This is a genomic window from Streptomyces sp. JLYT201, assembly GCF_059448825.1.
Genome location: NZ_CM182551.1, coordinates 228,849 through 344,191 on the forward strand (window position 1 = coordinate 228,849; position 115,343 = coordinate 344,191).

The window sequence follows — 115,343 nt, forward strand, 5'->3', positions numbered from 1 at the left end:
CCCCCGAGGACGTCGCTCCAGATGTCGAGGAGCGCCGCCTCCACCTCGTCCCCGGGAACGTCGTCGGTGGGTGTCCGGCCCAGGTGGGCCTCCGGGTCGGGCAGGGAGCGGCGGTCCACCTTGCCGTTGGCCGTCAGCGGGAGCCGGTCGAGGAAGACGATCGCGGACGCGGCCATGAAGGCGGGCAGCCGTTCCGCCATGCGGCGGGCGAGGTCGTGCTCGGCGGCCGGGTCCGCCACCACATAGGCGATCAGGCGCGCCTCCTCGGTTCCGGCGGCGTCGACGACGACCACGGCGTCCTTGACCTGCGCCGAGGAGAGCAGCACCGTCTCGATCTCGCCCGGCTCGACGCGGTAGCCGCGGACCTTCACCTGGTGGTCGAGCCGTCCTCGGAAGTCGAGTTCGCCGCCGGGCAGTGACCGGACCAGGTCCCCGGTGCGGTACATGCGGCTGCCCGCCGGGCCGTAGGGGTTGGGCAGGAACTTCTCCGCGGTCATGTCGGGCCGGCGCCAGTAGCCCCGGGCGAGGCCCGGGCCCGCGAGGTACAGCTCGCCGACGACGCCGACGGGGACCGGCGACAGCGCCTCGTCCAGGACGAGGGCCTGGGTGCCCGGGAGTGGATGGCCGATGGTGATCCGTTCCGCCGTGGTCACCTCGCGGCCCGTGGCGTAGGTCGTGTACTCCGTGGGGCCGTACAGGTTGTTGATCCGTGCCCGCGGTGCGAGTCGGCGCAGCTGGGCCACGATCTCCGGCCGCAGGGCCTCCCCCGCCAGGTTGATCGCGCGTACGCCGGTCGGTATGCGGCCCGCTTCGGCGAGGACCCGGCCCACCGACGGCACGATGTTGAGCAGGCTCACGCCCCCGCAACTGTCCGGAGCGTCACCCGCGGCCCCGGCGTCCGTGTCCAGCAGGTCCAGGGCGTTGTCCGCCAGGATCACCGTGCCGCCGACCGACAGCGGCGCGAACAGCTCGAAGACGGAGAGGTCGAAGGAGATCGACGTGCTGAACAGCACCCGGGCGAGCTCCTCCTCGGTGAAGGACGTGCTGGCCCAGCGCACGAACGCGACCGCGTTCTCGTGCCGCAGCACGACTCCCTTCGGGCGGCCCGTCGATCCGGAGGTGTACAGGCAGTACGCCGCGTTGTCCGGCACCGCACCGGCGTCTTCGTACGCCCCGGCGACCGTGAACGGCTCGTCGATCAGGAGCAGTTCGGCCGCGGGCCCCTCCAGCCGGTGGGCGACGTCGGAGGAGGTCACCACCACCTTCGCCCCGCTGTCCTCCAGCATGCCCCGGACGCGGGCCCGGGGGTACTCCGGGTCCAGCGGCAGGTAGGCGCCGCCCGCCTTCAGCACGGCCAGCAGGGCGACGACCATCGTGGCCGAGCGGCCGAGGAAGACGCCGACGAGCTGCTCGGGACCGATCCCCCGCTCCCGCAGCAGCGCTGCCGCGCGGTCGGCCCTGGCGTCGAGTTCGCGGTAGGTGAGCCGCTCCTCTCCGGCGACCACCGCGAGGGCGTCGGGCGTGCGGCGTGCGGTGCCTTCCACCAGGTGGTGCAGGCAGGTGTCGTCGAGGGTGTGCCGGGGCGCTCGGGACAGTTCGGCGACCCGGTCGGCGAGCCGGGCGTCCGGGAGGAGGGACAGCGCGCGCAGGAGGGCGGCCGGGTGTCGGGTGACCCGGTCGAGCACGGTCAGGATGCCGTCGGCCAGGCCCTCGACGGTCGACCGGTCGAACAGGTCGGTCGCGTACTCCAGGCCCGCCGTGATCGATCCGTCGGGGCCGATCTCCTCCGTGACGAAGGTCAGGTCGAACTTCGCCGTACGGTCCCCGGTGTCCAGCCGGGTGACCCGCAGCTCGCCCAGGCGGTGCTCGCCCGGGGTCAGATGGGCGGACATCACCTGGAAGAGGGGGTGGGCGCCGGCCTCGCGGGCGGGGGCCAGTTCGGCGACGAGGCGGCCGATGGGCAGGTCGCGGTGGTCGTAGGCGCCGAGCAGGTCGGTGCGCACGCTGTCCAGGAGGGACAGGAAGGTGCTGTCCCTGCCGATGGTGCTCCGCAGGACGACGGTGTTGACGAAGTAGCCGATCAGACGGGCGGCTTCGTCGTGCGAGCGCGCGTCCACCGGGAACCCGACGCAGATGTCCGACTGCCGGGTCCACTTCGCCAGCGTCGCGTGGAAGCCCGCGAGCAGCACCATGTACAGGGTGGCGTCGTGTTCCTTGCGCAAGCCCTCCAGGCGCGCGGCGAGCTCCGGTGGCACGCTGAACCTCAGCATGTCGCCGGACTGGGTGGGCACCGCGGGACGGCTCCTGTCGGTCGGCATGTCCAGCAGCGGGGCCGCTCCGGCGAGCCGGTCCTTCCAGTACCGCAACTGCCGTGCGTAGTCGGGCCCTTCGGCCCACTCCCGCTGCCATACGGCGTAGTCGGCGTACTGCGCGACCGGCGGCGGCAGCGGGGACGTCCGGCCCGCCGCGAAGGCGCGGTACAGCGCGTCCAGTTCGTCGAACATGATCGCGGTGGAGGGTCCGTCGATGGCGATGTGCGGGACGGTGACCAGGAGGACGTGGTCGGTGGGCTCGTTGCGGACCAGGTGCACCAGCAGCGAAGGGTCGGCCGCCAGGTCGAAGCGGTGGTCGGTGTGGGCGTCGCTGATCGCCGCCAGCCGGTCCGCGCGCCGCTCCGGCGGCAGCTGCGAGAGGTCGGTGACGTCCATGAGGACCTCGCCGGGCGGGTCGACGATCTGGTGTCCGACCCCGTTCTCGGAGACGTAGCGCGTGCGCAGGCTCTCGTGCCTGCGCACGAGTTCCGCGAACGCGCCGCGCAGTGCGCGCTCGTCCAGCTCGCCCCGCAGACGCAGGTCGGTCCGTACGTTGTACGCCATGTCGTGGGCGCCGAGCTGGTCGATGTACCAGAGCCCTTCCTGGCCCAGGGAGAGAGGGAGGCGCGTCGGGCGCGGCCTGCCGGTGAGGGAGGTCCGGTCCTGGCTGAGCGCCGCGACGATCTCGGTTCTGGCGCTCCGCAGGGCGGCGAGGACGGCCGGGGCGAGCGGCTCGGGCGCGCGGTAGCGCAGCGAGCCCTCGTGGACCCACAGACGGGTGCCGGAGGCGCGCAGCTCGGCGAGCAGGCTCTGCACATCGCTCATGACCAACTCCTGGTGGGTGGCGGCGCTAGCTCAGCGCGAGGAGGTCCAGCAGGTCCTCGTTGTAGAAGTCGTCGAGGCCGCAGGCCCCGGACAGGGTGCCGAAGTACCGGTCGACCAGGTCCTGGCGACCGGCGATCGCCCGCAGCAGGGAGAGCCGTGACTCCGGGACCCTGAGTTCGGCGGTCGTGAGGGTGCTGCGGTAGAAGCCCAGGAACCGCTGCTCCAGTTCGGCGGCGTACCGCACGAGTGCCGCGTCGAGGCGCGGCTCCTCGTCCAGGCCGGTGCCGATGCTCTCGGCGAGGAGCTCTGCCTGGAGGAAGGCGTCGGTGATGCCGCGTGCGGCGATGGAGTCCTTGTGGTGGGCGGCGTCGCCGACCAGCGCCCAGCCGGGGCCCGCCGCGCGGCGCAGGTAGTTCTGCTGGTCACCGGTGCCGTAGAGCCGTTCGGCCCGGCGGGCATCGGTCATCCGCTCGGCCAGGCGGGGGGCGGTCGTGCGCACCGCCTCCAGATAGGCGGGCTCGGCCGCCGCGCGCACGGTCTCGAAGTCCGCCTGCGGGAAGTACGTCATCACCAGCGTGAGCGCGTCGTTCGTCGGGATCACCCCGATCCACCGGCCGGGCCGCTCGTACAGCTCGAAGTCGGCGGGCAGGCCTTCCCAGTAGCTGTAGTAGGTGCAGGTCAAGCGCCGGTCCTCGGTGACCGTCGGGGCCTGCGCCCGCCGGGCGACGAGCGAGCGCATGCCGTCGGCGCCGACGACGAGCCGGGCGCGTTCGACCGACCGCTGCCCTCGGGGTGTGGTGTACGCGACTCCGGTGACCCGGTCGCCGTCGAAGAGGAGGTCGTCGACGCGGCACCCCTGGCGGAGTTCCGCGCCCGCCGCGACCGCGGCATCGGCGAGGAGGGGGTCGAGCACGTGGCGGCGGGGCGCCCATCCCGCCCGCTGGCCCCCGACGGGCGGGGAACAGCCCGAGATGCTGACGTCAGCGGCCTCGTACCGCACGCGTTCGAGGGGCGGGCAGCCGGAGTCCCGCACCGCGGCGAGGAATCCCCAGCGGTCCAGGAGCGCGGTGCCGGGCTGGTGGATGTAGTGCGAGGAGAGCGTGTCCCGCGGGAAGCGGACCCGGTCCATGAGCAGGACGCGGTGTCCGGCGCGCGCCAGGAGCATCGCCGTAGGAGATCCCGCGCAGCGCGCGCCCACCACAATGACGTCGTACATCTTGTCTTCTTCCTCCTGGTTGTCGGGCGGTGGACGGTATGGGCCCGTTGATTGCGCCGGGCCGCTGCGCCTTAATGAGGGCGGCGATAGTGGTGTCCCGCCGCTTCCCGTCGTAGCCGTGCGGTCCGGACGAGAGGGAGGGGTTCGCGTGCGTGCGATCGTGATCCGGGCGCCGCGCGACGTCCGTGTCGAGGAGGTGCCGGACCCGGTCGTGCGACGGCCGACGGACGCCGTGGTGCGCCTCGTCGGCTCCTGCGTCTGCGGCAGCGACCTGTGGGCGTACCGAGGGGTGGCACGCACCGCGCCGGGGCAGCGGATGGGGCACGAGTTCGTGGGCGTCGTGGAGGAGACCGGGTCCGAGGTGTCCCGGCTGCGGCCCGGGGACTTCGTCATCGCGCCGTTCGCCTGGTCCGACGGGGTCTGTGAGCACTGCCGCGAGGGCCTGCACACCTCGTGCCCGCAGGGCGGGTTCTGGGGCGACGAGGGCTCCGACGGCGGGCAGGGCGAGGCGGTGCGGGTGCCGTTCGCGGACGCGACGCTGGTGCCACTGCCGCCCGAGCTCGCCGGGGAGCGGAAGCTGCTGCCCGGCCTGCTCGCGCTGTCCGACGTCCTGAGCACCGGTCACCACGCGGCGGTGAGCGCGCAGGTGCGCCCGGGTGCCACGGTCGCGGTGGTCGGCGACGGCGCGGTGGGGCTGTGCGGGGTGCTTGCCGCGCGGCGCCTCGGCGCGGAACGCGTCCTGCTGCTCGGCCACCACGAGCAGCGCGTCGGCGTGGCGCGCGCCTTCGGCGCCACCGACGTCATCTCCGTGCGGGGCGAGGCCGCCGTGGCAGCGGTGCGCGACCTGACCGGCGGCCGGGGTGCCCACGCGGTGCTGGAGGCGGTCGGCACCGCCCGGTCGCTGGGCACCGCCCTCGCCATCGCCCGGGACGGCGGTGCGGTCGGCTGCGTCGGGGTGCCGTACGGCGGCAACGCGGGGGTGGATCTGCGCCGGATGTTCGACCACAACATCGCCCTGCGCGGGGGCATCGCCCCGGTCCGCGCCTACATTCCCGAGCTCCTGCCGGACGTGCTGTCCGGCGCCCTGGATCCGGGGCCCGTCTTCGACCGCACGGTCCCGCTGGCCGAGGTGCCCGACGGCTACCGGGCGATGGACGACCGCTCGGCCCTGAAGGTGCGCATCACGTTCTGAGCGCGCGCGGCGGCGGTACGGGGGCGGCTCCGCTGCCGCGCGGTGTCCTGGTCCCGTCAGGCGGCGCGCTTCACGTGCCGGACCAGCCACCTCAGCAGGGGATCCAGATCGGCGGCGGCCGACAGGACCCGGTCGACGGCCTCGGGGGTGTGCAGCCAGTCCTCGTCGCCGAGGTACCGGGCGGCGATCAGGGAACGGTGGCGCAGCAGATGGGTGCGGGCGTGGTCCACCGGATAGCCGCGCGGGGGGCGTTTCATCACGTCCCCGGAGATCTCGTAGCCCTTCTTCCGTACGTCCTCGACGAGGGCGGCCAGTTGGCGGCCGCTGCCTTCGGCGGCCACCGCCTTGCGGAACGCGTCCACCTGGCCGGGGTCGGGATACCACCAGGCGCCCTGGATCCGCAGGCCGTCCAGGTCGAAGTGGAGGCCGATCTCGATCTTGCGGCCGAGGCGGATCACCGCGCCCTGGTGCTGCCACCACCACGCGTCGGTGCGGTAGTGCCAGACGGAGAAGTCCTCGTAGCGGGGGTCGGCGTCCGCGACCTCGTGCAGCAGGGCGATCATCGGCTGCCGGACGAGGTGCTCGCGGTCCGCGCGGCAGCGCTCGCGGGTCGTGGGGGACGGCTCGCCCTGCAACTGCACCAGCACGTCCATGGCCCGCTCCGGCCAGCCTGTGAACCGTCCACGCATCCGCGCAGGATAGCTCACCCATGATCCGCGCGCGGGGACAGCGAGACGGGCAGGGAGGCGTAGCCCCAGACGTGGTGCGAGGCGTTGCGGCGGGGCTCGCCGGCCAGTTCCACCTTCCCTGTGCGGTGGGCGAGTTCGCCGAGGAACACCGTGAGCAGGAGCCGGGCGAGCGGGGCGCCCAGGCAGAAGTGCACTCCGGTGCCGAACGTGAGGTGGCGGTTGGGCCGCCGGTCGAAGCGGACGGTGTCGGGTTCCTCGAAGGCGGAGGCGTCGCGGTTGACCGACGTGAGCCACACCACGACCGCGTCACCGGCCTTGATCCGGGCGCCGGACAGGGTGAGGTCGCGGGTGGCGACGCGCAGCACGTGGGTCGCCGGGGCCGTCAGGCGCAGGATCTCCTCGACGACGGGCGCCGTCTCCAGGCGGCCCGCGCGCAGTTCGGCCCATGCCGTCGAGTGCCTCAGCAGGGCCAGCAGGCCCGAGGTCATGGCGTTGCGGCTGGTCTCGGTGGCGGCGACGATCACGTTGTCGCAGGCCAGGATGATCTCCTCGTCCGAGATGTCCTGGCCGCGGGAACGGGCGTGCAGCAGCGCGGAGACGACGTTGGCGTCGGGGGCGCCGGGCGGTTCGAACAGCGCCTCGGTGTAGTAGCGCAGGATCTCCAGGTGGGCCTCCTGGACCTCGCCGCTGTCCACGTCGGCGCCGGTGACGCAGGCCATGGCGGCTTCCAGCGGGCCGACGGCGTCGTCGCGGACGCCGAGGAGTTCCGCGGTGACGGCCAGGGGGATGCGGGCGGCGATGTCCGTGGCGACGTCGCAGTGACCGGCCGTCAGCGCCTCGTCGATCAGCGCCGCCGTGACCTGGCGGGCGCGGGTTTCGAGGCGGGCCATGGCGCGCGGCGTGAACAGGGGGGTGAGGGCCTTGCGGATCACGTCGTGGCGGGGCGGGTCGGTGAGGGCCAGCATCGTTCCGGCCCCCGGGTAGGGCTCGGTGAGGTTCTCCCGGAGCATGGTGCCGCGGGTGGAGGTGAAGTCCTTCCAGTCCCTGAGCACCCGCTGGGCGTCCTCGTAGCCGGTCACCGACCAGAAGCCGCCCCGCTCCCCCTCGTCCTGCCAGCTGACCGGGCGCGTGTCCCGCAGTTCCCGCCACAGGCCGTGGGGATCGCCGCGGGCGTACAGGTCCGGGTCCGTGAGGGAGGGCGCGGGGCCGGAGAAGGGGCACTCTGGGGGCGCGAGGGGCACGGGTGCACTCCGTTCGGGGTCCGGTGGGGCCCTAGGGCCGGTCGGCGAGGAGGTCTTCGACGTGGCGGGCGAGCTCCCGCAGCTGGGGGTGCTGGTAGACGGCGCGGGTGGAGATCACCACGCCCAGGCTTCTCTTGAGGCCCGCGATCACCTTGAGGGCCATCAGGGAGTGCCCGCCGAGCACGAAGAAGTCGTCGTCGGCGCGGACCCGGTCCCGGCCGAGCACCTCGGCCCAGGTCCGCGCGATCAACGGCTCGACGGGCCCGGTCGGTTCGAGGTGCCCGTCCTCGTCCGCCGGGCGCGCCGCCCGGGCGCGGTCGGCCGCGGCCGGCAGGGCGGCGTGGTCCAGTTTGCCGTTGGCGGTCAGCGGCATGTCCGGCAGGACGGTGAGGCGGGAGGGCACCAGGTAGGGCGGCAGGGTCGCGGCGAGGTGGCGCAGCAGGCGGGCCGCCGTCCGTGCGGGGGCGTCGGCCGTGGCGGGGCCGTGGGCCAGGGTGCAGTACGCGGACAGGCCGCGCGCGGTGTCCGCGGTGACCGCCGCCGCGGCGACGTCCGGGTGGTCGGCCAGGACCGTCTCGATCTCGCCCGGTTCGATGCGGAAGCCGTGCAGTTTCACCTGGCGGTCGGTGCGGCCGAGGTAGTCGAGGGTGCCGTCGGCGCGGCGTCGTACGCGGTCCCCGGTGCGGTACATCCGGGATCCCGGTGGCGCCGCGGCCGCCGGGTCGGGCAGGAACCGTTCGGCGGTGAGGGCGGGTCGGCCCAGATACGCCTGCGCGACGCCGGCGCCGGCGAGGAACAGCTCGCCCTCGGTGCCGTCGGGCACCGGCCGCAGCTGCCCGTCGAGCACCTGGCCCCGTACGCCGTGCAGCGGCAGGCCCAGATGCGTCCGGTCGCCGGTGATCCACGCGGCGGTGGCGTCGACGGTGGTCTCGGTGGGGCCGTAGACGTTGACCGCTTCGACGAGCCCGCGCTCGGCCGCCAGCGCGAGGTCCCGCCACAGGGGCGTAGGGATCGGCTCCCCGCCGACGAACAGGCGCAGCGGTGTGGGACCGGGGCGTTCGAGCAGCAGGTCGCTCAGGACCTGCCAGTGCGAAGGGGTCACGTCGAGGTCGGTCACGCCGTGGTCGCGCACATGCGCGGCGAAGGCGGCGGGTTCGGAGCGCAGCCGGTCGTCGATCAGGACGAGGGTGTCGCCGCGGCACACCCGGGTCCACTGCTGGACGGACGCGTCGAAGGAGACGCTGGCGTTCCAGCCGACCGTCCTGGGCGCGTCCGCGTAGAGCCCGCCGTGTTCCAGGGCGGCGATCAGGTGGGCCACGCCGCCGCGGGAGACGACGACGCCCTTGGGCCGGCCGGTCGAACCCGAGGTGTAGATGACGTAGGCGGGGTCGTCGGGGGTGTGGGTCGCCTCCGGGCGGCGGGCGGCGGTGTCCGGGGCCCGCTCGTCCACGGTCACCGGGCGGACGCCCTGCTGGGGCGCCGGGTCCGGCCGGTCGGTGACGACCAGGCGCAGGTCCGCGTCCCGCGTCATGTGCGCGAGGCGCTCGGTGGGGTAGCCCGGATCGAGCGGGACGTACGCGCCGCCCGCCCGCCACACCGCGAGCAGCGCGACGACGAGGTCCACCGAACGCGGCAGCCGCACGCCCACCAGCGTGCCGCGGCGCACGCCGTGCCCGGCAAGCACGTCGGCAAGGCGGGCGCTGCGGTCCTTCAGTTCGCCGAAGCTCAGGCAGCGGTGGCCGTCGCGGACCGCGGGCCTGTCCGGGGCGCGGTCCGCCTCCCGCAGGAAGCGCAGGACCGGATCCTCGTGGGGGCCGGGTCCCGGGTCCGCCGGTGTCCGCGCGCTGTCCGTGTCCGGCGTGGCGGCCGCCTTCGTCGTACGGGGGGTCATGCGGCAAGGCCCGCGAGGGCGGGCACCGTGGGCCGGCAGTCCTCCAGGCGGACGGGGTCGCCCATCGCCACGAGGATCCTGCGCTCGCCCCGGAAGGCCTGGCGGCCGTGGGCGGCGAGCACGTTGTCCACCACCATCAGGTCGCCGGGCCGCCAGCGCTCCCACACGGTGGCCTTGTCGTACGCGGCGTGGATGGCGGCGATGTCCTCCTCGGCGAGCGGCTCCCCGTCGCCGTAGGAGGTGTTGAACGGGAGCCGGTCCGGGCCGAGTTCGCCCGTCAGGACGTCGCGGATGTCCGGGTCGAGGGACCAGGCGTTCCAGAACGCCACGTGGTTGAACCAGACCTCGTCGCCGGTGCGCGGGTGCCGGATGACCGCGGAGCGGCGCTGGGTGGTGCGCAGGCTGCCGTGCTCGTCCCAGGTGTGGGCGATGCGCTGGCGGCGGCAGTACGCGGCCACGGCGTCGGTGGAGTCGGTGCCGAAGGCGGTGCGCCAGTCGAGCGAGAGGTGCTCGTCGTAGGTGCGCGTCAGGGCCCAGCCCTGCCGCCGGAACCGCTCGGTGAGCTCGTCGGGCAGGTGGCGCAGCACCTCCCGGCAGTCGGCGACGGGTGTGGCGCCGCCGTGGTCGGGCGCGGTCAGACAGCAGAACAGCAGGGTGCCGGGGAAGGTGAGGGTGTAGCTGTTCTCGTTGTGCAGCCGGATGGGCTGGCTGGGCGGCAGGTCCGTCGAGGAGAAGACGTCGTCGCCGTAGGCGGTGCGGGGTGTGGCCTTCTCGCGGTAGGCGGCGTTCTCGGTCAGCAGCCGGTTGCGCAGCGCAGCGAAGTCCTGGGGCGTGGTGACGGGCAGGCCGCGCAGACAGACCGCGCCGTACCGGTCGAGGGCCGAGCGCAGGGGTGCCCGTACGGAGTCCAGCCAGGCGCCTGCCTCGGCCACGTCCTGGGTGTGCGGGGCCTGGACGAGGGCGGGTCGTCCGGCCGGCTTGACGCAGTCCACGATTGCCTCTCCTTGTGAAGGACGGTCGGCCCGGTCCTGGTGACGGGCGGTCAGCCCAGCGTCGGCCGGTGCCCGGTCGGCGCCGCGAAGTGCGTGGGCAGCGCCTCCCAGACCGCCGGGGTGTAGAAGTGGCCGCCGGGCAGCCGGTCGGCGCGCAGGGTCCCGCTGGTCGCCTCGGCCCACTGCCGGTCGGCTTCCGGTTCGATGACGGGGTCGTCCGCGCCGTACAGGACCTGCACGGGCACGCTCGTGCGGGTCCTGGACGGCCGGTAGGAGTCGCGTACCCGTACGTCGGCCCGCATCAGGTCGATCGCCATGCGGCGCAGGTAGGCGTCCTCGAGCGCGTAGTCGGGCAGGGAGCCGCTGGTGCGCATCCAGAGCAGCAGGTCCTCGTCGCTGTCCTCGGCGCGCGGGAAGCGGTCCCGTTCGGTGACTCCGCGGTACGGGGCGTTGCAGGAGGACACGATCAGGGTCTGCGGCAGGGGGCCGCCCCGGTGTTCGAGGCGGGTGGCCACGTCGTACGCCATCCAGCCGCCCATGCTGTGGCCGAACAGGACGTAGGGCAGCTCGCCCGCGGCGCTGCGCACCGCCTCGGTGGTGTCCTCGGCCAGCTCCTCCCAGCCGGGGGCGAAGTCCTCGGCGAACCGGGCCTCGCGGCCGGGGTAGCACACCAGCGCGAAGTCCGTCTCCTCGTCGAGCAGGGGACCCCAGCCGCGGTAGGCGCCGGTGCCGCCGCCGCAGAAGCCCAGGCACACCAGGGTCCGCCGGGCCGCGGGCCTGGGCAGGGGGCGGATCACGGCCCGCCGCGGGTCGAGGCGGGTGGTCATCGCGGTGTCCCTCTCCGCCGGGGTGCTGTCGCGGCCCGGTGTCCCGGGCGTGCGGACGTGGCCCTGAGGTCGCTCACTTCGGCTCCTTCCTCGTGCCCGGCGCGGGTCCTGGCACGGCACGGCCGTCGGGTCGTGCGCATGGGTCGTGCGCGTGGATCGTGCCGGTGGGGTCAGATCTCGGTGAAGTTCAGGCCCGCCTCGGCGATCGCCGTGAGGGCGGTGGCCAGTCGGGGCGCGTGGCGCTCGTCGAGCAGGGTGAAGTGGTTGCCGGGCACGGTGTGGGTCACCACGTCGGGGAGCACCTCGCCCCAGCCGTGGTCGGGTCCTTGGCGCAGCGCGGCGTAGGGGTCGGGCGAGGCGCCGGTCTCGGCAGCGCGCAGGAGGTGCACCGGGCCGTCGTAGGGGTGCGGGGCGTAGTCCAGGTAGGCGTTGCGGTTGCGCTCGATCGCCCGCCGCAGCCGGGCCAGTTCGTCGGGGGCCTCGTCGCCGATGGCCGTGTCCAGGCCCTCCGTGGCGATGATGTCCAGGTCCAGGAGCGCGGCGCGCGCCGCGGCCCGTTCGGCGGTCTCCAGGCGCCGTCCGTCGGGCGGCACCCAGGTGTCCAGCAGGACGGTGCCGATGACGTCCTCGCCGCGTTTGTGCCACGCGCGGGCCATCTCCAGGGCGATGCATCCGCCCATGGACCAGCCGGCGAGCAGGACGGGGCTGAGCCCGCGCACGCCGTCGACCGCCTCGACGTAGCGGGCCGCGAGGCTCTCGACCGTGTGCTCGGCCTCGCCGTGCGGGGACTGCAGGCCGAGGACGGAGAAGTCGTCGCCGAACGCCCGGGCGACGGCGTGGAAGGGCAGCGCCGACCCGGACGTGGCGTGGACGAAGACGACCAGGGGCCTGCCGGGGCGCGGCGCCAAGGGGACCAGGCTGGTCTCCGGGGCGCTGTGGGTGAAGTCGAGGCGCTCGGCGAGCCGCCGGACCGTCGGCGCCTCGAACACGTCGGCCACCCGCAGGCGCACGCCGAGGCGGCGCGCGCACACCGCGATCAGCTTGAAGATCTTCAGGGAGTGACCGCCCAGGTCGAAGAAGCTGTCGGTCACCCCCACCTCGGCCAGGCCGAGCGCCTCCGCGTAGCTGAGGGCGAGCTGGCGCTCCACTTCGCCCTCGGGCGGCACCCGGGGGGTGGTGCGCGGGAGCGTCTCGCCGAGCCAGGCCCGTTGCAGCGCCCGGCGGTCGGTCTTGCCGTTGACGTTGACGGGGATGGACTCGACGGCCTGGACGCCGGCGGGGACCATGGTCTGCGGGAGCGCGCCGCGCGCGTGGTCGAGCAGGGCCGCGGCGTCGAACCGGGCGCCGGGCGCGGTGCGGACGAAGGCGGCGAGGGCCCGGTCGACGCCCTCGCCCACCGTGACCACGACGCATTCGGCGACGTCGGGGTGGAGGCGAAGGACCGCCTCCACCTCGGCGAGTTCGATGCGGTTGCCTCGGATCTTGACCTGGGTGTCCAGGCGTTCCAGGAAGGTCACCGTGCCGTCCGGCCGGTAGCGGCACAGGTCGCCGGTGCGGTACATGCGGCTGCCCGGCGGGCCGTACGGGTCGGGCAGGAAGCGCTCGGCGGTCAGGTCCGGGCGGTGGTGGTAGCCGTGGCTGATGCCGATCGGGGAGCTGAGGTACGCCTCGCCGGGCACGTTGACCGGCACCACGTTCAGCTCCTCGTCCAGCACGTACATCCGGTAGTGCCGGTGGGGGCGGCCCAGGGGCACGACCGGGTCGCCGGGGGTGTCGGCGAGGCGGGTGCTGATCATGCAGGCGGTCTCCGTCGGGCCGTAGCCGTTGATCAGCTCGGTGCCGAGGGCGGCGAACTTCGCGTGGAACGCGTCGCGCAGGCCCGGTGTCACCACTTCGCCGCCGGTGTGCAGATAGCGCACGGCGCGCCAGCGCCCGGGGTCCTCGATGTGGTCGACGACCGCCTGCAACAGGGTCGGGGTGAGGTACACGGTGGTCACCGCGTGCCGTTCGACCACCTCCACGAGCTGCTCCGGGTCCTTGTCCGCGCCCGGTGGGCACACCACGATGCGGGCGCCCACGTACAGCGGCCACAGGATCTCCCACAGCGAGGTGTCGAATCCGTAGGACGTCTTGAACAGCATGACGTCGTCGGGCCGGTAGGCCAGCTGGCGCTGCATCTCCAGGATGTCGGCGACGGCCGTGGCGACCGGGCAGATGACGGCCTTCGGCTTGCCGGTGGATCCCGAGGTGTACAGCAGGTGGGAGACGTTGTGGCAGTCGCCCTGGGCCGGGAGGTCGCCGTCGGCCTCGGCCGTCGCGGCCGTGTCGAGATCCGCGAAGGTGTGCACGGACCAGGTCCCGACGGGCATCCGGCCGGTGCCGTCCGCCTCGGCGACCACGAGCTCCGGGGCGGTGTCCTGGAGCATGAACGCCAGGCGGGCGTCCGGCAGTTGGGGGTCGAGGGGCACATAGGCCGCGCCGCTCTTGGCGACGGCGTACACCATCGCCAGCGTGCGGACGCTGCGGTCCATGAACAGCGCCACCCGGGTTCCGGGCCCGGCGCCCAGGCCGCGCAGCGCCCGGGCAAGGCGGTTGGCCCAGGCGTTGAACTCGCCGTAGCTGAGGGTCTGATCGCCCACCTCGACGGCGACGGCGTCGGGGGTGCGCGCGACCTGCCGCTCGAAGGGCTCGGCCAGGGTGGCGTACGGGACGTCGAGCGGCTGGTGGGGGTTGAGGCCGTACAGGATCCGCTGCCGCTCCGCGTCGGTGACCAGCGGGTGGGTGCCGACGGCCGCGTCGGGGTCCGCCGCGAGCGCGGTGCTCAGGTGCAGCCAGATGTCGCGGAACCGGTCGAGGGTCGTGGCGTCGAAGAGGGCCGCCGAGCACTCCATGACCCCGCTGACGCCCCGCGGCGTCTCCGACAGCGTCACCGACAGCTCCCACTTGGCCGTGCCGTACTCCAGGAGCTTGAGCGGGTTCATCTGCGCGCCGCGCAACTGGAGCCGTTCGTCGCTCTGGAAGCCGAAGAAGGTCTGGAAGACGGGGTGGGTGGTGAGGCGGCGCGGGGTGCCCAGGGCGTCCACGATCCGTTCGAAGGGCACCGTCTGGTGGTCCTGGGCCTCGGCGGTGGTGGTGTGCACGGCGCGGATGACGTCGTGGAAGGACGCGGCGGCGACCACGTCGGTGCGCAGCGCCACCGACTTCACGAAGCATCCGGCGATCCGCTCGGCGTCGGGGTGGTCCCGGCCGCTGAGGGCGGTGCCGACGACGGTGTCGCGCTGCGCGGTCAGCCGCATCAGGAACACCTTGTAGGCGGCGAGCAGCACCACGAACAGCGTGGTGCCGTTGCGCGTGGCCAGGCCCTTCAGGGCACCGACCAGGGCGGGCGGCAGGTCGAGGGCGACGGAGTGGCCGCTGCGGCTCGGCTCGTCGCCGCGCGGCCGGTCGGCGGGCAGGTCGAGGACGGCCAGGTCGCCGCCGAGCTTCTCCTTCCAGTAGGCGAGTTCGACGACGGCGCGGTCCTTGTCGGCCGTGTCGTCGAGCCAGGCCGCGTAGTCGAGGAAGCCGACGTCCGGCGGCGGCCCGAGCGGCGCGCCCGCCAGCAGGGCGCTCAGCTCCTCCATGTACGTCGACATGGAGGCGTAGTCGTTGACGATGTGGTGGACGACGAACACCAGCAGCACGGCGTCGCCGGGCAGGGCGACGGCCGTGACGCGGAACAGGGGCGGCCGGTCGACGCGCAGCGGCACCTGGGCGGCGGCGTTGGCGATCTCCTCGGCGCGGCGCTCGGCGTCCTCGGCGGGCAGCGCGCGCAGGTCGTGCCAGTCCACGTCGGGGTCGAACGGCGGCCGGTCGTACTGGCGGGCCTCGCCGTCCTCGACGGTGATCCGCAGCCGCAGCGCGTCGTGCCGCTCGACCAGGGTGCGCAGGGCGCGGCGCAGGTCGGCCTCGGTGCAGGCCCAGGGGATGCGCAGGTTGTCGAAGCAGTTGTACTCGGTGCTGTCCGGGAAGAGCTGGGTGAAGAACCAGATGCCCGCCTGGGCGGGGGTGAGCGGCACGCCCGTGCCGGGCCGGTGCGCGGGGATGGCCAGGTGGCGGGTGGTGGTGACGCTCTGGCTGAGCAGCCGCCTGATCAGTTCGTGCCGGGCGTCGGTCGTCTTGTCCATCTCAGCCTCCCGAGCCGCGTGCGTTGAGTGCCTCGATGCGCTCGGCGGCTTCCTGCTCGGACATCGAGCCGACGAGCTCGCCCAGGGTCCGTTCGACGAGGGCGGCCAGGCCGCGTACCGTCGGGTCCTCGAAGAAGGCGGCGACGGGGACGCGGATGCCGAACAGGGCGGAGATCCTGACCATCACCTGGGCGACCTTCAGCGAATTGCCGCCCAGGGAGAAGAAGTTGTCGGTCGGTCCGACGTCGGGCAGCGCGAGGACGCGGCTCCACAGCCGGCACAGTTCGCTCTCCAGGTGCGACTGCGCCCGCTCGCCCTCGCCGCGGGCCGCCCTGTCCTCGGCGGTCGGCGCGGGCAGCGCGGTGCGGTCCAGTTTCCCGGAGGCGGTGTAGGGCAGGGCCGGCATGCGGACGTAGACCTGGGGCAGCAGGTGGCTGGTGAGGCGCTCGGCCGCCCACCGGGCCAGTTCCTCGATGTCCACGTCCGCGCCGACGACGTAGCCGACCAGGGTGGCGTCGCCCTGCTCGTCGGGGCGTACCAGGACCGCGCAGTCCCGCACGCCGGGTCCTTCGGCCAGGACCGCCTCGACCTCGGCGGGTTCGACCCGGGCGCCGCGGATCTTGGTCTGGGTGTCGGCGCGGCCCAGGAAGAGGATCTGCCCGTCGGGGGCGTACGCGCCGAGGTCCCCGGTCCGGTAGAGGCGTTCGCCGGGTTCGAGGGCGTAGGGGTGCGGGACGAAGCGTTCGGCGGTCAGCGCGGGCTGGTGGTGGTAGCCGCGGGCGAGGCCGCCCACCCCGGCGACGCAGATCTCCCCGGGGACGCCGTCCGGCACCGGCTGGAGCGCCTCGTCGAGCACGTACGGCCGGTACAGGCCGACCTGGCGGCCCACCGGTACGTGGGCGGCGTGCGGCGGCACCCCGGTGTCCAGGTTCGGCCGCCGGCCCGCCCAGACGGCGAGCTCGCACGTCTCGCTCTGGCCGTACGCCGAGTGGATCTCGGCGTCGCCGAACCGCTGCCGCACCCCGTCGAGGAGCCGGGTCGGCAGGGCCTCGCCCGAGGTCTGCACCCAGCGCACGCCGGGGAACTTCGCGTCCCCGGCCTCGTCGAGGAACACCTTGAGCATGGACGGCACGAAGTGCACGAACGTCACCTCGCCGCGGGTGAGCAGATCGACGAGGTGGGCGACGTCCCCCTCGCCGTGCGGCTCCGCCAGGCGCACCGCGCCACCGGCCGACAGCGGCGCGAGGATCTCGATGACCGCGACGTCGAAGATGAGCGGCGTCTTGTGCAGGGTGACCGTGCCGGGCCCCAGACCGTAGTACTCGGCCGTCCAGTCGACGCGGATCGCGGCGCACGTGTGGTCCGTGACCACGCCCTTGGGGACGCCGGTGGAGCCGGAGGTGAAGTAGATGAACGCGGCGTGGTGCGGGTGCACGGGGGTGCGGGCCGTGGCGCGTTCGGCGGTGTCGTCGTCCGGCTGCTCGCTCACGCAGGGGATGTCCAGGCCGTCGACGCCGCGGGTGCCCGGTGCGCGGACGACCAGTTGGGCGCGGGCCGAGCTCAGCACGGTCCGGATGCGTTCGGGCGGCATCCGGTCGTCGAGGGGCACGAAGGGCGCGCCGCACTTGAGGACGGCGAGCAGGGCCACGACCAGTTCGGTCGAGCGGCGCAGATGGAGGGCGACGGGCCGCTCGGGGCCCGCTCCCAGGGCCGTGAGCCGGTCGGCGAACCGCTGCGCGCGGGCGTCGAGTTCGCCGTACGTGACGGTGTCGTCGGCGGTGAGCAGCGCGACGCGGTCCGGGTGGCGGGCGGCCTGCTCCTCGAAGGGGCGGTGCAGCGGGTGCGGTGCGGGGGCGGCGGCCGCCCCGGCGTCCGTCGCCGCGATCCGGGCCGCGGCCTGCTCGGCGCTCAGCAGGCGCAGCGAGCCGACGCGCGTTGCGGGCTCGGCCAGGGCGTGGCGCAGCAGGGATTCCAGGGCGGCCGGGGTCCACTGCCCGTCGGGTGCGGTGATCTCCGCCGTGGCCTGCTCGGCTCCGGGCGGGGCGGTCAGGACGACCTGTACGGCGTCCTGTGCGTCCGGGGCGCTCGGCGTGGTCGGGGCAGCCGGGGCGATCGGGGCGGCCGAGGTAGGCAGGACCGCCGGGGCGATGGGAGTGGCCGGGGCAGGCGGTGCTGGTGGCGCGGAGTGGACCTGGGCCACGAGATCGGTGAAGCGCAGCGCGTCCGTCACCCGCACCGCCGACGGCGTACCGCCGGTGATCAGTCGGCGCTCCTCGACGCGGTCGTGGCGGAACAGCGTCGCGGCCACCGCCGCGGCGAGGACCGTGTCCGCCCCACAGCCGTCGTGGCGCGCGAGGGCCGCGGCCCGGGCCATGAGGTCCGGCGGCAGGGTCAGCCGCACGGCCGGTCGGTGGGTTGTCACTGGTGGTCCTCCCCCTGCGTCTGGCGGCCCGCGCTCGACGGTCCCGCGAAGCCGCAGGTGAGTTGCGCGGTACGGGCGGTGATGCTCGGGAAGCGGTGCTCGCACTCGCCGATGAACGGGGTGCGGTACGTGGGCGGCAGCCCTTCGAAGGTCTGCTCGCCGTACGGGTACAGGCCGTTGAGGGACACGTCGATCAGCGCGGCGCGCAGTCGGCGAAGGAGCTGGTCGAGCACCTGCCGCTCGGTGACGGGGCGGCGGACCGTCAGGAAGAAGTGGTCGTAGAACACCGAGCGCACGGCCCGGTCCTGGAGGCGCATCTCCCCGACCGACTGCTGGAGCAGGGACTCGCTGCCGGGTACCAGGCGGGCCGCCACCGCGCCGTGCACGACGTGGTTGACCCGCAGCGCCTCCTCCAGCTGGGAGTTTCCGAGGCCGTCGGCGGTGCCGGGGACCCGGCCGTGGAAGAGCCGGCGCACCGGGCGGTAGTCGGGTGCCCAGCTGCCGCTGAATCCGTGGTGGTGGCGGTGCATCGCCGGGCGGATGACCCGCTCGTAGCTGTCACGGGTGCAGGAACTGGTGTACAGCATCATGGCGTTGTATCCCTCGGCGAGCCCCGCGAGCAGCTCGGCACCGGTGCGCGGTGCGTCCGATGGCGGCCCCGGCTCCGGCGATGGCCCCGGCTCCGGCAGGCGGGCGAGGACCCGCGCCATCAGATGCCACAGCAGGAACGAGATCTGGTGCCCGGTGATCCACCGGAACCAGAACACGTCGTCGAGGGTGTCGCGGTCGGCGAGGTGGATCTCCTCCTGCGACAGCCACGCCGTGGCGTGTCCGAGCCTGCGCGCGGCGTGCTCCAGGGCGGCGTCGGCGGCGGCATCCGGCTCGTCCCGGTCGAGGTCGTCCGGCTCGGGCAGGTGGAGCGGCTCCAGACCGTAGGGGTAGGCGCCGAAGTCCCACTCCGCCACCCGCGTCGCGGTCGTCACCTCGGAGGGCCCGCCGCTCACGGGCGCGCACCGGGTATGTAGGTGAACTCGAACTCCAGACCGTTGACGTCGAGGAAGTAGAAGCTCTCCACGCCGTCGGCGTCCACCACGACGTCGGTGGCGGTCTCCTGGCCGACGAAGGTGTAGGAGCCGGAGCGGTACAGCGCCAGCCAGTGCTCGCGCCAGGCCACCAGTTCCTCGGAGGAGGCCGCCTGGAGGCACACGTGCTGGTACTGCGGCGCCTTGGGGTCGGGCGGCTGTGCGGCGCTGCCCTGCCGGTCGAAGAGGTGGAAGCGCACCGAGCCGCACGCCAGCTCCACGAGGGTGGTGATCCCGGGCAGCCTGCTGTGGGTGAGCGACGAGAACGTGGACAGCGTCCAGTTCGGCGTGCAGCCGAAGAAGTCCTGGTACCAGTTGAGGGAGTTGTCCAGGTCCGCGGTCTGTACGCCGATGTGGTTGACGGACGGCGCCGTCGCCGGTGGCGCTCCCGGGGCACGGCTCGTGCCGGGCGACGGCACGCTCATGAGCTCTGCTCCCCGGCCGCGGCCTCCATGCTCCGGCGCAGACTGGCCGGCCGCATGTCCGTCCAGACCTCGGCGATGTGCGTGAGGCAGGCGTCCTTGGGCCGTGGCGGGCCGATCACTTCCCAGCCGGCCGGCACGTCTCTGCCCGCCGGCCAGATGGAGTACTGCTCCTCGACGTTGCGTACGACGAGGAAGTCGGGCTCGCTCGCGGCCTCAGACGTGGTGTCCACTGCCGTCACCTCCCACAAGGCTCTCTACGGTGGCGTCGCCGCCCGGGTCCGAAGCGGTGCGGCCGTTGTCCAGGGACATGCCGAGCAGCAGGCCGATCAGGTCGCGGTGGTCGGTCTCCGCGGTGTCGGCGAGCGCGTGGGCGGCATGCCGTCGTTCGTGCTCCTCCTGGTCCTGCGACAGCTTGAACCGGCCCACGATCTCGGTGATCTCGACCTCGAAGCCGACGACGAAGTCGATCAGCTTGTCGATGCGTCCGTCGTCGGGTCGCAGTGTCGGCGGGCCCGGATCGCGTTCCGCGCGCGCGGCCAGTTCGCACAGGCCCGCCACGACCCGTTCGCGGTCGCGGACGATCCGGGCCCGGCCGCGGACCTGGACGGTGATGGAGTTCCAGGTCGGCAGCTGGTCCGTCTCGTGGACGGTGGGTGAGATGTAGCTGTTGGGTCCGTTGAACAGGATGGTCACCGGGCGGTCGTCGAGGAGCCGGACCTGCGGGTTCAGCCTGCGGCGTCCCGTGACCTCGTCGAGGTAGGTGAGGCGGTACAGGTCGTCGAGCAGGCGTTCCTCGACGGCTCCGTAGTTGGAGTTCCGCACGTCGGCGAGCTGCTTGGCCCGGCGCTCCGCGGGCTGCTCCAGGAAGCGGCGCGCGCTGTCGGAGAAGTACTGCTCGTTGACGAAGGGGCTGTTGTCCGTGGGGCGCGGCGCGAAGCCGGAGGCGATCAGATGGACCTCGCCGACGGGGTGCTCGGTGAGGGTCTGGAGCGCGATTTCTCCGGCGCTCTGGCCGTCGCCGACGAGGACGATCCGGTGCGCCCCGCCGGTGTCCGGCAGCCGCTCGGCGAAGCGGGGCAGGAATTCGCTGGAGTGGATCACGTGGTCGAGGTCGACGCCGTCGGGTATCCGGGGCTTCCCGCCGGGCGCCACGACCACGTTGCGGGCCCGCACGGTACGGCTTCGGCCGCTGGCCCGCTCGCGGTAGCGCACGTCGAACGACGACGTGCCGTGCGGGGTGACGCCGACGACCTCGGCGCCGTAGCGGACCTGCTCGGAGAAGTCGTCCGCCGCCCAGGCCAGGTAGTCGCTGTACTCGGCCCGCGAGGGATGGAACTCGTGCAGGTTCACGAACCGTTCGAGCCGGCCCCGGTGCTTGAGGTAGTTCAGGAAGGAGTACGGGCTCGCGAGGTTGCGCAGGCTGACCAAGTCCTTGAGGAAGGAGATCTGCATCCGGGAGCCCTTGAGCAGCATGCCCGGGTGCCAGCGGAAACACGGGCCGCGCTCCAGGAAGAGGCATGTGCGCAGCGGGTCGATCTCCCGCGCGGCGATGGCGAGCGCCAGGTTCGACGGTCCGAATCCGATGCCGACGACGTCGTACGGCTCGGTCGGCGACGGCCCCGCGGCAACAGCGGACTCCACAGCGTCGTTGAGCAAACCGGGTACCCCGTCCTCTGGTTCCCTTTGCCGGTGCACAGCCGCGTCAACCCCTGGGCGGTCCGCCCAGGGGAATCGATGCATACCACCCGCACGATCGACTCATGCGCGTGAAAAGCGAGGGGTGGCAAAGGATTGGAATGTTATTGATGCGCCATTTCGAAAACACGGCCTGCTCGAGGAGGTGCAGACGGAGCAGCCGTCCGGCGTGTCCGGCATCGGCCAATTCGGCCCCTGCCTTCACCATGCGATCAACATTCAACGAAGCCCCACACTACGGTGATCGAAAATTCCAGTCAACAGTGGAATCAGGACACAGCTCCCCTCCCCCACAACCTCTCGGCACGGAAACGCATCCGCCCACATTCGACGACATGTGCGCTGATGGCAGCCGTGAAGTGGAGATCAATCCACCATCTCGTCAAGGCGTACGGAATCAGCCCGCGTGAACGCCGTGCGAAGCTGCTCCCCAACGCCGTGCGAAGCTGCTCACCGGGCTACCGACCGCCTGTCGCCGTGGTGTTGACTGGCGAATATCACCGGGCTACGGTCGCCATGACTCCCGGTCCCGCACCATGCGTCCGCATCTCCGGGGCCCGTGCCTGCTGCGTGGCCGCGCACAAGAGCCGCCAGGCCACGCGAAGACGAGGCGTGACTCTCCATTCATCGGCAATTCACGCTGCCGCCGCCCTCACAAACCTGTTTCTGGAAGGACTGGCGAGTTTGCATTCTCATCGCGTCAGCACGGTGGAGATAGACGAGGAACGACTGGCCAAGGAGCTGGAGCAGGCGAAGGAGTTCGACTTCGCCGAGCCCTATGACGAGTTCCTGTGCAGCCGCCCGGCACGCCGACAAGGGCAGATCATGCTCTGGGCGCCCGGGGGCGACAACGGGGACGGCATCATCAAGCACTACGACGACGGCTGCGCGTCGGGTGTCACGGAGTACGGCCGGCAGTTGCCGTACCTCGTACAGATCATGGAAGAGTCGTTGTCCGTGCGCCATCTGCGGTTCGCCCGGCTGGCCGCGCTGACCTCGAACGTCTTGGTCCCGCACCGCGACTACGTCGAGTTCGACACGGCCGCCGCCACCGACAAGCGCCCCGCGCACCGGCTGCACATCCCGCTGATCACCTTTCCGGACTGCTACTTCAGCGACGACAACGTGGTCTTTCAGATGGCGGCCGGGGAGGTGTGGTTCCTCGACGTCACCAAGGTGCACAGCGCCGCCAACCTCTCCGACGAGCTGCGCCTGCACCTGATCGTCGACTTCGTCGACACCGAGGACCACGACGAGCTGCTCACCCTCGGCACCGAGCCCGAGCGGGTGATCCCCGACTCCCGCGTCGTCCACCGTCCACCGCTGCCGGACGCCGCCCGGCAGGCCCTGTACGGCCTGGCCGACGTGGTCGACCCGGGCAACCTGCGGGAGGTGTTCGGCCTGGTCGCCAGGGCGGGCTTCCAGTACGACGGCGGCGAGAACTTCTTCTGGCGGACGATCGCCGAGATCCGCGACCGGGTCGCCGATCCCGCGATGGCCGCGCGCCTCGCGGAACTGGACGACTACTTCCTGTGCGCGCGCACCACGTGACCGCCGCCCCGGAACCCGGGCGGGCTGTGCCACCCGGTGGCACGGCCGCGCCGACCCGCCGGTCGATGCGGCACGGCGTGGTCATCCTGCCGGAGTACACCTGGCCCAGGGCCCGGGACCTGTGGCGCAGGGCCGAGGAGCTGGGCTTCGACCACGCCTGGACCTTCGACCACCTGATGTGGCGGCGGCTGCGCGAGTCGACGTGGTACTCGGGCCTGACGACGCTGACCGCCGCGGCCGCCGTCACGACCAGGCTGCGGCTCGGCACGCTGGTGGCCAGCCCCAACCTGCGCCACCCGGTCTCCTTCGCCAAGGAGCTGATGACGCTCGACGACATCTCCGGGGGCCGCCTCATCTGCGGGGTGGGGGCGGGCGCCCAGGGCTTCGACGCCGAGGTCTTCGGCGCCGCTCCACTGTCCCTGGCCGAGAGGGCAGCCCGCTTCGAGGAGTTCGTCGAGCTGACGGACCTGCTGCTGCGCGAGGAGGAGACCAGCTACAGCGGCCGGTACTTCCAGGCGCGGGAGGCCCATATGCACCCGGGCTGCGTGCAGCGCCCGCGCGTGCCGTTCGCCCTCGCGGCCGGCGGCCCCCGCGGGATGCGGCTCGCGGCCCGGCACGCCCAGGCCTGGATCACCGTCGGGGTCCCGGGACGCTTCCAGGAGGGCCGCTTCGACCGGATGGCCGGGCTGCTCAGGGACCAGCTCGCACGGCTCGACGAGGCCTGTGCCGCCGAGGGCAGGGAGCCGTCCACGCTCGCCCGGATCGTCGTCGCCGGTGAACAGCTCGGTGGCGTCCTGGAGTCGGCGCAGTCCTTCACGGAGGCCAGGGAGATGTTCTCGGAGATGGGCTTCACCGACATGGTGGTCTTCTGGCCCCGCGCGGACTTCCCCTTCGCGGGGCGCCCCGAGGTCCTCGACGCCCTCGCGCCGCTGCTGCACGAGGACGCCGACACCGCGTCCCGGCCCGCCGACACCGCGACGCGTCCGGCATGAGCGGCACACCGCCGGACGACGGCGCCCACGCCCTGACCGGTGCGCTGCGCGCGGCCGGGGTCTCCGTGTGCTTCACCAACCCCGGCACCTCGGAGATCCATCTGGTGGCGGCGCTCCAGGACACCCCGGGCACGCGCACCGTGATGTGCCTGTTCGAAGGGGTGGCGACCGGCGCGGCCGACGGCTACGGCCGCATGGCACCCGCACCGGCCATGACCCTGCTCCACCAGGGTGCCGGGCTCGCCAACGGCCTCGCCAATCTGCACAACGCCCAGCGGGCGGGCTCTCCCGTGGTGAACGTCGTGGGCGACGGGGCGATCACCCACCGCGGCCTCGGCGCGCCCCTGGAGTCCGACGTCGCGGCCCTCGCCCGTCCCATGTCGCAGTGGGTCCGCACCAGCGCGCACGCCGCGGGCCTGGCAGCCGACGGGCTCGCCGCGCTGCGGGCGGCGTGCGGTCCGCCCTCCGGGGTGGCCACCCTGGTCGTCCCCTCGGACGTGGCCTGGTCGCCGTGCCGCCCGGAGCCACCGGGCCCCACAGCGGCGGACCCGCCCGCCCCCAGCGATCGGCAGCCGCACGCGACGGCGTCAGCGGGCGCTCCGGCCGACAGCGCCCGCGCGCTGCGGGCGGGCCCCGGCACCCTGCTGCTGCTCGGCGGACCCACGCTCACCGCCCGCGGCCTCGCCGCCGCCGACCGGATCGCGCGGGCCACCGGCGCCCGGATCCTCGCCGAGCCGTTCCCCGGGCGGCTCGAACGCGGCCTGGGCGTGCCGTTCGTCGAGCGGCTCAGCGCGGCGCCCGAGGCCGCGCGGGCCCGTCTCGCCGATGTCACCCGGCTGATCCTGGCGGGGGCGGCCCGGCCCGTCACCGCCTTCGCGACCCCCGGGGTGCCCGGCGACCTGGTCCCGCCCGGCTGCGCGGTGACCCGTCTCGCCGAGCACGGCCAGGACGTGGTCGACGTACTGGACGAGGTCGCCGACCGGGTCGCCCCGCGCATCCGGCCGCGGCGCCACGAGGCGCTGCCCGGGCCGCGCCCCTCCCCCGGAGCCGAGCTGACCGCCGAGACGGTGGCGCAGGTCGTGGGCGCCGCGCTGCCCGAGGGAGCCGTCCTGGTCGACGAGACCAACACGTCCGGCGCGGCCCTGCCGGCCGCGACCGCCTCGTCCGCGCGGCACGATCTGCTCACCCTGTCCGGGTTCGCCATCGGGCAGGGCCTTCCGCTCGCCGTCGGCGCCCAACTCGCCTGCCCCGAGCGGCCGGTGATCTGTCTGGAGGCCGACGGCAGCGCGATGTACACCCTCAGCGCGCTCTGGACCCAGGCGCGCGAGAACCTCGACGTCACCGTCCTCGTGCTCAACAACCGCAGCTACGCGATCCTGCGCCGGGAGGCCCGCCGCATGCTGGGGCCGTCCGCCGAGCCGCTGGCGGACCTCTTCGACCTGGACCGGCCCGACCTGGACTTCGTCCGCCTCAGCGAAGGCATGGGCGTACCGGCGTGCCGTGTCCGGACCGTCGGCGAGCTGGCCGACCGGTTGAAAGGGGCGCTGTCCGAGCCCGGACCGCACCTCATCGACGTGCCGGTGCCCGCGGCCCACTGACCCGGCGCAGCGCCGCGACCGTACGAACGACCAGGACCTGGTGAGGAGCGAGCAGCCCGTGACGACCGAGCCGCACCACGCACCCCGACCGACGCGCGTACCGGAGGAGGCACTCGCCGCCCTGTTCGCCGAATGCCTCCAGCTGCCCTCGGTCGGTGCCGACGAGGACTTCTTCGTGCTCGGCGGCTACTCGCTGACCGCGACGACCCTGTCGGCCCGCATCCGCAGCGCCCTGGGCGTCGAGGTGACCACCGCGGACATCTTCCGCAACCCGACCGTGCGGAGCCTGCGCGCCGCCCTGGACAGCGGACGGGAGGCGGCGCGGCTCGTCCGGCCCGCCGACCGCGGCGCGCCCGTCCCCGCGTCCTTCGCCCAGGAACGCCTGTGGATCCTCGACCAGTTCACCGGCCCCAGCAGCCTCTACAACGTCGCGCTGGTCCTGCGCCTGAGCGGCCCCCTCGACCAGGCCGCCCTGCGGACGGCACTCGGTGACGTGCTGGAGCGCCACGAGGCCTTGCGCACCCGGGTCGTCCTCGGTGAGGACGGGCCCGTGCAGGAGGTCCTTCCGGCACCGCGGGAGGCGCCGCTGCACCACACCCGCGTGACGACGGGCACGGTGGAGGAGGCCGTGCGGGAGGCCGCCGACCGCCCCTTCTGCCTGGCCACCGAGATCCCCTTCCGCGCCGAGCTGTTCGCCGACGGCACCCGCGCGCACGGCTCCGAGGCGTACGTCCTGCTCCTGCTGATCCACCACATCGCTGTCGACGGCTGGTCCAACAATCGCCTCACCAGGGACCTCGGCCTCGCCTACCGTGCCCGCCTCGCCGGGCGGGACGTGCCCTGGAAGCCCCTGCCCGTCCAGTACGCCGACTACGCCGTGTGGCAGCGCGCCCAGTACGCCCCGGGCCGCCTCTCCGCCACGGCTCTCCGGCAGACGGAGTTCTGGCGCGCCGCCCTGGCAGGGGCTCCCGAGCCGCTGGTGATGACCACCGACCGCCCCCGTCCGCCGGTGCCCAGCGGAAGGGGCGACCAGCTGCCCCTGGCCCTCGACCCGGCGCTCCACCGGGAGCTGCTGAGCACGGCCCGGCGCTCGGGCTGCACCGTCTTCGTCCTCGTCCACGCCGCACTCGCCCTGCTGCTGCACCTGCGCGGCGCGGGAGAGGACGTCGTCATCGGCGCGACCGTGGCCGGGCGGTCGGACGCCTCCCTCGACGACCTGGTGGGGTTGTTCGTGAACACCCTCGTGCTGCGGGTCGACCTGTCGGGCGCTCCCACGGTGGCCGAGGCCGTGCGCCGTACGCGGGCGACGGACCTCGCGGCCATGGAGCACCAGGACCTCCCCTTCGACCGTGTCGTCGAGGTGGTGAACCCGCCGCGGTCGGCGGCGTACGGCCCGCTGGTGCAGGTCCTCCTGGCGTTCCAGGCGGGTCCCGTCGAGCCGCCGGAGCTGACGGGCCTGCGCGCCGAAGCCGAGATCCTGCCGCTGAAGGTCGCCAAGTTCGATCTCACCTGGGAGCTGACCGAGGCCTTCGACGGCGACGGCGGACCGGCCGGTGTCACCGGGCACCTGGAGTACGCCGAGGACCTCTTCGACCGGGAGACGGCCCGCTCCATGGTCGCGGACCTGGTTCTGATCCTGCGGGTCATCGCCGGGGAACCGGACCGTCCGGTCCATGATCTCCCCTGTGGTAGAACGGCGTTCGCCAAGAGCAGCGGCGACCTTTGAGCGCCGGACCGACCGATCCAGCGGAGGAGACCGTGCCGAGCACCGCCCAACGCCGCGTCCTTGACCGGGTGCCACCGCTGTTACGCCAGACCGCCTTCCGCAGGTACTGGACCGCCCAGTCGATCTCCTACCTGGGCGACCAGATCACCTTCGTCGCCCTGCCGCTGGCCGCGGTCCTCGCCCTGGACGCCAACGCGGCCCAGCTGGGGGTCCTCTCGGCCGCCGCGTCCCTTCCCAATCTGCTGTTCTCGCTGCACGCGGGCTCGCTCATCGACCGGTCCGGGCGGCTGCGCACCACGATGATCGTCGCCGACCTCGTCCGCGCGCTGGTCCTGGTGACCGTGCCGATCGCCTACTGGCTCGACGTGATGACGCTGCCTCAGCTGTACGTCGTCGCCTTCGTCACGGGGACGTTCGGCATGTTGTTCAGCCTGTGCGCCAACAGCCTCCTGGCCGTCGTGGTGCCGCGCGAGCAGTTGCTGTCGGGCAACGCCCTGATCAAGGGGAGCTACAACTTCTCCTTCGCGGCGGGCCCCGGGATCGGCGGCGGGCTCGTGCAGCTCCTGTCCGGTCCCGTCGCGATCGTCCTCGACGTCGTCTCCTTCGTCGGTTCGGCCCTGCTGCTGCGGTCCTTCTCGCCCGACGAGCCCCGGCCCGCGCCCGCAGGGCACAGACATCTGCGGGAGGGGCTGCGGTTCGTGCTGCGCACCCCGGTCCTGCTCGCGAAGTTCTTCGCGGACGCCAGCCTCAACTTCTTCTACACGATCTACTTCACCCTCCTGGTCCTGTACGCGGTGCAGGAGCTCCACCTGTCGTCCGGCCTCGTCGGCGTCGTGATCGCGGCCGGTGCCGTCGGCGCGATGGCCGGGGCGGCGCTCACGACCCGGGCGAGCCGGTCGCTGGGGGTGGGCGGGGCCTTCTTCCTCGGCGCGTTCCTCTATCCGGGGGCCCTGGTCCTGGTGCCGCTGGCCCACGGGCCGGTGTGGCTGGCGGCCACGTTGCTGATCGTGGCCGAGTTCGTCTCCGGCATCGGCCTGATGGTGTGTGACATCTCCGCGACCTCGATCCAGCTCGCGTTGACGCCGCACCGGCTCCGCGCCCGGGTGCAGGGCGCGTTCATGCTGTTCAACAAGGGGTCCCGGCCGCTGGGCGCGCTCGTGGGCGGCGCCCTGGGGAGCTGGCTGGGGCTGCGCCCGACGCTGTGGCTGGCCACGCTGGGCGGCGTCGTGAGCATCCTGTTCATCCTGCCGAGCCCGCTGCGGCGGCTCAAGGACCTGCCTGCCGAGGCGGAGTGACGAGGGGTCGGGGCTCCCCCGGCGGATCGGCCCGCCGTCCCGCCGGGGGGACACCGCGTCGGCCCGGCTCGGCGGCTCACGCCACGGAGCTGAGGACCTCGGTGGAGGCGACCTGGAGGGTGGGCAGGATCTCCCGGGAGCGCAGTACCATGCCCTGGCAGTAGTTCGCGTTGTGCTCCAGGCTGCGCTGCCGCTGGTACGGCATCTTCTGCCGCCCCCGGTGGTCGATGTGCAGGGTGACCCGCTCTGCGCCTTCGTCGTCGGCTTCGAGCATCTCGCGTCCCACCAGCAGGCGGAACAGTTCCGCGGACACCTCGACCAGGTAGCCCTTGTCGTCCGGCCGGCCGAGCAGGGTGACCTCGGTGAACGCGTAGTCCGGCGTCCGTACCGGTTCGCGGTAGATGTAGGCCCGGGTGAGGAGGTCCATCTCGAAGGCCTGGCGCGCCATCGGGTCGGCCCACCAGTCCTGTTCGACGACGAAGTCGGCCAGCAGCCGGTCGAACTCCTCGCGGTGCGAGCTGAGCACCATGTGTGCGGTCTTGCCGGTGTTCAGCAGGTCGTAGTTGCCGAGGTCCTTCGTCGACTGGATGAAGAACTGGCACACCTCCGAGTCGGGCCTGCTCCGGAAGTAGCGGGCCATCTCGGCGAACAGGTCGCCGTAGGAGAGGGTTCCGGTCGCGTCGAGGTATCCCGAGAGCACGAACAGGGCGCGCATGTTGTACAGGGTGTACAGCGCGTGGTTCACCCAGTAGCCCTCGTAGCAGTCCTCCTCGGTCACCCATTTCGTGCCGAGGACGACCTCCGCCTCGGACACGTCGCTGGCCGCCTCGGCGGTCACGATGCCGAGGGCCTCCCGCTGCGCGTACATGGGCGTGTTGTGCAGGAACAGCTGGGGATAGACGATGATGGTGTCGGCGTACGAGCGGCAGAGCCTGGTCAGCCCCTCCTTGAACGAGGTGAGGGTCTCGCCGGGCAGCGGCCAGATCATTTCCACGTACGAGCTGATCCGCTTCTCCCGGAGCAGGCGCTGGAGCCCGATGTAGGTCTCCTCGCGGATGTTCTTCCGGTCCACCATCTCCAGCGTCGACTCGTTGACCGTCTGCAGCGAGATGGGCTGGCTCACCATCAGTCCGCCACGCACGAAGATCTCGGTGATCTCCGCCATGCGCTCGGGCCGGTTCTTGGCGGCGGCCATGTGGACGATCAGCGGATAGCCGTTCTCCTCGCTGCATTCGACGATGTACTCGCTCAGGGCGATGTCACGGGGCGAGAGGCCCCAGTTGGCATCGGCGATCATCAGCGCGTTGTAGCCGTGCTCGCTGACCCATTTGAGCTCGTTCTTGATCCGTTCCTCTTCGAACTTGTTGACCTTGGAGTTCGTGGCGGCGCCCCAGTAGCAGAAGGTGCAGCGGAACGGGCAGCCTCGGTTCGTCTCCATGATGGCGAAGCTGAATTCGTGACCGTCGAAGACGCCGTTGAGGAACGGCGAAGGAATGTCCATCAGGTTCTGGATCCTGGGTGCCGCCTCGGTGGTGACGAGTTCGCCCGCGGACCAGAAGCTGAGCCCCGGCACCTTGCGCATGTCCGGCTTCGGTGCGCCGAGTTGCCGGATGAACTCCAGGGACGTGCGCTCCCCTTCTCCGTTGCACACGTAGACGTTCCGAGCGCCGTCTCTCAGATAGGTGGCGGCGTGGTTCATCACCTGGGGTCCGCCCAGCAGGTAGTGCGCGTCGGGGCGCAGGGCGCGCAGTTCCTTCAGGAGCCAGCGGACCAGCTTCATGTTCCAGATGTAGCAGCTGAACGTATAGAGGTACGCGTCCTTGTCGGCGAGCTGCCGCAGCAGGTCGCGCCGGTCGCCGGTGACCGGCAGGGACACGATCTCGAAGGTGTGGGCCGCCGCGACCTCGTCGTCGTCCTGGGCGAACGCCTGGATGTAGCCCGAGGCGAGCGGCAGGATGTTCTCGTAGGTGGGCAGTTCCACCAGCACGATCCTCCGGCGGTCCCGTACGACCGCCCCGGAGTGCGTGATTCCGGATAATTCTCGGCTTCCCATGCTCGCGCCCCCTATGCCCTCTGCCCGTCGTGACCGCTCACGAGATACGTGGACATGGCGTCCGTGACGGTCGCCATGTTGTCGAGATAGAAGAAGTGGCCGCCCGGCATCAGACGCGTGACGCATTCCGCCGTGGCCAGGTCGTTCCAGCGTTCCGCCTCGGCCGGGGGCACGAGGTCGTCGTTCTCGCCGCCGAACACCACGATGGGGGTGTCCAACCGGCGGCGCACATCGCCGTACGCGTAGTTCCTGAAGAGCTTCACGTCGCCCCGCAGGGTGCGCAGTGCCTGGCTCAGGACCTCCGGGTGGTTCCTGAGGTCGTCGGAAATGCCCTCGTACATCCCCAGGATTCCGAGGAGCCACTCGTCGGTGATCTCCTCCTCGGTCGCCGGGTTCGGCCGGTGCCGGTGGGGAGGGACGGCTCCGGAGGCGAAGAGCACGGCGGGCGCCCGTCCCGCCGACTGTTCCCTCCAGCAGAGCTCGTATCCGACGTAGGAGCCCATGCTGTGGCCGAAGACGTAGAGCGGCCCGTCGAGGTCGCCCAGGGCTTCGAGGACCTCGTCGACGATGCGGTGGAGGTCCTCCGCGACCGGTTCGTCGGCGCGCGACGCGCGAGCGGGGTACTGGGCCGCGAGGATGCGCAGGTCCTCGGGGAGCCAGTCCGCCCACGGGCCGTAGTTCTGTGCCGACCCGCCCGCGTGGGGCAGGACGAGGAGCGTTCCCTGTCCGGGGCCCCCTGTTCCGGGTCGCATCTCCCACAGGCACGCTCCGGGCCTGCTCGCGCGGGTCGCCGCGGAGGGCACACCCGCGGCCGACCGCGCCGACGTCGCCACCCGCTGGTCGATGCGTTCGGCCAGTTCGGCCAGGACCGGAGCGTCGTTCAGCACCCTGACCGTGATTTTGATGTCCCAGTCGCGGCGTACGCGCAGGACGACCTTCGTGGCCAGCAGCGAGTCCCCGCCGACGTCGAAGAAGTCCTGGTCGCGCTTGATCTTTTCCTTGTCCAGCCGCATGACGTCGGCCCAGATCTCGGCGAGCCGCTGCTCGGTCGCCGTCTTGAAGTCGCTGTGTTCCACGCGCGCCCCTCGTCGGATGGATTCCGTTCGTGCGGTGCTCCCCCGTTCCCGGGCCGTGCCCGGGGTCTGTGCGCTGCGCTCGCCGTCCTGCGTCATGGCGTCGGGGGTGCGAGCGCGGCGGTGATGGCGTCCCGGTCGGCCTTTCCGCTGGGGGTGCGCGGCAGTTCCGGCAGGACGGTGAGGGAGAGCGGGATGAACTGCTCGGGCAGGAGTTCGGTGAGTGCCTTGAGCGTCCGCGCGCCGTCGAACACGTCCTCGTCCACGTCCAAGGTCACGGCGGCGCGCAGCTGCCGGGAGCCCTCGGCGATGTCCACCACGACGGTGACGGCCTCGACGATCCCCGGCTGTTCCAGCAGGCAGGCGTCCACCTCCAGGGGGTTCACGCGCACTCCGCGGATCTTCACCTCGCGGTCGATCCGGCTGAGGAGGTGCACGGTGTCCTCCTCGACGCGGACCAGGTCACCGGTGCGGAAGGCGTGGCGGTGCCCCTGTGGTGTCGTCTCGCCGAGGGTGACGTACCGCTCGGCGTTGAGGGCCGGCTGGTTCAGATAGCCCACGGACAGCGGTGCGCCGGCGACCAGGAGTTCACCCACCGACGGTTCGCCCGGCTCGGTCGGGGCGACGAGGACCTCGCAGCCCGGCAGCGGGCGTCCGATCGGGGGGAGCGTGGGCCATGTGTCGCTGGAACCCGTGAGCGTGTGCACCGTGACCATGGCGGACTCGCTCTGCCCGTAGTGATTGTTCAACCGACAACCAGGAAGGCGACGGAAGAGATCACGGACGGCCGGGGTGCACACGAGCTGCTCTCCCGCGGTGTTCACCTCGGCCAGGGCGAGGTGCTCCAGGCAGTCCGTGGCCTCGGCGGCGACGGCGAGCATGTGCAGGGCGACGTACGGCAGGAACAGGCGCTCGACGCGGTGCTCGACGAGCCAGTCCAGGAGGGCGATGGGGTCGCGCCGGAGCGACTCGGGCATGACGATCAGCGTGCCGCCGCCGCAGAGGGTGCCGAGTACTTCCTGGAACCACACGTCGAAGTTGAGCGGGGCGAACTGGGCCGTGCGCAGGTCCGGGCGCACCGAGTGGCGCCACTGCCAGGCCGCCATGTTGTCGACGCAGCGGTGGGGCAGGGCCACGCCTTTGGGCAGGCCCGTTGATCCCGAGGTGTAGATCACGTATACAGGGAGGTCCGGTCGACAGGACAGCCGCGAGAGCGCGGCCGCGGCATGCGCGTCGGTCCGGTCGGGCGCGGCGGGGATGCGGACCGCCTCGGCCTTGAGGTCGAAGGCCGGTTCGTCGCCGCAGTACAGGAGCAGCCGGGCCTCGCTGTCGGCGGCCATGTGCTCCAGGCGCCGGAGTGGATACTCGACGTCGAGGGGCACATAGGTCGCTCCCGCGCTCACGGTGGCCAGCATCGCCGCGACGATCGCGGCGCTCCGTGGCCCCGTGACCGCCACCCGGTCGCCCGGGCGAATGCCGTGGTCGGCGAGGAGGTCGGCGATGTGACCGGCCCAGGTCGCGAGCCGGGCGTAGGTCAGTTCGTGTTCCTCGTCCTGTACGGCGATGTCTTCGCTGCGCTCTTTCACGGTTTCGGCCAACGACTCCAGCAGGCAGCGCACTTCGGCGTCGCCGCCCCAGAGCGCGTACATCCCCCGGCCCGGCGCCGGTGCCCTTGATTCCTCTGTCATTGTTGCCCCCCGGGACACATCCATAGTGACGGCCAGGTCGCCGTCAGAATCAATTCATCTGCTCTCGTCCGGGCTTTCTGCGGGCCATTGCCGTGGAGAGCTCCGGAAGTCCCGCCCGCGGGAAATTGCGTTGGCGGTGTGCGTCATGACGAGCTGATCGCGGCGCGGCGACGATCCGCGCCGTTCAGGTGGTTGCGCTGAGACTCTTCACGGGGACCGACGCAGCCGGGCTCTCCCCGCCCGCTCCGGTTCCACGGCCTGTTCTTCCTCGCCCGTTTCCACCGTGTCGACGCGGTGGGAGGGGGACTTTGCCGGTGCTTCCTGGAACAGGTTTCTGACGGCAGAGGCGGCAACGCGCATTGCCCATTGATGCGGAGTTACGTGTCGTCCTTGCACGGTCTCGCATCGGGCACGCGGCCCGGGTATGCGAACACAAGGTGCGGGACCGGGATTCATGGCGACGTTATCCCGGCCCTATTCCTCAGTCAACACCTCGGATGGGGCGCCGTGTTGCTGCGCAGACCCTTTCACGCTTCGTCCGTACTGACCGATTCCACGCGCCTCGACAAGACGTCAAATGGTGATCGGGAATTGTCGATCACCGCACCGTTGGGTAATGTCGAGCGTCGCTTTGATGGAGAAGACACGTACCGCATCAATCAATGCATTCGAACTTCTTTCACGACCGGAAGCGCCCCCTCGGGCTCAATGGCCCGCTCGGCGCGAGCCCCGCACCCCGGCGCCGCCGTGACGGCCGGGCCCCCCGGGAGGCGGCGCCGCGACCTCACGCACCGACGACATCAGGCCATGCACATGCGGCGCAAAAGCAACCATCCGCCCCGGATCGGGGGGCATGCTACTCCCCCTGGTGATGGCCGAAGTTACCCCCTGCGAGTCCACGCCTCGCGCACGGCATGTTTGCATGTGTCCATGATCATTAACGAGCAGCAAACAGCCGCGCCGCGAACGTACGTGGACCGCATCCTGGAACACTGGCACAAGGACGAAGAGGCCGAGGCGCTCGTCCAGGGTGCGCAGCGGCTGACCCGGGGCGAAGCGCGCCGACGGCTGTTCAGGCTGGGGCACGCACTGCGCCGGCAGGGGCTCGAGCCCGGCGACGGAGTGGGGCTGTTCCTGGCCAATCGTGTGGACTCCGTGCTGGTGCAACTCGCGGTCCACCTCATCGGCTGCCGCGTCGTCTTCCTGCCGCCCGAGCCGGGCCCCGGCGAGCTCGCCGCGCTGGTCGAGCAGTCCCGGGCGCGGGTCGTGGTCACCGACCCGCTCTTCGCGCGACGGGCCGCCGACGCGGCCGGGCGCAGCGTCCACGCCCCCGCCCTGGTCAGCCTCGGCCCCTGCGCACAGCCGTGTCCGGACCTGCTCGCCCTGGCGGCCGAGTGCCCGGCGGAGCGCCCCGACGGCGTGCCCGCCCCGGCGGCGGACGAGGCCGTCACCGTCCTCTACACCGGCGGCACCCTGGGCAACCCCAAGCTCGCCGCGCACAGCCACCGGCTCTACGACACCCTGGTCGACCTGGCGGAGGACGATCCGCAGAACTCCCGCGCCGGGTTCTTCCCGACCATGGACCCGGGCACGGACCGCGTGCTCGCCTCGACGCTGCTCACGCACGGCAGCGGTCACCTCACCTCGATCCAGGCGCTGGTGACGGGGTCCGCCCTCGTCGTGCTGCCGGAGTTCGAGGCGGGCGCGGCGCTGACGGTGCTGCGCGAGGAGCGGATCACCGCCACCATGTTCGTCCCGCCGATGCTGTACGCGGTTCTCGACCACCCGGAGTGCGTGCCCGGCGCCCTGCCCGCGCTGCGCCGGATCGTCGTGGGCGGCGCGGCGACGTCGCCCAGCCGGCTCCAGCAGGCGGTCGAGGTCTTCGGGCCGGTGCTCAGCCAGGGCTACGGGCAGTCGGAGGCGCTCGGCATCACCGCGTTCGGCGCGGAGGACCTCGCTTCGGAGGCCGCCCGCCGTCCCGAGCTGTGGCGCAGCTGCGGTCGCGCGATATGCGACACCGAGATCGAGATCCGCGGCGAGGACAGCACCCTGGCGCTTCCCGTCCGGCAGGTCGGTGAGGTGTGCGTCCGGGGCGAGACGGTGATGCTCGGCTACTTCGAGGACCCGCGGCGCACCGCCGAGGCCCTGCACGACGGCTGGCTGCGCACCGGCGACATGGGCTACCTCGACGCCGAGGGGTACCTCTACCTCGTCGACCGGGCCAAGGACATCATCGTCACCGGCAGCACCAGCGACAACGTCTACTCCCGGGTCCTGGAGGACTTCCTGCTCACGTTGCCCGGCGTGCGCAACGCGGCGGCCCTCGGCGTACCGGACGAGGAATACGGGGAGGCCGTACAGATCTTCCTGGCCACGGCCGAGGGCGTCGACGTCGACCCGGGCGCGGTCGGTGCGGCGGTGACCGCCGAGCTGGGCGAGCTGTACACGCCCCGCGGGACCGTCCTGCTGAAGCAGCTCCCGACGACCAACGTCGGCAAGGTCGACAAGAAGGCGCTGCGCGCCGCGTGGACGAGCGGGGACTTCGGCACGCCTTAGAAACGCCTGTGCGAAAAGTGTTGTCCCCAGGCCCTGTGCCCGGTCTCCCCTATGTCGGACCGACCGACGATCACCACGAAGTGGAGCGCACATGCACCTGGACAACGCCGACGCCGAGCGCGGCCGTCACGGACGGAGCCGTCGCGGGCTGAAGGTCCGCGTGCTGGCGGGCGGGGCCGTGGCGGCCGCCGCTCTCGCGTCGGTGGGGACGTTCGCCCTCGCGGACACCTCCGGCGGCGAGCAGCCGGGCACCGCCGCCGCGGAGGCTGCGAAGAAGCGCCCGGCGCCGAGCAAGACCGCGCGGTACCAGAAGCAGCTCCTGGTCCTCGTCAACGCCGAGCGGGCGAAGGCGGGGTGCCGGCCGCTGCGTCTGGACCGCCGGGTCCAGGCCGCCGCGCAGGCCCACGCCAAGGACATGGCGGCGCGGGACTACTACGACCACACCAGCCCGGAGGGCAAGAGCGCGGGCGACCGGATGCGCAAGGCGGGATACCGCGCCGGTGCGTGGGGCGAGAACATACACAAGGGCCCGAAGGGCCCCAAGACCGCCATGCGTGACTGGATGCGCAGCTCGGGGCACCGCGCCAACATCCTCAACTGCGCGTACAAGGACTTCGGCGCCGGTGTCAGCCTGAAGGCAGGCGGGCCCTGGTGGGTACAGAACTTCGCCACCAAGCTCTGAGGCCGGGCGGGTCCAGGGCCGTGCGGACAGGTCCTGGACCCGCCGCCGGTGAACCCGGAGGACGGGGCCGGGACTCCGGCGGCTACGGCGCTGGCTTCCGTTCGTCGGCCGTGAGGCCACGGAGCGTCCAGAGTCCGTACAGGGCCAGCAGCGGCTTGACCGCCGTCCACTCCCCCGGGCGGCAGTCGTCCGCGCGCACCAGCCGCTCGGCGAGGTCGGGGCGCTGCCGCCGCAGGTACGCGCGTGCCTTGAGCGCGTGCGCGGGCTGGGAGACGATCTTGATGCGGTCGGCGTCTTCGAGCAGGGGGATCACGTTCGTGATGTTCTCCCAGGTCGTCCGGCTGCGGTCTTCGAGGACCACCGTGCCGCGGAACCCGAGCACCGACGTCGCGTAGTCGGCCATCACTGCGGCCTCCGTGGCGCCGCCGCTGGTCGCGCCGCCGCTGAAGATCACGCGTGGGTCCGCCGCTCCGCCGCCGGTGGCGGAGCGGATTCCGGCGCGGACCCGCCAGCGGTTGATGACGTTCGCTGTCGCCTGGGGGTTGTGGAACCCCAGCACGACCACGGCCTCGACGGCGCCCGCGCCGCGCCCCACGAGAGTGCGGGACCAGCGCCGGTTCAGCCACTCGCCCCAGGCCAGGACCGCCGCCCCCGCGATCGCCGCTCTCGTCCTCCGTCGCATGCGGCGACTCTACGACGCCGTCACGCGTCACCTTGTGTCGGCGGCGCGGGCGGCTTCGGCGCTCCCGGAGGCGGCGCGATCTTCCCGTACGCGGTGGCCGGGGCCGCGGGTGCGGCGGGGGCCTGCTCCGCGCGGGGCAGGAGCGCGTCGCGGCGGGCGCCCGGGTCCCAGCCCGTCTCCACGACCCGCTTCTGCACGACGATGGCCCCGGCCAGGATCACCGCGCCCAGGAGCAGCATCAGGACGGCGCCGCCCACCGTCCCGGCCTTGGCGGCGTTGCCGATGAGGGAGCCGAACCAGCCGAAGTCCGCGTCGCCGAACGTCGTGTTCTCCTTGCCGAAGGCGCCGAGGACCTCAAGGAGCAGCGCGGGCAGGAACGTGATGAGGACGCCGTTGAGGAAGGCGCCGACCACCGCGCCGCGCCGCCCGCCGGTGGCGTTGCCGTACACGCCCGCGGCACCACCGGTGAAGAAGTGCGGCACCAAGCCGGGCAGGACGAGGGCGAGCCCGAAGGCCGGTTCGAGGAGCCAGGCGAGCAGGCCGAGGCTGATCAGGCCGCCGATGAAGCTGGAGAGGAAGCCGATCAGGACGGCGTTCTGCGCGTACGGGAAGACGATCGGCGCGTCCAGCGACGGCACCGCGCCCGGCACCAGCCTGTTCGCGATGCCCTGGAAGGCGGGCACGAGTTCGCCGAGGATCGTGCGGACGCCGAAGAGGATCACGGCGACGGCGATGCCGAACTGCAGGCCCTGCATGATCGACTGCATGACGTACGCGCCGACGTCGGGCGCGGCCGGACCGCCGTCCGCGGCGAACGCCTTGAAGGCGGTCTCCTTGCCCACCTTGGCGAGGAACACCAGCGACATGATCAGGTAGATGAGCACCATGGACAGGGCCGTGGCGACCATCGAGTCCCGCAGGAAGCGCAGGCCCTCGGGCAGCTTCATGTCCTCCGTGGAGCGGCTGCGGCGCCCGACGAGCTGCCCCGTCGCCCCGGCGACGACGTAGCCCGCGGTGCCGAAGTGGCCGATCGCCACGGTGTTGTTGCCGGTGACGCGCTTGGTCCAGGGGTGGGCGAAGGCGGGCAGCGCCACGAGCAGGATGCCGAGCAGAACGCCGCCGACGACGACCACGACCCATGACTTCTGTCCGGCGGTGGCGAGCACCATCGTCAGGAGCGTGGCCATGAACAGCATGTGATGGCCCGTCAGGAAGACATAGCGCAGCGGCGTGAAGCGGGCGAGCGCCAGGCTGACCGCGAAGCCGAGGATCATCAGCCAGGCCACCCGCGAGCCGTACTCGGCCTGGGCGATGCCGACGATGGCCTCGTTCGTCGGGATCACGCCGTGCGCACCCGTCGAGCCCTGGATCATCTCGCCGAGCGGGGCGAGCGCCGCCACCACGAGCCCGGCACCCGCGCCGATCAACAGGAACCCCAGCGTCGCCTTGATCGCGCCGCCGAGCACCTGGCCCGCCGACTTGCGCAGCGCGACCAGACCCGCGGCCGTGATGAGCCCGATCAGATACGCGGGCTGGCTGAGGATCTCATCGACCAGGAACTTCGCTACCGATACCAGCCAGTCCACGGCGCTCTTCCTCCCACTTCTCCACTGTCGTGTGCGGTGCTCCGGCTCATACGTCGTACGTGTCCCGCAGCACCCGGTCGGCCTCCGCGGTGGAGGTGAAGTCGTCCACGACCTTCACGGGGATGCCGACGTCGCCGAGGGTCCTGGCGATCTCGCGGGAGGTGAGGATCGCGACGGCCTCGGCCGCCTTGCCCTTGGCGGAGATGGTGTCGGTCGCCTCCACGGTCACGTACCGGCCCCACCCCCAGCGTTCGAGGACCTGCTCCAGGGTGTTCTTCAGGAACAGGCTGGTGCCCAGGCCGTTGCCGCAGACGGTGAGGATCTTGTGCACGGTCCGGCCGCCGCTTGCCGCGCGGTCCCGCGCGGGCCCGGGTGGGGCCTGCCCCGCGAGCAGCGCCCGCAGGACCTGCGGCGTGGGCGCGTTCCGCAGGGCCCGCTCGGTCTCCGGGTCCGCGAGCAGCCGGGCCAGTGAGGCCATCGCCTCGGTGTGCTGGGAAGCGTCCCGCGCGGCCAGCGCCACGACCAGGTCCACCGGGTCGTTCGTCGCGTGCCCGAACGCCACCGGCCGCGCGAGCCGTACCCAGGACATGCCCGTCCGCAGCACCGCCGGTGAGGGCCGCGCGTGCGCGAAGGCGAAGCCGGGCGCGAGCACGATGTACGGGCCGTTGTCCACGACGCTCCGGATCATCTCGCCGGTGTACGCGTCCGTACTGCTGCCGGTCTCCACCAGCAGCTCACCCGCGAGGCGCACCGCCCCGCGCCAGTCCTCGGCCTCGGCCCCGAGCCGGATCGCCTCCACCGGCAGCAACGCGCTCACAGACACCATGAGGCTGATCGTTTCACAGGCCACGGGGCCGGGCCGAGGGCTCGGGCCGCGCGACGTTCCCGTCGGCGGACCCGTGCCCGCTCAGTCGGTCTGCTCGTCCCAGAACGCGCAGTGGTGTGCGCGGGCGGCGTCCACCGGGCGGATGCCGTCCGGACCGGGGGCCAGCGACAGCACGGTCGGGCCGGTGGCGGAGCCCGGCCAGGCGGGCGCGTCCGGGGAGTTCGGGTCACCGGTGGTCGCGAACCGGGTCCAGTAGCCGGCCATGCGGGCCGCCAGCGCGTGCTGTTCGGGGGTGAACCGCGGCACCGTGTCGGTCGGGAAGAGGTACGGCAGCTCGAAGCCGTGCGCAGCCCCGTAGGGGTAGCCCTCCACCGCCGGGAGCTCCGCGAGGCGCGGCGCGTTCGTGTCGCTGAAGAGGTAGGCGTACGTGGGCACGCGCGCGGCCAGCGCGCGGTTGGCCCGCAGTGCGGGGCAGGTGAACGAGGCGTCGGACGTCAGGGCGGCCCAGGCGGCCCCCGGCGAGGTGTGGGCCGTCAGCGGGTACTGCTTCTCGACGGCCGCTGCCGCCGTGCCGAAGGAGTTGACCAGCCGGGCCCGGTACGCGCGCGCGTCGGGGATCGGGGCCACCGACTGCGTCAGGGCGAGGAAGAGCCGCAGCTCGTCCTTGTTGGTGCCCTGCACCACCGGCACGCGGCGGAAACGGCCCTTCTCCAGGGCCCGGTCGGGGCGCAGGGGCAGCTCCCCGCCCCCGTAGGAGACGAGGGAGAACGTCTGCGTCAGCGTGGGTGTCACCAGCTTGTCGGGGCTCAGACGGCGCAGGCAGTCGAGCGTCCCGCCCGGCCGTGCGCAGCCGAGTGCGGCGGCGGCCGCCGTGCCCGCCGTCTCCGTCCGGCTGCGCGGCACGAACGGCTCGTAGCGAGGTTGTGCGGGGAGGACGGCACCGCGCGGGAACGCGGTCATGCAGGACCCGCTCTGCAGCACCGCCCGGTGGAAGAGCCCCGCGGACTTCGGCGAGGTGAGGTGCGCGCAGGCGCTCAGCGCTCCGGCGGACTCCCCGAACAGCGTCACCCGGGCCGGGTCTCCCCCGAAGCGGGCCGCGTTCGCCCGCACCCAGCGCAGCGCCGCCCGCTGGTCGGCGAGGCCGAAGTTCGTCGCGCCGCGCAGCTCCGGGTGGCCGAAGAAGCCGAGGACGCCGAGCCGGTAGTTGAGCGTCACGACCACGGTGTCGCCCTGGACGGCGAGGCGCTCGGCCCGGTACGGGGAGCCCGAGCCGATGGTGAAGCCGCCGCCGTGCACCCACACCATGACCGGCCGGCCCCGCCCCTTCGCCGCGGGGGCCGGGGCGGACGGCACGGTCACGTTGAGGGTGAGACAGTCCTCCGAGCCGGTCACGGGGCCGGGCCCGAACTGCGGGAGCTGGGGGCACTTCGGGCCGGGCGCGCCCGCGTCGCGCACCCCCTGCCAGGGCCGTGCCGGTCGCGGGTCACGCCAGCGCAGCGGCCCGGTCGGCGGCGCGGCGAAGGGGATCCCCTCGAAGGTGTCGTACACGCCGTGGGACCGGCCCCGCACCGGCCCGTGGTCGGTGACGACGACCGGGCCGTCGGCCCCCGGGCCGCGCGCGGCCGGTCGGCCGGGGGCCCCGGCGCCCGTGGCCGGTGCGGTGAGGAGAGCGGACAGCGTGAGGACCAGCGCGCACAGCGCGCCGCCTCGGCGTCGTGAGGGACGGGATTCCGGCATGGTGACGTCCTTCGGCGGCCGGGGGCCCACGGTGGACCCGAGCGCCCTGGTACGTACCCGGGACCGCGCGTGGTCACCTGTTCGGAATGCGCCCATATGGCGGTGGATGAGGGACTCGCTCCGTCCCGTGCCTCCCTGCCGGAACGCTTGTCATGCCGCCGGGGCGGGCGTTGTCTGGGCGGGGACGCCCGGTACGACAACGCAACGGAAGGAGCGAACGATGCGCCATGGCGACATCGCCTCCGGCCCGGACACGGTCGGGGTCGCAGTGGTGAACTACAAGATGCCCCGGCTCCACACCAGGGCGGAGGTGCTCGACAACGCCCGGAAGATCGCTGAGATGGTGCGGGGCGTCAAGGTCGGCCTGCCGGGCATGGACCTCATCGTCTTCCCCGAGTACTCCACGCACGGGATCATGTACGACCCGGGCGAGATGCTGGACACCGCCTCCCGCGTGCCGGGTGAGGAGACCGAGGTCTTCGGCGCGGCCTGTCGTGAGGCGGGGGTCTGGGGAGTCTTCTCGCTGACCGGCGAGCGGCACGAGGACCACCCGCACAAGCCGCCCTACAACACCCTGGTGCTCATCGACGACCAGGGTCGCATCGCGCAGAAGTACCGGAAGATCTTCCCGTGGTGTCCGATCGAGGGCTGGTACCCGGGGGACTCCACTCGGGTGACCGAGGGCCCCAAGGGCCTACGGATCTCGCTGATCGTCTGCGACGACGGCAACTACCCGGAGATCTGGCGGGACTGCGCGATGAAGGGCGCCGAGCTGATCGTGCGCTGCCAGGGCTATATGTACCCGGCCAAGGACCAGCAGGTCCTCATGGCCAAGGCGATGGCCTGGGCGAACAACTGCTATGTCGCGGTCGCCAACGCCACCGGGTTCGACGGCGTCTACTCCTTCTTCGGGCACTCCGCGCTCATCGGCTTCGACGGGCGCACGCTGGGCGAGACCGGTGAGGAGGAGTACGGCATGCAGTACGCGCAGCTGTCGGTGTCCGCCATCCGGGACGCGCGCGCCCACGACCAGTCGCAGAACCACCTGTACAAGCTGATGCACCGCGGCTACTCCGGTGTGCACGCGGCGGGAGAGGGCGAACGGGGCGTGGCGGAGTGCCCGTTCGACTTCTACCGGCTCTGGGTGACCGACCCGGCCAAGGCCGCGGAGAACGCCGAGGCGATCACCCGTGACACGGCCGGTGTCGCGGACTGCCCGGTGGGCTCGTTGCCCGTGCCGCCCCCGAAGGAGGGCTGAGGCCGTCGGTGTGCGCGGGCCGGGGCCCGGCGCCGCCGCGGCGCCGGGCCCCGTGGGGTTCCGTTCCGGTCAGGGGGTGCCGAGCGCGGACAGGGTCGCTGTCGCGTCGGCCAGGCCCGCGCCGCAGCCGCCGGAGCAGGTGCCGGGCAGCGGGCGGGCGTTGGCCTTGATGGCCGACTCGACCTGGGCCGGGGTGATGCCGGACTTGGTCTGGTACATCAGCGCGGCGAGCCCGGCGATGTGGGGTGCGGCCATGCTGGTGCCCTGGTAGGCGACGTAGGTCTCTCCGCCGATGCTGCGGGTGCCGGAGTTCAGGGTGGACAGGATGCCGTCGGCGGTGTTCGGCGAGGTCTCGCCGCCGGGGGCGGTGATGTCGACGACGCTGCCGTAGTTGGAGTAGACGGCCCGGTTGCCCTGGCGGTCGGCGGCCGCGACGGCGATGACGTTCTTGCAGCTGGCCGGGTTGAAGTTCGCGGCGTTGGCATTGGAGTTGCCGGCCGCGACGACGACGGTGGTGCCGCGGTTCACTGCTGCGTTGACGGCGCTCTGCGTGCCCGCGTCACAGGCACCGCCGCCGCCCAGGCTCATGTTGATGACGTCGGCGGGGTGGGGGTTGGCCGCGACGCCCTGCACGGTGCCGCCGGAGGACCAGGTGATGGCGTCGATGATGTCCGCCGTGGTGCCGCCGCACTTGCCCAGGACGCGGACGGGCTGGACCTTGGCCCGGTGGGCGATGCCCGTGATGCCCTTGGCGTTGTCGCCCGTGGCCGCGATGGTGCCCGCGACATGGGTGCCGTGCCAGGAGTTGTTGGTGTCGCGGGCGGGGACGGGCTGGCCTTTCGCGTCGGTGCCGCACTCGCCGCGGTTCATCCAGTCGCCGGGGTCCGCGGAGTCGCCGTCCCGGCCGTCGCCGTCCTGGGCCATCCAGGGGTCGGAGATGAAGTCGTACCCGGGGACCACGTTGGCGGCCAGGTCGGAGTGGGCGACGTAGCCGGTGTCGATGACCGAGACGTTGACGCCCTCACCGGTGGCGCCCTGCGCCCAGGCGCCGGGAACCCTCATGCCGGCCTTGTCCTCGAAGAGGTCCCACTGTTGCGCGTAGAGGGTGTCGTTGGGGTCGGCCGCGGCGTACACGCGGGTGTCGGGGACGACGTACGCGACGTCGGGGTCGGCGGCGAAGGCGGCCATGACGTCCTTGACGTCCTTGGTGCCGAGGTCGTCACCGAGGTCGACCAGGGCGGCGCCGGTGCCGAGGCGCCGCTCGAAGGCAAGGCTCTCGCCGACGTCCTCGCCCTTGGCGCGGGCGTCGGCGCGGGCCTCGGTGTTGGAGGTGGCCTCGTCGGCGTGTGGGGTGTAGCCGACGATGAGGCGCTCGGTGGGGACCGCCTTCGCCACGGACGCGCCGGGTACCGCGGCGGAGTCCGGGCCCGGGGCCGCGACGACGGTGGTGACTCCGGTGCCGAGCAGGACGGCGGCGCCGACCGTGGCCAGCAGGGATATGCGTATGCGTGTGGAACCGCTCAAGATGTGCCTTTCACGGGCTGGTCCGGGCATGCCGGACCAGCGGTTCGTGCCGTGCATGACAAAACTGCTTCGCGCCTGTGCCGAGTGGTGCGTGTGGGGATGTGGGGGCGGCACAGGCACGACGGCGCGCGGGGCTCCGCGAAGACGCCATGACGCGCCACAGGCCGGACGCACGCCCGTCCGTCACACAGGACTCGTACGGCCTGCAACAGATGAACGTTCGACCAACCGGTGGCAGGGAACTTATGACCGGACGAACAGCACGCCTATCCGGAAGGCCCAACCTACGGATACGCAATTAACCAGGCCTACAGGCCGTGTTGGTCTAGGCCTGACCTGGGGTTTTGGCGTCGGCACGGGCACCGGCTCCCTCAACGCGATCCTTGCCGGGCGGCGTTGGGGGCGTGCCGGAGGCCTACGGGGCCAGCTCCTGCCGGGTCGCCGTGCCCAGTTTGCGCATGGCCCGGGCGACGTGCTGTTCGACCGTACGCGGCGACAGGTGCAGGGTGGTGGCGATCTCACGGTTGGTCAGCCCGTTGCCCGCCAGCTCGGCTACCTCGCGCTCGCGCGGGGAGAGCTGGTCGCGATAGGAGGGCCGCCCGGGGCGGCGCCGGTGCCTCTCGGGCTGGTGGGCGCGCGAGAGCGCCCGTACGCGCGCCGCGTCCCAGGCCGCGCCGAGGTCACTGAACTGCTCGGCGGCGAAGGCGAGATCGGCGAGGCCCTGTTCGCGGGGCGTGTCGGGGGTGGTGTCCTCGTCGTGCGTGTCGTCGCGGTCGTCGTCCTTCGTGTCGCGGCCTTCGGGTGTGTGGGCGTCCGCCTCCCGCAGGGCGCAGCGTCCGGCGCCCTCGGCCGTCAAGGCGTGGGCGTAGGGCCGGGGCAGGGCGGCGAACGCGCTTGCCGCCCGCTGGTAGAGGGGGCGGGCCCCGGCCGGGTCGTCGGTCGCCTCGGCCAGCGCGGCGCGGGTCCACCACAGGGCCGCGTCGGCGGCGGGGGACGCGAGGCCCCGCAGGCCGTCGGAGAAGGCGTCCACGAGCCGGCGCGCGCCCGTGGTGTCGCCGTCGCGGGCCAGCGCCTCGACCGCCCAGGGCGCCAGCTCCGCCGCCCATACGAACACGCCCTTGGTGACGATGTTGTTCCAGGCGGTACGGGCCCGCGCGGCCGCGTCGGCGAGGTCCTGCCGCGCCAGGGCGAGTCGGATGAGCGCCCCGGCGAGGGTCGCGCCCAGGGGTGCGGCGGCGTGTTCGGCCAGGGGCGCGTCCTTGCCCGACAGCCATGACGCCGCCGGGCCCCAGCCGCCGCGCGCGAGGTTGAGCAGCCCCAGCACGGTGCGGGCGTCGGCCGAGATGACCGGCATGTCGGCGGTTTCGCGGACGAACGCTTCGCAGCGCTCACCGAGGCCTTCCCACTGTCCTGTGGCCCACTCCAGGAGCAGCCGGGTGCCCATCGCCGTCCGCTCGGTGTAGGGGGCGCCGCTGCGCGCGGACAGTTCGAGGCCCTGGTCGAGCAGTTCGCGGGTGCGGTCGTAGTAGCCCAGCCACACCGAGGAGTCCGCGGCGTTGCACAGGCCGCGGGCCGCGTGGCGGCGGCAGCGGGGGTCGGGGCTGTCGACGGGGAGGGCCTTCAGCAGCTCCCAGCCCTCGGGGTTGCCGTAGCTGAGGGCCAGCCCCGCCCGGTTCGCGGCCACGGCGGTCTTCACGACCTCGTCACCGCTGGCCGCGCTGGCCCGCTCGGCGTCCCGCATCCACGCCAGGTGGACGTCCAGGGAGTTGCCCGGCCAGTAGGGCATGGCCAGGGCCGACATCGCCCTGGCCGCGAGCTCCGGCCGCTCCTCGCGCAGCTCCGCGGCGGACCGTTCCAGCTCCGCCCAGCCGTGCGTGCTCATGCCGACCTGGTTGCACAGCAGGAGTCCCAGGTCAAGGCGCATCTCGCCGCGTACGGCCCGCGGCAGGTCCTCGTCCTGCACGATCTGCGTGAGCACCTCGACCGTCTGGTCGGAGCGCAGCGCGACGACGGCGCTGGCGGCCAGGACGGGAGCGAGGCGCGCTCGCGCGGGGCGCGACACGAGCGGCGAGGCGAGGGTGTCCTCAAGGAGCGCGATGACCTCCTGGTGGCGGCCCTCGGCTGCGAACTCACGGGCCGCGCGTTCCACGGCCCGCAGCCAGGCGCGCATCTCACCGCCCGCCCGGCGGTGCCGGGCCAGGGCCGCCCAGGGCACGGGGTGCCTGCGCTGGAGCAGTGCGGCCGCCCGGCCGTGCAGTTCCTGGCGCACGGGCCCGGGGACCGCCTCAAGGACGGCCTCGGCCGCGAGCGGCACCGGCACGGCGTAGCGGTGCTCGGCGTCCTCCAGCAGGGCGGCTCGCGCGAGGGCGGCCACCAGCGCGTCGCGGCCGTCATGGCCTTCCCGGCCGCCGTCGCCGCCGGGGTCGTCGTCCGTTCCTTGAGCCGTACGCACATCGAGCCCGGCCACGGCCAACAGGTCCGCCCCGGACGCCGGTTCGCCGAGGACCGCCGCGGCCCACACCACACGCCGGGCGGGACCGGGCAGGGCATCGGTGCGGTGCAGCATCAGCTCGGCCAGCCGTACGGGCACCCCCGCGGCATCGACGTCAGCGGCGGTGCAGCGCTCCCCCGCGCTGTCGCGCAGCACGGCCAGCAGGTCGACCACCACCTGGGCCACACCGCCCGACCGCTCGTGCAGCCGGGCCACCGCCTGGGGCGCGCAGCCCTCCCCCAGGACCTCGCGAGCCGCCTCCGCGACCTGACCGGCGTGCCACGGCAGCACCTGGTGGCGCAGTATCACCAGGCCGTCGGGGTAGCGAAGCGGCGCGGGACCGAACGGCAGACCGGGCCGGGCCAGTTCTTCGGGGCGGTAGGTGACGACGACGGCCGTCCGCGGCGCGGCCTTTGCCACCACGTCCCGTATCCGGGCCAGGGCCGCCGCGTCCGCCGCGTGCACGTCGTCCACCAGCAGCAGCGCGGGGGCGTCGGCGGCGATGTCCGGCGCCTGACGGTCGCCGCAGCGCCAGAGGGTCATCACGTCGGCGGCCTCCGGCAGCTCGGCCAGGCGCCGCAGCAGCCGGCTCTTGCCCGTGCCCGCGGCTCCGGCAACCAGGACCAGCACGGGACCGGCGTCCTTCTCGGCCAGTGTCCGCCGTATCCGGCCTTCCCAGAATTCCTCACCCTGCGTGACCACGCTGCTCCTGTACGCCGTCTACCAGGCCTTCCGGCCTTCTTTGCGTATCCGTATTTCGCCCGGCACTGATTGCTTTTCGCCTGCCGTGGTTGACAGCGTGCTAAGCGCCCGTGATGCGACGCTCCGGGCACGGCAGCGGGAGGACCGCATGATCACCGCCCAGTACGCGCAACCGTCCCGAACGGGCACCGGTGCGATCCCGGCCGCGCCCGCGGCGCCCACTGGCCCGGCCACCGTGCACCGCGAGTCGCTGGCCACGCTGGCGGCCACCGCCGCCGCGGCTCCGGCCCTGCGCCGCTTGGCGACGACGTCCGCGCAGGCCTGGCACCTCGATGCCGCCACCCGCGAAGCGCTGGCGCTCGTCGTCACTGAGCTGGTCACAAATGTCATACTGCACAGCGGCAGCCCCCGTGTCACTCTGCGACTGCGCCTCCTGACCGGCGTCCTGCGCGTCGAGGTCCACGACACCGGCTGCTGGCACCGCCGGGTGACGCGCCGCCCCGACCGGCACACCACCGCGCCGGACGACACGACGGCGGACCTCCTGCACGCCGAGTCCGGCCGCGGCCTCGCCCTCGTGGAGGCCTACTCCGCCCACACCACGATCCGCCCCTCCCGCACGGGCACGACCGTCCTGGCCGAACTCCCCCTGCCGTGAGCCGCGGGCCCCGGCGGCCTGTCCGGGCCGGGTGGCACCCGCTGCCTGCGGGCGCGGCTCACGGGCGGACCGACGCGGTGAGGCGTCGCAGCGCGGCCTGAGCGGGCGGCCCCCAGGTGGCCTTGCCTCCAGGGCGGCCGCGGACTCCGGCGTCTGCGATGTGGAGGCAGGCGAGCGCGCGCAGTACCGCCCAGCCGCGGGCGCGGCGCAGGGTCGCGGTGTCCGGGCTCGGCCGACAGGCCTCGTGGAAGAGGTCGAGTGCTCCGTCCGGCAGCAGGATCCAGGCGGCGGCGAGGTCGAAGGCCGGGTCACCGGCGAAGAGGTCGCCGAAGTCGATGACGCCGCAGAAGGTGCCGTGCGAGGTCAGGACGTTGGCCGGGTGCAGATCGCCGTGGAGCCAGAGCCGTGGTCCCGCCCAGCCCGGCGCGGCGGCGGCGTCCTCCCAGACCTCGCGGACGGCCTCCGGGTCGCGGACCAGCCCCCGTTCGGTGGCCGAGGTGAGCCCTTGGGCGAACGCTTCGGCGGTGTCGGCCAGCGGGCCGCCACGGTCGCGGCCTTCGGGTGCCGCGTCGGGGGCGGGGCGGTGGAGGGCGGCCAGGAAGGCGGCGAGGGTGACGGCCGCGTCCGCGGGGCGCGTGGCGGGGGCGCGGTCGGCGGGCTCCCCCTGCACCCAGGTGGTGACGAGCCAGGGCCGGGGGAACCGTGCGGAGGGCTCACCGAGGCGCTGCGGGACGGGAACAGGCAGGGGCAGGCGCGGCGCGAGGGCGGGCAGCCAGGCGTGCTCCTTGCGCAGCAGGTCGTCCGCGGACCGCGTCGCCCAGGGCATCCTCACGGCGAGGTCGTCGCCGAGCCGCCACACTTGGTTGTCCCAGCCGAGCGCGCCGAGCTTCAGGGGGCGGTCCGCCAGGTCCGGGTGCTGTGCGCGCAGCAGCTCCCGGATCAAGTCCTCGGTGATGTCCGTGTCGGGTGCCGTCATGCGGAGCAACGGTAGTGGGGCGGTGGTCCGCGCGGGCTTCGGGTCGATGCGGGCCACGTCCCGGTGCCCGAGGGGCTTGTGGAGCGGACGATCCCGCCCGGCCGCGCGCGTCCGGGAGGCGTCCGGTGCCTACGCGTCGTCCACGGCCTGGGCCTCGACGACGCTCAGGACGGTGGGAGTGGGAACGACCCGGGTCAGCCGCAGGCCCGCCTCGGTCAGCACGGCGCGGAAGTCCTCGTGCGTGCGCTCGCGCCCCACCAGCGAAGCCATCATCAACAGGTCCAGGTCCTTGGCCTGGTGAGGGCGGTTGTCGGGTGCGATGACCGCGTCCACCACGAGGATCCGCCCGCCCGGGGCGAGCGCGCGGCGGCAGGCGCGCAGCAGGCGGACGCACTGCTCGTCCTGCCAGTCGTGCAGGATGCGCTTGAGGACGACGACGTCGCCCTTGGGCACGTCGGTGAAGAAGTCGCCCTCAGCGGTGGACCACCGTCCGGCGAGCGCCGCGTCGTCGGCGAGGCGGTGCCCGGCCACGACGTGGGCCCGGTCGTACAGGACCCCCTTGAGCCCCGGCCCGGCCCGCAGGATCGCGGCGAGGAACCCGCCCTGGCCGCCGCCGACGTCCACGACGGTGCCGGTCTTCGGGAAGTCGTAGGCGCCGGCGATCGGTTCGTTCTCCACGCCGGACATGGCGGCCATGCCGTCGTGGAAGACGGCCGCGGTCTTGGCGTCCTGGGCGAAGTGGTCGAAGAACGGCCGGGTGAAGATCTCCTCGAAGACGGATTCGCCGGTGCTCAGGCAGTGGTCCATCCGGCCCGCCGGGAGCCAGAACGTACGGTCGGTGATCATGAGGATCCCGTCCCGTACGGAGCCCGGGACGTCGGACCGCAGTGCTTGCCCGGCCGCCCCGAGGCGGAAGCGCCCCTGCTCGTCCTCGACGAACAGGCCCCGGGTGGCGAGCAGTCGGAGCACCCGGGTCAGGGCCGCCGGGTCGGTCTCGGTGGCGGCGGCCAACTCGGCGGGCGCACGCGGGCCGTCGGCCAGGTGGTCGGCCACGCGCGCGAGCGCGGCCGCCCTGAGCGCGGCCGGGAAGACGAAGCCGAGCGCCGCGTCGATGAGTGCGGCGCCTCCCCCGTCCCCGCCGTGCGCACCCCGCTCACCAGCAGTGCCCCTGTCGCCCATCGCCCCGGCTCCTTCCGCTCCCGCGCCCGGTCGAGCACAGCCGTGCCCCACGGCCCGCTCCCTCAACCCCGGCGTCCGCCGCACGGGTCACCAATGGCGCGTTCTGAGCGTCACCGGGCCGGGCCCCGGCTGCCAGCGGTCACGACGAGACGAGGTCGGGCTTGAAGTCCCGCACGAGGAGTCCCAGCAGCACCTCGTCGACGAACTCGCCCATCACCCAGGCCGAGGAGCGCAGCACGCCCTCGCGGACGAAGCCGTTGCGCTCGGCGGAACGCAGCATCGCGGGGTTGTCCGACAGGGTCTCGATCTGCAGGCGGTGCAGGCCGCGCACCACGAAGCCGTAGTGACACAGGACCCCGACCACGTCCGTGCCGTAGCCCTTGCCGCGCGAGGACGGCAGCAGTCCGAGGCCGATGTGCGCGGACCGGTTGTGCTGGTCGATGTTCCACAGCACGGCGTCGCCGACCAGCGTGCCGCCCTCCAACTCCACGACGGAGAAGGTGGCGTGGCGCAGCTCCTTGTCGTCCACCGCGAAGGGCGACTCCTTCGAGCCGGGCGTGATCGGCCGCCACGGCCGGGTGTCGGACCGCGCCTGGTTGACCACGTCGTCGTGGAGTCCGGCGTGCAGGACGGGCACGTCGTCCTCGTGCCGGGCCCTGAGCCCGACCTTGTTCCCTCTCAGCATGGGAGCTTCCTATCCGACCGTGCGGATCAGCGGCAATCCAATAACTCGGCGCGGGGAGCGGGTTCAGCGCGCACGCGCCGCCGCGGGACTTCTGTCCGGAACAGCACCCCGCGGAGCGCCCCGAACGCTGCGTCCGCCGATCAAGCCGCTAGCCTCCGTACGCATGACCGATACACAAACCCACGACCAGCGCGTCGGTGAGCTCGTGAGACCGCCTGCCCACCGTGTCCTGTGGTTCGCCGCGGGCGCCACCGCGTTCTTACTCCTCGCCGACCTCGGTACGCGTGCCTACAACCACTACGACTCCATACCGACCATCCGCAGGTTGGTGAACGTCGACGTCGAGGCCAATCTGGCCACGTGGTGGAACAGCACGCTCCTGTTGGCCGTGGCGGGCGTGGCGTTGACCGCGGCCCTGCTCAGCGGGCGCGACACCCGCCCCGGGCGGTTGTCGTGGCTGGGCCTCGCCGCCGCGACCGCGCTGCTCAGCATCGACGAGACGGTGTCGCTGCACGAGCGCCTCGGCGAGGTCGGCCGGTCGTGGAAGGAATGGGCCGGGGGTGCGCTGCCCACGCACGCCTGGGTGCTGCCCGGGGCACTGCTCGCGGCGGCGGGCACCGTCTGCGCCGTGCTGTGGGCGCGCAAGCTCCCGCGCGATCTGCGCAACGGGGTGCTGAGCGCACTGGGGGTGTACCTCGGCGGGGCGCTGGTGACCGAGGCGTTCAACGGCTGGGCGCTCGAGAACGGCCACAGCGTCGTGCTCATGCTGGGAACGCTCGTGGAGGAGGGTTTGGAGATGAGCGGCTGCATCGTCGCCCTCGCCGTCCTCAGCCGTTACGTGCTCCTTGAGCGTGACCCCGCGACCGGGCGCGCGGCGGTCCGGCTGCGCGACGGCCGGACCGCGTAGCCGCCGCGCGGGGGTACGTGTCCCGGTACTCGACTCCTCGACTATTCTGATTTCCGTAATAGTCGGTGAAGCAGAGGAGCGATCTCCGTGGCAGCACACGCGGCAGCCCCCGGGACGGCGGCCTGGACCCGGGCGGCCCTGCCGCTCTGCCTCCTCGGGGTCCTCGACAGCGAGGCGAGGAGCTATGGGTACGCCCTGCTCAGCCGCCTCGCCGACGCGGGACTCACCGGCGTGAAGCCCGCCGCCCTCTACCCCGCCCTCGGCCGCCTCGAAGAGGAAGGCGCCGTCGAGATCGAGTGGGGCGCGGGAGAGGGCGGGCCCGGGCGCAAGTACTACCGGATCACCGAGGCCGGGCGGCAGCGACTGCGGCGGGAGCGGGCCGCGTGGCACGCGTTCACCACCAGGGTCGCCACGCTCGCCGACGGTGCGGGGGACGAGGAGTAGCCGTGGCCACGTCACAGCACGAGTCACAGAAGCAGACGCGGAGGAACAGCCTCCGTTGGGATCTCGACGAGGACGCGGACTGGGCGGCGACGGTCGAGCTGCGCCTCGTCTTCGACCACGACGCGCCCGCGGGGCTCGCCGACGACGTCCTCGCCGAGGTCCACGAGCTGGTGCGCGAGGAAGGGCGCACCGCCCGGGACCTGTTCGGCGCGCCGGAGGCGTATGCGCGCGCCGTCGCCGAGGAACGCGTCAGTGAGGAGTACCGGGCGCGGACCGACACCCACGGCCTCACCCCCGGGGAGCGGCTGCTCGCCGCGTTCGGCACGCTCGGAGCGGTCGGTGCCATCCTGTGCGCCCTCGACTGGGTGCGTGGCGGGCTGTGGGCGGGCGTGAGCTGGCCCGGCGTCGTGGGCATCACCACCGTCGTCCTGGCCGTCGGCCTGATCGCCGTGGCCGTCGTGGCGCGGTCCGCCGGTCGGTTCAAGGGCGCGTACGCCTTCGCCGCCGGTGTGCCCGCGGTCATCGCGGCCGGGGGCGGGGTCGGGGTCGCCGTGCCCGAGGGGCAGTTGTTCAGCGTGCCCGTACCGGTCCTGCTGGCGGGGTGCGTGGCCTGCGCCGTGGGGGCCTTCGCCGTCCCGGAGCGCGTCGTCGACCGGTGGTTCGCGGGGCGCCCGCCCGCGGGCCGCGACGACGCCGCGTGGCTCGACCGGCTCGGCGGACTGCTGCGCGGGCGGCACGGCATGACGGCGGCCGAGGCGCGCGGGCACGTGCGCGAGGCACGGCAGCACCTCGCCGCCGTGCCCGGCGAGCACGCCGAGGACGTCTTCGGGGACGTCGAGGTCTACGCCCTCCGGCTCGCCGACGGCCCCCGCAAGAAGGAGCGCGCGGCCCGCCGCAAGATGTACGGGACGCTGCTGCTGCTCGGCGTGGTCACCCTGCTGTTCGTGGACCACGTGCTGGATGCGGACACGTCCTTCGACTTCTGGCTCGCGCTCTACACCGGGGTGGTCGGCAGCCTGGGCTGGACGGCGGTCAGCGAATGGCGCGCGAGCCGCCGCCCGGACGCCACCGAGCCCGACGGCGTCGGCTAGAGGGTGTCTGAGAAGGCCCTTTCAGGGGAGGTGAGTTGGTAGTCCCTGTGCTGATGGAGGCCGGGATGGCCGGACATCGTCGTGTGTATCCAACGGATCTGTCGGTCGCGCAGTGGGCGGTGCTGGTGCCGCTGGTGGCGCCGCCGAAGCCCGGCGGAAGGCCGCAGAAGCACCCCCGCCGGGAGATCATCGACGCCCAGGACCGCTGGGAAGAGATCCTCGCCGCCCTGCGGGCCAGGGAACGTACTGGCCAGGGCCGCGGACCCACCACGAGCGCCGGGGTGGTGGACAGCCAGGGCGTCAAGGCCACCGGGCGCGGCGGCCGGCACGGCTACGACGGCGGCAGGAAGGTGCTGGGCACCAAGCGTCACCTGCTGGTCGACACGCTCGGCCTGGTCCTGGCAGTCTGCGTGAGTCCGGCTGACGTCAGCGACCGAGATGGCGCCTCGGTGCTGCTGGCCCGGTGCGCAGGGAAGTTCCCCCGGCTGGGGCATGTATGGGCCGACCAGGGCTGTCGAGGCCGGGACTTCCTGGACTGGGCCCGGGAGGAGACCGGGATCACCATCGAGCCCGTGCAGCCCAAGGACGGCGGGTTCCGCAGCACCCGGGCCAAGGCTGACGCGCCACCACGCGAGATACCGATGTTCGTGGTGGTTCCCCGCCGCTGGGTGATCGCGCGGAGTTTCGCCCTGGCTGGCCCGCTACCGGCGACTCTCCAGGGACTACGCGTACCTGGCAGCCGGCCAGGAGAGCGCGATCTACCTGGCCACCATCATGCTTCTGCTGCACCGTTCCGCACGAGTCCTGTCCTGAACAGGACTTCTCAGACACCCTCTAGCCGGGCGAACAGTGTGGGGTCGCCGCCGTCGTTGTTGTTCTGGGTGAAGTGCTGCTGCTCACCGATGATGACGTCCTTGGCGTTCGGCATGAAGGTGTTATAGGTGGTGCTGGGGCGGGGCTGGTGGACGTGGTCCTGCACGCTTCCTCCTGACAGGGCGCAGTTGGTGCCCCGGGGTGTGATGGCAACCGTGAGCGGGTCGGTGTCGATGGGGTCGATGGGGTCGTGCTCTGCCAGGTAGGCGAGTGCCTGGTGCAGATCGGTCCCGCTGATCTCGGTTCCGGCGAAGTAGGAGTCCGGGGTCGCGAGGAACAGGGCCGGGTTGACGGGTGTCTGGTCGCTGGTCGAAGAGCCACTGGAGCAGGGCGTCCATCGTGTGCCGGATCCGGGTGGCGCGGTCTTTCTGCCGGTCCTTCAGCTGGCGCACGGCGCGACGCGGCCTGCGTCGGTGAGACGGACGTGGGTCCTGCGCCCCATGGCACGGAGGATCTGCACCAGGCCGTGCTGGTCGAGCTGGAGAGCCAATACGGCCGGGTCTTCGTCCTCCAACTGGAGCTCTTCGACGAAGGCGAGGACGTCAATGTATCCCGAGTGCGGCTTCGCCCGGCTGTCCAGCCACAGCAGCAGCCGGGCCAGGCAGCCGTTTGTCACCGCTCCGCCGGGCACCGCGCCGGCAGTGGCTCGATCTGTGCAGAGACGCGGGGCGGGTTCCGCTCTCAAGTACCTCAGCCAAGGGTACGAAGCAGCGCTGACCACGAGCGTTCGGGCTTTCCGGCATGCCCGGGGCGCGCCCGCCGTGGCGGACGCGCCCTTCGTGCACCGCGTGCGGTCAAGACGGGGGTCGACGCCGGTGGTACCGGCCGCGCCTCGGGGCCGACTCGTACCGGTGGGAGCCGAAGTGGGCCGCAGCTGCCGGTCACGGCTCGGGGCCGGTTCTTGCGCGGGCGACGTCTCAGCGAGTCCCGTTGTTCCCCTGCGGCCGAACCGCTTTGTTCAGCGTCGGGTTGGTGTCGCTCTTCTTGTCGGTTCCGATCATCGTCGTGTTGGTGAAGGCGTCGACGAAGTCCGGCTGGGGCGCCGGAGCTGGAGCGGGAGGGGCTGGCGCGGGGGCGGGCTGGCCGCTTCCCTGGTTCTGTCCGTTGCTCATGAGACTCAAGTGTGCAGCAGCAGTGCGACAGTCGACAGGCCCAGCCCCACGACCAGAGACCAGAGGCTGATCCCCCAGTACCGAGCCTTCAGCTCGTGCCGCTGCTTGTTCTTCTCGAAGATCGACGCCCGGGTCGCCACGAGCGCGGCCAGAACCTGCTCCTTGGGCAAGCGGATGTGATCGACGATCATCGGGCGGGGCTCCAGGTCCTTGTGCTCCGCCACCCGGATCGTCTGCACGCCCGTGAGCAGGGTGACGGCATATGCGATGAAGGCGCAGTAGGCGAGGATGTCGTGGTGTTTGTGCGTCGCCAGGAACTGTGCGGCAGTGGCCGCGAACCCGATCAGGAACACCGCCTTGGTGTCGATCTTCGCCAGGGAGTCCGACTGGCGCGCCAGACGTGAGGCCGCCTCCTCGTTGAGGAGCTCCAGGGTGTCCTTCTGCGCCTCGAGTTCGGCCGGTGCCATCGTCATACCGCGAGCTTAGAAGCCGAAGGGCCTGTCGGACGTTGCCCTCGACCGTCACGGGGACTTCGGGCGGCACGGCCCACTCACTGCCCCTTGACCTGGCGGTGATGCTCAGGCGCACCGGCTCGTTCACGTACCCGCGGTGCCAGTTCTGCGTGCTGGTCGCCGACCAGGCGGGAGGGGTGGTGGGCGTCAGGCCGTAGCGCGTCCACTCGCCTGCCGCGAGCTGCTGCGGGGCGACGGTCCGACCGGTGTCGTCGTGGCCGTCCACGCTGAACTTCCACGGCCCCCAGCTCTACTGGCCACCTTGTGCGCGGCGGTAGCTTCCGCGTCCCGGGCCGACGGTTGACCTCGCGGAGGTAGTCACCGTCTGTCCGGTCTCTTTGGGTCATGTCAATTGCGACCAAAGTTGATCATGTCTGGGACTTTAGCCCTGTTTTGGGCATGGACACGCCGCTAGCAACTTCTACTGACCCGTTCCCCATGCCAGAGTCCTGACCAAGATCATCCTGGTGTGCGCGGCTTCGCCCCTTGAAACTCATACGGGGTGACTTCGCCATTGACGGGAAGGTTCCATGCCGGTTCTCCACCGCGCGATTGCCGACTCCATAGCCGCCGTCACCACCGGTGCCCTCAGCCTGAGCATCACCCCGGTCGCCCTCACTGACGGCCCGTCAGCGATCGAGAAGACCGCAGCCGCCGTTGAGAAAACCACCGGCACCGCCGATATCGTCCCCAGCGAGCTCCTCGCCGACGGAACCCTCGCATCCAAAACCGGCAACGAGGACGGGCAGAGTGCGACGGTCACTCTCCCCGCCACAGCCAGCGGAACCGTCAACACGTCGACCTCCGAGGGCCTCAGCGCCAGCCTCGGCCTGCCGAACACCAGTAATACCCAGGCCGTGAAGACCACCAACGGCACCGTCGTCTACCCGGGTGCGGCCAGAAACGCCGACCTGGCGCTGCAGCCCACCATCGACGGCGCGCGAGCCCTGATCACCATCAACAACAGCGACGCTGCCAGGGAGTACCGCTTCGATCTGCGCCTGCCGGACGGCGCTGTGACCAAGCAGCTGGACGACGGCACGGTTCTGATCATGGCCAGCGCGGGCGAGGATGCAGAAATCATCGGCGCCATCGACGCCCCTTGGGCCGAGGACGCCAACGGGAAAGCCGTTCAGACCACCTACCGCGTTGAAGGCGGCGCGCTGGTTCAGTCTGTTGAGTTCGGCCATGAGGATGCCTTCCCGATCGTCGCCGACCCGCAGATGACGCTCGGGAAACGGGTCTATCTGCACTTCGGGATCAAGGAAGTGAAGGGGCTCGCTAAGATCGGCACTCCGCCCAAGTACCTGTCTGCCGCCGTGTGCAAGAAGGTGCCCGCGACCGTCGCTATTGTCCTCAAGCCCAGGGCGGTCTGTGCGTACCTCGTGACAAAGCGCGTGGGAGCTACCGTGAAGGTGTTCAAGGATGCGGCCAAGCGCAGCCAGTGCGTGCGCGTAACTGTGCCGTTCACCCCGGTCGGAGAGGCCATGACCGCGACGAGGAAGAAGTGCAGCAGCCTACAGTGAGTGAGCATCAAGACTCCGTCGGGAAGAACGCATGGCGCGGCCCGCTTTTGTGCTTCGTGGAGATTGCCGGAGCGGTGTTCGTCATGAACTGGTTCTTCAGCGACGACCGGGACTCCTTGCTCGTTGCCATCATGTGGTCTTGCGCGGCTGGAGCAGCGGCGAGCATTCTCTTCCCTGGCCTTGCCCGCCTGTACCGATGGTGGCGCAAGCACTTCTGAATGCAGCTGCGCAGGAGTTACCGTGGCTGGTGCCCACCTCGGCCAGAAGGCAGTCGCCCGACTGGCCGGGGTGTTCCCGTATAAGACCGCGCCGTGCAGGGAACGGCGGTCTCCGGACATCCGTTGAGCGCCCGTCTTCCCGCCAGTCGGCGTCCTGACGGAGTTCAGACGGGCTGTCACGGTGGCGGGGATGCGGCTCTGAGCCGGAGGGTCCTGCTGCCAGATCACCTGCAGCGCGTCGGCTCGCCCCGGGGCGGGGGCCAGGCCGACCCTGCTCGCTTCGCCTTCCGCGTCCGCTTGGATGCCGACGGACTCGGCATGCTCCTACGTCAGGTCGGTGGTGCCGACGGCGCCGCGGGGCCGGTTGCGGGCCCACCCCTTGAGGTCGCTGACGCGCTAGAGGAGTTGGGCTCCGCGCTAGTCGGCCGGGGCGGGGAACGTGGAGTCGTTGGCGCGGGCGAAGCGCAGCGCGGCAAGGGTGATGTCGGGGAGGTGCTGCTCGTGGGCCTCGCGCAACCCCACCGCCTGGTCGTCGTCGCCTGTGGCCGGGTCCGTGGGTGGTGTCGCTGCCGTGGTGGCATCCGCGGGCTCGGCGGAAGGCCTGCGCGGCCGCGTCGGTGGAGGACTGCTTCGGGCTGGCCGGTGGGCTGCCGTTCGCCTTCTGGAGCACTGCCGGGTGCGCTGAGGCCGAGGCGGTGGCGGGTTTCCGGGCCCTGGTTGGCGGTCCGCTGGTGGCCCACCGGCGGGCTTCGGCGTCAGTGAAGAAGAGGACCTGTGTCTCCCGCGCGGTGCCGCCAATGACGACTCGGGCACGGCCGGGGTGCTTGGTGCTCTTGAGCGGCGCGGACTCCGGGGCCCGTACCACCAGTTCCCGTACGGAGGCGTCCTTGAAGGCGGCCTTCTTCGGCGGGCGGCGGGTCTTCTTCACCAGTACGTACGGTGTGCGTCCGGCCGGGTGCCAGGAGAACGTCTGGCCCTCGCGCGCGAGCTTCTGGGTGATGAGGTCGGCGACCAGGTCGCGGGAGAACCGCAGGTGCACGGGAAGGTCGACGTGGATGATCGCGTCGTCGTCGGTGAAGTTGGACGGGATGTGGAGGTAGCGGCGCGGAGGGGTCTGCTCCGCGATGCCCAGGGGCCCGGCGAGGGCTTGGTGCAGCGGGTGGACCCACTCGCGCATCAGCTCGCGCAGCTCCCAGGTGATGACCGCGTACGCCAGGCTGCCTGCGGCCGTGACGGACGCCGCGCCGATGCCGCCGCACTCAAGCGCCTGGACCGTTACTGCGGGCTCGCGCCAGTACGCGTACCCGGTACCACTGAGCGCGCCCACGGCGCCGAGGCGAGCGGTCAGGCGCTGCCAGCCCGCGCGGTAGGCGGAGCGGGGCAGCGTGCCCAGGACACGGCTGCCCGCGCGGAAGAAGGTGGCGTCGGTGCGCCGGATGCCGTCCATGTCCTGGCCGGCGAGGAACCGTCCGATGCCGGAGAGGAGCGCGTCGGCTGCCTCGTCTATCTGCTTGTCGAACTCGGTCTGTGCCATACCGCACTGTTCGCCGCGTCGTTCACCACGCCGCTGTCCACCAGCGGCCTGCGGGCGTCACGAAGCCACAACTCCGGCCATGGTAGGCGGGCCATGGTGGGCAGGCGGGCGGTGCCCACGGTGGTAAGCGGCCCGCAGGAGCGTCCATCGCGGTCAGCGGTGACGTGCCCGCTTGAGCCAGTTGAGGAGTGCGGCCGACCGCGGCTGCCGGTCGGCGGCGGCACCAGGCGGGTACGGCGGCAGCGGAGGGATGTGAGGTGGTGCTGATGCCCGGTCCCGCGGTGCAGCCTGCTCCTGGTCGTCGGCGCGCAGCGAGGACGGCTCTGCGATCGAGGGCCGTTCGGCGTCGGCAGTCGGTTCGTGAGCGCCTGCGGGCCCGATTCGCTCCGCTGGTACAGCGGGAGCGGGACTCTGCGCGTTCGGAGCCCTGCCGGCGGGTGCCTCAATTCGCTGGAGCCCGCACGAGCGCCGACCGCAGCAGCGCGGAGGGCGTGTCGACCGTTCTGTGTTGAGGCCGCTCGGAGGCCGTGTGCGCCGGGCCCGTGAGGGGCTTTGCCGTGCGCGCCATGCACCGAGTGCCGGGCGTTCGCGCTCCTGGCAAGTCTGTTCTGTCCACGACACTCGACAAGTAGGGAAGGTGCTCCTCCGGTTTGCGGGCGAGCGTGGGTAGCCCGCTGGGGGTCTTGGATTGGCGGTGATGGGTGTGGTGGCCGAGGTGGTGGCGGGCTCGGGGCGGCGGCTGGTGGTGTTGCGGGGAGGTCCGCCGGAGGTGCCGCGTCTGTATCGGCTGCCGGATGGTGCTGCTGACGTTTCTCGGGTGGTGGTGGCGTTCCACGGGAGGCATCAGCGTTTCGAGCCCACCGGCGAAACAGAGCGGGTCGAGGGGCGGCCGGTTCCGGTGTACGGGTTCGTCTACAGCACGGCGATCGCGGAGTAGAGGGCCGCTTGTGTCTGCCAGCAGCGAGACGCCGATTGCCGTTGTGGGCATCGGTTGCCGGTTTCCCGGGGGTGTGGAGTCGCCGGGCGGATTGTGGCGGCTGGCGGCCGAGGGTCGCTCGACGGTGGGGCCGGTGCCCACGGGGCGGTGGGATGCGGCACGGTTGGCGGCACTGCACGCCCCGGAGCTCGCGGTGCGGGCCGGGTATGGCTGTTTTCTGGAGGGGGATGTATGGGCCTGGGATCCGCAGGCCCTGTCGGTGGCCCCGGCCGAGCAGGAGTGGGTGGATCCGCAGTTCCGGGTGTTGACGGAGGTGGCCTGGGAGGCGGTGGAACACGCCGGGATCCCGGTGGGCCGACTGCGCGGTTCACGGACCGGTGTCTACATGGGCACCTACGCCCCGGACAACCTCTTCCGCGAGGCCCGGCCGGTCGAGGATGCCCCCAACAGCCCTTACCTGTTCGGGAACTTCACTGCAAGCGCGGCGGGCCGGGTGGCGTTCGCAATGGACCTGCGGGGCCCGGTGATGGTGGTCAGCACTCACTGCTCCTCCGGGCTGGTGGCGCTGGACACCGCGTGTGGGGCACTCGCTCTGGGCGCGTGCGATGCCGCGCTGGCGGGGGCGGTGCTGCTGATGCTCTCTCCCGAGACGCACTACTACGAGGCGCCCTTGCTGCTGTCACAGCGCGGGGCGTGTTACGCCTTCGACTCCCGGGCCGACGGCTACGTACGCGGTGAGGGCGCGGGTGTGCTGGTCCTGAAGCGACTGGCCGATGCCCGGCGGGACGGGGACCGGGTACTGGCGGTGATCCGTGGCTCGGCAGTGAACAACGACGGACAGGCCTCCCGGCTGACCGCCCCGTCGACGCAGATGCAGCAGGAACTGTTCCGCGAGGCGGTCGCCAAGGCGGGGATCGACCCCGGCGAGGTGGGCCTGGTGGAGGCGCACGGTCCCGGCACGGCGGTGGGCGACCCGGTCGAGTACGCCTCGATCAATGCCGTCTACGGACGCGGCCGGGGCCGGTGTGTCCTGGGGTCGGTCAAGACGAACATCGGGCACAGCGAACCCGTTTCCGGTATCGCGGGCGCCATCAAGGCGGTGGAGTCCTTGCGTCGCGGCGCCGTCCCGCCCAACGCCACCTTCCAGGAGTGGAATCCCGCTGTCGCACGGGACGAGGCATCCCGGCTCTTCGTGCCGACCGGGCTCATCGCATGGCCGGTGGACGGCCAGGCGCGGCTGGCCGCCGTGTGCTCCTACGGTGTGACCGGCACCAACGCCCACGTTGTCCTGGAATCCGCCCCCGCACCCCGGTCGCCCCGTCCCCGGCCCTGCCCTCCCCGGTCGGCCGAGGGCGAGGCCCGGGTGTTCCTCCTCTCCGGCAGCTCCCCGCAGTCCCTGTCCCTGGCGGCCTCACGCCTTGCGGACTGGACCGAGGGGCAGGGGGCGGGGGCCGCGCTGCTGGATGTGGCGCACACGCTGGCGCAGCGCCGCTCGCACGCCGACCACCGACTGGCTGTCGTCGCCCACAGCCACCGTCAACTCGCCGCCCGGACACGTGGCTTCGCAGCCGATGGGTCGGCCGATGGTGTGGTGTCCGGCACGCCGCTGCTGCCGCCCGGACACCCCGGTCCGGTGTTCGTGTTCACCGGGCAGGGATCGCAGCGGCCCGGCATGTGCCGGGGTCTGCTGGCCGACGACCCGGTGTTCGCCGCGGCGGTCGACGAGCTGGAGCCGCTGATCTGCGCGGAAGCCGGATTCTCACTACGGGAGATGATCGAACACCCGGGGCGGCTGGCCGGGCTCGACCGTATCCAGCCCACTCTCTTCGGTGTCCAGGTGGCGCTCGCTGCCGTCTGGCGCTCCTGGGGCATCCAGCCCGCCGCGGTCATCGGGCAGTCGCTGGGCGAGGTCGCCGCCATGGTAGTGGCGGGCGGGCTGAGCCCGGCGGACGGTGTGAAGGTGATCTGCCGCCGCTCCCGGTTGCTGGCCACGGTCTGTGGCGGGGCGATGGCCTCGGTGATGCTCGGCGCCGACCGGGTCCAACTGGCGATCGAGGCCGCCGGAGCCGACGGCGTGACGCTCGGTGTGCTCACCTCACCCGGGATCACCGTCATCTCCGGGGACGCCGTGCAGATCGCCGATCTGGTCGAGCGGTGGACGGCGGAAGAGGTGGTGGCGAAGACGATCGACGTGGAGGTGGCCTCCCACTCCCCACAGGTCGACCCCATCCTGTCCCAGCTGCGGACAGCGCTGGCCGAGGTGCCCGAGGCGCACCCGCGCATCCCCTTCTACTCCACCGTCTCCCCCGACCCGTCGCGGCCGGGGCGGCTGGACGGGGCGTACTGGGTGCGCAACCAGCGCGATCCGGTCCGGTTCCACACCGCCGTCTCCGCCGCGCTCGCCGCGGGCCACCGGTTGTTCATCGAGTGCACCGCCCATCCCTTGGCGGTACGCCCGATCCTGGACACGGCCCGGCACGACGCCGTCCCCGACACGGTCGCCGTCGGCAGCCTGCGGCAGGGAACAAGCGATCAGGAGGCGTTCCTGACCCACCTTGGCACGCTCCATGCGGCGGGCTACGACGGCATCGACTTCGCCTCTCGCTACGGCGACGGGGACCTGTGTGACGTGCCGGTGACCGCGTGGCACCGTACCCGTCACGGCGGCGACAGGCCCGCCTATCGCCTGATCGCCCCCGCCCTGCCGGGAGCTGCCCAGCATCCACTGCTCGGCGGCCATGTCCACGACCCCGATACGCCCGGACGCCACCTGTGGCAGACCCCCCTCGGCCCGCGGCTGCTGCCCTGGCTCGCCGACCACGCGGTGGCGGACGTGCCGGTGCTGCCCGGCACCGCCGCGGTGGAGATGATGCTGGCCGCCGCGGCCCGCACCTACGCCACCGAACACGTTGCCGCCCGGGATGTCCGTGTGCTCAGCCCGCTCATCCTCGATCCCGAGCCGCAGCTCACCACCCGGTTAATCCGCGACGGCGGCACCGCCCGCGTAGAGATCGTGACCACCGGCGATGACGGCGTCACCGTGCACGCCCGCGGCACCGTTCACGCGCTGCCCCGCCACCAGCAGCCCGCACCACTCACCCCCGCTGATCTGGCCCCGGATGGCTGGCCGGACTACGACGTCACCGCCCTGCACCGCACCTTCCGCGACAAACACCACGTCTACCACGGCCCCGCCTTCACCGCCCTGGACCGCATCCAGGTCCACCCGAGCGACGACATCGCCCTGTCCGTCCTGCGCACGCACGACAGCGCCCAGGTCTCCGCCTGGACGATGTCCCTGCACCCCGCCCTCGCCGACCAGGTGGTGCAGACCGCGGTGGCGGCCTGGCTCGCCCACTACACGCTCACCCCCGGCCCGGTGGTCGTCGCCGGCTTCGACGAGGCGCGCGTCTACGGGCCGACCGCCCACGCCCGCCGCGCCCTGGTCCATCTTCACCAGGCGGACGATCTGGGCTGCGCCGCCTCGGCCCGGCTGGCCACCGCCGACGGCACCGTCGTCGCCGAGCTCCGCGGCCTGCGCGTCGCCAACATCACCCCACCCACCGAGCGGTTCACCGCCCGGCTCACCCACCAGGCCTGGGTCCCCGCCCCCGCGCCCGCAGAACGGCCCCGGACCACGGAGAGCACCTGGACAGTGCTTGCCGCTGACGACAGCTCCTGGCCCACCGACCTCGCCTTGGAGCTCAAGAAGCAGAACGTCGGCGGCCGGATCCTGCCCCTGGACACCGCCCTCGGCGACACGGCCGCACTGGGCCCCTGCACGGGAGTCGTGCTCACACTGGCCCAGGAGCAATCCGATCACGTACCCGCCGAGACCGCCCGTGTCACGGTCTCCCGCGTGGTCAGGCTGGTTCGTCGGCTGGCCCGGTCGGGCCCGTCGCCCCGGCTGTGGGTCCTTAGCCGCTCGGGCCAGGCGCCGCTGACCACGGCCGCCGTTCGCGGACTGCTGCGATCCGTGGCCTACGAGCATCCCGAACTGCGCGCCAGCACCCTGGAGTTCACACCGCACCAGGCGCCGTACCCGGACCTCGTGGACGAACTGCTGGACGACCGGCAGCCCCTCACCGAGATCGCGCTGCAGCCCGCCGGACGCCACATCGCCCAGGTGCTCACCGGACCGGACGACGACAACCCCGCCGACAGGGCCGTAGCGCTGGTGCGGCCCGGCGCGGCCTACCTGGTCACCGGCGGCCTGGGCGGGCTCGGCCTGCTCACCGTCGAATGGCTCGCCCGCCGTGGCGCGGGCCGCATCGTGGTCAGCTCACGCTCCGCGCCCACCGCGCAAAACGCAGCCAGGCTGCAAGCCGTGCGCGACGCGGGCACCGCCATCAAGGTCGTCCGCGGGGACATCGGCGACCCGGCCGTGGCCGCACAAGCAGTCGTCGCGGCCGACACCGCCGACTGCACACTGCGCGGGGTGTTCCACGCGGCAGGGGTGGTCGAGGACGCCACCGTCGCCCACCTCGACGACGCTCTCCTGGAGCGGGTCTGGCGCGGCAAGGCCGACGGCGCCTGGGCCCTGCACCAGGCCACCACGGACTGCAAACTCGATCACTTCGTCGTCTACTCCTCCGTCGCCTCCCTGATCGGCTCCCCGGGGCAGGCCGCCTACGCCGCCGCCAACGCCTTCCTCGACGGCCTGGTGGCTCACCGCCTCAAGCACGGCCTGCCCGCCACCGGCATCCACTGGGGCGCCTGGAGCGAAGTCGGCCGCGGACAGCACCTGGCCGACCGGGGATTCCTCACCATCAGCCCCGCCGACGGCATCGACGCGTTGGAACGCATCCTGACGGCCGGGCACCGGCAGGTGGCCTACTCGCCGCTGGATACCGACCGATGGATCGCCCCCTACCCGGCCCTGCGCTCCTCCACTCTGCTCGCCTCGCTGCTCACCGGTGAGGAACCCGAAGACGACGAGACCGCGATACGCGGCCAGCTCCTGGCAGCCGAGAGCCCGCCAGAGCGCCGGGAGGTCCTGGAGGCCTTCATCATCAGGACCGTACGCGAACTGCTCGGCGGCACCACCCGCCACATCGGCCCGCACACCAGCATGGTCATCCTCGGCCTCGACTCCCTGGGCGCCGTCCAGCTCCAGCAGCGCCTCCAGCACGCCCTGCGCACCGAGATGAAACCCGGCGTGATCTGGGTCAAACCCAGCCCTGCGTCACTGGCCGGCTGGATCCTGGACGCGATGGGCCTGGCGGATGAAGTCTCCCGGAGGTGACGGCCGTGTACACCCGACCCGAATCCGACCCGGGCAAGGGCGAGCGCGATCCCGCCCGGGCGTCGGCGCCACCCGTCCGACGGCACCGTCCCCCACCGGTGGTCCTCTGGGCCACCGTCGGGGCCCTCTTCCTCTGCCTGGAGGCATACGTGGCGGTGCGCTACCTTGCCTCGGGGCAGCTCCGGCTGAGCACCGGCGACCTCGGCACACTGAGCAGGACCCATCAAACCCTGCTCTGGAGCGCACAGTTCCTCGTCATCGCGATGATCGTCCCACTCGTCGCCTGGATCGCACGCCGCTGCATCACCGAACGCCGCCTGACCATCGACGCGTTGCTGCTGCTCGGATTCGTCTCCCAGGCCGGGCTCGACCCCTACTTCTCCCCCATGGGCATGCTCAACTCCGCGAGCCTGCACATCCCCTCATGGGGCGAATACCTACCGGCCTGGCCGGAGATCTTCGGATTCCCCGACCCCTCGCTCAAGGTCGAACCCCTGCTGGTCACCGGTGCCGGATACCTCACCGGCCTGGTGTTCGCACTCACCGCCGCCGCCGTAATGCACTTCTGGGTCCTGCGGCGGTGGCCCGACCTGAGCGGAATCCGCCTCACCGCTACAGGACTCGCCATCTGCGCAGCCATCGGACTGCCCATCGAGATCATCTGGATCCGGACCGGCGCCTACGCCTACAGGGAAGGCGTCCCGTTCCTGACGCTCTTCTCCACCGAGTGGTACCAGGTCCCCGTCTACCTCCCACTGACATCCGGGATCTTCTGGTACGGAACCGCCTGGCTCATCCGGCACTACTACATCCATCGCGGCCCCGACAGCACCGTCTTCCGCGGCACCACCCTGCTGCCGCCCCGGGCCAGGACACCCCTCCAGGCACTCGCCGTCATCGGGATCCTGGACGTGTCCGTGATGCTCGACTGCATTGCCTTCCGGCTCTTCACTCTGCTGCCAGGATCGATATCGGCCGATCATCCGCCACTGCCGTTCGTGTGACCCCCGCCGCCCCGCACCCGCCCGGAAGACGCGGCCGAGGCCGGCTCCGGCCGTGATCGTTGATCCGCCGCCCCTCCCGCACCCCAGGAGTCTCCATGCCAGGTACGCGTGCCTCCGCCGTGGTCATCGGCGCCGGACTGGCGGGGCTCTTCGCAGCCCGAGTCCTGGCCGGACACTTCCGGCAGGTCACGGTGGTCGACCGGGACGAACTCCCCACCGTTGCGGCACACCGCACCGGGGTCCCTCAGGGGGCGCATGTCCACGCGCTGTTCACCCGAGGGCTGCGCACCGTCGAAGAGCTGGTGCCCGGGTTCACCGACACGCTCCTTGAGCGCGGAGGACAGCGCATCGACGTCGGCGCCGACCTGGCCATCCACACCCCGTACGGCTGGGGCGCCCGCTCCGCTTCCCCCCTCCGGGTGGTCGGAGCAAGCCGCCCCCTCATCGAAGCCATCGTCAGAGAACGGATCACCGCGCTTCCCGGTGTCCGCCTCCTCGACGGCCACCACGTCGAACAGCTGGTGGGAACCAGACACCGCGTGACAGCCGTGCGGGTCCAAGATCTACGGCTCGACAGCTCGACCAACCTCCCCGCCCAACTGGTGGTGGACGCGTCCGGACGCGGCTCCCGGCTCCCGGCCTGGCTGGACTCCCTCGGCTGCCCCGAACCGGTACCCGAGAGTGTGGTGGACCCCCAACTGGGCTACGCCACCCGGTTGTACCGCAGGAACTGCGCCGACGGCCTGGGCTGGCGGGCCTGCTACAGCCTGCTCAGCGGTCCCGCCACGACACGCGGCGCGGTGATCGCCCCCATCGAGGGCGGCCAGTGGATCGTCACCCTCCTGGGCATCGGTCCGGACCGCCCCAGCAGACAAGAGAGTGACTTCCTCCCCTTCGCTGCCTCTCTACCCACAGCTGAGATCGCCCATGCCCTCCGGCACATGACACCGCTCACCCCGGTGGCCACCAGCCATGCCACCACCAACCGCCGCCGCCATCTCGACCGGGCCACAGCACTACCCGCCAACCTCTACGTCCTCGGCGACGCGGCATGCGCCTTCAATCCCGTCTACGCACAAGGCATGACCACGGCAGCGCTCAGCGCCCAGCTTCTGGACGCCTGCCTGCGCAAACCTGCCGAGCAGACGGCCCCCGCAGCCCGCTACCACCACCGCCTCTCCCGCCTGATCAACGCGCCATGGCTCCTGTCCACCACAGCCGACCAGCGTTTTCCACTCACCCAAGGCCCTACCCCCTCAGTGACACGCCGTCTCATGGCCGGTCACCTGGACCGAGTCCTGGCAGCCGGCACCCGCAGCCCCCAGGTACAGCACGCTTTCCTGAGGATTCTGACCATGGTCGACGCCCCCTCCTCACTCGCAGACCCCGCCACCCTGCTCCGCACCCTGCGCCACAGCGCCCGGACGGCATCAACAACTACCCGACCAATACGCACCAACGCCCCTCGAGAGTCCGGCTGATCAGGGCTACCAGCTGTTCAAGATCCATTGATGGCGAGTTCTGGGTTCCCCCTGGCTGGACCTGATTCTTGTCTGCCAACGCGATGGCCACCCGCCGCCACTGCCGCGACCACGAACGCCTCCCCTGTCCCTGGCCGGGCAACATTGCGGTCTGGTGCCTGCCCGCGGCCGCGTTCTAAGCTGCCGACCGAGGGAAATCTGCCCCTCCCGGCCCCCCCAGCCCTCGGGCTCAGCATGACAACCGAATCACCCCGGCTGGCCGGAGCCCGCTCTGCAGCGAACCGCTGACAGGCCCCAGCCCTCGTCCCCGCGGCGATTCGAGGAGGGGCGAACTCCCGCACGCCCCACCGCCGTGGGCTTCCGGCCCGACCCCCAGCGCCCGCTCGCCCTGGTCCGCCACGCTGCCCCGGCGCCCGGCCAACCGTAGTCGGCTCGGCATGAGTTCACGAATCCTGAACCCGCAGGTCAGCGTGCTGACAGACACAAAAGGTCCGAGGATCGGTCAACTGGCTCCGCACCGTCGCCGCAGGTCAAAGGTGATTACAGAGAGCTACTTGCCACCTGGCGGCAGCTATACGAGAACACGGCCTGTTCGGCTGGCCGCGGGCCGCGGCCAGCCCGGTCTGTGGCGTCAGGTGGTCGCGTCCAGGAGGGTGTCGACCATGGCCATGGCGTTTCCTCCCATGCGCCGAGACACCCTGATCGGCACAATCACCGTGGCGGAGAACGACTTTCCCTCGCGCAGCACGTTCGTTGCCGAGCCTGTATTCGCCGAGGTGAAGCCGTGGTTCGACGAGGTTTTGGCCATCGTGGAGTCGGACGACTTCAAGCGATTCGCTGCGGCCTACGACTGCATTGCCCAGGAGCTGACACTCGTGTCGCCTTCCGGGGCGGTAGCCGACTTCCTTCTGCACATTGACGGCAGCGAGGCATGGTTCCGGCGGAGCGACGAGCCCTTCGGGGGTTAAAAGTCAAGTTCAGCTTGAGTTTTAACCCCCGGCCCGGGTGCAGATCCCGTCATGACATGGTGTGGCTGTGCAGTTATCGTCATCACCTGCTGTTGTCATCCTGAATTCTTTTGACCAGCGGATCCTGCGCCAAGCGTGGCGGCAGCTTGGTGGTGTGGTCCGGCATAGCCCCCAGCAGGACGCTACGCGGGAGGTCTACCGCCTCGCGCAGATCCGCTCTCCCCAGGTCCGCGCCGTCCAGGTCGGCTCCCGCCACCTTCACTCGCCGCATGTCAGCGCCCATGAAGATGGCGTCCCGCAGGTCGGCGTAGTTGAGTTCGGCTCCGGACAGGTCAGCGTCGCTGAACCGGGCGCCCATCAGACGTGCGCCGTCCATGATCACGCCCGGGAGCCGGGCGTGATCGAGCTGCGCCCAGGACAGATCTGTACGGGACAGATTGACCACGGTGTCTCCATCCCGCTGGGGGTCCCTGTTGCCGATCACTTCCAGCGCTGCCGCCACGTCCATCTTGGGCGGGTCATCGAGGGCGTGCACCTTCCCGTCGCGCCTGGGAGGCCCCACCTTGGGCTTGTTCTGGGACGCGGGGGCTTGGCCCTTCGGGAGTCTCGCGTGGGTGCGCACGTAGGCGCACAGCAGGTTGACGATTGTGGGTTGGTCGCGGGGAGAGTCCTGCATGATCCGCTGCAGGGCGTAGATGCCGGCCAGACGCACGTCAACCGACCCACTGCCCATCTGAGCTGCTGCGGCAGTGTACCGGTCGGTGATCTGCCCTTCCTCACTGATGCGCTGCTCGTCGGACACTTGCTGGATGGAGATCACTGCCAGGAGCGTGGCAGCCAACGTGGAGAGACTCACCACCATCCCTCCGATTCGCTCCCAACGCCCTGGAGGCTGCCCATCCTGCGCGTTGAGGTGGGTGGCCTCAGCGGACCGACTGTCACTTTCCCTGTCCGGCAAACGTGGTCGTCGTGATCCCAGCGGCGCCCGCCGCCTTCGAGCTGGTTGCATTCTCACTAGTATTCGATGTGCCGATGTATCGCGGGGCGGATTTCGGGGGTAGCTTCGGGTTTCGATTTGGCCAAAGCGCCAGGTCGCAACTCATCTCAGAGAGATGCCAGGTTAAGAACTCCTAACGCAACGTGGTTCGCAGGCGTCGCCAGCAGATGAGTGAGCAGGCCAGTTTCAGGAAGGCTTCGTGGATGTCGGCGCGGGTTTCCCAGCGGATGCGCAGGCGGCCGAACCAGTGCAGCAGTGCGATGGTCTGTTCGGCGACCCACCGTGTGGTTCCCAGTCCGGAGCCATGGGCGGTGCCGCGGCGGGCGATGACGGGCTTGATGCCCCTTGCCCAGACCTGGCGGCGGTAGCAGTCGTGGTCGTAGCCGCGGTCGGCGTGGATCTCCCTGGGCCGCTGACGGGGCCGGCCGCGTTTGCCGCGGATGCGCGGCACGGCGGCCAGCAGGGGCATCAGCTGGGTGACGTCGTTACGGTTGCCGCCGGTCAGCGTCACAGTCAGCGGGATGCCAGTGGCGTCGCAGATCACGTGGTGCTTGGAGCCCGGCCGACCGCGGTCGACGGGGCTCCGTCCGGTTTTGGGCCGCCTTTGAGCGCCCGGATGTGGGAGCTGTCGGTCACCGCCCGTGACAGGTCCAGGCGGTCGGTGGCCCGCAGTTCGTCCAGCAGTACCTCGTGCAGCCGCTGCCATACTCCCGCGTTGTTCCAGTCCCGCAAGCGGCGCCAGCAGGTCATCCCGGAGCCGAACCCGAGCTCCTGGGGCAGCCATTTCCACTGGATGCCGGTGTAGAGGACGAAGGGGATGCCGCACAGCACCTTGCGGTCCTGCAGCACCTTCTTCCGGCCCGGTCGCCGTGCTCCTGCTGGTGACATCGGCGGCAGCAGCTCAATCCGTGACCACAACTCATCGTCAACCAGCCAGGGTTGAGGGTTCGCTTGCCCACACCCAAGCAACCGCCACGACTCTCCGGAAGTCACGGCTACCCGTATTGCGTTAGGAGTTCTAAAACTCAAGCTCATCCGAGCAAGGTCTCGGCGATGCGCTCGAACGCCGCGCCGCCGTTCTGCTGCTCCCGGGGGCGCCCTCCTGGTCGGCGATGTACGGGACGGCTGGGGCCAGCACGGGGAGCACGGTGCGCAGTCCGGAGAGGTAGTCCTGCGCCCGGGCCCCGGTCTGCTTCCGTGCGCCGGGCAGCACGATCCCTGCGCACCCTGCCACCGGGAACGGTGCGAACATGCCCTCGAAGTCGCCCGGGGCCAGCCTCCAGCGCACCGCCCGCCGGTTCGCGCGCATCACCGCCAGCCACCTTGCATCCCAACCTGCAGAAAGGGGGCAGCCGTTCGCGCCGGTGGTCTCGTCGACGAGCAGCTCCCACGGGTCGGGGCGGTGCCACAGGCTCGCGACGCCGATCCAGTGGTCGGCTGCCTCAGCGATGATCCGCTGATCGGTGGGGCCGGAGTCGAGGAGGACGGCGTCGTGCTGCGGTTCACGGGCCAGCTGGCGCAGGCGTACCGTGTCCGGTGCCCCGTCGGCCAGCGCGCTCTTGACCTGGACTCCGTCCGGAAGCCCACCGGTGAACGTCCCCCGTGCCAAGCCCGTGGGATCGGTGTCGACCGCCAGGCTCCGAAGGCCCCGGGCGGCGAGCGCGCGGGCGAGCCCCACGGCGGTGGAGGTGCGCCCTACTCCGCCACGCCCCCCGCGCTCCCGCACGAGGGCTGCTGATGAAGAGGCCGGCGACGTCATCAGGGTGCACCAGCACTCTGCGTCGGCTGCCCGCCGAGCGGAACGGTGGAAGGTGCCCGGCGTATCTCCTTGTCCCGGTCGCGCTCGTCGTCGCAGACGTCAGGGATGGCGGCAAGCTCGGCCAGCCGAGCCGGGGCCTGGCGTGTCCGGCTAGAGGGTGTCTGAGAAGTCCTGTTCAGGACAGGACTCGTGCGGAACGGTGCAGCAGAAGCATGATGGTGGCCAGGTAGATCGCGCTCTCCTGGCCGGCTGCCAGGTACGCGTAGTCCCTGGAGAGTCGCCGGTAGCGGGCCAGCCAGGGCGAAACTCCGCGCGATCACCCAGCGGCGGGGAACCACCACGAACATCGGTATCTCGCCTGGTGGCGCGTCAGCCTTGGCCCGGGTGCTGCGGAACCCGCCGTCCTTGGGCTGCACGGGCTCGATGGTGATCCCGGTCTCCTCCCGGGCCCAGTCCAGGAAGTCCCGGCCTCGACAGCCCTGGTCGGCCCACATACATGCCACAGCCGGGGGAACTTCCCTGCGCACCGGGCCAGCAGCACCGAGGCGCCATCTCGGTCGCTGACGTTCGCCGGACTCACGCAGACTGCCAGGACCAGGCCGAGCGTGTCGACCAGCAGGTGACGCTTGATGCCCAGCACCTTCCTGCCGCCGTCGTAGCCGTGCCGGCCGCCGCGCCCGGTGGCCTTGACGCCCTGGCTGTCCACCACCCCGGCGCTCGTGGTGGGTCCGCGGCCCTGGCCAGTACGTTCCCTGGCCCGCAGAGCGGCGAGGATCTCTTCCCAGCGGTCCTCGATCCGCCACTGTCGCCAGTAGTGGTAGACGGCCTGGTACGGCGGGAAGCCGTACGGGAGCAACCGCCAGGCGCAGCCGGCCCGCACCCAGTACACCAGGGCGTCGATGATCTCCCGGCGGGGGTGCTTCTGCGGCCTTCCGCCGGGCTTCGGCGGCGCCACCAGCGGCACCAGCACCGCCCACTGCGCGACCGACAGATCCGTTGGATACACACGACGATGTCCGGCCATCCCGGCCTCCATCAGCACAGGGACTACCAACTCACCTCCCCTGAAAGGGCCTTCTCAGACACCCTCTAGCCGACGCCGTCGGGCCGGGTCGGCGAGGGGCGAGGGCCGCTCCCCGCCGCGGACCCGCCGCGTGGCTCAGTGCAGGCACAGGCAGAACGGGTGCCCCGCCGGGTCTGCGTAGACACGCCAGTTGGCCTCCGGGCGGAGCTGGTCCGTCCGCTCGAGGACGGTGGCGCCGAGGCCCAGGGCCCGCTTCTCCTCCACTTCGAGGTCGTCGACGTCGAAGTCCAGGTGGAGCTGTTGCGGGTGCTGCTGGCCCGGCCACTCGGGCGGTCGGTAGCCGTCCACGCGCTGGCAGGCCAGCGTCGTCCCCTCGAACCCGTGCACTTCGACCCAGTCGGAGTCCCCCGGGTCCGCGACCACCCTGCCGCCGAGCAGCTCCGCGTAGAACGTCGCGAGCCGTACCGGATCCGCACAGTCCAGCGCGACCGCTTGCAGCTTTCGAATCATGTCCAGCGCCTTTCGCCCCGAGGGCACTTCGGTGATGTTCCGTACGGGACGGCTCGTACCCACTGTGGCGGAGGTGTACCGCCGGGTTCACCCGCAGCGAAGGCACCTCACCGCATCGGCCTCCCGGCGGTCGCCGCCGGGAGGCCGCACCTCGTGTCGGGGGCCGGGCGCAGGGCCCGTACGCTGGTCTTCCGTGGAAGCACGTACACACAACGCCCCCGTTCCCGCGCCCGCTTCGCCGCTGCGGGTCTTCGTCCTCGACGACCACGAGGTGGTGCGGCGAGGCATACGGGACCTGCTGGACGCCGAGCCCGACATCGTGGTGGCCGGGGAGGCCTCGGACGCCGCCGAGGCGCTCGCCCGCGTCCCCGCCGTCCGGCCGGACGTCGCGGTCCTCGACGTCCGTCTCGGCGAGGGCGGCAGCGGCGACCACGCGGGCGTGGAGGTGTGCCGGGAGCTGCGGGCTCGCATGCCGGACCTCGCCTGTCTGATGCTCACGTCGTTCGACGACGACGAGGCGCTGTTCGACGCGATCATGGCGGGCGCGGCCGGGTACGTGCTCAAGCGGATCGACGGCTCGGACCTGGTGCACGCCGTGCGCACGGTGGCGGGCGGCGCGTCGATGCTGGACCCGCGCGCGACCGCCCGGGTGATGGCGCGGCTGCGCGAGCCGGAGCCCGAGCCCGCGCGCTCGCCGGAGCTGGAGCGCCTTTCACCGCGCGAGGCGGAGATCCTGGCGCTGATCGGCGAGGGCCTGACGAACCGGCAGATCGCCGACCGGCTGTTCCTCGCCGAGAAGACCATCAAGAACCGGGTCTCGTCCATCCTGACCAAGCTCGGCGTCGGCCGCCGCGTCCAGGCGGCGGTGATCGCCGAGCGGCTGCGCGAGCAGCAGGACGCCCGGCGCTAGCGAGGAGCGCGCGGGAGTTCAGTCGCCGGGCAGCGGCACCCGCCACACGATGCGGGTGCCGCCCGCGTCCGGGGACTCGACGGTCAGGGTCCCTGCGTACTGCTCGGCCCGGGAGCGCAGATTGGCCAGACCGCCGCCGCGCCCCGCGGGGTGGCCCGGCCCGCGGATGCCTGCCCCGTCGTCCGTCACCGTGAGCGTGAGCTCGTCCCCCGTGCCCGGAACGGCGAGCACCACGTCCGCGTGAGCGGCCCGGGCGTGCCGGGCGACGTTGCTGAGGGCCTCGGCGGCCACGGCTAGGACGTGCTCGGCCACGTCGGCCGGCACGGTGGAGTCCACTGGTCCGTCGATGCGCAGGGACGGGCTGAAGCCCAGGGACTGGGCGGCGAGGCGGGTGGTCTCCGGCAGCCGGTGGCGCAGCCCGGGCCCGCCCCGGTCGTCGCCCGCGGACCGCAGTTCGAAGATGGTCGACCGGATGATCTCGACGGTGGTGTCCAGGTCCCGCACCGCCCGCGCCACGCGTTCGGCGGCGTCCGGGTGCTCGACCATGCGGGTCGCGCTCCGCAGGGTCATGCCGGTGGCGAAGATGCGCTGGATCGCCAGGTCGTGCAGGTCGCGGGCGATGCGGTCGCGCTCCTTGAGGACGGCGAGCTCCTCCGACTCGGTGCGGTGCCGGGCCAGTTCGAGGGCGATCGCGGCCTGGTCGGCGAAGCGCGAGACCAGCGGCACCTCGGTGTCGTCGAAGGCCGGGCGGCCGGATCGTCTGCTCAGGCGCAGGGCGCCGGGGGCCGAGGCGCCCTGGGGCAGCGGGACCACGATGGTCGGGCCGTACGCCGCCGCGCCGAGCGGATGGGCACGTGGGTCGCTGTCGGCGTCCGCGGTGGCCACGGCCTCGCCGTTGCGGGCGGCGAGCCCGGCGAGGGATCCCCGCGCGGGCAGGGTCACGCCCTCCATGCGGGCGGCGCCGGGGCCGTGCGCCACCTCCACGGTGAGCAGGTCGCCGCCCGCGGGGGCCGGGAGCAGCACGGCGGCGAGATCGGCCTCGGCCACCTCGCTCGCGCGGCGGGCGATCAGGCGCAGGACCTCGCGGGACGCGGTCCCCGCGAACAGGCTGCGGGTGATCTCGCTGAGTGCCTCAAGCCAGCGCTCGCGCCGACGGCTCTCGTGGTAGAGGCGGGCGTTGTCGATCGCCACTCCGGCGGCGTTGGCCAGCGTCGTCAGGACGGCCTCGTCGTCGGCGTCGAATCCCGCGCCGCCGCGCTTCTCGGTCAGATAGAGGTTGCCGAACACCTCGTCGCGCACCCGGATGGGCACCCCGAGGAACGTCCGCATCGGCGGGTGGTGCGCGGGAAAGCCGAAGCTGGCCGGGTGGCGGCCGAGATCCGTCAGGCGGAGCGGCGCCGGATTGCGGATCAGTTCGCCCAGGATGCCGCGTCCGCAGGGCGCCTGCCCGATCCGGGCGGCCAGTTCGTCGGCCATGCCCACCGGCAGGAACTGCGAGAGGCTGTGGCCGTCACCGATCACGCCGAGGGCCCCGTACTCGGCGTCGGTGAGCGTGACCGCCGCCTCCACGATGTCGCGCAGGACCTGGGGGAGTTCGAGGCCGTGTCCCAGGTTCATGACGGCGTCGAGGAGGTTGTGGATGCGGTCGGGCACGTCGAGGCGCAGACGTGCCGACGCCGCCGCCGGGGGTGGTGATGCGGACATGGGGGAACTCCTGAGTCGGTCGGTGTTCCGTAGCGTACGGCCGTCACTCCTGCCGAAAGGCACGGCCCCCGCTTCCGTCAGACACCGCGTTCGCGCTGGTCAACGGCGTGACGACAGGGGCCGTTGGACCCTATCCGCGGGCCCGTTCAGGGACTGTTCGGCCCTGGCAGGACCCCGTGCCCCACCGGCGATCATGTGGCTGCGGCCGGGAAGCGCCGCCCCGTCCCCCGTGTGCACGGCGCTTCCCGGACGCCGACGACACGAGCACCAAGGGAAGGACGCCGTCCGGTGGACGAGGCGCAGATACAGCAGGTGACGGCCGCACGGCCCCGGGGCGGGCTTCCGGTGGCCGCCCGGGCGGACCGGCCGTCGTGGACGGAGTGGCTGACCACCACCGACCACAAGAGGATCGGGACGCTGTACCTGGTCACCGCGTTCGTCTTCTTCATCGTCGGCGGTGTGATGGCCCTGTTCATGCGGGCCGAGCTGGCCCGGCCCGGGCTGCAGATCATGTCGAACGAGCAGTTCAACCAGGCCTTCACGATGCACGGTTCGATCATGCTCCTGATGTTCGCCATGCCGTTGTTCACCGGCTTCGCGAACTGGATCATGCCGTTGCAGATCGGCGCCCCGGACGTGGCCTTCCCGCGCCTGAACATGCTGTCCTTCTGGCTGTTCCTGTTCGGCTCCACGATCGCGGCCGCCGGTTTCCTCACCCCGGGCGGCGCCGCCGACTTCGGCTGGTTCCTCTACGCCCCGCTGTCCGACGCGGTGCACTCGCCGGGCGTCGGAGCCGACCTGTGGATCATGGGTGTGGCCCTGTCCGGGTTCGGGTCGATCGCGGGCGCGGTCAACTTCATCACCACCATCATCTGCATGCGCGCACCGGGCATGACGATGTTCCGGATGCCGATCTTCACCTGGAACGTCCTGCTCACCGCGCTCCTCGTCCTGATGGTCTTCCCCGTCCTCGCGGCGGCCCTCTTCGCCCTGGAGTGCGACCGCAAGTTCGGCAGCCACGTCTTCGACCCGGCCAACGGCGGGGCGCTGTTGTGGCAACACCTCTTCTGGTTCTTCGGCCACCCCGAGGTGTACATCCTGGCGCTGCCGTTCTTCGGGATCGTCAGCGAGGTCATCCCCGTCTTCTCCCGCAAGCCGATGTTCGGCTACATGGGCCTGGTCGGCGCGACCATCGCCATCGCCGGTCTGTCCGTCACCGTGTGGGCGCACCACATGTACGTCACCGGCGGGGTGCTGCTGCCCTTCTTCTCCTTCATGACCTTCCTCATCGCCGTGCCCACCGGCGTGAAGTTCTTCAACTGGATCGGCACCATGTGGAAGGGCTCGCTGAGCTTCGAGACCCCGATGCTGTGGACCGTCGGCTTCCTCATCACCTTCGTCTTCGGCGGCCTGACCGGCGTCATCCTCGCCTCGCCGCCGATGGACTTCCACCTCTCGGACTCGTACTTCGTGGTGGCGCACTTCCACTACACGGTCTTCGGCACGGTCGTGTACGCGATGTTCGCCGGATTCCACTTCTGGTGGCCCAAGTTCACCGGCAAGATGCTCGACGAGCGCCTCGGCAAGCTCACCTTCTGGACGCTCACGGCGGGCTTCCACCTCACCTTCCTCGTCCAGCACTGGCTCGGGGCCGAGGGCATGCCCCGCCGGTACGCCGACTACCTCTCCGCCGACGGCTTCACGGCCCTCAACACCCTGTCCACGATCGGCTCGTTCCTGCTCGGCCTGTCCCTGCTGCCGTTCTTCTACAACGTCTGGAAGACCGCCAAGTACGGCGAGCCCGTCGTCGGCGACGACCCCTGGGGCTACGGCCGGTCCCTGGAGTGGGCGACCTCCTGTCCGCCCCCGCGGCACAACTTCGCCCGGCTTCCCCGCATCCGCTCCGAGTCCCCGGCCTTCGACCTGCACCACCCGGAGATCGCCGAGCTCGAAGGGGCGGCGAGGTAGGCCGTGTCCCACGCCGCTCTCGCCCTCGGCACGGCCCTGGTCACCGCCGCCGGTTCGGTCTGGTACGTTCCCGCGCTCATCGAACTGCGCGCGGGAGCCGACCGTCCCGTCGCCCGCCGCACGGCCGCGGCCGCCTGTGTGAGCGGATGGGCCACGGCCGCCGTGACCGCCGTGCTGCTGCTCGTGGACCGGACGTGGTGGGCACCCGGTGCCGCGGCCGCCACGGGCGCCGTGGTCGCGGCCGCCCTGCGGGTCCGCGCCGCCCTGTGGCGGCGCCGCGAGGCGCGGGAGACGGCGCACCACTGGGCGCGGTTGCGCGTCGGCCCGCCCCCGGCCGTCCGGCGGGACTCCCGGAACGTCGTGGCGGTCCTGGTCGGCTGCGGCCTCGTCACCGCGGTGGCCGTCGCGGTCGTCAAGGTGGCCGCCGGGCCCGGGGACGCCTCGGCGTGGCTGACCGCGGCCCTCGCCCCCGCCGCGGTCCTCGGGCTGTTCCTCACCGTCGCGTTCGCCCACGGCCGCGCGGTCCACCGCCGCGACGGGGCCGGGCAGGCGCGGACCCCGCGATAGGCCCGCTGCCGCGTTCCGCATGGGGCCGAAGGACCCCATGGGGAGGGCCGTTCGGGCGGCGGGGCCCGGTGCGAGACTCGCGGGGCGCTCCGGGACGGGCGGGAGCGCACTCCACGGAGCCAGAGCAGGAGAAGCCGCTGTGCAGACCGATCCCACCGACCAGTTCGAGGAATACCGCGTACTGCTCGCGCGACAGGAGGCGAAGCGGCTGCGGCAGAGCCTGCTGGACCCCGCCCCCACCGGTGCGGGCTCACCCGGTGCGGCGACCGGCGCCGACCCTCACGACGGAGCCGAAGACTTCCGGCTGATCACCGAGTCGCTGCCCCTCGTCCTGCCGTTCGACCGGCTCATCTCGGAACTGTACGCGGTGATGTTCGACCAGCACCCGTATCTGCGCAGTCTCTTCCCCGAGTCGATGGACTTCCAGCGGGTCCATCTGGAACGGGCCTTCCGCCATCTGATCGACCACCTGGACCGCCCGGACGACGTGGCCGCTTTCTGCCACCGCCTCGGCCGCGACCACCGCAAGCTGGGAGTGCGCCCCGTGCACTACGAGGTGTTCGAGACGGCCCTGGTGGAGGCGTTGCGCCGCCGTGGCGGCAGCCGGTGGCGCCAGGACGCCGAAGAGGCGTGGAAACGCATGCTGCGGCGGGCGGCGGCAGCCATGGTGCGGGGCGCGGAGGCGGCTCTCGCGGAACGGCCCTTCTGGCACGCCACGGTGACGGGGCACCAACAGTGCCGACCGGACCTGGCCGTGCTCCGGGTCTCCCCCACCGAGCCGTTTCCGTACCGCGCGGGTCAGTACGCCCTGCTCCAGTCGCCGCTCCTGGCGCGGGCCTGGCGCCCCTTCAGCATGGCGTGCGCTCCGCGCCGGGACGGCGAGCTGCAGTTCCACGTCCGCCGCACCGGTCCGGGCGGGGTGAGCGACGCCCTGGTGAACCGCACCCGCGTCGGGGACTCGCTGCTCGTCGGCCCCGCGCAGGGCACCATGACGCTCACGGAGGACGACCTCCGGCACGACGTGCTGATCGCGGCGATCGGTACTGGCTGGGCCGGTGCCAAGGCGCTCCTTGAGGACCTGGCCCGGCGCCGCCTGCCGGGCCGGACCGCCCGGCTGTTCCTCGGCGCGCGCACCCGCGACGATCTGTACGCCGCGGCCGCCGTGGCCGATCTGGAGAGCCGCCATCCGTGGCTGAGCACCGTCACCGTCGTCGGTGCGGCCGCCGAGGGCGACGCGCTGGCCGACGCCATCGCCCGGTGTCCGGCTTTCTCGCGCGGGCCCGTCTTCGTGAGCGGCCCGCCCGCCCTGGCCGCCACGGTGCGGCGCCTGTCCGCCCTGGGCCTGCCCGCCGACCGGATGCGCCACGACCTGACGGCATCCGCGCCGCAGGGGCCCGGGGCCTGAAGCCGGTGTCCGTCCCGGCCGCGCCGCCGCGCCGTCACCGCCCGGTCGGCGTGGGCGGTGCGCTGCGTCACGGCGTACGTTCCGATCCCGCGGCCGGGACGGACGCGGCGGATCAGATCACGTCGGTGAGCGGGATCAGGACCATCTTGGTCACGGTGCCGTCGTCGCCCACGACGTCACGCACGTGCTCGGCGTTCAGGCGCCGGCACAGCGCGAGGCTGGCGGCGTTCTCCGCGCCGACCATGCCGTACACCTCCTTGAGTCCGAGGTTCTCGGCGGCGTGCCGCATCAGGCCGTGCACGGCCTCGGTGCCGAATCCCTTGCCCCAGTACTCCGGAAGCAGCGCGGTGATCAGTTCGTGGCCGTCGACATTGCCGGTCTTCTTGCACTCCGCGTGGCCGATGTACGTGCCGTCGAGCCAGACGCCCCATACGTCGAAGAGGCGTTGGGGATACACATCCGTGAAGATCGCCTTGTACAACTGGCGCAGGTCGGCCTCGGGAACCTGGTCCTGGCCCATCCAGCGGCAGACCACCTCGTTGCGCAGGAGGGCGACGAAGTGGTCCTCGTCCTCGGGGCGGTAGGGCGTGAAGTCCAGGCGCTCGGTGCGCAGGGGTGGCGTGGTGGGCGTCGGCAGCGTCATCGGGATGCTCCTTGGTCCATTCGCTCGCGCAGGCTGCGGGGGCGCATGTCGGTCCAGACCTGGTCGACGTAGGCGGAGCACTCGGCTTCGGTGCCCTCCTTGTCCGTGCGGTGCCAGCCCGCCGGGACGTCGACGTCTATCGGCCACAGCGAGTACTGGTCCTCGTCGTTGCGCAGCACCTGGTAGCGGGTGTTCTCGTCCATGGTGTGGTCTCCTCTCGTGGGTGCGGTGTCGCCGCCCCGGGGCACCGGCGGTGCGGGCGCCCCGGGGCGGAGCGTGGGGTCACAGACTGTCGCGGGCGTGCCGGGCTATGTGGTGCAGAGCCGTGGCGAACTCCTCCGCGACGCGGCGTACGGTCTGGGTGTCGTGCAGTCCGGTGCGGTGGTGCCAGGTGAAGGCGAGGCGGCCGTCCTGGACGGCGCCGACCACCTCAAGGGGGTGGGAGCCGCTGTCCCGGGGGTCGTGGTCCTGGCCGAGGGAGCCGTGCTCGGCGCGCACGAGGCCGCTGCCGGGCTCCGCGGGCCGGGCGTCCCACTGGCCGAGGTAGTTGAACACCACCTGGCCGTGGGCCGCGGCGCCGAGCCGCTCGCGGACCTCGGGCGGGCCGAAGGTGCGCAGGGCGCCGTAGCCGAGGCCGTTGCCGGGCACCACGCGCAACTGGCGGCGCACGGACTTCACCAGGGCCCGCCAGTCGCGGGAGGCGCCGAGGTCGTCCGGCCGCGTCACCTGGAGGGCGACGGGGTGGACGGTGGTGAACCAGCCGACCGTGCGGGACAGGTCCACCCCGTCGAGCAGGTCCTCGCGGCCGTGCCCCTCCAGGTCGAGGCGGACCCGGTCGCCGCCGGTCCAGCGGGCGAGGGCGAGGGCGAGGGCGGCCAGCAGGACGTCGTTGACGCGGGTGCGGTAGGCGGTCGGCGCGGCCCGCAGCAGCGCCGTCGTGTCCTCCTCGGTCAGCTCCACGGTGACCTGCCGGGCCTCGCCCTCGTCCGCTCCCGCCGCCGCGGCTGCGGGCGGCGGCTCGGCGGTCACCGTCTCCTCCCAGTACGGCAGTTCGTGGTCGAGGCCGCCCTCGGCGACATGCGCGGCGAGCCGTCGGGACCAGTCCCGGAAGGAGGTGGTGCGCTCCCCCAGGGTGATGGGTTCGCCCGCGACCGCCTGCCGGTAGGCGGCTTCCAGGTCGTCGGCGAGGATCCGCCAGGACACCGCGTCCACGACCAGGTGGTGGCCGACCAGGAGGAGGAAGACGGGGCGGTCCGCGTCCCCGGTGAACAGGGCCGCCCGCAGCAGCGGGCCGCGGGCCAGGTCGAAGCCGGTGTGCAGGTCGTCGGCGGCCTTGTGCAGGGCCTCGTCGGCCTCCGCCTCGGCCAGGCCGCTCAGGTTGTGCTGGACGAGCAGGCCGTCGACGGGCGTGTCGGCGGGCGGCGGGTTGAACTGCTGCCAGCCGTCGGCGCCCGGGGTGAAGCGCATGCGCAGCGCGTCGTGGTGTTCGAGCAGCGCCTCCAGGGCGGCGCGCAGGGCCTGCGGGTCGGGGGCGCCGTCGAGTTCCAGGAGCGCCGACTGGTTGAAGTGGTGGTGCGCGGCGCGCGGGGTGGTCAGGAACCACTCCTGGATGGGGGTGAGCGGTACGTCGCCGCTCACCGGGCCCTCGCCGGAGCGCTGCGGCGCGGTCCTGACGACGGTGGCTAGCTCGGCCACCGTCTGGTGGGTGAACAGGTCGCGCGTGGCCAGGTGCAGCCCGTCGCGCCGCAGCCGGGACACGACCTGCATGCTCAGGATCGAGTCGCCGCCGAGCAGGAAGAAGTTGTCGTGGGCGCCCACGTCGTCGACGCCGAGGACGTCGCCCCAGATGCGGGCGACGCGGCGTTCGGTGTCGGTGCGCGGTGCGACGTGCGGCCCGGTGGCGGTGTGCGCGGGCCCGGGCGCGGGCAGGGCGCGCCGGTCGGCCTTGCCGTTCGGGGTGAGCGGCAGCCGCTCAAGGGGGACGAACACCGACGGCACCATGTGCAGCGGGAGCAGCCCGGCGAGGTGCTCGCGCAGCTCCGCCGCGGGGAGCTGTCCGGTGTCGCCGCCGGTGGGCACGACGTACGCCACGAGCCGGTCGGAGCCGCCGTCGGCGCGGACAACGACGAGCGCGTCGCGCACCCGGGCGCTGCGGCGCAGGGCGCTCTCGATCTCGCCCGGCTCGATGCGGTAGCCGCGCAGCTTGATCTGGTCGTCGGCGCGCCCCGCGAAGCGCAGGGAACCCTCGGCGTCCCAGCGCACCAGGTCGCCGGTGCGGTACATGCGCTCCCCCGGGGGGCCGAACGGGTCTGCGGTGAAGCGCTGGGCGGTCAGGCCCGGTTGGTTCACATAGCCGCGGGCGAGACCGGGCCCCGCGACGTACAGCTCGCCGGTCACGCCGGGCGGGACGGGCCGCAGGGCGGCGTCGAGGACGTACAGGCGGGTGGCGCCCGCGGGGCGGCCGATGGGCGGGGCGCCCGCGCCCGGGGCCAGGGGTCCGGTCCAGGAGGCGACCACGGTCGCCTCGGTGGGCCCGTAGGAGTTGATCATCCGGCGGCCGGGGGCCCACAGCTCGACGAGGTCGGGCGGGCAGGCCTCGGCGCCGACGATCAGGGTGCGCAGGTGCGGCAGGCTGCCCGCGGTCTCGGGCGCCACCGTGGCCAGGGCGGCGGGCGGGATGAGCGTGTGGCTGACGTGCCGCTCGGCGAGGACCTGGGCGAGGCGTTCGCCGACCAGCGGGCCCTCCTCGCCGGTCACCAGGGCGGCGCCGCTGAGCAGGGAGACGCACAGCTCCAGGACGGAGGCGTCGAAGCTGGGCGAGGCGAACTGCAGGACCTTGTCGCCGGGGCCCGCCGCGTACTGTTCGGCGGCGGCCGCGGCGAAGCCCGCCAGGCCCCGGTGCGGCACCACGACGCCCTTGGGCGTGCCGGTGGACCCGGAGGTGTAGATGACGTACGCGGGGTGGTCGCAGGTGAGCGGTGCGGTGCGGTCGGCGTCGGTGGGCGCGGTCTCGGGCCCGTCGGCGGCCCAGACCTCCGCCGGGTCGTCCAGGGTGAGCCGGGCGCCCGCGTCGCGCACCATGAACTCCCGGCGCTGCTCGGGGTAGGCGGGGTCCACGGACAGGAAGGCGCCGCCCGCCTTGGCCACCGCGAGCTGCGCCACCACCGCTTCGGCGGTCCGGGACAGGGCCAGGGCCACCACGCGCTCGGGGCCGACGCCGCGGGCGATCAGCTGGTGGGCGAGGCGGTTGGCGGCGCGGTCGACCTCGGCGTACGTCAGCTGCCGGGAGCCGTCGTCGAGCGCCACCGCGTCGGGCGTGCGCGCGGCCTGCCGTTCGAAGAGCCGCGGCAGGGTGACCGCGGTGACCGGCCGGGCCGTGCCGTGGCCCTGCTCCAGGAGGGTCTTCAGCTCGGCGTCGGACGACAGGGGCAGGGCGCCCAGGGGCCGGTGCGGGTCGTCGGCGACGGCCGTCAGGAGCGTGCCGAGCTGGTCGGCCATGCGCTCGGCCGTCGCCGCGTCGAACAGGTCGGTGTTGTAGGTGAGCAGGCCGTGCAGCGCACCGGAGTCCGTCTCGGCGAACTCCAGGGTGAGGTCGAAGGCCGCGTGCTGGAGCTCGGACTCGATGTCGGTGACGTCGAGTCCCGGCAGGTCGAGGTCGCCGGCCGGGGTGTTCTGGAGGACGACCATGACCTGGAAGAGCGGGGTGCGGCTGGTGTCGCGCACCGGCTGCACCTCGTCCACCACCCGCTCGAACGGCACGTCCTGGTGGGCGAAGGCGTCGAGCACGGTCTGCCGGACGTCGTCGAGGAACTCGGGGAAGCCGCGCTCGGGCTCGACGCGTGAGCGCAGGACGAGGGTGTTGACGAAGAAGCCGACCAGGTTCTGGACCTCGGGCCGGTCACGGCCGGAGGTGACGGTGCCGACGGCGATGTCCCGCCCGCCCGACAGGCGCGCGAGGTAGGTCTGCGCCGCGGCGACGAGGGTGGTGAACAGGGTGGCTCCGCGCTCCCTGCCGACCCGTGCGAGGCGCCGGGCGGTGCGGGGCGCCAGGGTCAGGCGCGCGGTCGCGCCGTGGTGGGTGCGCACGGCGGGGCGCGGCCGGTCGGTGGGCAGGTCGACGGGTTCGATGTCGGCCAGGTGCTGCTTCCAGTAGCCGAGTTGGGCGTCGGCGTCCGCGCCTTCGGCGGTGCGCTGCCAGTGCGCGTAGTCGGCGTACTGCACCGGCAGCGGCGGCAGCTCTCCGGTGCCGGTGCCGAGGGCCTGCCGGTAGAGGTGGGCCAGGTCGCCGGTGAGCACGGCGGTGGACCAGCCGTCGGTGACGATGTGGTGCAGGGTCAGCGCGAGCACGTGGTCGTCGGCGCCGAGGCGCACCAGGGCGGTGCGCAGCAGTGGGCCGTGGCGCAGGTCGAAGGGGCGGGTGCGTTCGTCCGTCAGGAGGCGGTGCAGCTGGGCCTCGCGGTGCTTCTCGGACGTTCCCGACAGGTCGTGCGTCGGCAGCGGTACCTCGCGGGGCGGGTGCACGAGCTGCACGCCGTGGCCGTCGACGGTGTCGAAGGTGGTGCGCAGCGAGGCGTGCCGGGCCACGAGGCCGGTCAGGGCCCGGGTCAGGGCACCGGTGTCGAGCCGTCCGCGCAGCCGCAGCGCGAGGCCCGTGACGTACTCGGCGGTCCCGCCGGGCGCGAACTCCGCGAGGAACCACAGGCGTTGCTGGGCGTACGACATGGGGGCCGTGGCGCGCGCGACGGGCACGATGGCGGGCCGTGCCGTGCCGGGGGCCGGGTCGGCGGTGACCAGGGTGGCGAGCGCGGCCGGAGTGGGGTGGGTGAACACCGCGCGCGGCGAGACGTCCGTGCCGAACGCCTCGGCCAGGCGGGACGCGAGGCGGATGCTGAGGATCGAGTCGCCGCCCAGGGTGAAGAAGTCGTCCTCCACGCCGGGCCGGTCCGCGCCGAGGACGTCGGCGAAGACGTCGGCGACGCGCCGTTCGGCGTCGGTGCGGGGCTCGACGCGTGCGGCGCCGCCCGCCCCGGCGTCCGGCTCCGGTGCCGGGAGCGCCGCCCGGTCGACCTTGCCGTTGGCGCTGAGCGGCAGGGCCGCCAGCGGGACGTAGGCGGAGGGCACGAGGTAGTCGGGCAACGTGCGGGCGGCGAAGGTCCGCAGCTCCGTCAGGTCCTCGCCCGCCGGGCCGACGAGGTAGGCCACCAGGCGGCGGGCCCCTGGCCGGTCCTCGCGGGCCACCACGGCGACGTCCGCGACGCCGGGGTGCGCCGCGAGGGCGGCCTCGGCCTCGCCGGGCTCGACGCGGAAGCCGCGGATCTTCACCTGGTCGTCGGCGCGGCCAAGGAACGCGACGGTGCCGTCCGGGTGGCGCCGGGCCAGGTCGCCGGTGCGGTACATGCGGGCGCCGGGCGGCCCGTAGGGGTCGGCGAGGAACCGGCCCGCGGTCTCCGCGCCGCGGCCCAGGTAGCCGCGTGCCACGCCCTCGCCCGCGAGGAACAGCTCGCCCGCGCAGCCCGGCGGCACGGGCCTGAGGCGGGCGTCGAGGACGTGGGCGCGCATGGCGTCCAGCGGGTGGCCGATCGGCACGGTGTCGGGCACGGCGGCGGGGTCGGAGAGGGCGAAGGAGGTCGCGAAGGTGGTGGTCTCGGTGGGGCCGTAGCCGTCCACGACGGTCAGGCCGGGGCAGGCGGCGAGGACCCGGCGCACGGCCGCCGCCGGGACGACGTCACCGCCCGTCCACACCTGGCGCAGGCCGGTGAAGCAGTCCGGGGCGTCCTGGGCAAGGAGCCGGAACAGTCCGGCGGTCAGCCACAGCGCGCTCAGGCCGCCGGCACCGGCGAGCCGCCGCAGCAGGGCCGCGTCCACCGCCCCGTCGGGGGCGACGACCACGCGGCCGCCGGTCAGCAGGGGCGCCCACACCTCGAAGGTGACGGCGTCGAAGGCGACCGGGGAGTGCAGCAGGACGCGGGCGCACACGCCGTCCGCGAAGCGGCTGTCGGTGGCCAGTGCGGCCACGTCGCGGTGGCGTACGGCCACGGCCTTGGGCAGGCCGGTGGAGCCGGAGGTGAACATCACGTAGGCCAGCTGGTCGGGGTCGGGCTGCCCGGCGGCCGGTGCTCCGGCTGGGCCGGTGCGCGCTGCCAGGACGTCGTCGGCGGTGAGCCGGACGGTGGCGCCGACCTGGTCGAGCAGGGCGCGGCGGCGCTCCTCGGGCGCGCGGGCGTCGACGGGCACATAGGCGCCGCCCGCCTTGAGGACCGCGAGCTGCGCGACCACGAGGGCGGCGGAGCGGTCCATGAGCAGGGCCACGCGGTCCTCGGCCCGCAGGCCCTGCGCGCCGAGCCGGGCGGCCACGCGGTCGGACCAGTCCGCGAGTTGACGGTACGTCAATTCCTGGTCGCCGTCCTGGACGGCGACCGCGGCGGGGGTGCGGCGGGCCTGCTCGGCGAAGAGGGCCACCGGGGTGCGCGCGGGCGGGCCGTCACAGGCGGTGGCGTTCCACCGCCGCAGGAGGTCCTTGTCCTCGGCGGTGAGCAGGTCCAGGTCGTCGACGTCTTTGTCGAGGCCCTCGGCGAGGCGGGTGAGCAGGGCGGTGAGGCGGTCCGCGGCGCGTTCGACGGTGGCCCGGTCGAAGAGGGCGGCGTCGTAGGCCAGGTCGAAGCCGAGCCCCTCGGCGAGGTGGGCGCGCAGGCACAGCGGGAAGGTGGTGGCGTCGTCGGCGCGCACCTCCTCGACGCGCACGCCGGTCCTGGCCGCGGCCTGCTCGTCGACGGGGTAGTTCTCGAACACCACCATGCTGTCGAACAGGGCCTCGCCCGACGGGAGCTCGCTGAGGGCCTGGATGCGGGGCAGCGCGAGGAAGTCGAAGCGGCGGGCGTCGCTCTGCCGCTCCTGGAGGTCGCGCAGCCAGGGCAGCACGCCGCCGCCGGGGACGCGCACCCGCGTCGGCACGGTGTTGATGAACATGCCGACCATGGAGTCCACGCCGGGCAGCTCGGCGGGGCGGCCGGAGACCGTCGTGCCGAACACGACGTCGTCGCGGCCGCTGTAGCGGGCCAGGAGCAGCCCCCAGGCGGCCTGCACCACGGTGTTGACGGTCAGTCCGGCGCGGGCCGCCGTCTCCCGCAGCGCGCGTGAGACGCCGGCGTCGAGTTCGCGTGCGACGGCTTCCTCGGAGCGGGCGCGGTGCGCCTCGGCGGGTACGCGGTCGTACGGCAGCGGGGTGCGCGTGGCGCATCCGGCGAGCTCGTCGGCCCAGTGCGCCTCGGCGGCGGACTCGTTCTGCTCGGCGAGCCACCGGAGGAAGTCCGCGAAGGGGCGCCGGATCGGGGCGGCGGCTTCCGGGCCGCCGGTGAGCGCGGCGTAGCGCTCGCACACCTCGATGAGGAGCTGGCCGCTGCTCCAGCCGTCGAGGATGAGGTGGTGCGACGACCACAGCAGCAGGACCTCGTCGCCGGGCAGGGCGGCCAGGGTGATCCGGGTGAGGGGCGCGGTGGTCAGCTCCATGCCCGCGGCGCGGTCCTCGGCGAGCAGCCGCTCGACGGCCTCCGCGCGCCCGTCGGGCGTCAGCGCGCGCCAGTCGAGGTGGGTGACCGGCAGCTGCGCGCGGTGGTGGACCACTTGCACCGGCTGCGGCAGGCCCTGCCAGTGGACGCTGGTGCGCAGTGCCGGGGTGCGGTCGGCGACCTGCTGCCAGGCGGCGGCGAGCGCCCGCGGGTCCGTGACTCCGGAGAGGCGCACCGCGGTGCGGTCGAAGTAGGCGCCCGCGGTGTCGACGAGGCCGTGGAAGAGCATCCCGGCCTGGAGCGGGGTCAGCGGCAGGACGTCCGCGACGTGCCGTCCGTCGCCGACGAGCCGGTCCAGGTGGTCCTGGGTGAGCCCGGCGAGCGGGAAGTCGGAAGGCGTGCGGCCGCCCGCGTCGGGGCGGGCGCAGTGCCGGGCGATGTCGCGCAGTGCCGCGTGCGTCTCCTCGGCCAGTCGGCGCACGGTGGCCTCGTCGTAGACGGCGGTCGGGTAGGTCCAGCCGAGTTCGAGGCGCCCGTCGTGGACCACGCCGGTGATGTCGAGGAGGTAGGGCCGGGTCTCGTCGGGGTCGGTGTCGCGGCCCGCGGACGGCAGGGCGGCGCCGTACAGCGCGCCGTCCCGGGGTCCCGCGGTGTCCCACTGTCCGTGGTAGTTGAACCCGACCTGCGGTGCGGGCCCTTCGGCCAGCGGGCTTTCGGGCAGCAGGTGCCGCAGGGCGCCGTGGCTCAGGCCGTGCAGCGGGACCGCGCGCAGCTGTTCCTTGACCGAGCGCAGGGTGTCGCGCCAGTCGGCGTCGGGGGCGACGGTCAGGGCGAGGGGGAACTCGGCGGTGAACCAGCCGACGGTCCGCGACAGGTCCACGTGCTCGAACAGCTCCTCGCGGCCGTGGCCCTCCATGCCGATCAGGACGGTGTCGCGCCCGCACCAGCGGGCCAGGGTGCGGCCCAGGGCGCTGAGGAGCACGTCGTTGACCTGGGTGCGGTAGACGTCGGGGACCTGGCGCAGCAGGGCGTCGGTCTCCTCGGGCGTCAGCGTGACCGTGAGCGTGGCGGCGCCGCCGTGGGTGTTGGGGCCGGGGCGCCCGGCGGGCAGGTCCGCCGGTGCGGCGGCGGTCCTGCGCCAGTGGGCGAGGTCGGCGTCCAGGGCGCCGGAGCGGGTGTGCTCGTCGAGCCGGGCGGCCCAGTGTCCGTACGCGGTGCCGACCGGGGCCAGGTCGACGGGCCGTCCGGCGACGGCCGCGCGGTGGGCGCTCTCCAGGTCGCCGAGCAGGATGCGCCAGGAGACGCCGTCCACCGCCAGGTGGTGCACGGTGAAGACGAGTTGCGCGGCCCGGCCGGGGCCGCGGTCGAAGACGAGGACCCGGACCGTGCGGCCCTCGGTGGGGTCGAGCGAGGCCTGGGCCGCGTCCGCCGCGCGCTGCACCTGTGCCTCGAGCGCGGCCGCGTCGAGGCCCGTCGCGTCGTGGGCGGTGAACACGGGCCCCGGGGCCTCGGCAAGGAGTTCCTGGCGCCAGCCGTCGCCGGTGTGGCGGAAGCGGGTGCGCAGCGCGGCGTGGTGGCGCACGACGGCGTCGACGGCCTGCTCCAGGGCGGACAGGTCGGTGTCCGGGGCCAGTTCCAGGCGCTGGGTCATGGTGAAGCGCAGCGCGTCGCCGGGGCGGCGGGCGTCGAGGTACCAGCGCTGGATCGGGGTGAGCGGCGCCTCGGCGGGCGGGGCGGCGCCCGGGTCCGTCCCTGCCGGGTCCGCGGCGGTGGCGCACAGGGCGAGTTCGGCGACGGTCGGCGCGCGGAACACGTCCTTGGTGGTCACGGCGAGGCCCGCGCGGCGGGCCCGGGAGACGATCTGGATGCTGAGGATCGAGTCGCCGCCGAGCGCGAAGAAGTTGTCGCGCGCGCCCACCCGGGCCACGCCCAGGACGTCCGCCCAGATCGTGGCCAGGCGCTCCTCGGTGCCGGGCCGGGGCGCGACGTAGGGCACCTGGGTGTCGGGCTGCGCGGGCGGGGCGGGCAGGGCGCGGCGGTCGGTCTTGCCGCCGCTGGTGCGCGGGATGCGCGTCAGCGGCACGAACGCCTGCGGCACCATGTGGTCCGGCAGCGTCCTGCGCAGCCGGGCCCGCAGGTCCTCGCCCGTCGGGGTGTGCTCCCCCGCGGGCACCACGTACGCCACGAGCAGGGTGCGGCCCGCGTGTTCGTGGGGCGTCACCACGGCCTCGGCGACGTCCGGACGGGCCGTCAGGGCGGCCTCGATCTCACCGGGTTCGATGCGGAAGCCGCGGATCTTGACCTGCTCGTCGACGCGGCCGAGGAACTCCAGGAGCCCGCGGTCGTCCCAGCGGGCGCGGTCGCCGGTGCGGTACATGCGCGTGCCCGGCGCCCCGTAGGGGTCGGCGAGGAAGCGGGTCGCGGTCAGGCCCGGCCGGTTCAGATAGCCGCGGGCCACCTGCGCGCCCGCGAGGTACAGCTCGCCCGGGGTGCCGGGCGGCACCGGCCGCAGCGCGCCGTCGAGGACGTAGGCGATCAGGCCCCGGCCGGGGCGGCCGATGACCGGGCGCTCGGGCCGCTGGGCGCACGGGCCGTAGACGGCGTCGACGGTGCACTCGGTGGGCCCGTACACGTTGTACGCGGTGACGCCGGTGTCCTGGGCCGCGCACAGCTCGCGCCAGGTGTCGGCGCCGATCGCCTCGCCTCCCACCAGGAGCACGCGCGGGTGGTGGCGGCCGGGCGCGAGGAGGCCCGCCGCGGTGAGTTCGCGCAGGAAGGACGGGGTGACGTTCACCAGGTCCAGGCGGCGCTCGGCGACCTGGGCGCAGAACGCGTCGGGGTCCAGGCGCACGTCCTCGTCGACGAGGTGGACCTCCTGGCCGAGCGCGAGGAGCAGCGGCCCCTCCCAGGAGGTGTCGAAGGAGAACGACGCGCTGAGCGCGGCCCGCAGCCGACGGCCGTCGGTGGTGTGCGGGGCGACGAGCCCCTCCTGGTGGTCGTGGCAGAGGTTGACCAGCTGGCGGTGTTCCACGGCGACGCCCTTGGGCCGCCCGGTGGAGCCGGAGGTGTAGATGACGTACGCGGTGGTGGCCGGGCGCAGCGGCGCGCGGCGGTCGGCGTCGGTCGGGTCGTGGGCGGGCAGCCGGTCCCAGGGCACCGCGCGCAGCGCCTCGGCCGTCAGGACCGTGCGGGGCGCGGCGTCGGCGGTGAGGTGGGCGACGCGCTCCTCGGGCAGGTCGGGGTCCAGGCACAGCAGGGTGCCGCCCGCCTTGAGGACGGCGAGCAGGGCGACCACCTGGTCCGAGGTGCGCGGCAGCCGCGTGGCGACGGTGCGCTCGGGGCCGACGCCCTGGGCGATGAGGTGGTGGGCGAGGCGGTTGGCGCGGCCGTTGAGGGCGGCGAAGTCGAGCGTGGCGTCGCGGGCGACCAGGGCGGTGGCGTCCGGCGTGCGCGCGGCCTGTGCCTCGAACAGCGCGGGGAAGGTGGTCTCCGGGGTGGGTGCCGGGCCGCCCTGCCACTCCTCCAGGACCTGGCGCCGCTCGGCGGCGGTCAGCAGCGGCAGCGCGCCGACCTCCTGGTCCGGGTCGTCGGCGACCGCTTCCAGGAGCAGCCTCAGCTGGGCGGCGAGGCGCTCGGCGGTGCCGGGGTCGAACAGGCCGGTGCTGTACTCCAGGTGGCCGGTGACGCCGTCGTCGTGCTCGACGAAGTCGAAGGCGAGGTCGAAGGTGGCACCCCGCACCGGCGGGGTCACGGCCTCGACGTCGAGGCCGGGCAGGCCGGGCGCCTCGGTGCCCAGGTTGTGCAGGGCCACCATCACCTGGAACAGGGGGGTGCGGCTGGTGTCGCGCTCGGGCCGCACCGCGTCCACGACCCGCTCGAAGGGCACGTCCTGGTGGGCGAAGGCGTCGAGGGTGGTGGTGCGCGCCCGGTCCAGCAGCCGGCGGAACGACGCGCCGGGGGTGATCTCGCCGCGCAGCACGAGGGTGTTGACGAACATGCCGACCACGTCGTGGAGTTCGGGGCGCTCGCGCCCCGCGGTCACGGTGCCGACGGCGATGTCCTGCTGGCCCGTCCACCGGGCGAGCAGGACCTGGCAGGCCGTCAGGAGCGTCATGTACAGGGTGGCGTCGGCCTCGCGGCCCCGATCCCGCAGCCGCTCCACGAGCGCGGCGGGCAGCGGGAAGGTCACCAGGGCGCCGTCGCGGGTGCGCACGGCGGGGCGCGGCCGGTCCGTGGGCGGCTCCAGCGGGGCCAGGCCGTCCAGTGCGCGCTTCCAGTGGGCGAGCTGCCGCTCGGCCTCCTCGGTGCGGCCGCGCTGCCAGGCGGCGTAGTCGGCGTAGCGCACGGGCAGTTCGGGCAGCTGCGGGCTGCGGCCCTCCAGCGCCGCCGCGTACAGCTCTCCCAGGTCGCGGCCGAGGACACCGAGGGACCAGCCGTCGGTGACGATGTGGTGGAGGGCCAGGACGAGCAGGTGCTCGTCGGCGGCCAGGCGGGCGAGGCGGGCCCGCAGCAGGGGCCCGGTGCTCAGGTCGAAGGGGGTGGTGGCCTCGCGTTCCAGGAGGGCGTCCACCGCGTCGGCAGCGGCGGACGTGAGGTCGTCCACGCGCAGGTCGGCGCCGTGCGGCGGGGCCACGAGCTGCCGGGCCGTGCCGTCCTGTTCGGCGAAGGTGGTGCGCAGCGCCTCGTGCCGGGCGACCAGGCCGTCGAGGGCGGTGCGCAGGGCGGCCTCGTCGAGCGTGCCGCGCAGGCGCAGGGCGGACACCGTCGTGTACTCGGTGCTGCCGGGCTCGAAGCGGTCGAGGAACCACAGGCGCTGCTGGGCGTACGACAGCGGCGCCGCGGCGGCCGGGTCGGCGGCCGGGATCACGTCCGGGGCCGCGGCGCCCGACGGTTCGCCTAGGGCAGCGGCCAGGGCGCTCACGGTGGGGTGGGTGAAGAGGAGCCGGGGTGAGACGTCCGTGCCGAAGGCGGCGCGCAGCCGCGAGGTGACGCGGACGGCGAGGATGGAGTCGCCGCCGAGGGCGAAGAAGTCGTCGTCGGCGCCCACCTCGTCGGTGTCAAGGACGTCCGCCCAGGCGGCGGCGACCAGGCGTTCGGCTTCGGTGCGCGGCGAGGTGCGGTCGCCCCCGGTGGCGAAGCCGTCGGCGCCGGGTGCGGGCAGGGCGCGCCGGTCGAGCTTGCCGTTGACGGTCAGGGGCAGCGCGGCCAGCGGAACGTAGGCGGCGGGCACCATGTGGGCGGGCAGCAGGCTTTCCAGGTGCGCGCGGAGCGCGGCGGCCGCCGGGGCGCCCTCCGCGCCCGAGCCCACGACGTGGGCGACCAGGCGCCGGGTCCCGGCGGAGTCCTCGTACACGCCGACGGTGGCGGCGCCGACGCCGGGGTGGGTGTGGAGCGCGGCCTCGATCTCGCCGGGTTCGATGCGGTAGCCGCGGATCTTGACCTGGGCGTCGGCGCGGCCGAGGTACTCCAGGGTGCCGTCGGGCCGGCGCCGGGCCCGGTCGCCGGTGCGGTACATGCGGCTGCCGGGCGGCCCGAAGGGGTCGGGCAGGAACCGGGTGGCGGTGAGGGCGGGCAGGCCGAGGTAGCCGCGGGCCAGGCCCTCGCCCGCCACGTACATCTCGCCGATGGCGCCGGGGGGTGCCAGGGCCAGGTCGTCGTCGAGCACGTGGACGCGCAGGTCGGGGATGCCGGTGCCGATGGGGCTCGCGGTGCCGGTGCGGGCCGCGGTCCGGTCGAGGGGGGCGTAGGTGACGTGCACGGTGGTCTCGGTGATGCCGTACATGTTGACCAGGCGCGGTGACTCGTCCGGGTGGCGGGCGTACCAGTCGGCGAGCCGGCCGACGTCGAGGGCCTCGCCGCCGAAGATGACTTGACGCAACGTCAAGCGCCTGCTCAGCTCGGGGTGTTCGGCGTCCGCGCGGGCGAGCGGGTAGAAGGCGGACGGGGTCTGGTTGAGGACCGTGACGCCTTCGTCCGCGAGGAGGCGCAGGAAGTCCTCCGGGGAGCGGGCGGTGTCGTCGGGGACGACGACGAGCCGGCCGCCGTGCAGCAGCGGGCCCCACAGCTCCCACACGGAGAAGTCGAAGGCGTACGAGTGGAACAGCGTCCACACGTCGTGCTCGTCGAAGCCGAACCAGTCGCGGGTGCGGGTGAACAGCCGGACGACGTTGGCGTGCGGGACGACGACGCCCTTGGGCCTGCCGGTGGAGCCGGAGGTGTAGATGGCGTAGGCGGGGCTCTCCGGCAGCGGGCGCCGGGCCGGGTCCGGGCCGGTGGCCGGGCGCCGGTCGAGGTCGGCCCGTACCCGCGCGTCGTCCAGGAGCAGCACGGGCAGGGCGGTGCCGTCGGCGCGTACGTCCGTGTCCGTGGTGGTCACCAGGGCCACCGGGGCGGTGTCGCGCAGCAGCTGGGCGACGCGCTCGGCGGGCAGCTTGGGGTCGATCGGCAGATAGGCGGCGCCCGACTTCAGGGCGGCGAGGACCGCGACGACCAGGTCGGTGGAGCGGGGCAGGGCGAGGGCCACGAAGCGCTCGGGACCGGCTCCGGCCTCGGCGAGGCGGTGGGCGAGGCGCCCGGCCGCCGCGTCGAGCGCGGCGTAGTCGAGGCGCTCGTCCGCGCAGGTGACCGCGGTGGCGTGGGGCGTCCGCGCGGCCTGGGCCTCGAAGAGGTCCACCAGGGTGTGCGCGGGGCGTCCGTCCGCGGAGCCGTTCCCCTCGGTCAGGATCCGGCGGCGCTCCTCGGCGGTGGTGACGGCGAGGTCGCGCAGCGGCCGGTCGAGGTGGTCGGCGAACTGCGCGAGGAGCAGGCACAGCCGGTCGGCGAGCGCCCGTGCCGTCGCGGCGTCGAAGAGGTCCGGATCGTAGGCCAGGTCGAAGCCGAGCCGTTCGCCCTGGTAGGCGCGGAGCACCAGCGGGTAGTTGGTGGCGTCGCGAGAGGTGACGTCCAGGAGGCGGACGCCGGTGGTGGCTGCGCGGGCCTCGTCGAAGGGGTAGTTCTCGAAGGCCACCATGCTGTGGAACAGGGGGGTGCCCGAGGGCACGTCGCTGAGCGCGGTCAGCTCGGCCAGGGAGACCGCGGAGTAGCGCCGCGACTCGGCCTGTGCCTCCTGGAGTTCGCGCAGCCACGCGCCGACCGTGCGGGCGCTGTCGACGGAGACGCGGGTGGGCAGGGTGTTGATGAACATGCCCACCATCGACTCCACGCCGGGCAGTTCGTCGGGGCGCCCGGACACGGTGGTGCCGAACACCACGTCCCGCTCCGCGCCGTGGCGGGCGAGCAGCAGCGCCCAGGCGCCCTGGACCAGGGTGTTGGCGGTGAGTCCGGCGGCCCGCGCGGTGCGCGCGAGGCGCGCGGACACCTCGTCGGACAGGCCGGTGGTGTGGACCGCGGCGGAGCGGGCCACGTGCGCGTCGCTCAGGGGGCGGTCGACGGGCAGCGGGGTCGGCGTGGCGAAGGCTGCGAGAACCTGCTGCCAGTGCGCGCGTGCGGCCGTGCCGTCCTGTTCGGCCAGCCACCGTACGTAGTCGCCGAAGGGGCGGCGCACCAGTGGCCGGGCGGCGCTGCCGCTGGTGAGCGCGGCGTAGCGCTCGCCGACCTCGGTGAGCACCTGGGCGAGGCTCCAGCCGTCCAGGATCAGATGGTGGGAGGTCCACAGCAGGTGCAGGCGCGCGTCGGGCAGCCGGACCAGGGTGAGCCGCATGAGGGGGGCCGTGGTGAGGTCGATGCCGCGCGCGAGGTCGTCGGCGCGCAGCCGCTCGAACCGGGCGGCGCGCTCGTTCTCGGCCAGGTCCCGCAGGTCCACGTGGGTGACCGGTACGCAGACCTCGCGGTGCACCACCTGGAGCGGGGCGGGGACGTCCTCCCAGACCACGGACGTGCGCAGGGTGGGCGTCTCGTCGGCCACCTGCTGCCAGGCCAGGGCGAAGGCGTGCGGGTCGGCCACGCCGTCGAGGAGCAGCGCCGCCTGGTCCACGTACACGTCGTCGGGGCCGCCGACGAGGCGGTGGAAGAGCATGCCTTCCTGGAGGGGGGTCAGCGGCAGCAGGTCCTCCACGCTCCTGCCGTCGCCGACGAGGCGGTCCACTCCGGCCTGGTCGAGGCGGGCCAGCGGGAAGTCGGAGGGGGTGCGGCCACCGGCGTCGGGGCGGGCGCAGTGCTCGGTGATCGCGGTGAGGGCGGCGACCAGGCCCGCGGCCAGGTCCTCGACGGTGGCCGCGTCGTGCGTGTCCTGGCTGTAGTGCCAGGTGATCTCCAGTTCGCCGTCCGCCACCACGGCCGTGACGTCGAGCAGGTGGTCGACGGGCACGTCGGCGGCGAGGTCCCGGCCGGGCACGTCGGCGGCGGGGGCGAAGTCGCCGGTGCCGGGGGTGTCCCACTGGCCGTGGTAGTTGAACGACACCTGGGGCAGCGGCAGGTCCCGCAGGGCGCGGGCCGACGGGTCGGGCGAGCCGAGGCGGGCCAGCGCCTCGTAGCTCAGGCCGCGCCGGGGCACGGCCCGCAGCCGCTCCTTGACGGCCTTGAGCGTGGCGCCCCAGTCGGGCGCGCCGGGCGGTCCGACGGGGGCGAGGGTGACGGGGTACTGGGTGGTGAACCAGCCCACCGTGCCGGACAGGTCGAGGGTGTCGTCCTCGCGGCCGTGGCCCTCCAGGGCGACGGTGACGCGTTCGGCGCCCGCCCAGTCGGCGAGCACCCGGCCGAGGGCGCTGAGCAGCACGTCGTTGACCTGGGTGCGGTAGACGCCGGGCACCCGGCGCAGCAGCGCCTCGGTGGTGGCGCGGTCCACCCGGGTGCGCACGGTGCGCACCGATCCGGCGAGCGGGGCGGCCGTCCGGTCGACGGGCAGCGCGGTGCGGGGCTCGGCGGCCTCCGCCGTCCAGGCGGGCAGGTCGCCGTCGAGGGCGCCGGAGCGCACGCGCTCGGACAGGTGGCAGGACCAGTCGGCGAACGGCGTGGCGGCGGGCTCCAGGCGGACCGGCTCGCCCGCGGCGGCCTGGCGGTAGGCCTGCTCCAGGTCGGCGAGGAGGATCCGCCAGGAGACGCTGTCCACGGCCAAGTGGTGGGCGGTCAGGAACAGTTGCGGCCGCTCCCCCACCGTGGGCCGCTCCCCCGCCGTGGGCCGCTCCCCCGCCGCGGGCCGCTCCCCCGCCGCGGGCCGCTCCCCCGCCGTGGGCCGCTCCCCGGCCGTGGAGCGCTCCCCTCCCGCTGGGCGCAGCAGCGCCGCGCGCAGGAGGGCGCCGGTGGCCGGGTCGAGGGCGGCGCGGGCGGCGTCGGCGGCCGCTTCCCGGGCGGCCGCGGCGGCGTCGGCGTCGGCGGGCAGGTCGTGGCGGGTCAGCAGGCCGGTGGCCGGGCCCTCTCCTGGGTGCTGCCGCCAGCTGCCTTCGGTGCTCGCGAAGCGTGTGCGCAGCGCCGGGTGGTGGGCGGCGAGGGCTTCCACGGCCCGTTCCAGTGCCTGTTCGTCGAGGTCGTACGGCAGGTCGAGCAGGAGCGACATGCTGAAGTGCCGCCGGGCTCCGTGGGTGGCGAAGAACCACTCCTGTACGGGGGTCAGGGGGGCGGGCCCCTCGGTGCGCGGCCGTCGGGGCGCGGGCACGTCGGCGTTCCGCCGGGACGCGGCGGCGGCCAGGTCGGCGACCGTCTGGTGCCGGAACACGTCCTGCGAGCTGAGGCGCAGACCGGCGGCGCGGGCGCGGGAGACGGCCTGGATGCTGAGGATGGAGTCGCCGCCGAGCTCGAAGAAGTTGTCGGTGACCCCGACCTTGCTCGTGCCGAGGACCTCCGCCCAGATGGCCGCGAGGGTCTCCTCGTCGGGGGTGCGCGGGGCGACGAACTCCCTTTCGCGGGGGCCGGATTCGAGGTCGGGGGTGGGCAGGGCCCTGCGGTCCAGCTTGCCGTGGGCGGTCAGCGGGAGCGTGTCGAGCACGGTGAACGACGACGGCACCATGTGGTCGGGCAGGACGCGGCGGCACGCGCCCCGCAGCTCCGCGGCGGCGGGCCCGGCGGTGTCCGCGGCGGGCGTGACGTAGGCGGCGAGGCGCAGATGGCCGTGCGCGTCGGGCACCGCGACGACCGCGGCCCCGGAGACCTCCGGCAGGTCGAGGAGCACGGCCTCGATCTCGCCCGGCTCGATGCGGTGGCCGCGCACCTTCACCTGGTCGTCGGCGCGGCCCAGGTAATCGAGTTGCCCATCTCCCGTCCAGCGGGCCAGGTCCCCGGTGCGGTACATGCGGCTGCCGGGCGGGCCGAACGGGTCGGGCAGGAAGCGGGCGGCGGTGAGACCGGGGCGGCCCGCATAGCCACGGGCGACCTGTTCGCCCGCCAGGTACAGCTCGCCGCCGACGCCGGGCGGCACGGCCTGGAGCCGCCGGTCGAGGACGTAGGCCCGCACGCCGGGCAGCGGCCGGCCCACCAGCGGCCGTCCGTCGCCCTCGATCCGGCAGGCGAGCGCGTCGACGGTGCACTCGGTGGGGCCGTAGAAGTTGTACGCGGCCACGTCCTGGTGTCCGGCGAGCTCGCGCCACAGGGCGGGGCCGATGGCCTCGCCGCCGAGCATCAGGATCCGGGGGTGGTGGCGGGGGTCGCTCAGCAGTCCGGCGGGCAGCAGCTGGCGCAGGTACGAGGGCGTCAGGTCGAGGAAGTCGACGCGGTGCGCGACGACGTACTCGACCAGGGCCGCGGCGTCCAGGCGGGTCGTCTCGTCGACGAGGTGCAGCGGGTGGCCGTCGGCCATCAGCAGCACGCCCTCCAGCGAGGTGTCGAAGGAGAACGACGCGGTCAGGGCGACGTGCAGCGGGCCGCCGCCCGCCGCGGCGACGAAGCCCTCGCGGTGGCCCGCCAGGAGGTTCGCGAGCGAGCGGTGCGAGACGGCGACGCCCTTGGGGCGGCCGGTGGAGCCGGAGGTGTAGATGACGTACGCGGTGGTGTCCGGGTCGAGCGGCGCGGCCGGCAGGTGGGCGGCGGGCCCGGTGTCCGGCACGGCCGCGAGCGCGGCCTCGTCGAGGACCAGGGCCGGGCGGGCGTCGTCGAGCAGGAACCGCACGCGCTCGTCGGGCAGCGAGGGGTCCAGGGGCAGATAGCCCGCGCCGGACTTCCACACGGCGAGCATCGCCACGACCATGTCGGCGGTGCGGGGAAGCCGCAGCGCGACCAGTCGTTCCGGCCCGGCGCCGTGGGCGACGAGGTGGTGGGCGAGGCGGTCGGCGCGGGCGTCGAGCGTCGCGTAGTCGAGGCGGTCGTCCCCGGCGACCAGGGCGGTGGCGTGCGGGGCCCGGGCGACCTGCCGGGCGAAGAGCTCGGGGTAGGTTCCGGCGGGCTCCGGTGCCGCCGTGGCGTTCCACTCCTGGGTGATCCGCCGGGTCTCCTCCGGGGAGAGCAGCGGGACCGTGCCCAGGGAGCGGTCCGGCTCGCGGGCGGCGGTGTCGAGGAGCCGCACGAGCTGGTCGGCCATCCGCGCGGCCGTGGCGGTGTCGAACAGGTCGGTGCGGTACTCCAAGAGGCCGACGAGCTCGTCCCCGTCGGGCACGAACTCCACGCTCAGGTCGAAGGTGGAGGCGCGCCGGGGCACGGTCACCGGGGAGGCGCTCACGCCGTTCATGCCGGGCGCCTCGGGCGGGGCGGGGTGCAGCAGGACCATCACGTCGAACAGAGGGTTGCGGCCTGCCTCGCGGGCCGCGCCCACGGTCTCCACCAGGCGCTCGAAGGGCGTGTCGCCGTGCGCGAAGGCGTCGTTGACGGTGTCGGCCGTGGCTCCCAGGAGGTCGCGGAAGGAGGCGGCCTCCGCCACGGGGGTGCGCAGCACGACGGTGTTGACGTAGAAGCCGACGGACCGTTCCAGGTCGGTGTGGGAACGGCCGGGGGTCAGCGAGCCGACGGTGATGTCGTCCTGCCCGGACCAGCGGGCCAGGAGCGCCTGGCACCCGGCGACCAGGGACGTGAAGAGGGTGGTGTGCCGTTCCGTGGCGAGTGCGCGCAGCCGGGCCGTGGTGTCCGCGGACACGGCGAAGGTGTGCACGGCGCCCGCCCCCGCCTCCTCGCCGCGGCGGGGCCGGTCCAGCGGCAGGCCCGGCGGCACCGCGCCGGTCAACTGCTCGGCCCAGTAGGCGAGGTGCCGCTCCAGGCGCGCTCCGGAGAGCCGCTCGCGCTGCCACACCGCGAAGTCCGGGTACTGCGCCGCCACCGGCGGCAGCTCCGGTTCCGCGCCCCGGGCCAGCGCGTCGTACGCGACGCACAGCTCCTCCAGGACCACGCCCATCGACCAGCCGTCGGTGACGATGTGGTGGGCGGTCAGGAGCAGGACGTGGGACGTCTCGGCGCCCTGGGGCTCCCGCAGCAGCAGGGCGCGCAGCAGCGGGCCGCCGCTCAGGTCGAAGGACCGCTCGTACTCCGCGAGGAGGGCTTCCTCCAGGGCCGCCGTGCCCGCGGCGGGCAGGTCCCGTACGGGAAGCGGCACCGGTCCGGCCGGGCTCACGGTCTGTGCCGGTCGCCCGTCGGTCTCCTGGAACGTGGTGCGCAGCGCCTCGTGGCGCGCCACGACGGTGTCAAGGGCGCGGGAGAGCGCCGCGCGGTCGAGGGCGCCGGTGAGCCGCAGCGCGACGGCGCTGTTGTAGCGGGAGTCGCCGGGCCGCAGCCGGTCCAGGAACCACAGCCGCTGCTGGGCGAAGGACAGCGGGAGCGGTGCCGAACGGTCCGCGGGCGGGATGCCCGGCCGTGCGGCCGGGCCCGGCGCCCCGTCCTTCCCGGCCGCCGTCGTTCCCGCCGCGCCGCCGGCGCGTCCGGCGAGGCGCCGGCGCAGCGCCTCCTGGAGGTCCTTGGGCAGGGCCGCGGCGCGGTCTCGCTTCGAAGACGTCATGGTCTGGCAGTCCTCACCGTTCGTCGTGGTCGCTGTCGCCGCGTGCGGCGTCTTCGAGTTCGCTCAGCACCTGTTCCTCCACCAGGTCCGCCAGGGCGGCGACCGTGCGGTGGACCAGGACGTCGCGGGGCGTGAGGGTCACGCCGAACGCTTCGCCCACCCGGGAGGCGATGAGCAGGGCGCGCAGGGAGTCGCCGCCCAGGGAGAAGTAGTCGTCCTCCACGCCCACCACCGTCTGCAGGACCTCCTCCCACAGGAAGGCGACGGCCTCCTCGGTGGGGGTGCGCGGGGCGACGTGCCCGGACGTCTCCTCCTGGTCCGGTGGCGGCGCGGGCAGCGCGGCCCGGTCCGTCTTGCCGTTCTCGGTGAGCGGGAAGCGGTCGAGGACGACGTACGCCGAGGGGACCAGGGGGCCGGGCAGGGTGCGGGCGGCGAGGGTCCGCAGCTCCGCGGCGGCGGGCGGCTCGGCGTCGGGTGCGGCGAGCAGGTGGGCGACCAGGCGCGGCAGCCCCGGCTCGTCCTCGCGCACGGTGACCACGGCGTCGAGCACCGCCGGGTGACGGACGAGCACCGCCTCGACCTCGCCCGCCTCGATGCGGTGGCCGCGCAGCTTGAGCTGGTGGTCGGTGCGGCCCAGGTAGTGCAGTTCGCCGTGGGCGTCGCGGCGCACCAGGTCCCCGGTGCGGTACATCCGCGAACCGGGCGGACCGAACGGATCCGCCGTGAACCGCGACGCGGTGAGCCCTGGCCGGTTCAGATAGCCACGGGCCAGAGCCGGACCACTCAGCCACAACTCCCCCGCCACCCCGTCCGGGACCGGCCGCAGCCGGGCGTCCAGGACGTACACACCCGTCTCCGGCAGCCGACGCCCGATGGGCGGGGCGACGCCGTCCGCTGTCAGGGGCGCCGACCAGGTGGCCACCACGGTCGCTTCGGTGGGCCCGTAGGAGTTGACCAGACGGTGGTGCGGCGCCCAGCGGGCCACCAGGTCGGCGCCACACGCGTCGGCGCCGACCGTGAGGGTCTTGAGGTCGGGCAGGGTGCCGGGGGTGTCCGGCGGCACGGTGGCGAGCGCGGCCGGGGGCAGGAGGGTGTGGGTGATGCGTTCGGTGCGCAGGACCTCGGCCAGTTCCGCGCCGAGCAGCGGCCCGGGTGGAGGCACGACCAGGCTCGCACCGAGCGGCAAGGACATGCACAACTCAAGCACCGAAGCGTCGAAGCTCGGCGTGGCGAACGCCAACACCCGATCCCCCGGCGCCACTTCATAGTGCGCCGCCTCAGCTGCCGAGAAGCCCGCAAGACCACGATGCGTCACCACGACACCCTTGGGCGTACCCGTCGAACCCGACGTGTAGATCACATACGCCGGATCGTCCAAGCGCAGCGGACGCACCCGGTCCACGTCCGTCGGCCGATGCTCCGGTACGCCCTGTGCCGCGAGCAGTCCGGCGACCTCGTCGGCGTCGAGCGTCACCGCGGGCGCCGCGTCCCGCAGCATCAACGCCACCCGCTCCGCCGGATACCCCGGATCCACCGGCAGGTACGCCGCTCCGGCCTTGGTCACGCCGAGCTGCGCGAGGACCATGTCGGCGGAGCGCGGCACCACCAGGGCGACGAGGTCGCCGGGGCCCGCGCCGCGGGCGATCAGCTGGTGCGCGAACCGGTTAGCGCTCCTCTCCACCTCCGCGAAGGAGAGGGTGAGGCCCGGTGCGGCCAGCGCCGTCGCCTTGGGCGCACGGTCCACGGCGGCCTCGACCAGGGCGGGCAGCACCTCCGGCACGACCGGGGCCAGTGCGGGGCGCGCGGGCCCCCGCAGCAGCCGGGCGCGCAGCTCGGGCGGCAGGGCGTCCACGCCGTCCAGGGACGTCCCGTCCGGCGCGGCGACCAGGGCGCGCAGGGTGTGGACGAGCTGGTCCGCGAGGGAACGTGCCGTGGCCTCCTCGAAGTAGCGGGGGTCGTAGCCGACGACGACACCCATCCGGCTGCCCGGCAGGATCACCACGGTCAGCGGGTAGTTGGTGGACTCGTGGGCGTCGAGCTCGCGGACCTGGACGCCGTGCGCGCCCGCGGTGTCGTCGCCGACCGGATAGTTCTCGAACACCAGCAGGCTGTCGAACAGCGGGGTTCCCGCGGGCAGTCCGCTGGCGGCCTGGAGGTCGGTGAGCGGCACGTGGTCGAAGCGGCGGTCCTCGGCCCGCGCGGCCTGCGTCTCGCGCAGCCACGCGGCGCACGGGGCGGAGCCGTCCACGGTGACCCGGGCGGGCAGGGTGGTGATGAACAGCCCGGCGATGGTGTCGGCGCCCGGCATGTCCGCGGGCCGCCCGGAGACGGTCGTGCCGAAGCACACGTCCCGCTCGCCGCTCCAGCGGGACAGCAGCAGCGCCCAGGCGCCCTGCACCACGGTGTTGAGGGTCAGCCGGTGGCGCCGGGCGTAGTCCGCGAGGCCGTCCGTCTCGGCCTCCTCCAGGTACTCCGCGAGCCAGCTGCCGGAGCGAGCCGGGGCGCCCGGGGCGGGCCTGCGGTCGTAGGGCAGCGGGGTCGGTGCGGTCAGGTCGGCGAGCACGTCGGTCCAGTGCTCCGCGGCCCGTGTGGTGTCGCGGGCCGCGAGCCAGGCGGCGTAGTCCGCGAACGGCCGGCGCTCCGGCAGCCGCGGCTCCTCGCCCCGGGAGAGGGCGGCGTGAGCGGCCACGACGTCCCCGAGGACGTGGAAGACGCTCCACCCGTCGAGCAGGGCGTGGTGGAAGGTCCACACCACGCGCACCTCGTCCGGGGCGAGGCGGATCAGGGCGACGCGCAGCAGCGGCACGCGGTCCAGGTCGATGCCGCGGGCCTTGTCCTCGGCGAGCAGCCGCTCCAGCTCCGCCGCGCGCGCGTCGGGGGCGAGAGAGCTCCAGTCGTGCTCGGTGACGGGCACGGTGACGGCGCGCCGCACCGCCTGGAGCGGGACGGGCGCCCCGCCGAGGACGACGGCGGTGCGCAGCACGGGGGTGCGGTCCACGACGTGCTGCCAGGCGGCGGCCAGCACGCGGGCGTCGGGCACGCCGTCCATGACGAACGTGATCTGCTCGACGTACAGCCCCTCGGCGGGCTCGTCCATGCCGTGGACGAGCATGCCCGCCTGGGTGGGGGTGAGCGGGTAGAGGTCCACGACGTCGCGTCCGCTGCCCACCAGGCGGTCGACGGCGGCCTGGTCCAGCGGGGCCAGCGGGAAGTCCGACGGAGTGCGGCCCCCGGCGCCGGGTTCGGCGCAGTGCCGCACGAGGGCCCGCAGCTCGTCGGTGAGTTCGGCCGCGAGCCGGGCGACGGTGTCACCGCGGTGCACGCCGCGCGAGTACGACCAGGTGAACTCCAGGCGCTTGTCCGTGACGCGCCCGATGACGTCGAGCAGGTGCGGGCGGTCCGCGGCCGTGTCCATGCCGCCTGTCAGGTCGCCGAGGGGTGCGTGCAGCAGGTCTCCGGTGGTGTTCCGGTCCTGCTGGCCCAGGTAGTTGAAGGAGATCTGCGGCAGCGCGGGCAGCCCCGCGCCTGCGGTCGGGTGCAGATGGCGCAGGGCGCCGTAGCCGATGCCGCCGTGGGGCACCGCGCGCAGGCCCTCCTTGACGGACTTCAGCGCGGTGGCGGTGTCCGCGTCGCGCGGTACGTCGAGCGCGACGGGGAACACGCTGGTGAACCAGCCGACCGTGCGGGAGAGGTCGACGTCGTCGAAGAGCTCCTCGCGGCCGTGGCCCTCCAGGGTCACGGTCACCCGGTCCCGGCCCGTCCAGCGCGCCAGGACCCGGCCGAGGGCGTACAGCAGCACGTCGTTGACGCGGGTGCGGTAGGCGCCCGGTACGTCCTGGAGGAGGCGGCGGGTCTCCTCTGCGTCGAGGCCCACCGTCACCGACTCCTCGCTCGCGGCGGTGTTCGCCCCGGCGAGGTCGGTCGGCAGGGCGTGGCCGTCGGGCACGTTCCGCCAGTGGTCGAGCTCGTCGTCGAAGCCTCCGGCCTCGGTGTGCGCGGCGAGGCGGCGGGCCCACGCCTGGAAGGAGGTCGTCTTCGGGCCGAGGTCCGGCGGGTTCCCCGTGCGCAGGGCCCGGTAGGCGGTGTCGAGGTCCTCCAGGATCAGGTGCCAGGACACCGCGTCCACGACCAGGTGGTGCGCGGCGAGCACCAGCACGGGCCGCCGCTCGTCGCCGGAGCGGCACAGCGCGGCCTTGAGGAGCGGTCCGGTGTCCAGGTCGAAGCCCGCGCACAGGTCGTCGACGAGGGCGGCGGGCACCTCCCCCGGCAGGTCGTGCACCTCCAGGTGGACCGGTGCCCCCGGTGCGGTGCCGTACTGGCGGCGGGCCCCGGCGGCGGGTGCCGGGTAGCGCAGGCGCAGCGCGTCGTGGTGGTCGTGGACGGCGGCGAGGGCGGCGCGCAGCGCGGTCTCGTCGGTGTCGTCGGCGAGGTGGTGGGCGACGGCCTGGGTGAGGCGTGCCGGGTCGCCGCTGAGGGTGTCGAACAGCAGGTGCTGGACCGGCGTGAGCGGTGCCTCGCCGACGACGGCGCCCTGTTCGGCCGTCGTTCCCGCGGCGGGCAGGTCCTCCGCGGCGGCGGCGAGCTCGGCGATCGTCTGGTGGCGGAACAGGTGCCTCGGCGTCAGCGCGAATCCGGCGCGGCGGGCCGCGGCGACGATCTGGATGCCGAGGATGGAGTCCCCGCCGAGCGTGAAGTAGTTGTCCTGCGCGCCCACGTCGGGCACGCCGAGGACCTCGGACCAGATCGCGGCGAGCGCCTTCTCCGTGTCGGTGCGCGGCGGGACGCCGCCGCCGTCGGCCGGGGCCGACCAGACGGGCTCGGGCAGTGCGTTCCGGTCGAGCTTGCCGCTGGCGCCGAGCGGCAGTCGCTCCAGCGGTACGACGGCCGCGGGGACCAGGTGGTCGGGGAGGGTGCGGGCGAGGAAGTCGCGCAGGGCCGCGGGGTCGGGGGCTTCGCTCCCCCTCGGCACGGCGTACGCCACGAGGCGGCGGTGGCCGTCGCGCTCCGACACGCGGGCGGCGGCCGCGGCCACGTCCGGGTGCCCGGCGAGGGCCGCCTCCAGCTCACCCAGCTCGACGCGGAAGCCGCGCACCTTCACCTGGTGGTCGGTGCGGCCCAGGTAGTGCAGTTCGCCGTGGGCGTCGCGGCGCACCAGGTCACCGGTGCGGTACATCCGCGAACCGGGCGGCCCGAACGGATCGGCCGTGAACCGCGACGCGGTGAGCCCCGGCCGGTTCAGATAGCCACGGGCCAGAGCCGGACCACTCAGCCACAACTCCCCCGCCACCCCGTCCGGGACCGGCCGCAGCCGGGCGTCCAGAACGTACACACCCGTACCCGGCAGCCGACGCCCGATGGGCGGGGCGACGCCGTCCGCTGTCAGGGGCGCCGACCAGGTGGCGACGACAGTGGCCTCGGTGGGCCCGTAGGAGTTGACCAGGCGATGGTGCGGCGCCCAGGCGGCCACCAGTTCCGGGCCGCAGGCGTCGGCGCCGACCGTGAGGGTCTTCAGATCCGGCAGGGTGCCGGGCGTGTCCGGCGGCAAGGTGGACAGCGCGGGCGGTGGCAGCAACGTGTGCGTGATGCGCTCCGTCCGGAGCACCTCCGCGAGTTCCGCGCCGAGCAGCGGCCCGGGTGCGGGCACGACCAGGCTCGCGCCGAGCGGCAAGGACATGCACAACTCAAGCACCGAGGCGTCGAAGCTCGGCGTGGCGAACGCCAACACCCGATCCCCCGGAGCGACTTCATAGTGCGCCGCCTCAGCGGCCGAGAAGCCCGCAAGACCGCGATGCGTCACCACGACACCCTTGGGCGTACCCGTCGAACCCGACGTGTAGATCACATACGCCGGATCGTCCAGACGCAGCGGACGCACCCGGTCCGCGTCCGTCGGCCGGTCCTCCCGCGGGCCGTTGCTCAGCAGCTCGGCGACCTGCTCCGCGTCGAGCGTCACCGCGGGCGCCGCGTCCCGCAGCATCAACGCCACCCGCTCCGCCGGATACCCCGGATCCACCGGTACGAAGGCCGCTCCGGCCTTGGTCACGCCGAGCTGCGCGAGGACCATGTCCACGGAGCGGGGCAGCACCAGGGCCACCAGATCGCCCGGGCCCACGCCGCGGGCGATCAACCCGTGCGCCACCCGGTTCGCGCGCGCCTCGGCCTCGGCGAAGGACAGGGTGAGGCCCGGTCCGACCAGGGCCGTCGCCCCTGGCGTACGGTCCACGGCGGCCTCGACCAGGGCGGGCAGCACCTCCGGCACGACCGGGGCCAGTGCGGGGCGTCCGGGCCCTCGCAGGAGCCGCTCGCGCTCCTCCGGCGCCAGGATGTCCACCGCGTCCAGGCGGGTGCCGTCCGACGCGTCGGCCAGGAGGCGCAGCGTGTGCAGCAGCCGCTCCGCGAGGGAACGCGCGGTCGACTCCTCGAAGTGACCGGGGTCGTAGTCCAGGATGACCGACAGGATGTCTCCGGGGGCGACCACCACGTTGAGCGGGTAGTTGGTCGGCTCCACGTCGCGTTCCTGCTCGATGGCCAGGCCGTGCCGGGCCAGGGCGCCTTCGTCGAACGGGTAGTTCTCGAAGACCACGATGCTGTCGAACAGGTTCGTGCCGCCGGGCACCTCGCTCCACGTCTGGAGCTGGGCGAGGGAGACGAAGTCGTGCCTGCGGGATTCCGACTGCGCGGCCTGGAGGTCGCGCAGCCACTCCAGGAGGCCGCGACCGCCGTCGATCCGGACGCGGGTGGGCAGGGTGTTGATGAACACCCCGACCATCGAGGTCACCCCGGGCAGTTCGGCGGGGCGCCCGGAGACGGTGGTGCCGAACACGACGTCGTCCCCGCCGCCGTACCGCGACAGGAGCAGCGCCCAGGCGCCCTGCACCATGGTGTTGACGGTCAGCCCGGCCCGCTGTGCCGTCTCCCGCAGCCGCGCCGACGTCCCGGCGTCGAGCTCCACGCCGACGGTCCCGGAGGACGACGCGCGGTGGGCCTCGGCGGGCCGCCGGTCCCTGGGGAGTTCGGTCGGGGCGGAGAACCCGGCGAGGGTCTCGCGCCAGTACTGCTCCGACCGGGCGGCGTCCTGCCGCGACAGCCACTCCAGGTAGTCGCGGAAGGGCGCGCGGTCGGCGACCTCCGGGCGGCGTCCGGCAGTCAGCGCCGCGTACCGCTCGCACACCTCGTCGAAGACCTGGGCCGCGCTCCACCCGTCGAGCAGGACGTGGTGGAACGTCCACACCATCCGTACGCGGTCCGGCGTCAGACGGATCAGGGTGAGGCGCATCAGGGGCGCGGTGCCCAGGTCGATCCCGGCGTCCCGGTCCGCGTCGAGCAGCCGGTCCATCTCCCGCGCGCACCGGTCGGCGGGCCACCCCGTCCAGTCGTGGTGGGCGACGGGCACGGTGGCCCGGTGCCGCACGGCCTGGAGCGGCTCGGCGGTCTCCTGCCACACCAGGCCGGTGCGCAGCACGGCGTTGGCGTCGGCGGTCCGCTGCCACGCCTCGGCCAGGGCGTGCGGGTCGGTGACGCCGCGCAGCACCAGCTGGACCTGGTTGACGTACGTCCGCGCGTCGGGATCCATGAGGCTGTGGAACAGCATGCCCGCCTGCATCGGCGTCAGCGGGTACAGGTCCACGACCGCGCGGCCGTCGCCCACGACGCGGTCCAGAGCCTCCTGGTCCACGCGGGCCAGCGGGAAGTCCGAGGGCGTGCGGCCCCCGGCGTCCTCGCGGCAGCAGTGGGCGACGAGCTCGGTGAGCGCCGCCAGCATGCCGTCGGCGAGGCCCGCGACGGTCTCCTCGCGGTGCAGGGTGTGGCTGTAGTGCCAGGTGATCTCCAGCTCCCCGCCCTCCACGCGGGCGATCACGTCGAGGAGGTGCGGGCGCGCCGCGTCGGGCGCGTCGGCGCCGCCGAGGCCGCCGGACACGCCGCGCACCAGGGCGCCGCCGCTGTCGGCCGACCAGTCGAACCGGCCCAGGTAGTTGAAGCTGATGCCGGGCGTCGGCGCGGCGGTGAGCCCGTCGTCCCCGGCGAGGTGCGTGAGCGCGCCGTGGCCGATGCCCCGCTCCGGTACCGCGCGCAGCTGTTCCTTGACGGACTTCAGGGCGGTGCCCCAGTCCGTGTCCGGCACGTGCAGGGCGACGGGGTACAGGCTGGTGAACCAGCCGACCGTGCGGGACAGGTCGACGTCGTCGAAGAGCTGGTCCTCGCGACCGTGGCCCTCCAGAGCGACGGCGACGGTAGAACGTTCGGTCCAGTCGGCGACGGTACGGCCGAGCGCGGTCAGGAGCACGTCGTCGATGCGGGTGCGGTAGGCGCCGGGCACCTTGCGCAGCAGGTCGTCGGTACGCTCCCGGTCCAGGCGTACGGTGACCGCGCGCACGTCGGCCATGGTGGTGCTGTCCGGTGCCGCGCCGGTGTCCAGGGGCAGGGGCGCGGCGCAGTGCCGTGCCACGTCCTCCCAGTGGGCGCGCTGGCCGGCGAAGCCGCCGGACGCGGTGCGGGCGCGCAGGCGGCGGGCCCACTCCTGGACGGACGTGGTGCGCTCCGGGAGCCGTACCGGCTCGCCCGTGAGTGCCTGCTGGTAGGCGGTGTCCAGGTCCTCCAGGAGGATGCGCCAGGACACCCCGTCGACGACCAGGTGGTGAACGGTCAGGAGCAGGTGCGGTCGCGCGCCGGTGAACAGACGGGCGTTCAGCAGCGGGCCGGTGGCGAGGCGGAACGCGGCGTGCGCCTCGGCGGTGGCGCGGGCCTCGGCGGCTTCGGCCGCTTCGGCGTCCAGGCCGCTCAGGTCCACGATCTCCAGAAGGTCCGGTGCCGCCTCGTCCGGGCCGGGGCAGTGCTGGTGCCAGGTTCCGTCGTCGCCCCGGACGAACCGGGCCCGCAGGGCGTCGTGGTGGGACCACAGCGCCGCGAGGGCGCGGCGCAGGGCGTCCGCGTCGACGTCCGCGGCCGTCTCGACGAGCAGGCACTGGTCGAAGACCTCGGGGCGTCGCGGCCCGGGGTCGAGGAACCAGTGCTGGATGGGGGTGAGCGGCACCTCGCCGGTCACGGGGCCGGTGCCGGCGACGGCCCCGGCGGAGCCGCCGGCCGCGGCGAGGGCGGCCACGGTGGGGTGGCGGAACAGGTCGCGCGGGGTGAGCCCGAGCCCGGCGGCGCGGGCGCGCGAGACGACCTGGATGCTGAGGATCGAGTCGCCGCCGAGGGTGAAGAAGTTGTCGTCGGCGCCGACGCGGTCCACGCCCAGGAGGTCCGCCCAGATGCCGCTGAGGACGCGCTCGGCCTCGGTGCGGGGCGGGCGGTAGGCGGTGTCGCCCGCCGCCGACCAGTCCGGTGCGGGCAGTCTGCCCCGGTCCACCTTGCCGTTGGCGGTCAGCGGCAGCTCCGGCACCGTCACGAAGGCGGCGGGGACCATGTAGTCGGGCAGTTCGGCGGCCACGTGGGCGCGCAGCTCGCTCCCGGTCGGCGCGGCCGCCGCGGGGGCGGGCACGACGTGGGCGGCCAGGCGCTTGCGCCCTGCGTGCTCGCACACGGACACGACGGCCTCGGCGACGCCCGCGTGCGCGGTGAGGCGGGCCTCGATCTCGGCGGGCTCGACGCGGAACCCGCGCAGCTTGATCTGGTCGTCCGCGCGCCCCACGAAGTGCAGTTCGCCGTCGCCGCCGAAGCGGACGACGTCGCCGGTGCGGTACATGCGGGAGCCGGGCGGACCGAACGGGTCGGCCACATAGCGGGCTGCGGTCGCCCCCGACTGCCCGGCGTAGCCCCGGGCGAGCCCGGCCCCCGCCACGTACAACTCCCCCGGAACGCCCGGCGGCTGGGGCTGGAGCGCGGCGTCCAGGACGTACACCCGGGTGTTGTCGAGCGGGCGTCCGATGGGCAGCACCGGGGGCAGCGGGTCACCGGCGCGGAAGGGGCGCCGGGTCGCGAAGGTGGTGGTCTCGGTGGGGCCGTAGCCGTCGACGACGGTGAGGTCGGGGCAGGCGTCGAGGACACGGCGCACCACGGCGCCCGGCACGGCCTCGCCCCCGGTCCACACCTCCCGCGCGCCGCGCAGGCAGGTGGGGTCCTCCTGCGCGAGGAGGCGGAACAGGCCCGCGGTGAGCCACAGGAACCGCACGCCGCGCTCGGTGATCGCGCTCCGGACGACGGCAGCCTCGACGTCCCCGGGCGGGGCGAGGACGGCCGTTCCGCCGCGCAGCAGGGGCACCCACAGCTCGTACGTGGAGGCGTCGAAGGCGTGCGGGGAGTGCACGAGGACGCGGTCGTGCCCGGCGAAGGCACGGTCCGACGCCAGGGCGGCGACGTCCCGGTGGCGTACGGCGACGCCCTTGGGAGTTCCGGTGGAGCCGGAGGTGAACATCACGTACTGGACGGAGTCGGGGTGCACCGCCGGGACGACGAGAGCGTCCGGTGCGCCGCCCTCGGGTGCGCGGTCGGGACGCAGCACGGTCCCGTCGGGCAGCACGTCCCGCGCCGTCCGCTCCCACTCGGCGTCCGTCAGGACGAGGTCCGCGCCGACCTCGGCGAGCATGCGCCGCAGCCGCTCGCTCGGCGCCCGGCCGTCGAGGGGTACGTAGACGCCGCCGCTGAGGGCGAGCGCGAGCTGGACGACGACCAGGCCGACCGAGCGGTCCATGAGGACGCCGACCCGCACTTCGGCCGTGACGCCGCGGGCGGCGAGCCGGGCGGCGAGTGCCGTGGCCCGGACGTCCAGGTCCCGGTAGGTGAGCCGGTCGGCACCGGCCTCCAGGGCGACGGCGTCGGGCGTGCGGCGCACCTGTGCCGTCCACAGCTGCGCGACCGTCGCCTCGGGGACGGCGGTGGCGGTGTCGTTCCACTCGTCGACGACCTGGCGGCGGCGGGCGGGCGTGAGCAGCGGCAGGAGCGCGGGCGGGCGCTCGGGTCCCGTGGCCATGCCGTCGAAGAGCACGGTGAGGTACTCGCCCATCCGGGCGACCGTGGCGGCGTCGAAGAGCGCGGGGTCGTAGCCGAGGCGCAGGCCGAGTTCCGTACCGGGGTAGGCGACCAGGCTCAGCGGGTAGTTGGTGGTCTCGATGCCGTCGAGGTCGCTCAGGCGCAGCCCGTGGGCGGCGGCGAGGTCGTCGTCGACGGGGTAGTTCTCGAAGACGACGATGCTGTCGAACAGGGCGGCCCGCTCGGGGAGTTCGGTGAGGGCCTTCATCCGCGTGAGCGGCACGTGGTCGAAGCGGCGGTCCTCGCTCTGGTCGTACTGGAGGGCGCCCAGCCAGTCGGCGAGGGTGCCGTCGCGCGCCACCCGGACGCGGGTGGGCAGGGTCGTGATGAACAGGCCGGTGATGGAGTCGGCGCCCGGCAGCTCGGGCGGGCGGCCGGAGACGGTGGTGCCGAAGACGACCTCGTCCCTGCCCGCAATACGGCTCAGGAGGAGCGCCCAGGCGCCCTGGACCAGGGTGTTCAGGGTCAGGCCCGCCGCCTTGGCCAGGTCCTCCAGGGCACGCGTCGTGGCCTGCGGCACGGTGACGCGGACCGCCTCGGTGGACTCCGCGTGGTGGGTCTCGCGCGGCTCGCGGTCGTAGGGCAGCGCGGTGGCCTCGGCCAGGCCCGCGAGGCGGTCGCGCCAGTGCCGCTCGGCCCGGTCGTCGTCGCGGTCGCGCAGCCAGGCCACGTAGTCGCTGAAGGGGCGCCGCACGGGCAGCGGGTCACCCCCGCCCTCGGAGCCGGACGGCCGCGCGTGGCGGGCGAACACGTCGGACAGGACCTGGAACAGGCTCCAGCCGTCCAGGATCAGATGGTGGAAGGACCACACCACGCGCACGGAGGTGTCGGAGAGCCGGACCAGGGCCAGGCGCTGGAGCGGGGCGCACGTCAGGTCGACGCCGCGCTCGCGGTCCCGGTCGAGCAGGTCCCGCAGCGCGCCGCCCCGCTCGTCGTCGGTCAGCCGGCGCCAGTCCAGGTGCGTGACCGGCACCGTCGCGTGGCGCCGCACCACGAGGAGCGGTTCGGGCACGTCCTGCCACACCGCGCGGGCGCGGAGCACCGGCGTGCGGTCCGTCACGTGCTGCCAGGCCGCCGCGAGCGCGGCGGGGTCGGGCACGCCGTCCAGGACGAACGACACCTGCTGGAAGTACACGCTCTGGTCGTCCTGCGACAGGCCGTGGAAGAGCATCCCCGCCTGGGTGGGCGTGAGCGCGTGGACGTCCTCGACCGCGCCGGGGTCGTCGCCCACGACGCGGTCCACGGCCCTCTGGTCGAGCCGCGCCAGCGGGAAGTCCGACGGGGTGCGGCCGCCCGTGCCGGGCCGGGCCGCGTGCCGGGCGATCCCGGCGAGCGCGTCCGCGAACCCCGCGGCGAGATCCGCGACGGTCGCCTCGTGGTGCAGCGCCTCGGAGTAGAACCAGGTGAATTCCAGTACGTCGCCGTCCAGTTGCCCCACGACCTCCAGCGGGTGGGGGCGCGCGGACAGCGGGTCGGCGTCCAGTTCGAGGGGGCGGAACGGTCCCTCGTACAGGCCGTCCGGCGCGTCCGGAAGCCCGAAGCGGCCCAGGTAGTTGAAGCTGACCTGCGCGGCGGGCGCCGAGGGCGCCGTGCCGGGCCCGGTCAGACGGCGCAGCGCGTCGTGCCCCAGGCCGTGCCGGGGCACCGCGCGCAGCTGCTCCTTGACCTGCTTGAGCACGGCGTCCCAGTCGGCGTCGGCCGGGACGGCGAGCGCGACGGGGTGGCGGGTGGTGAACCAGCCGACGGTCCGGCTGGTGTCGACGTCGACGAACAGCTCTTCGCGCCCGTGCCCCTCTACGTCCACCAGGACCCGCTCGTGGCCGGTCCACGCGCACAGCACGCGTCCGAGCGCGCTCAGGAGCACGTCGTTGACCCGGGTGCGGTAGGTCTCGGGCAGCGTGCGCAGCAGCGCGGTGGTGTCCTCGGGGGTGAGGCGTACGGTCACCGAGCGGGCCGAGGCGTAGGTGTTGGCTCCCGCCTCGTCGGTGGGCAGGGCCGCCTCGGCGCCCGCGAGGGCGCGGTTCCAGTACGCCGTCTCGTCGGCGAAGCCGCCGTCGGCCGCGTGCGTGGCCAGGCGCTGTGCCCAGTGGCGCAGCGGCGAGGACTTGGCGGGCAGGGCCGCCGTCGCGTCGCGGCCCGCGCGGCGGGCGCGGTAGGCCAGGTCGAGGTCTTCGAGCAGGACGCGCCAGGAGACGCCGTCGACCACGAGGTGGTGGACGGCCAGGTGCAGCACGGGCCGCAGCCCCGCGCCCCGCTCGTGCAGGACGGCGCGCAGCAGGGGGCCCTCGTGCAGGTCGAAGGGGCCCAGGTGCGGCGCGTCGGCGTCGGGGCCGGTGTGGCGTGCCAGGCGCAGGCGCGGGGTCCGTTCGCCGATGTGCCACCGGGCGGCGGGGTCGGCGCCACCAGGACCCGCGGCGCCCTCGGTCACGAAGCGGGAGCGCAGCGCGTCGTGGTGGGCGACCAGGTCGTTGAGCGCGTCCTCCAGGGCTGCCGCGTCGACCGCCCCGCGCAGCTGGGCCGACAGGGTCTGGGAGAAGTGGCCGGACCGGTCTCCGGCGCTGTCGAACAGCCAGTGCTGGATGGGCGTCAGCGGCGCCGGTCCGGTGGCCGCCACCTGGACGGGGGCGGGGGCCTTGCGGCCTTCCGCGGCGTCCGCGCAGCGGGCGAGGTCGGCCACCGTCTGGTGCCGGTACACATCGCGGGAGGTGACCGTCAGGCCCGCCTGCCGGGCCCGGGCGACGACTTGGATGCTGAGGATGGAGTCGCCGCCGAGCGCGAAGAAGTTGTCGTCCGCCCCGACCCGCTCCACGTGCAGGACCTCCGCCCAGATCCCGGCGAGGAGCCGTTCGGTGGGCGTGCGCGGCGGCACGTGGCGGGCGGTGCACGCGAGGGGCCCGGGGTCGGGCAGCCGGTCGCGGTCCAGCTTGCCGTTGGGGTTCAGGGGCAGCGCGCTCAGCCCGACGACGACGGCGGGGACCAGGTAGTCGGGCAGGGCGCGGCCGAGCTCGCGGCGCACCGCGTCCGGGTCCACCCGCTTGCCCGGGGCGGGCACGACGTAGCCGACCAGGCGCCGGTGTCCTTCGCTCTCGCGGGCGGCGGCGGCCGCCTGCGCCACGCCCTCGCAGCGCAGCAGGGCCTCCTCCACCTCGCCCAGTTCGATGCGGAAGCCGCGCACCTTGACCTGCTGGTCGGTGCGGCCCAGGTACTCCAGTTCGCCTGCCCGGGTCCAGCGCACCAGGTCACCGGTGCGGTACATGCGGTCCCCGGGGGCGCCGAAGGGGTCGGCGAGGAAGCGGGTCGCGGTCAGGCCGGGGCGGCGCAGATAGCCGCGGGCGAGGCCGCCGCCGCCGAGGTAGAGCTCACCCGTCACACCTGGGGGCTGCGGGCGCAGCAGGTGGTCCAGGACGTAGGCGCGGGTGCGCGCCACGGGCCTGCCGATCGGCGGGGCCTGGTCCGGTTCGGTGTCGTCGGCGAACCAGGCGGTGGCGTAGACGGTGGCCTCGGTCGGGCCGTATATGTTGGCCACTTCGCAGAACGGCATGGCCCGCCGCAGGTCGCGCACGGTCTGCGCGGGCAGTGCCTCCCCGGCCAGGACGAACGTGTCCGAGGCGATGGCCGTGTGACCCTCGGTGAGCAGTCGCGCGATCACGGACGGCACGCCGCTGACGAGCCCGGCGGTGCGCAGGTCGGGGGCCTCGGCGAGGGCGGCGAGGTCCGCGACCACCTCGATGCTGCCGCCCGCGAGCAGGGGGCAGATCAGCTCGAACACCGACACGTCGAAGTTGAGCGACGTCGAGGCGATCACATGGGCGAGGCGCTCGGGCCCGAACCGCTCCGCCACCCACTCGGCGAGCGCCGCCACGCTGCGGTGGGCGACCACGACGCCCTTGGGGCGGCCGGTCGACCCCGAGGTGTAGATGACGTACGCGGGATGGTCGGGGACGAGCGGGCGGACCAGGTCCGCGGCCGTCAGGTCCGTGTCCTCCGGCAGGTCCGCGCCGTCGGTCAGGCAGTTCTCCAGGATCAGCGGCTCGCAGTCCGCGGGCAGCGCGCCCGCGGTCTCCCGGCCCGCGACGACCAGGGCCGGTTCGGCGTCGGCGAGCATGAAGCGGATGCGCTCGGCGGGGTAGCCGGGGTCCACGGGCAGATAGCCCGCGCCGGACTTCAGGACGCCCCACAGGGCCGGGACCAGGT

63 protein-coding genes and 1 pseudogene (2 of these 64 cut by a window edge) are annotated in these 115,343 nt (G+C 73.2%); 26 read left to right on the forward strand and 38 right to left on the reverse strand.

Annotated elements, in window-relative coordinates; all coding sequences use genetic code 11:
• On the reverse strand, positions 1-3,137 hold the 5' portion of the coding sequence (locus tag AC5WAM_RS00975) for an amino acid adenylation domain-containing protein (RefSeq protein WP_495521156.1). 1,072 nt of this gene lie to the left of the window's left edge; the window shows 3,137 of its 4,209 coding nt (coding positions 1-3,137); its start codon is at positions 3,135-3,137; the stop codon falls past the left edge of the window.
• A gap of 25 nt (positions 3,138-3,162) precedes the next feature.
• Positions 3,163-4,353, reverse strand: coding sequence for an NAD(P)/FAD-dependent oxidoreductase (locus AC5WAM_RS00980; RefSeq protein ID WP_495521157.1), 1,191 nt, complete (start codon positions 4,351-4,353; stop codon positions 3,163-3,165).
• Positions 4,354-4,501: 148 nt separating this feature from the next.
• On the opposite strand from AC5WAM_RS00980, the gene AC5WAM_RS00985 reads away from it, so the two are divergent.
• Positions 4,502-5,545, forward strand: a complete 1,044-nt coding sequence (locus tag AC5WAM_RS00985; protein ID WP_495521158.1) for a zinc-dependent alcohol dehydrogenase family protein — start codon at positions 4,502-4,504, stop codon at positions 5,543-5,545.
• Between the two features lie 56 nt (positions 5,546-5,601).
• Here the strand turns inward: AC5WAM_RS00985 and AC5WAM_RS00990 are convergent, their stop codons facing one another.
• From AC5WAM_RS00990 to AC5WAM_RS01040, 11 genes are all read right to left on the reverse strand, one after another.
• Positions 5,602-6,234, reverse strand: coding sequence for a DUF2461 family protein (locus tag AC5WAM_RS00990; RefSeq protein WP_495521159.1), 633 nt, complete (start codon positions 6,232-6,234; stop codon positions 5,602-5,604).
• Between the two features lie 14 nt (positions 6,235-6,248).
• Positions 6,249-7,475, reverse strand: a complete 1,227-nt coding sequence (locus tag AC5WAM_RS00995) for a cytochrome P450 (protein ID WP_495521160.1) — start codon at positions 7,473-7,475, stop codon at positions 6,249-6,251.
• 31 nt (positions 7,476-7,506) lie between these two features.
• Complete coding sequence (locus tag AC5WAM_RS01000) at positions 7,507-9,366, reverse strand: non-ribosomal peptide synthetase (RefSeq protein WP_495521161.1); 1,860 nt, start codon at positions 9,364-9,366, stop codon at positions 7,507-7,509.
• Entirely contained in the window at positions 9,363-10,358 is a 996-nt protein-coding gene (locus AC5WAM_RS01005; protein ID WP_495521162.1) for a TauD/TfdA family dioxygenase, read from the reverse strand. The genes AC5WAM_RS01000 and AC5WAM_RS01005 overlap by 4 nt, the downstream gene beginning before the upstream one ends.
• A gap of 50 nt (positions 10,359-10,408) precedes the next feature.
• A complete protein-coding gene (locus AC5WAM_RS01010; protein WP_495521163.1) occupies positions 10,409-11,185 on the reverse strand; it encodes a thioesterase II family protein in 777 nt (258 codons plus the stop codon).
• 170 nt (positions 11,186-11,355) lie between these two features.
• Entirely contained in the window at positions 11,356-15,351 is a 3,996-nt protein-coding gene (locus tag AC5WAM_RS01015) for a non-ribosomal peptide synthetase (RefSeq protein WP_495521164.1), read from the reverse strand.
• Between the two features lies 1 nt (position 15,352).
• Positions 15,353-17,773: a non-ribosomal peptide synthetase gene (locus AC5WAM_RS01020; protein ID WP_495521165.1), complete on the reverse strand. Its 2,421-nt coding sequence runs from the start codon at positions 17,771-17,773 to the stop codon at positions 15,353-15,355.
• Positions 17,770-18,777: a 3-methyl-L-tyrosine peroxygenase-related protein gene (locus AC5WAM_RS01025; protein ID WP_495521166.1), complete on the reverse strand. Its 1,008-nt coding sequence runs from the start codon at positions 18,775-18,777 to the stop codon at positions 17,770-17,772. The genes AC5WAM_RS01020 and AC5WAM_RS01025 overlap by 4 nt, the downstream gene beginning before the upstream one ends.
• Entirely contained in the window at positions 18,774-19,280 is a 507-nt protein-coding gene (locus AC5WAM_RS01030) for a VOC family protein (protein WP_495521167.1), read from the reverse strand. Before AC5WAM_RS01030 ends, AC5WAM_RS01025 begins: the two co-directional genes overlap by 4 nt.
• The gene (locus AC5WAM_RS01035) at positions 19,277-19,510 is read right to left on the reverse strand and encodes an MbtH family protein (RefSeq protein WP_495521168.1); all 234 of its coding nucleotides are present in this window, start codon (positions 19,508-19,510) and stop codon (positions 19,277-19,279) included. The genes AC5WAM_RS01030 and AC5WAM_RS01035 overlap by 4 nt, the downstream gene beginning before the upstream one ends.
• Positions 19,494-20,936 carry a SidA/IucD/PvdA family monooxygenase gene (locus AC5WAM_RS01040; protein ID WP_495521169.1) on the reverse strand — a complete coding sequence of 481 codons (1,443 nt, stop codon included), beginning with the start codon at positions 20,934-20,936 and terminating at the stop codon, positions 19,494-19,496. Before AC5WAM_RS01040 ends, AC5WAM_RS01035 begins: the two co-directional genes overlap by 17 nt.
• A gap of 723 nt (positions 20,937-21,659) precedes the next feature.
• Between AC5WAM_RS01040 and AC5WAM_RS01045 the strand changes: the two genes are divergently transcribed.
• From AC5WAM_RS01045 to AC5WAM_RS01065, 5 genes are all read left to right on the forward strand, one after another.
• Positions 21,660-22,526: an aspartyl/asparaginyl beta-hydroxylase domain-containing protein gene (locus tag AC5WAM_RS01045; RefSeq protein WP_366791877.1), complete on the forward strand. Its 867-nt coding sequence runs from the start codon at positions 21,660-21,662 to the stop codon at positions 22,524-22,526.
• A gap of 65 nt (positions 22,527-22,591) precedes the next feature.
• Positions 22,592-23,518: an LLM class flavin-dependent oxidoreductase gene (locus AC5WAM_RS01050; RefSeq protein ID WP_495521170.1), complete on the forward strand. Its 927-nt coding sequence runs from the start codon at positions 22,592-22,594 to the stop codon at positions 23,516-23,518.
• Complete coding sequence (locus tag AC5WAM_RS01055) at positions 23,515-25,116, forward strand: acetolactate synthase large subunit (protein ID WP_495521171.1); 1,602 nt, start codon at positions 23,515-23,517, stop codon at positions 25,114-25,116. The genes AC5WAM_RS01050 and AC5WAM_RS01055 overlap by 4 nt, the downstream gene beginning before the upstream one ends.
• A 58-nt stretch (positions 25,117-25,174) precedes the next feature.
• Positions 25,175-26,842 carry a condensation domain-containing protein gene (locus tag AC5WAM_RS01060; protein ID WP_495521172.1) on the forward strand — a complete coding sequence of 556 codons (1,668 nt, stop codon included), beginning with the start codon at positions 25,175-25,177 and terminating at the stop codon, positions 26,840-26,842.
• Between the two features lie 32 nt (positions 26,843-26,874).
• On the forward strand, positions 26,875-28,137 hold the full coding sequence (locus AC5WAM_RS01065) for an MFS transporter (protein WP_495521173.1): 1,263 nt from the start codon (positions 26,875-26,877) through the stop codon (positions 28,135-28,137).
• 76 nt (positions 28,138-28,213) lie between these two features.
• Here the strand turns inward: AC5WAM_RS01065 and AC5WAM_RS01070 are convergent, their stop codons facing one another.
• From AC5WAM_RS01070 to AC5WAM_RS01080, 3 genes are all read right to left on the reverse strand, one after another.
• Complete coding sequence (locus AC5WAM_RS01070; RefSeq protein WP_495521174.1) at positions 28,214-30,118, reverse strand: B12-binding domain-containing radical SAM protein; 1,905 nt, start codon at positions 30,116-30,118, stop codon at positions 28,214-28,216.
• Between the two features lie 83 nt (positions 30,119-30,201).
• On the reverse strand, positions 30,202-31,266 hold the full coding sequence (locus AC5WAM_RS01075) for an alpha/beta fold hydrolase (RefSeq protein WP_495521175.1): 1,065 nt from the start codon (positions 31,264-31,266) through the stop codon (positions 30,202-30,204).
• A 92-nt stretch (positions 31,267-31,358) separates the two neighbouring features.
• Positions 31,359-32,951 (reverse strand): AMP-binding protein, encoded by a 1,593-nt coding sequence (locus tag AC5WAM_RS01080; RefSeq protein ID WP_495521176.1) that lies wholly within the window; start codon positions 32,949-32,951, stop codon positions 31,359-31,361.
• Positions 32,952-33,881: 930 nt separating this feature from the next.
• Here AC5WAM_RS01080 and AC5WAM_RS01085 point away from each other — a divergent pair.
• Both AC5WAM_RS01085 and AC5WAM_RS01090 read left to right on the forward strand, forming a co-directional pair.
• Positions 33,882-35,507 carry a class I adenylate-forming enzyme family protein gene (locus AC5WAM_RS01085; protein ID WP_366791868.1) on the forward strand — a complete coding sequence of 542 codons (1,626 nt, stop codon included), beginning with the start codon at positions 33,882-33,884 and terminating at the stop codon, positions 35,505-35,507.
• A gap of 91 nt (positions 35,508-35,598) precedes the next feature.
• Positions 35,599-36,189 carry a CAP domain-containing protein gene (locus AC5WAM_RS01090; RefSeq protein WP_495521177.1) on the forward strand — a complete coding sequence of 197 codons (591 nt, stop codon included), beginning with the start codon at positions 35,599-35,601 and terminating at the stop codon, positions 36,187-36,189.
• Between the two features lie 82 nt (positions 36,190-36,271).
• Here AC5WAM_RS01090 and AC5WAM_RS01095 read toward each other — a convergent pair whose 3' ends face one another.
• The 4 genes from AC5WAM_RS01095 to AC5WAM_RS01110 all read right to left on the reverse strand — a co-directional run bounded on the left by AC5WAM_RS01095 (position 36,272) and on the right by AC5WAM_RS01110 (position 41,020).
• On the reverse strand, positions 36,272-36,871 hold the full coding sequence (locus tag AC5WAM_RS01095; protein ID WP_495521178.1) for a YdcF family protein: 600 nt from the start codon (positions 36,869-36,871) through the stop codon (positions 36,272-36,274).
• 20 nt (positions 36,872-36,891) lie between these two features.
• A complete protein-coding gene (gene ulaA / locus AC5WAM_RS01100; protein ID WP_495521179.1) occupies positions 36,892-38,457 on the reverse strand; it encodes a PTS ascorbate transporter subunit IIC in 1,566 nt (521 codons plus the stop codon).
• Between the two features lie 46 nt (positions 38,458-38,503).
• The gene (locus AC5WAM_RS01105) at positions 38,504-39,283 is read right to left on the reverse strand and encodes a PTS sugar transporter subunit IIAB (protein ID WP_495521180.1); all 780 of its coding nucleotides are present in this window, start codon (positions 39,281-39,283) and stop codon (positions 38,504-38,506) included.
• Positions 39,284-39,364: 81 nt separating this feature from the next.
• The gene (locus tag AC5WAM_RS01110; protein WP_495521181.1) at positions 39,365-41,020 is read right to left on the reverse strand and encodes a carboxylesterase/lipase family protein; all 1,656 of its coding nucleotides are present in this window, start codon (positions 41,018-41,020) and stop codon (positions 39,365-39,367) included.
• Positions 41,021-41,240: 220 nt separating this feature from the next.
• Between AC5WAM_RS01110 and AC5WAM_RS01115 the strand changes: the two genes are divergently transcribed.
• On the forward strand, positions 41,241-42,278 hold the full coding sequence (locus AC5WAM_RS01115) for an aliphatic amidase (RefSeq protein ID WP_495521182.1): 1,038 nt from the start codon (positions 41,241-41,243) through the stop codon (positions 42,276-42,278).
• A gap of 81 nt (positions 42,279-42,359) precedes the next feature.
• Here the strand turns inward: AC5WAM_RS01115 and AC5WAM_RS01120 are convergent.
• Together AC5WAM_RS01120 and AC5WAM_RS01125 are read right to left on the reverse strand one after the other, a co-directional pair.
• Positions 42,360-43,769: pseudogene (locus tag AC5WAM_RS01120) on the reverse strand (S8 family peptidase); the annotation flags it as partial.
• Between the two features lie 448 nt (positions 43,770-44,217).
• Positions 44,218-46,995 (reverse strand): helix-turn-helix transcriptional regulator, encoded by a 2,778-nt coding sequence (locus tag AC5WAM_RS01125; protein WP_495521183.1) that lies wholly within the window; start codon positions 46,993-46,995, stop codon positions 44,218-44,220.
• 148 nt (positions 46,996-47,143) lie between these two features.
• Between AC5WAM_RS01125 and AC5WAM_RS01130 the strand changes: the two genes are divergently transcribed.
• On the forward strand, positions 47,144-47,653 hold the full coding sequence (locus AC5WAM_RS01130; protein WP_495521184.1) for an ATP-binding protein: 510 nt from the start codon (positions 47,144-47,146) through the stop codon (positions 47,651-47,653).
• A 58-nt stretch (positions 47,654-47,711) separates the two neighbouring features.
• Here the strand turns inward: AC5WAM_RS01130 and AC5WAM_RS01135 are convergent, their stop codons facing one another.
• From AC5WAM_RS01135 to AC5WAM_RS01145, 3 genes are all read right to left on the reverse strand, one after another.
• Positions 47,712-48,629: a phosphotransferase gene (locus AC5WAM_RS01135; protein ID WP_495521185.1), complete on the reverse strand. Its 918-nt coding sequence runs from the start codon at positions 48,627-48,629 to the stop codon at positions 47,712-47,714.
• Positions 48,630-48,758: 129 nt separating this feature from the next.
• The gene (locus AC5WAM_RS01140; RefSeq protein WP_366791856.1) at positions 48,759-49,808 is read right to left on the reverse strand and encodes a methyltransferase; all 1,050 of its coding nucleotides are present in this window, start codon (positions 49,806-49,808) and stop codon (positions 48,759-48,761) included.
• 139 nt (positions 49,809-49,947) lie between these two features.
• The gene (locus tag AC5WAM_RS01145) at positions 49,948-50,493 is read right to left on the reverse strand and encodes a GNAT family N-acetyltransferase (protein ID WP_366791855.1); all 546 of its coding nucleotides are present in this window, start codon (positions 50,491-50,493) and stop codon (positions 49,948-49,950) included.
• Positions 50,494-50,656: 163 nt separating this feature from the next.
• Here AC5WAM_RS01145 and AC5WAM_RS01150 point away from each other — a divergent pair, with 163 nt between their 5' ends.
• The 4 genes from AC5WAM_RS01150 to AC5WAM_RS01165 all read left to right on the forward strand — a co-directional run bounded on the left by AC5WAM_RS01150 (position 50,657) and on the right by AC5WAM_RS01165 (position 53,876).
• Positions 50,657-51,400 (forward strand): DUF8692 domain-containing protein, encoded by a 744-nt coding sequence (locus tag AC5WAM_RS01150; protein WP_366791854.1) that lies wholly within the window; start codon positions 50,657-50,659, stop codon positions 51,398-51,400.
• Between the two features lie 87 nt (positions 51,401-51,487).
• Complete coding sequence (locus tag AC5WAM_RS01155) at positions 51,488-51,844, forward strand: PadR family transcriptional regulator (RefSeq protein ID WP_366791853.1); 357 nt, start codon at positions 51,488-51,490, stop codon at positions 51,842-51,844.
• Between the two features lie 2 nt (positions 51,845-51,846).
• Complete coding sequence (locus tag AC5WAM_RS01160) at positions 51,847-52,935, forward strand: hypothetical protein (RefSeq protein WP_495521186.1); 1,089 nt, start codon at positions 51,847-51,849, stop codon at positions 52,933-52,935.
• Between the two features lie 53 nt (positions 52,936-52,988).
• Entirely contained in the window at positions 52,989-53,876 is an 888-nt protein-coding gene (locus tag AC5WAM_RS01165; protein WP_495523775.1) for a transposase, read from the forward strand.
• 311 nt (positions 53,877-54,187) lie between these two features.
• Here AC5WAM_RS01165 and AC5WAM_RS01170 read toward each other — a convergent pair whose 3' ends face one another.
• The 3 genes from AC5WAM_RS01170 to AC5WAM_RS01180 all read right to left on the reverse strand — a co-directional run bounded on the left by AC5WAM_RS01170 (position 54,188) and on the right by AC5WAM_RS01180 (position 55,393).
• Complete coding sequence (locus AC5WAM_RS01170) at positions 54,188-54,424, reverse strand: hypothetical protein (protein ID WP_495521187.1); 237 nt, start codon at positions 54,422-54,424, stop codon at positions 54,188-54,190.
• 301 nt (positions 54,425-54,725) lie between these two features.
• On the reverse strand, positions 54,726-54,920 hold the full coding sequence (locus AC5WAM_RS01175; RefSeq protein WP_495521188.1) for a hypothetical protein: 195 nt from the start codon (positions 54,918-54,920) through the stop codon (positions 54,726-54,728).
• Positions 54,921-54,925: 5 nt separating this feature from the next.
• Positions 54,926-55,393 (reverse strand): hypothetical protein, encoded by a 468-nt coding sequence (locus AC5WAM_RS01180; protein WP_495521189.1) that lies wholly within the window; start codon positions 55,391-55,393, stop codon positions 54,926-54,928.
• A 569-nt stretch (positions 55,394-55,962) separates the two neighbouring features.
• Here AC5WAM_RS01180 and AC5WAM_RS01185 point away from each other — a divergent pair.
• The 8 genes from AC5WAM_RS01185 (at position 55,963) to AC5WAM_RS01220 (ending at position 68,345) form a co-directional block, all read left to right on the forward strand.
• Entirely contained in the window at positions 55,963-56,958 is a 996-nt protein-coding gene (locus tag AC5WAM_RS01185; protein ID WP_495521190.1) for a hypothetical protein, read from the forward strand.
• On the forward strand, positions 56,955-57,176 hold the full coding sequence (locus AC5WAM_RS01190) for a hypothetical protein (protein WP_495521191.1): 222 nt from the start codon (positions 56,955-56,957) through the stop codon (positions 57,174-57,176). The genes AC5WAM_RS01185 and AC5WAM_RS01190 overlap by 4 nt, the downstream gene beginning before the upstream one ends.
• Before the next feature lie 955 nt (positions 57,177-58,131).
• Positions 58,132-58,977, forward strand: coding sequence for a hypothetical protein (locus tag AC5WAM_RS01195; RefSeq protein WP_495521192.1), 846 nt, complete (start codon positions 58,132-58,134; stop codon positions 58,975-58,977).
• A 430-nt stretch (positions 58,978-59,407) separates the two neighbouring features.
• A complete protein-coding gene (locus tag AC5WAM_RS01200; protein WP_495521193.1) occupies positions 59,408-59,647 on the forward strand; it encodes a DUF5988 family protein in 240 nt (79 codons plus the stop codon).
• Positions 59,648-59,657: 10 nt separating this feature from the next.
• Positions 59,658-64,892 carry a type I polyketide synthase gene (locus AC5WAM_RS01205; RefSeq protein ID WP_495521194.1) on the forward strand — a complete coding sequence of 1,745 codons (5,235 nt, stop codon included), beginning with the start codon at positions 59,658-59,660 and terminating at the stop codon, positions 64,890-64,892.
• A gap of 5 nt (positions 64,893-64,897) precedes the next feature.
• On the forward strand, positions 64,898-65,896 hold the full coding sequence (locus AC5WAM_RS01210) for a spirocyclase AveC family protein (protein WP_495521195.1): 999 nt from the start codon (positions 64,898-64,900) through the stop codon (positions 65,894-65,896).
• A gap of 95 nt (positions 65,897-65,991) precedes the next feature.
• Entirely contained in the window at positions 65,992-67,377 is a 1,386-nt protein-coding gene (locus tag AC5WAM_RS01215) for an NAD(P)/FAD-dependent oxidoreductase (protein WP_495521196.1), read from the forward strand.
• 662 nt (positions 67,378-68,039) lie between these two features.
• The gene (locus tag AC5WAM_RS01220) at positions 68,040-68,345 is read left to right on the forward strand and encodes a hypothetical protein (protein ID WP_495521197.1); all 306 of its coding nucleotides are present in this window, start codon (positions 68,040-68,042) and stop codon (positions 68,343-68,345) included.
• A gap of 82 nt (positions 68,346-68,427) precedes the next feature.
• On the opposite strand, the gene AC5WAM_RS01225 is transcribed toward AC5WAM_RS01220, so the two are convergent.
• The 5 genes from AC5WAM_RS01225 to AC5WAM_RS01245 all read right to left on the reverse strand — a co-directional run bounded on the left by AC5WAM_RS01225 (position 68,428) and on the right by AC5WAM_RS01245 (position 72,635).
• A complete protein-coding gene (locus tag AC5WAM_RS01225) occupies positions 68,428-69,165 on the reverse strand; it encodes a pentapeptide repeat-containing protein (RefSeq protein ID WP_495521198.1) in 738 nt (245 codons plus the stop codon).
• A gap of 310 nt (positions 69,166-69,475) precedes the next feature.
• Positions 69,476-70,230 (reverse strand): IS5 family transposase gene (locus tag AC5WAM_RS01230; RefSeq protein ID WP_495523776.1). Its coding sequence is split into 2 segments (ribosomal slippage): positions 69,476-69,939 and positions 69,939-70,230, totalling 756 coding nucleotides; the frame shifts between segments, so codons are not numbered across the junction.
• Positions 70,231-70,360: 130 nt separating this feature from the next.
• Positions 70,361-71,101 (reverse strand): nucleotide-binding protein, encoded by a 741-nt coding sequence (locus AC5WAM_RS01235; protein WP_495521199.1) that lies wholly within the window; start codon positions 71,099-71,101, stop codon positions 70,361-70,363.
• Positions 71,102-71,417: 316 nt separating this feature from the next.
• Positions 71,418-72,137, reverse strand: a complete 720-nt coding sequence (locus AC5WAM_RS01240; RefSeq protein ID WP_495523777.1) for an IS5 family transposase — start codon at positions 72,135-72,137, stop codon at positions 71,418-71,420.
• 123 nt (positions 72,138-72,260) lie between these two features.
• A complete protein-coding gene (locus AC5WAM_RS01245) occupies positions 72,261-72,635 on the reverse strand; it encodes a VOC family protein (protein ID WP_495521200.1) in 375 nt (124 codons plus the stop codon).
• Between the two features lie 193 nt (positions 72,636-72,828).
• Here AC5WAM_RS01245 and AC5WAM_RS01250 point away from each other — a divergent pair, with 193 nt between their 5' ends.
• Positions 72,829-73,545: a response regulator gene (locus AC5WAM_RS01250; protein ID WP_495521201.1), complete on the forward strand. Its 717-nt coding sequence runs from the start codon at positions 72,829-72,831 to the stop codon at positions 73,543-73,545.
• An 18-nt stretch (positions 73,546-73,563) separates the two neighbouring features.
• On the opposite strand, the gene AC5WAM_RS01255 is transcribed toward AC5WAM_RS01250, so the two are convergent.
• A complete protein-coding gene (locus AC5WAM_RS01255; protein ID WP_495521202.1) occupies positions 73,564-75,249 on the reverse strand; it encodes a sensor histidine kinase in 1,686 nt (561 codons plus the stop codon).
• Positions 75,250-75,594: 345 nt separating this feature from the next.
• Between AC5WAM_RS01255 and ctaD the strand changes: the two genes are divergently transcribed.
• From ctaD to AC5WAM_RS01270, 3 genes are all read left to right on the forward strand, one after another.
• Complete coding sequence (gene ctaD / locus AC5WAM_RS01260; protein ID WP_495523778.1) at positions 75,595-77,217, forward strand: aa3-type cytochrome oxidase subunit I; 1,623 nt, start codon at positions 75,595-75,597, stop codon at positions 77,215-77,217.
• A 3-nt stretch (positions 77,218-77,220) separates the two neighbouring features.
• A complete protein-coding gene (locus AC5WAM_RS01265) occupies positions 77,221-77,784 on the forward strand; it encodes a hypothetical protein (RefSeq protein ID WP_495521203.1) in 564 nt (187 codons plus the stop codon).
• Between the two features lie 139 nt (positions 77,785-77,923).
• The gene (locus AC5WAM_RS01270) at positions 77,924-79,189 is read left to right on the forward strand and encodes a globin domain-containing protein (RefSeq protein ID WP_495521204.1); all 1,266 of its coding nucleotides are present in this window, start codon (positions 77,924-77,926) and stop codon (positions 79,187-79,189) included.
• Positions 79,190-79,301: 112 nt separating this feature from the next.
• Here the strand turns inward: AC5WAM_RS01270 and AC5WAM_RS01275 are convergent, their stop codons facing one another.
• From AC5WAM_RS01275 to AC5WAM_RS01290, 4 genes are all read right to left on the reverse strand, one after another.
• Positions 79,302-79,832, reverse strand: coding sequence for a GNAT family N-acetyltransferase (locus tag AC5WAM_RS01275; protein WP_495521205.1), 531 nt, complete (start codon positions 79,830-79,832; stop codon positions 79,302-79,304).
• Positions 79,829-80,035: an MbtH family protein gene (locus tag AC5WAM_RS01280; protein ID WP_366791846.1), complete on the reverse strand. Its 207-nt coding sequence runs from the start codon at positions 80,033-80,035 to the stop codon at positions 79,829-79,831. The genes AC5WAM_RS01275 and AC5WAM_RS01280 overlap by 4 nt, the downstream gene beginning before the upstream one ends.
• Positions 80,036-80,114: 79 nt before the next feature.
• A complete protein-coding gene (locus AC5WAM_RS01285) occupies positions 80,115-100,181 on the reverse strand; it encodes a non-ribosomal peptide synthase/polyketide synthase (RefSeq protein ID WP_495521206.1) in 20,067 nt (6,688 codons plus the stop codon).
• Between the two features lie 13 nt (positions 100,182-100,194).
• Positions 100,195-115,343: the 3' portion of a non-ribosomal peptide synthetase gene (locus AC5WAM_RS01290; RefSeq protein WP_495521207.1), read on the reverse strand. Its footprint extends 3,415 nt past the window's final position; only the last 15,149 of its 18,564 coding nucleotides appear in the window; the start codon falls outside the window, past its right edge — the gene reads right to left on this strand; it ends in the stop codon at positions 100,195-100,197.

Excerpts from the sequence above, each read along its gene's own strand:
- AC5WAM_RS00980 (WP_495521157.1), bottom strand. The coding sequence starts at position 4,353 with ATGTACGACGTCATTGTGGTGGGCGCGCGCTGCGCGGGATCTCCTACG.
- AC5WAM_RS00990 (WP_495521159.1), bottom strand. The coding sequence starts at position 6,234 with ATGCGTGGACGGTTCACAGGCTGGCCGGAGCGGGCCATGGACGTGCTG.
- AC5WAM_RS01000 (WP_495521161.1), bottom strand. The coding sequence starts at position 9,366 with ATGACCCCCCGTACGACGAAGGCGGCCGCCACGCCGGACACGGACAGC.
- AC5WAM_RS01010 (WP_495521163.1), bottom strand. The coding sequence starts at position 11,185 with ATGACCACCCGCCTCGACCCGCGGCGGGCCGTGATCCGCCCCCTGCCC.
- AC5WAM_RS01015 (WP_495521164.1), bottom strand. The coding sequence starts at position 15,351 with ATGGACAAGACGACCGACGCCCGGCACGAACTGATCAGGCGGCTGCTC.
- AC5WAM_RS01030 (WP_495521167.1), bottom strand. The coding sequence starts at position 19,280 with ATGAGCGTGCCGTCGCCCGGCACGAGCCGTGCCCCGGGAGCGCCACCG.
- AC5WAM_RS01050 (WP_495521170.1), top strand. The coding sequence starts at position 22,592 with ATGCGGCACGGCGTGGTCATCCTGCCGGAGTACACCTGGCCCAGGGCC.
- AC5WAM_RS01055 (WP_495521171.1), top strand. The coding sequence starts at position 23,515 with ATGAGCGGCACACCGCCGGACGACGGCGCCCACGCCCTGACCGGTGCG.
- AC5WAM_RS01080 (WP_495521176.1), bottom strand. The coding sequence starts at position 32,951 with ATGACAGAGGAATCAAGGGCACCGGCGCCGGGCCGGGGGATGTACGCG.
- AC5WAM_RS01085 (WP_366791868.1), top strand. The coding sequence starts at position 33,882 with ATGATCATTAACGAGCAGCAAACAGCCGCGCCGCGAACGTACGTGGAC.
- AC5WAM_RS01090 (WP_495521177.1), top strand. The coding sequence starts at position 35,599 with ATGCACCTGGACAACGCCGACGCCGAGCGCGGCCGTCACGGACGGAGC.
- AC5WAM_RS01095 (WP_495521178.1), bottom strand. The coding sequence starts at position 36,871 with ATGCGACGGAGGACGAGAGCGGCGATCGCGGGGGCGGCGGTCCTGGCC.
- AC5WAM_RS01105 (WP_495521180.1), bottom strand. The coding sequence starts at position 39,283 with ATGGTGTCTGTGAGCGCGTTGCTGCCGGTGGAGGCGATCCGGCTCGGG.
- AC5WAM_RS01110 (WP_495521181.1), bottom strand. The coding sequence starts at position 41,020 with ATGCCGGAATCCCGTCCCTCACGACGCCGAGGCGGCGCGCTGTGCGCG.
- AC5WAM_RS01115 (WP_495521182.1), top strand. The coding sequence starts at position 41,241 with ATGCGCCATGGCGACATCGCCTCCGGCCCGGACACGGTCGGGGTCGCA.
- AC5WAM_RS01130 (WP_495521184.1), top strand. The coding sequence starts at position 47,144 with ATGATCACCGCCCAGTACGCGCAACCGTCCCGAACGGGCACCGGTGCG.
- AC5WAM_RS01135 (WP_495521185.1), bottom strand. The coding sequence starts at position 48,629 with ATGACGGCACCCGACACGGACATCACCGAGGACTTGATCCGGGAGCTG.
- AC5WAM_RS01140 (WP_366791856.1), bottom strand. The coding sequence starts at position 49,808 with ATGGGCGACAGGGGCACTGCTGGTGAGCGGGGTGCGCACGGCGGGGAC.
- AC5WAM_RS01145 (WP_366791855.1), bottom strand. The coding sequence starts at position 50,493 with ATGCTGAGAGGGAACAAGGTCGGGCTCAGGGCCCGGCACGAGGACGAC.
- AC5WAM_RS01150 (WP_366791854.1), top strand. The coding sequence starts at position 50,657 with ATGACCGATACACAAACCCACGACCAGCGCGTCGGTGAGCTCGTGAGA.
- AC5WAM_RS01165 (WP_495523775.1), top strand. The coding sequence starts at position 52,989 with ATGGAGGCCGGGATGGCCGGACATCGTCGTGTGTATCCAACGGATCTG.
- AC5WAM_RS01175 (WP_495521188.1), bottom strand. The coding sequence starts at position 54,920 with ATGAGCAACGGACAGAACCAGGGAAGCGGCCAGCCCGCCCCCGCGCCA.
- AC5WAM_RS01180 (WP_495521189.1), bottom strand. The coding sequence starts at position 55,393 with ATGACGATGGCACCGGCCGAACTCGAGGCGCAGAAGGACACCCTGGAG.
- AC5WAM_RS01185 (WP_495521190.1), top strand. The coding sequence starts at position 55,963 with ATGCCGGTTCTCCACCGCGCGATTGCCGACTCCATAGCCGCCGTCACC.
- AC5WAM_RS01200 (WP_495521193.1), top strand. The coding sequence starts at position 59,408 with ATGGGTGTGGTGGCCGAGGTGGTGGCGGGCTCGGGGCGGCGGCTGGTG.
- AC5WAM_RS01215 (WP_495521196.1), top strand. The coding sequence starts at position 65,992 with ATGCCAGGTACGCGTGCCTCCGCCGTGGTCATCGGCGCCGGACTGGCG.
- AC5WAM_RS01220 (WP_495521197.1), top strand. The coding sequence starts at position 68,040 with ATGGCCATGGCGTTTCCTCCCATGCGCCGAGACACCCTGATCGGCACA.
- AC5WAM_RS01235 (WP_495521199.1), bottom strand. The coding sequence starts at position 71,101 with ATGACGTCGCCGGCCTCTTCATCAGCAGCCCTCGTGCGGGAGCGCGGG.
- AC5WAM_RS01240 (WP_495523777.1), bottom strand. The coding sequence starts at position 72,137 with ATGGAGGCCGGGATGGCCGGACATCGTCGTGTGTATCCAACGGATCTG.
- AC5WAM_RS01245 (WP_495521200.1), bottom strand. The coding sequence starts at position 72,635 with ATGATTCGAAAGCTGCAAGCGGTCGCGCTGGACTGTGCGGATCCGGTA.
- AC5WAM_RS01255 (WP_495521202.1), bottom strand. The coding sequence starts at position 75,249 with ATGTCCGCATCACCACCCCCGGCGGCGGCGTCGGCACGTCTGCGCCTC.
- AC5WAM_RS01275 (WP_495521205.1), bottom strand. The coding sequence starts at position 79,832 with ATGACGCTGCCGACGCCCACCACGCCACCCCTGCGCACCGAGCGCCTG.
- AC5WAM_RS01280 (WP_366791846.1), bottom strand. The coding sequence starts at position 80,035 with ATGGACGAGAACACCCGCTACCAGGTGCTGCGCAACGACGAGGACCAG.
- AC5WAM_RS01285 (WP_495521206.1), bottom strand. The coding sequence starts at position 100,181 with ATGACGTCTTCGAAGCGAGACCGCGCCGCGGCCCTGCCCAAGGACCTC.